The sequence below is a fragment of the Pectobacterium sp. CHL-2024 genome, from assembly GCF_044751765.1.
Lineage (GTDB): Bacteria > Pseudomonadota > Gammaproteobacteria > Enterobacterales > Enterobacteriaceae > Pectobacterium > Pectobacterium brasiliense.
Window position 1 is genome coordinate 173,014 of the sequence record NZ_JBIXKO010000001.1, and the last position, 115,343, is coordinate 288,356.

General features: G+C 53.1%; 97 protein-coding genes and 1 pseudogene (2 of these 98 only partly in view). 49 read left to right on the plus strand and 49 right to left on the minus strand.

Annotated features, from left to right (window positions below):
* The 3 genes from ACIPUG_RS00775 to ACIPUG_RS00785 all read right to left on the minus strand — a co-directional run.
* On the minus strand, nucleotides 1-885 hold the 5' portion of the coding sequence (locus ACIPUG_RS00775) for a 2-hydroxyacid dehydrogenase (protein ID WP_014915622.1). Its footprint begins 108 nt before the window's first position; the window shows 885 of its 993 coding nt (coding positions 1-885); the start codon lies at nucleotides 883-885; the stop codon falls past the left edge of the window.
* Between the two features lie 119 nt (nucleotides 886-1,004).
* Nucleotides 1,005-2,558, minus strand: a complete 1,554-nt coding sequence (locus tag ACIPUG_RS00780) for a PAS domain-containing methyl-accepting chemotaxis protein (RefSeq protein ID WP_014915621.1) — start codon at nucleotides 2,556-2,558, stop codon at nucleotides 1,005-1,007.
* A gap of 366 nt (nucleotides 2,559-2,924) precedes the next feature.
* Entirely contained in the window at nucleotides 2,925-4,478 is a 1,554-nt protein-coding gene (locus tag ACIPUG_RS00785; protein ID WP_039288902.1) for a PAS domain-containing methyl-accepting chemotaxis protein, read from the minus strand.
* Nucleotides 4,479-4,850: 372 nt separating this feature from the next.
* Here ACIPUG_RS00785 and ACIPUG_RS00790 point away from each other — a divergent pair, with 372 nt between their 5' ends.
* Both ACIPUG_RS00790 and ACIPUG_RS00795 read left to right on the plus strand, forming a co-directional pair.
* The gene (locus ACIPUG_RS00790) at nucleotides 4,851-7,442 is read left to right on the plus strand and encodes a YdbH family protein (RefSeq protein WP_400336894.1); all 2,592 of its coding nucleotides are present in this window, start codon (nucleotides 4,851-4,853) and stop codon (nucleotides 7,440-7,442) included.
* 15 nt (nucleotides 7,443-7,457) lie between these two features.
* Nucleotides 7,458-7,691 carry a YnbE family lipoprotein gene (locus ACIPUG_RS00795; protein WP_039288898.1) on the plus strand — a complete coding sequence of 78 codons (234 nt, stop codon included), beginning with the start codon at nucleotides 7,458-7,460 and terminating at the stop codon, nucleotides 7,689-7,691.
* A 43-nt stretch (nucleotides 7,692-7,734) separates the two neighbouring features.
* Here ACIPUG_RS00795 and ACIPUG_RS00800 read toward each other — a convergent pair whose 3' ends face one another.
* Nucleotides 7,735-8,340, minus strand: coding sequence for an FMN-dependent NADH-azoreductase (locus tag ACIPUG_RS00800; RefSeq protein WP_010276841.1), 606 nt, complete (start codon nucleotides 8,338-8,340; stop codon nucleotides 7,735-7,737).
* Nucleotides 8,341-8,646: 306 nt separating this feature from the next.
* Here ACIPUG_RS00800 and hrpA point away from each other — a divergent pair, with 306 nt between their 5' ends.
* Entirely contained in the window at nucleotides 8,647-12,534 is a 3,888-nt protein-coding gene (gene hrpA, locus ACIPUG_RS00805; protein ID WP_400336896.1) for an ATP-dependent RNA helicase HrpA, read from the plus strand.
* 16 nt (nucleotides 12,535-12,550) lie between these two features.
* On the opposite strand, the gene ACIPUG_RS00810 is transcribed toward hrpA, so the two are convergent.
* The 7 genes from ACIPUG_RS00810 to rstA all read right to left on the minus strand — a co-directional run bounded on the left by ACIPUG_RS00810 (nucleotide 12,551) and on the right by rstA (nucleotide 20,143).
* Nucleotides 12,551-13,390 (minus strand): EcsC family protein, encoded by an 840-nt coding sequence (locus ACIPUG_RS00810; RefSeq protein WP_400336898.1) that lies wholly within the window; start codon nucleotides 13,388-13,390, stop codon nucleotides 12,551-12,553.
* A 47-nt stretch (nucleotides 13,391-13,437) separates the two neighbouring features.
* Nucleotides 13,438-15,216 (minus strand): EAL domain-containing protein, encoded by a 1,779-nt coding sequence (locus ACIPUG_RS00815; RefSeq protein WP_039288892.1) that lies wholly within the window; start codon nucleotides 15,214-15,216, stop codon nucleotides 13,438-13,440.
* A 466-nt stretch (nucleotides 15,217-15,682) separates the two neighbouring features.
* Nucleotides 15,683-16,564 (minus strand): serine protease, encoded by an 882-nt coding sequence (locus ACIPUG_RS00820; protein ID WP_039519844.1) that lies wholly within the window; start codon nucleotides 16,562-16,564, stop codon nucleotides 15,683-15,685.
* 234 nt (nucleotides 16,565-16,798) lie between these two features.
* Nucleotides 16,799-17,101, minus strand: a complete 303-nt coding sequence (locus tag ACIPUG_RS00825) for a hypothetical protein (protein WP_039288888.1) — start codon at nucleotides 17,099-17,101, stop codon at nucleotides 16,799-16,801.
* A gap of 405 nt (nucleotides 17,102-17,506) precedes the next feature.
* Nucleotides 17,507-17,917, minus strand: coding sequence for an acid resistance repetitive basic protein Asr (asr, locus tag ACIPUG_RS00830; protein WP_400336901.1), 411 nt, complete (start codon nucleotides 17,915-17,917; stop codon nucleotides 17,507-17,509).
* 178 nt (nucleotides 17,918-18,095) lie between these two features.
* Complete coding sequence (gene rstB, locus ACIPUG_RS00835; protein WP_014915612.1) at nucleotides 18,096-19,409, minus strand: two-component system sensor histidine kinase RstB; 1,314 nt, start codon at nucleotides 19,407-19,409, stop codon at nucleotides 18,096-18,098.
* Entirely contained in the window at nucleotides 19,406-20,143 is a 738-nt protein-coding gene (rstA, locus tag ACIPUG_RS00840) for a two-component system response regulator RstA (RefSeq protein ID WP_010276861.1), read from the minus strand. The genes rstB and rstA overlap by 4 nt, the downstream gene beginning before the upstream one ends.
* Nucleotides 20,144-20,364: 221 nt before the next feature.
* On the opposite strand from rstA, the gene ACIPUG_RS00845 reads away from it, so the two are divergent.
* The 3 genes from ACIPUG_RS00845 to ACIPUG_RS00855 all read left to right on the plus strand — a co-directional run bounded on the left by ACIPUG_RS00845 (nucleotide 20,365) and on the right by ACIPUG_RS00855 (nucleotide 24,264).
* Complete coding sequence (locus ACIPUG_RS00845) at nucleotides 20,365-21,567, plus strand: immunity 26/phosphotriesterase HocA family protein (protein ID WP_400336903.1); 1,203 nt, start codon at nucleotides 20,365-20,367, stop codon at nucleotides 21,565-21,567.
* 327 nt (nucleotides 21,568-21,894) lie between these two features.
* On the plus strand, nucleotides 21,895-23,451 hold the full coding sequence (locus tag ACIPUG_RS00850) for an EAL domain-containing protein (protein ID WP_400336905.1): 1,557 nt from the start codon (nucleotides 21,895-21,897) through the stop codon (nucleotides 23,449-23,451).
* Nucleotides 23,452-23,688: 237 nt separating this feature from the next.
* The gene (locus ACIPUG_RS00855) at nucleotides 23,689-24,264 is read left to right on the plus strand and encodes a YceI family protein (RefSeq protein WP_205557690.1); all 576 of its coding nucleotides are present in this window, start codon (nucleotides 23,689-23,691) and stop codon (nucleotides 24,262-24,264) included.
* A gap of 47 nt (nucleotides 24,265-24,311) precedes the next feature.
* Here ACIPUG_RS00855 and ACIPUG_RS00860 read toward each other — a convergent pair whose 3' ends face one another.
* The 3 genes from ACIPUG_RS00860 to folM all read right to left on the minus strand — a co-directional run bounded on the left by ACIPUG_RS00860 (nucleotide 24,312) and on the right by folM (nucleotide 26,380).
* The gene (locus tag ACIPUG_RS00860; protein WP_400336907.1) at nucleotides 24,312-25,115 is read right to left on the minus strand and encodes an anti-sigma factor family protein; all 804 of its coding nucleotides are present in this window, start codon (nucleotides 25,113-25,115) and stop codon (nucleotides 24,312-24,314) included.
* On the minus strand, nucleotides 25,112-25,588 hold the full coding sequence (locus ACIPUG_RS00865; protein ID WP_230857178.1) for a sigma-70 family RNA polymerase sigma factor: 477 nt from the start codon (nucleotides 25,586-25,588) through the stop codon (nucleotides 25,112-25,114). The genes ACIPUG_RS00860 and ACIPUG_RS00865 overlap by 4 nt, the downstream gene beginning before the upstream one ends.
* 69 nt (nucleotides 25,589-25,657) lie before the next feature.
* Nucleotides 25,658-26,380 (minus strand): dihydromonapterin reductase, encoded by a 723-nt coding sequence (folM, locus tag ACIPUG_RS00870; protein WP_400336909.1) that lies wholly within the window; start codon nucleotides 26,378-26,380, stop codon nucleotides 25,658-25,660.
* A gap of 138 nt (nucleotides 26,381-26,518) precedes the next feature.
* On the opposite strand from folM, the gene ACIPUG_RS00875 reads away from it, so the two are divergent.
* From ACIPUG_RS00875 to rdrB, 3 genes are all read left to right on the plus strand, one after another.
* Entirely contained in the window at nucleotides 26,519-26,947 is a 429-nt protein-coding gene (locus ACIPUG_RS00875; protein WP_400336911.1) for a hypothetical protein, read from the plus strand.
* A 178-nt stretch (nucleotides 26,948-27,125) separates the two neighbouring features.
* Nucleotides 27,126-29,684, plus strand: a complete 2,559-nt coding sequence (gene rdrA / locus ACIPUG_RS00880; protein ID WP_400336913.1) for an antiviral RADAR system adenosine triphosphatase RdrA — start codon at nucleotides 27,126-27,128, stop codon at nucleotides 29,682-29,684.
* Between the two features lie 9 nt (nucleotides 29,685-29,693).
* A complete protein-coding gene (gene rdrB, locus ACIPUG_RS00885) occupies nucleotides 29,694-32,276 on the plus strand; it encodes an antiviral RADAR system adenosine deaminase RdrB (protein WP_320742203.1) in 2,583 nt (860 codons plus the stop codon).
* A gap of 110 nt (nucleotides 32,277-32,386) precedes the next feature.
* Here rdrB and dauA read toward each other — a convergent pair whose 3' ends face one another.
* The 3 genes from dauA to ACIPUG_RS00900 all read right to left on the minus strand — a co-directional run bounded on the left by dauA (nucleotide 32,387) and on the right by ACIPUG_RS00900 (nucleotide 36,476).
* Nucleotides 32,387-34,081, minus strand: coding sequence for a C4-dicarboxylic acid transporter DauA (gene dauA, locus ACIPUG_RS00890; RefSeq protein ID WP_039467616.1), 1,695 nt, complete (start codon nucleotides 34,079-34,081; stop codon nucleotides 32,387-32,389).
* Nucleotides 34,082-34,244: 163 nt separating this feature from the next.
* Nucleotides 34,245-35,345 (minus strand): sodium-potassium/proton antiporter ChaA, encoded by a 1,101-nt coding sequence (gene chaA, locus ACIPUG_RS00895; protein WP_400336916.1) that lies wholly within the window; start codon nucleotides 35,343-35,345, stop codon nucleotides 34,245-34,247.
* A 327-nt stretch (nucleotides 35,346-35,672) separates the two neighbouring features.
* The gene (locus ACIPUG_RS00900; RefSeq protein ID WP_400336918.1) at nucleotides 35,673-36,476 is read right to left on the minus strand and encodes a siderophore-interacting protein; all 804 of its coding nucleotides are present in this window, start codon (nucleotides 36,474-36,476) and stop codon (nucleotides 35,673-35,675) included.
* 434 nt (nucleotides 36,477-36,910) lie between these two features.
* Between ACIPUG_RS00900 and ACIPUG_RS00905 the strand changes: the two genes are divergently transcribed.
* A complete protein-coding gene (locus tag ACIPUG_RS00905) occupies nucleotides 36,911-37,594 on the plus strand; it encodes a gamma-glutamylcyclotransferase (protein WP_039501226.1) in 684 nt (227 codons plus the stop codon).
* Nucleotides 37,595-37,674: 80 nt separating this feature from the next.
* Here the strand turns inward: ACIPUG_RS00905 and ACIPUG_RS00910 are convergent, their stop codons facing one another.
* From ACIPUG_RS00910 to narX, 4 genes are all read right to left on the minus strand, one after another.
* Nucleotides 37,675-38,715 (minus strand): DUF481 domain-containing protein, encoded by a 1,041-nt coding sequence (locus ACIPUG_RS00910; RefSeq protein WP_400336920.1) that lies wholly within the window; start codon nucleotides 38,713-38,715, stop codon nucleotides 37,675-37,677.
* Nucleotides 38,716-39,011: 296 nt separating this feature from the next.
* Entirely contained in the window at nucleotides 39,012-40,289 is a 1,278-nt protein-coding gene (locus tag ACIPUG_RS00915) for an acyltransferase (protein WP_039509592.1), read from the minus strand.
* Between the two features lie 305 nt (nucleotides 40,290-40,594).
* Nucleotides 40,595-41,245 carry a two-component system response regulator NarL gene (narL, locus tag ACIPUG_RS00920; RefSeq protein WP_010276892.1) on the minus strand — a complete coding sequence of 217 codons (651 nt, stop codon included), beginning with the start codon at nucleotides 41,243-41,245 and terminating at the stop codon, nucleotides 40,595-40,597.
* On the minus strand, nucleotides 41,238-43,046 hold the full coding sequence (narX, locus tag ACIPUG_RS00925; protein WP_174435946.1) for a nitrate/nitrite two-component system sensor histidine kinase NarX: 1,809 nt from the start codon (nucleotides 43,044-43,046) through the stop codon (nucleotides 41,238-41,240). The genes narL and narX overlap by 8 nt, the downstream gene beginning before the upstream one ends.
* 336 nt (nucleotides 43,047-43,382) lie before the next feature.
* Between narX and ACIPUG_RS00930 the strand changes: the two genes are divergently transcribed.
* The 5 genes from ACIPUG_RS00930 to narI all read left to right on the plus strand — a co-directional run bounded on the left by ACIPUG_RS00930 (nucleotide 43,383) and on the right by narI (nucleotide 52,211).
* A complete protein-coding gene (locus tag ACIPUG_RS00930; RefSeq protein WP_039315828.1) occupies nucleotides 43,383-44,771 on the plus strand; it encodes a NarK family nitrate/nitrite MFS transporter in 1,389 nt (462 codons plus the stop codon).
* A gap of 712 nt (nucleotides 44,772-45,483) precedes the next feature.
* Nucleotides 45,484-49,245 (plus strand): nitrate reductase subunit alpha, encoded by a 3,762-nt coding sequence (locus ACIPUG_RS00935; protein ID WP_400336922.1) that lies wholly within the window; start codon nucleotides 45,484-45,486, stop codon nucleotides 49,243-49,245.
* On the plus strand, nucleotides 49,245-50,810 hold the full coding sequence (gene narH / locus ACIPUG_RS00940) for a nitrate reductase subunit beta (RefSeq protein ID WP_010276902.1): 1,566 nt from the start codon (nucleotides 49,245-49,247) through the stop codon (nucleotides 50,808-50,810). The genes ACIPUG_RS00935 and narH overlap by 1 nt, the downstream gene beginning before the upstream one ends.
* The gene (gene narJ / locus ACIPUG_RS00945) at nucleotides 50,803-51,522 is read left to right on the plus strand and encodes a nitrate reductase molybdenum cofactor assembly chaperone (protein ID WP_014915595.1); all 720 of its coding nucleotides are present in this window, start codon (nucleotides 50,803-50,805) and stop codon (nucleotides 51,520-51,522) included. The genes narH and narJ overlap by 8 nt, the downstream gene beginning before the upstream one ends.
* The gene (narI, locus tag ACIPUG_RS00950) at nucleotides 51,522-52,211 is read left to right on the plus strand and encodes a respiratory nitrate reductase subunit gamma (RefSeq protein WP_119872247.1); all 690 of its coding nucleotides are present in this window, start codon (nucleotides 51,522-51,524) and stop codon (nucleotides 52,209-52,211) included. The genes narJ and narI overlap by 1 nt, the downstream gene beginning before the upstream one ends.
* Before the next feature lie 99 nt (nucleotides 52,212-52,310).
* On the opposite strand, the gene ACIPUG_RS00955 is transcribed toward narI, so the two are convergent.
* Entirely contained in the window at nucleotides 52,311-53,183 is an 873-nt protein-coding gene (locus ACIPUG_RS00955; protein WP_039519804.1) for an EamA family transporter, read from the minus strand.
* Between the two features lie 62 nt (nucleotides 53,184-53,245).
* Between ACIPUG_RS00955 and ACIPUG_RS00960 the strand changes: the two genes are divergently transcribed.
* Nucleotides 53,246-53,791 carry a MarR family winged helix-turn-helix transcriptional regulator gene (locus ACIPUG_RS00960; RefSeq protein WP_400336925.1) on the plus strand — a complete coding sequence of 182 codons (546 nt, stop codon included), beginning with the start codon at nucleotides 53,246-53,248 and terminating at the stop codon, nucleotides 53,789-53,791.
* Nucleotides 53,792-53,867: 76 nt separating this feature from the next.
* Here ACIPUG_RS00960 and ACIPUG_RS00965 read toward each other — a convergent pair.
* From ACIPUG_RS00965 to ACIPUG_RS00975, 3 genes and pseudogenes are all read right to left on the minus strand, one after another.
* A pseudogene (locus tag ACIPUG_RS00965) lies at nucleotides 53,868-55,003 on the minus strand (DSD1 family PLP-dependent enzyme).
* The gene (locus tag ACIPUG_RS00970) at nucleotides 55,003-55,941 is read right to left on the minus strand and encodes an ornithine cyclodeaminase family protein (RefSeq protein WP_400336927.1); all 939 of its coding nucleotides are present in this window, start codon (nucleotides 55,939-55,941) and stop codon (nucleotides 55,003-55,005) included. The pseudogene ACIPUG_RS00965 and the gene ACIPUG_RS00970 overlap by 1 nt, the downstream one beginning before the upstream one ends.
* Nucleotides 55,942-55,951: 10 nt before the next feature.
* Nucleotides 55,952-56,926 (minus strand): threo-3-hydroxy-L-aspartate ammonia-lyase, encoded by a 975-nt coding sequence (locus ACIPUG_RS00975; protein WP_400336929.1) that lies wholly within the window; start codon nucleotides 56,924-56,926, stop codon nucleotides 55,952-55,954.
* 300 nt (nucleotides 56,927-57,226) lie between these two features.
* Between ACIPUG_RS00975 and ACIPUG_RS00980 the strand changes: the two genes are divergently transcribed.
* Entirely contained in the window at nucleotides 57,227-57,850 is a 624-nt protein-coding gene (locus ACIPUG_RS00980) for a transcriptional regulator (protein WP_400336931.1), read from the plus strand.
* 64 nt (nucleotides 57,851-57,914) lie between these two features.
* Here ACIPUG_RS00980 and ACIPUG_RS00985 read toward each other — a convergent pair whose 3' ends face one another.
* Complete coding sequence (locus ACIPUG_RS00985; RefSeq protein WP_104209284.1) at nucleotides 57,915-59,156, minus strand: hypothetical protein; 1,242 nt, start codon at nucleotides 59,154-59,156, stop codon at nucleotides 57,915-57,917.
* A gap of 326 nt (nucleotides 59,157-59,482) precedes the next feature.
* Here ACIPUG_RS00985 and ACIPUG_RS00990 point away from each other — a divergent pair, with 326 nt between their 5' ends.
* The gene (locus tag ACIPUG_RS00990; protein ID WP_014915585.1) at nucleotides 59,483-59,731 is read left to right on the plus strand and encodes a GlsB/YeaQ/YmgE family stress response membrane protein; all 249 of its coding nucleotides are present in this window, start codon (nucleotides 59,483-59,485) and stop codon (nucleotides 59,729-59,731) included.
* A 47-nt stretch (nucleotides 59,732-59,778) separates the two neighbouring features.
* Here ACIPUG_RS00990 and ACIPUG_RS00995 read toward each other — a convergent pair whose 3' ends face one another.
* The 8 genes from ACIPUG_RS00995 to ACIPUG_RS01030 all read right to left on the minus strand — a co-directional run bounded on the left by ACIPUG_RS00995 (nucleotide 59,779) and on the right by ACIPUG_RS01030 (nucleotide 68,259).
* Complete coding sequence (locus ACIPUG_RS00995) at nucleotides 59,779-60,321, minus strand: AAA family ATPase (protein ID WP_400336933.1); 543 nt, start codon at nucleotides 60,319-60,321, stop codon at nucleotides 59,779-59,781.
* On the minus strand, nucleotides 60,318-60,971 hold the full coding sequence (locus tag ACIPUG_RS01000) for a 2OG-Fe(II) oxygenase (protein ID WP_400336935.1): 654 nt from the start codon (nucleotides 60,969-60,971) through the stop codon (nucleotides 60,318-60,320). Before ACIPUG_RS01000 ends, ACIPUG_RS00995 begins: the two co-directional genes overlap by 4 nt.
* A gap of 74 nt (nucleotides 60,972-61,045) precedes the next feature.
* Nucleotides 61,046-62,290 (minus strand): aspartate aminotransferase family protein, encoded by a 1,245-nt coding sequence (locus ACIPUG_RS01005; protein WP_400336937.1) that lies wholly within the window; start codon nucleotides 62,288-62,290, stop codon nucleotides 61,046-61,048.
* Nucleotides 62,274-63,323, minus strand: coding sequence for a sulfotransferase family protein (locus ACIPUG_RS01010; protein WP_400336939.1), 1,050 nt, complete (start codon nucleotides 63,321-63,323; stop codon nucleotides 62,274-62,276). Before ACIPUG_RS01010 ends, ACIPUG_RS01005 begins: the two co-directional genes overlap by 17 nt.
* Before the next feature lie 14 nt (nucleotides 63,324-63,337).
* Complete coding sequence (locus ACIPUG_RS01015; protein WP_040043293.1) at nucleotides 63,338-64,153, minus strand: TauD/TfdA family dioxygenase; 816 nt, start codon at nucleotides 64,151-64,153, stop codon at nucleotides 63,338-63,340.
* Between the two features lie 162 nt (nucleotides 64,154-64,315).
* The gene (locus ACIPUG_RS01020) at nucleotides 64,316-65,095 is read right to left on the minus strand and encodes an SDR family oxidoreductase (RefSeq protein WP_400336941.1); all 780 of its coding nucleotides are present in this window, start codon (nucleotides 65,093-65,095) and stop codon (nucleotides 64,316-64,318) included.
* Between the two features lie 384 nt (nucleotides 65,096-65,479).
* Nucleotides 65,480-66,574: an ABC transporter ATP-binding protein gene (locus ACIPUG_RS01025; RefSeq protein WP_400336943.1), complete on the minus strand. Its 1,095-nt coding sequence runs from the start codon at nucleotides 66,572-66,574 to the stop codon at nucleotides 65,480-65,482.
* A gap of 191 nt (nucleotides 66,575-66,765) precedes the next feature.
* A complete protein-coding gene (locus ACIPUG_RS01030; RefSeq protein WP_400336945.1) occupies nucleotides 66,766-68,259 on the minus strand; it encodes a PLP-dependent aminotransferase family protein in 1,494 nt (497 codons plus the stop codon).
* A 153-nt stretch (nucleotides 68,260-68,412) separates the two neighbouring features.
* Here ACIPUG_RS01030 and ACIPUG_RS01035 point away from each other — a divergent pair, with 153 nt between their 5' ends.
* From ACIPUG_RS01035 to ACIPUG_RS01070, 8 genes are all read left to right on the plus strand, one after another.
* The gene (locus ACIPUG_RS01035; RefSeq protein WP_075278171.1) at nucleotides 68,413-69,678 is read left to right on the plus strand and encodes a 4-aminobutyrate--2-oxoglutarate transaminase; all 1,266 of its coding nucleotides are present in this window, start codon (nucleotides 68,413-68,415) and stop codon (nucleotides 69,676-69,678) included.
* 10 nt (nucleotides 69,679-69,688) lie between these two features.
* On the plus strand, nucleotides 69,689-71,155 hold the full coding sequence (locus ACIPUG_RS01040; protein ID WP_289364170.1) for an NAD-dependent succinate-semialdehyde dehydrogenase: 1,467 nt from the start codon (nucleotides 69,689-69,691) through the stop codon (nucleotides 71,153-71,155).
* A gap of 342 nt (nucleotides 71,156-71,497) precedes the next feature.
* Nucleotides 71,498-72,577 carry an ABC transporter substrate-binding protein gene (locus tag ACIPUG_RS01045; protein WP_014915575.1) on the plus strand — a complete coding sequence of 360 codons (1,080 nt, stop codon included), beginning with the start codon at nucleotides 71,498-71,500 and terminating at the stop codon, nucleotides 72,575-72,577.
* Nucleotides 72,578-72,619: 42 nt separating this feature from the next.
* Nucleotides 72,620-73,888, plus strand: a complete 1,269-nt coding sequence (locus ACIPUG_RS01050; protein ID WP_400336948.1) for an ABC transporter permease — start codon at nucleotides 72,620-72,622, stop codon at nucleotides 73,886-73,888.
* Nucleotides 73,889-73,915: 27 nt separating this feature from the next.
* Nucleotides 73,916-74,734, plus strand: coding sequence for an ABC transporter permease (locus ACIPUG_RS01055; RefSeq protein ID WP_010276953.1), 819 nt, complete (start codon nucleotides 73,916-73,918; stop codon nucleotides 74,732-74,734).
* Between the two features lie 420 nt (nucleotides 74,735-75,154).
* Complete coding sequence (locus tag ACIPUG_RS01060; RefSeq protein WP_400336950.1) at nucleotides 75,155-75,889, plus strand: SDR family NAD(P)-dependent oxidoreductase; 735 nt, start codon at nucleotides 75,155-75,157, stop codon at nucleotides 75,887-75,889.
* The gene (locus tag ACIPUG_RS01065) at nucleotides 75,882-77,006 is read left to right on the plus strand and encodes a phosphotransferase (protein ID WP_400336952.1); all 1,125 of its coding nucleotides are present in this window, start codon (nucleotides 75,882-75,884) and stop codon (nucleotides 77,004-77,006) included. Before ACIPUG_RS01060 ends, ACIPUG_RS01065 begins: the two co-directional genes overlap by 8 nt.
* Entirely contained in the window at nucleotides 77,003-78,304 is a 1,302-nt protein-coding gene (locus ACIPUG_RS01070) for an aspartate aminotransferase family protein (protein WP_104209290.1), read from the plus strand. Before ACIPUG_RS01065 ends, ACIPUG_RS01070 begins: the two co-directional genes overlap by 4 nt.
* 34 nt (nucleotides 78,305-78,338) lie before the next feature.
* Here ACIPUG_RS01070 and ACIPUG_RS01075 read toward each other — a convergent pair whose 3' ends face one another.
* Nucleotides 78,339-79,826, minus strand: coding sequence for a methyl-accepting chemotaxis protein (locus tag ACIPUG_RS01075; RefSeq protein ID WP_235204976.1), 1,488 nt, complete (start codon nucleotides 79,824-79,826; stop codon nucleotides 78,339-78,341).
* A gap of 467 nt (nucleotides 79,827-80,293) precedes the next feature.
* A complete protein-coding gene (locus tag ACIPUG_RS01080) occupies nucleotides 80,294-81,583 on the minus strand; it encodes a phosphatase PAP2 family protein (protein ID WP_400336955.1) in 1,290 nt (429 codons plus the stop codon).
* A gap of 549 nt (nucleotides 81,584-82,132) precedes the next feature.
* Between ACIPUG_RS01080 and ACIPUG_RS01085 the strand changes: the two genes are divergently transcribed.
* The 6 genes from ACIPUG_RS01085 (at nucleotide 82,133) to ACIPUG_RS01110 (ending at nucleotide 86,858) form a co-directional block, all read left to right on the plus strand.
* Nucleotides 82,133-83,155, plus strand: a complete 1,023-nt coding sequence (locus ACIPUG_RS01085; protein ID WP_339098762.1) for a methionine ABC transporter ATP-binding protein — start codon at nucleotides 82,133-82,135, stop codon at nucleotides 83,153-83,155.
* Nucleotides 83,148-83,807 carry a methionine ABC transporter permease gene (locus ACIPUG_RS01090; protein WP_039558475.1) on the plus strand — a complete coding sequence of 220 codons (660 nt, stop codon included), beginning with the start codon at nucleotides 83,148-83,150 and terminating at the stop codon, nucleotides 83,805-83,807. Before ACIPUG_RS01085 ends, ACIPUG_RS01090 begins: the two co-directional genes overlap by 8 nt.
* Nucleotides 83,808-83,848: 41 nt before the next feature.
* Nucleotides 83,849-84,961, plus strand: coding sequence for an o-succinylbenzoate synthase (gene menC, locus ACIPUG_RS01095; RefSeq protein WP_349912736.1), 1,113 nt, complete (start codon nucleotides 83,849-83,851; stop codon nucleotides 84,959-84,961).
* Between the two features lie 288 nt (nucleotides 84,962-85,249).
* Nucleotides 85,250-86,077, plus strand: coding sequence for a MetQ/NlpA family ABC transporter substrate-binding protein (locus tag ACIPUG_RS01100; protein WP_039288787.1), 828 nt, complete (start codon nucleotides 85,250-85,252; stop codon nucleotides 86,075-86,077).
* A gap of 78 nt (nucleotides 86,078-86,155) precedes the next feature.
* Nucleotides 86,156-86,545 (plus strand): type II toxin-antitoxin system RelE/ParE family toxin, encoded by a 390-nt coding sequence (locus tag ACIPUG_RS01105; RefSeq protein WP_052234718.1) that lies wholly within the window; start codon nucleotides 86,156-86,158, stop codon nucleotides 86,543-86,545.
* Nucleotides 86,538-86,858 carry a DNA-binding transcriptional regulator gene (locus ACIPUG_RS01110; protein ID WP_039358997.1) on the plus strand — a complete coding sequence of 107 codons (321 nt, stop codon included), beginning with the start codon at nucleotides 86,538-86,540 and terminating at the stop codon, nucleotides 86,856-86,858. Before ACIPUG_RS01105 ends, ACIPUG_RS01110 begins: the two co-directional genes overlap by 8 nt.
* 99 nt (nucleotides 86,859-86,957) lie before the next feature.
* Here ACIPUG_RS01110 and ACIPUG_RS01115 read toward each other — a convergent pair whose 3' ends face one another.
* On the minus strand, nucleotides 86,958-88,376 hold the full coding sequence (locus tag ACIPUG_RS01115; RefSeq protein ID WP_400336958.1) for a M20 family metallopeptidase: 1,419 nt from the start codon (nucleotides 88,374-88,376) through the stop codon (nucleotides 86,958-86,960).
* A gap of 142 nt (nucleotides 88,377-88,518) precedes the next feature.
* Here ACIPUG_RS01115 and ACIPUG_RS01120 point away from each other — a divergent pair, with 142 nt between their 5' ends.
* Nucleotides 88,519-89,445 carry a LysR family transcriptional regulator gene (locus ACIPUG_RS01120; protein ID WP_014915562.1) on the plus strand — a complete coding sequence of 309 codons (927 nt, stop codon included), beginning with the start codon at nucleotides 88,519-88,521 and terminating at the stop codon, nucleotides 89,443-89,445.
* A 10-nt stretch (nucleotides 89,446-89,455) separates the two neighbouring features.
* On the opposite strand, the gene sctU is transcribed toward ACIPUG_RS01120, so the two are convergent.
* The 11 genes from sctU to sctW are packed head-to-tail and all read right to left on the minus strand — an operon-like array spanning nucleotide 89,456 to nucleotide 100,007.
* Entirely contained in the window at nucleotides 89,456-90,535 is a 1,080-nt protein-coding gene (sctU, locus tag ACIPUG_RS01125; protein WP_400336960.1) for a type III secretion system export apparatus subunit SctU, read from the minus strand.
* 10 nt (nucleotides 90,536-90,545) lie between these two features.
* On the minus strand, nucleotides 90,546-91,349 hold the full coding sequence (gene sctT, locus ACIPUG_RS01130) for a type III secretion system export apparatus subunit SctT (RefSeq protein ID WP_014915560.1): 804 nt from the start codon (nucleotides 91,347-91,349) through the stop codon (nucleotides 90,546-90,548).
* Nucleotides 91,350-91,355: 6 nt separating this feature from the next.
* The gene (gene sctS / locus ACIPUG_RS01135; RefSeq protein ID WP_010302163.1) at nucleotides 91,356-91,616 is read right to left on the minus strand and encodes a type III secretion system export apparatus subunit SctS; all 261 of its coding nucleotides are present in this window, start codon (nucleotides 91,614-91,616) and stop codon (nucleotides 91,356-91,358) included.
* A 7-nt stretch (nucleotides 91,617-91,623) separates the two neighbouring features.
* Nucleotides 91,624-92,277: a type III secretion system export apparatus subunit SctR gene (gene sctR, locus ACIPUG_RS01140; RefSeq protein WP_010681683.1), complete on the minus strand. Its 654-nt coding sequence runs from the start codon at nucleotides 92,275-92,277 to the stop codon at nucleotides 91,624-91,626.
* Entirely contained in the window at nucleotides 92,274-93,434 is a 1,161-nt protein-coding gene (sctQ, locus tag ACIPUG_RS01145) for a type III secretion system cytoplasmic ring protein SctQ (RefSeq protein ID WP_400336962.1), read from the minus strand. The genes sctR and sctQ overlap by 4 nt, the downstream gene beginning before the upstream one ends.
* Entirely contained in the window at nucleotides 93,431-93,964 is a 534-nt protein-coding gene (locus tag ACIPUG_RS01150; protein ID WP_205563716.1) for a type III secretion system HrpP C-terminal domain-containing protein, read from the minus strand. The genes sctQ and ACIPUG_RS01150 overlap by 4 nt, the downstream gene beginning before the upstream one ends.
* A complete protein-coding gene (locus tag ACIPUG_RS01155; protein WP_040043278.1) occupies nucleotides 93,961-94,398 on the minus strand; it encodes a hypothetical protein in 438 nt (145 codons plus the stop codon). Before ACIPUG_RS01155 ends, ACIPUG_RS01150 begins: the two co-directional genes overlap by 4 nt.
* Complete coding sequence (gene sctN, locus ACIPUG_RS01160) at nucleotides 94,388-95,755, minus strand: type III secretion system ATPase SctN (RefSeq protein WP_400336964.1); 1,368 nt, start codon at nucleotides 95,753-95,755, stop codon at nucleotides 94,388-94,390. Before sctN ends, ACIPUG_RS01155 begins: the two co-directional genes overlap by 11 nt.
* A complete protein-coding gene (locus tag ACIPUG_RS01165; RefSeq protein ID WP_400336966.1) occupies nucleotides 95,755-96,690 on the minus strand; it encodes an FHA domain-containing protein in 936 nt (311 codons plus the stop codon). Before ACIPUG_RS01165 ends, sctN begins: the two co-directional genes overlap by 1 nt.
* Before the next feature lie 9 nt (nucleotides 96,691-96,699).
* A complete protein-coding gene (gene sctV / locus ACIPUG_RS01170; RefSeq protein WP_400336968.1) occupies nucleotides 96,700-98,802 on the minus strand; it encodes a type III secretion system export apparatus subunit SctV in 2,103 nt (700 codons plus the stop codon).
* On the minus strand, nucleotides 98,799-100,007 hold the full coding sequence (sctW, locus tag ACIPUG_RS01175; RefSeq protein WP_400336970.1) for a type III secretion system gatekeeper subunit SctW: 1,209 nt from the start codon (nucleotides 100,005-100,007) through the stop codon (nucleotides 98,799-98,801). The genes sctV and sctW overlap by 4 nt, the downstream gene beginning before the upstream one ends.
* Nucleotides 100,008-100,345: 338 nt before the next feature.
* Here sctW and ACIPUG_RS01180 point away from each other — a divergent pair, with 338 nt between their 5' ends.
* The 4 genes from ACIPUG_RS01180 (at nucleotide 100,346) to ACIPUG_RS01195 (ending at nucleotide 104,729) form a co-directional block, all read left to right on the plus strand.
* Nucleotides 100,346-100,891: an RNA polymerase sigma factor gene (locus ACIPUG_RS01180; RefSeq protein ID WP_014915551.1), complete on the plus strand. Its 546-nt coding sequence runs from the start codon at nucleotides 100,346-100,348 to the stop codon at nucleotides 100,889-100,891.
* Between the two features lie 241 nt (nucleotides 100,892-101,132).
* Nucleotides 101,133-102,602, plus strand: coding sequence for a PAS domain S-box protein (locus tag ACIPUG_RS01185; RefSeq protein ID WP_227526797.1), 1,470 nt, complete (start codon nucleotides 101,133-101,135; stop codon nucleotides 102,600-102,602).
* A 36-nt stretch (nucleotides 102,603-102,638) separates the two neighbouring features.
* Entirely contained in the window at nucleotides 102,639-103,280 is a 642-nt protein-coding gene (locus tag ACIPUG_RS01190) for a response regulator transcription factor (protein WP_014915549.1), read from the plus strand.
* 378 nt (nucleotides 103,281-103,658) lie between these two features.
* On the plus strand, nucleotides 103,659-104,729 hold the full coding sequence (locus tag ACIPUG_RS01195; RefSeq protein ID WP_014915548.1) for a sigma 54-interacting transcriptional regulator: 1,071 nt from the start codon (nucleotides 103,659-103,661) through the stop codon (nucleotides 104,727-104,729).
* Nucleotides 104,730-104,827: 98 nt separating this feature from the next.
* Here ACIPUG_RS01195 and ACIPUG_RS01200 read toward each other — a convergent pair whose 3' ends face one another.
* Nucleotides 104,828-106,423 carry an EAL domain-containing protein gene (locus ACIPUG_RS01200; protein WP_400336973.1) on the minus strand — a complete coding sequence of 532 codons (1,596 nt, stop codon included), beginning with the start codon at nucleotides 106,421-106,423 and terminating at the stop codon, nucleotides 104,828-104,830.
* Between the two features lie 346 nt (nucleotides 106,424-106,769).
* On the opposite strand from ACIPUG_RS01200, the gene ACIPUG_RS01205 reads away from it, so the two are divergent.
* The 12 genes from ACIPUG_RS01205 to tssI form a co-directional block, all read left to right on the plus strand.
* Nucleotides 106,770-106,976 (plus strand): hypothetical protein, encoded by a 207-nt coding sequence (locus tag ACIPUG_RS01205; RefSeq protein ID WP_014915546.1) that lies wholly within the window; start codon nucleotides 106,770-106,772, stop codon nucleotides 106,974-106,976.
* A gap of 68 nt (nucleotides 106,977-107,044) precedes the next feature.
* Nucleotides 107,045-107,416: an EscI/YscI/HrpB family type III secretion system inner rod protein gene (locus ACIPUG_RS01210; RefSeq protein ID WP_039288741.1), complete on the plus strand. Its 372-nt coding sequence runs from the start codon at nucleotides 107,045-107,047 to the stop codon at nucleotides 107,414-107,416.
* Between the two features lie 6 nt (nucleotides 107,417-107,422).
* Complete coding sequence (sctJ, locus tag ACIPUG_RS01215; RefSeq protein ID WP_039288739.1) at nucleotides 107,423-108,190, plus strand: type III secretion system inner membrane ring lipoprotein SctJ; 768 nt, start codon at nucleotides 107,423-107,425, stop codon at nucleotides 108,188-108,190.
* On the plus strand, nucleotides 108,187-108,816 hold the full coding sequence (locus tag ACIPUG_RS01220) for a type III secretion protein (RefSeq protein WP_400336975.1): 630 nt from the start codon (nucleotides 108,187-108,189) through the stop codon (nucleotides 108,814-108,816). The genes sctJ and ACIPUG_RS01220 overlap by 4 nt, the downstream gene beginning before the upstream one ends.
* Nucleotides 108,817-108,853: 37 nt before the next feature.
* Entirely contained in the window at nucleotides 108,854-109,453 is a 600-nt protein-coding gene (gene sctL, locus ACIPUG_RS01225; protein ID WP_039558462.1) for a type III secretion system stator protein SctL, read from the plus strand.
* A 146-nt stretch (nucleotides 109,454-109,599) separates the two neighbouring features.
* Complete coding sequence (locus ACIPUG_RS01230) at nucleotides 109,600-109,824, plus strand: type III secretion protein HrpF (RefSeq protein ID WP_009112566.1); 225 nt, start codon at nucleotides 109,600-109,602, stop codon at nucleotides 109,822-109,824.
* Nucleotides 109,811-110,245 carry a type III secretion system chaperone gene (locus ACIPUG_RS01235; RefSeq protein WP_094370254.1) on the plus strand — a complete coding sequence of 145 codons (435 nt, stop codon included), beginning with the start codon at nucleotides 109,811-109,813 and terminating at the stop codon, nucleotides 110,243-110,245. The genes ACIPUG_RS01230 and ACIPUG_RS01235 overlap by 14 nt, the downstream gene beginning before the upstream one ends.
* On the plus strand, nucleotides 110,238-112,307 hold the full coding sequence (sctC, locus tag ACIPUG_RS01240; protein WP_379057975.1) for a type III secretion system outer membrane ring subunit SctC: 2,070 nt from the start codon (nucleotides 110,238-110,240) through the stop codon (nucleotides 112,305-112,307). The genes ACIPUG_RS01235 and sctC overlap by 8 nt, the downstream gene beginning before the upstream one ends.
* Nucleotides 112,308-112,334: 27 nt before the next feature.
* The gene (hrpT, locus tag ACIPUG_RS01245; protein ID WP_379057977.1) at nucleotides 112,335-112,526 is read left to right on the plus strand and encodes an HrpT family type III secretion system protein; all 192 of its coding nucleotides are present in this window, start codon (nucleotides 112,335-112,337) and stop codon (nucleotides 112,524-112,526) included.
* Nucleotides 112,519-112,866: a hypothetical protein gene (locus tag ACIPUG_RS01250; protein WP_014915538.1), complete on the plus strand. Its 348-nt coding sequence runs from the start codon at nucleotides 112,519-112,521 to the stop codon at nucleotides 112,864-112,866. The genes hrpT and ACIPUG_RS01250 overlap by 8 nt, the downstream gene beginning before the upstream one ends.
* 144 nt (nucleotides 112,867-113,010) lie before the next feature.
* Entirely contained in the window at nucleotides 113,011-114,081 is a 1,071-nt protein-coding gene (locus ACIPUG_RS01255; protein WP_400336978.1) for a type III secretion protein HrpN, read from the plus strand.
* A gap of 495 nt (nucleotides 114,082-114,576) precedes the next feature.
* Nucleotides 114,577-115,343, plus strand: partial view of a type VI secretion system tip protein TssI/VgrG gene (gene tssI / locus ACIPUG_RS01260; protein ID WP_400336980.1) — the 5' portion only. 1,204 nt of this gene lie beyond the right edge of the window; the window shows 767 of its 1,971 coding nt (coding positions 1-767); it begins with the start codon at nucleotides 114,577-114,579; the stop codon falls past the right edge of the window.

Sequence of the window (115,343 nt, forward strand, 5' to 3'; positions counted from 1 at the left end):
ATGCCCGGTAAATAGCACGTTGTGACACGCGGATAAGCGGCGGAAAATATCGTCCTGAATCACATCGTTGGATTTATCGGCAAAGAAAAGGTCGCGCTCGTTTTCATAAACGTCCATACCCAGCGCGCCAATTTTCTGTTGTTTCAACGCGTCGATAGCGGCCTGTGAATCGATCAGTCCACCACGGCTGGTATTGACGATCATAACGCCGTTTTTCATTTGCGCAAAGGCCGCCTGATTCAGCAGATGATGATTCTCCGGCGTCAGCGGGCAGTGCAGGGAGATGACGTCCGCATTGGCATACAGCGTTTTTAGATCGACGTATTCCGCCCCTAATTCCAAGGCCTGCGGGTTTGGATAGGGATCGAAGGCCAGCAGGCGCATGCCAAAGCCTTTCAGGATGCGCATAGTGGCGATGCCGATTTTTCCGGTGCCGATAATGCCCGCCGTCCGGTTGTGCATATTGAAGCCAATCAACCCTTCCAGAGAGAAGTTCGCGTCGCGAGTACGCTGATAGGCACGGTGAATGCGGCGGTTAAGCGTCAGCATCAGGCCGACGGCGTGCTCGGCGACGGCTTCAGGGGAATACGCAGGAACGCGTACCACGCTGATACCTAGCTCCTTAGCGGCTTCCAAATCGACATTGTTAAAGCCCGCACAGCGCAGCGCCAGCGTTTTAATGCCCAACGCTGCCAGTTCTGTCAACACTTCACGTCCACCGTCATCGTTCACAAAGATGCAGACGGCCTGACAGCCTGCGGCGGTTTTTGCGGTGCGCGATGTCAGCATGAAATCAAAAAACTCTAGTTCATAGCCAAACTGCTGATTGACCTGTTCCAGATATTTACGGTCATACTGCTTCGTGCTGTAAATTGCCAGTTTCATTGATAGTTTCTCCGAAAAATCCTTAGGTTAAGCTATCAGAAAATCGGGCGGTGACAAACCGTTACCTGACTGACAGTAACGGTTTGAAATTGAGAGACAAGAATAGCGTAAGAACGATGTTAGCGAGACGTGCTGAAAACTGACACAGCTTCGGACATTGTGGAGATCTGCTGTTCCAGGCTGTTAATGGCAGAACTGGAATGTGTCGCCAAAATGGTGTTCTGACGCGTCAATTCATCAATGTTGTTCACTGCCGAGTTAATCTGTCCCAGGCCTTGCGATTGCTCTTGTGTTGCCAGGCTGATTTGGTTCACGAGCTGCGTCACCTGCTGTACCTGAGTCAATATATTGTGCATCGACTGGCTGGTGTGGTTGACCAATTTATCGCTGGTATGAATGTTCGCGATTGTGGCATCGATAATCGCCGCGATGTCTTTGGCGGCAGCGGCGCTACGCTGTGCCAGAATACGAACTTCGCCTGCGACCACGGCAAAGCTCTTGCCCTGTTCTCCGGCGTGAGCGGCTTCTACTGCCGCATTGAGTGCCAGAATGTTGGTCTGGAATGCCAGATTATCCAGCACGCTGATGATGTCGGTGATCTCTTTACTGGAACGGGTCATGACCGCCATGGTGTCCGTGACCTGATTCACCGCTTTTTCACCCGCATCGACGGCCTGATTGGCATCGTTCGCACAGCGTGTTGCCAACTGCGAAGCCGAGGCATTGCTTTGAATCGTCGCTGTCAGTTCTTCCATTGATGACGCGGTGGATTGCAAACTTTGTGCGGTATCTTCACAGCGCTGGCTTAGCGTGTAATTCCCAGAAGCAATCTCACCACAGGCGTGGCGCAGTTCGGCCAGCTTGCCGTTGACATCATCGACAAACGTGCGGAAATTCATGCCGGATTGATTGACGGCGCGTAATAACATGCCAACTTCGTCCACGCGATTAAGTTGAAACGAGTTATCCGCCTGCCCGGATGCGGAATTAATAGCTTGGCGTAGAATCTTTTCCAGTGGTTTTGCCAGGTGTTGAACTAATAATTCACTGGTTATTACCGCGCCAGCGAGTAACGCCAAAACAAAAACTAATAGCGGTGTCGTGACTGGAAGCGTCGCCAGTAGGAAAAGTAGTGCGAATAGCATGAAAAAGAATATGTAGCTTCTTATCCGCCAACGTACGGGAATAACATTAAATAAGCTAAGAAGTTTTAGCGGCCCTTTATAAATCAGCAGTCCCTGAAAGAGTCGGCGGTTCTTTAATTTATTCTCATTCATTTGATGATAAAGCGCTTCAGTTTGCCGAATTTCTTCCTGTGAAACTCGGGTTCGTACCGACATATATCCTGTTATTTTTCCTTCTTTCATTAGTGGCGTCGTACTGGCTTTTACCCAGTAGTAATCGCCATTCTTGCGGCGGTTCTTGACGACGGCCGTCCAGATTTTACCTGCCTTCAGCGTTGCCCACATGTCGGCAAACGCCTGTGGGGGCATGTCTGGGTGGCGCACGATATTGTGAGGTTGGTGGAGGATTTCCTCAAAGTCGTAACCACTGGCGTCAATAAAATCGTCATTGGCATAAGTGATATGGCTATCGGTGGTGGTAACCGACATCAGCTTGGCTTTTTCATCTAATAAATACTGAATATCACTGACCGGAAAATTCTTACGCATTTATTGATCCTTTTAGTATAAGCAAGCATAAACGTAATGTTTTTAGATCCATTAACTAACGGAAAGCGATTAATGCTATTTAATTAACGGCAATCTTCACGAAATACTTAGCGAGTAGACTTATATATTCTTACTAGTTTCGTCCGTTATTTTTTCTTTAGGAAACCGTTATGTTTTCTTTAGAAAAGTCGTTGTTTAACCTGACTCGCAGTAAGCGCCAGCCGATGACCAAAAGCATTCATTTGTTAAGTATATTATGACTCTGCGAATTTGCACTGTGGCCCGCGCATGTGGAAGAAAGGGGAAAATGATGAGGAAACAGGGCGACGGACGCCGTGATAGGGGCGCCCGTGAAGATGAGATTAGCTAGCGGGAAAGGCTGAAGACAGAGGCTGCCTGCACCATGCTTGATATCTGCTGTTGCAGGTGATCGGTGGCCGAATGCGATTGACTGGCTAACGCGGTATTCTGATGCGTGAGCTCATCGATGCGGTTTACCGCTTCATTAATTTGATCTAGCCCCTGAGATTGTTCCTGCGTTGCGAGGCTGATCTCATTCATCAAATTGGTGACGTGCTGAACCTGCAGCAGAATATTGCTCATGGATTTATGCGTGTGTGAAACCTGCTGTTCACCGGTACGAATACTATTCAGCGTTTCATCAATAATGGTCGAAATATCGCTGGAAGAAGAGGCGCTGCGCTGCGCCAACGAACGCACTTCACTGGCGACCACAGCAAAGCTCTTACCCTGTTCTCCTGCATGGGCAGCTTCAACAGCAGCGTTCACGGCCAGAATATTGGTCTGGAACGCGAGATTATCCATCACGCTGACGATATCCGTAATCCGTTCGCTGGAACGGGTGATCGTCTCCATCGTATCGGAGACCTGGCTGACAGCCTGTTCACCAGAGTTCACCGCCTGATTCACATCCTGCGTATAGAGTGAGGCCTGAAGCGAAGCTTCCGCATTACTTTTTATTGTTGCAGTAAGCTGTTCCACGGAGGCGGCGGTTTGTTGCAGGCTTTCTTCCGTTTCCTCGCAGCACTGTGCCAAGGTATGGTTGCCTTGCGCGATTTCATTACAGGCGTTTTTCAGCTCGCTCAGATTGGTGTTCACATCGTCTACGAAGGTGCGGAAATTCATACCGGACTGGTTTACCGCACGCATTAACATGCCAATTTCATCCACGCGATTAAGCTGCGTCAGGTTGTCCGCCTGCCCGGCGGCGGAACGCATGGCCTGAGCCAGAATCTGCTCGATAGGACGGGCAACATGGTGCACCAGAAGCTCGCCACTGACAAAGCAGCAGGCGATAAGCAGCGGGAAGAGTACGGAAGCCAATGCGGTTCCCGCCAGCAGGGAATAGGCGGCGATGAGCGGAATCAGGCTAAAGAGCAGAAAATAGCTGCGGATGCGCCAGCGTAACGGCATGGTCTTAAAAAGACTCAGGATACGCAATGGCCCGGTATAAATAAGCAGGCCATGATGGAAGGTGCGATATTTCAGTTTACCTTCGTTGGCACTGGCATAGAGTGCCTCAGCCTGATGAATCTCTTCGGGCGAGGCGGCGGTCCGCACGGACATATAACCGGCAATTTCACCGCCTTTTCTCAGCGGCGTGGTGCTGGATTTTACCCAGTAATGGTCGCCATTTTTACACCGATTCTTCACAATCCCCGTCCAGATATTGCCCGCGCGCAGCGTTTTCCACATATCCGCGAAGGCGGCTGGTGGCATATCCGGGTGTCGGATAAGATTATGGGGCTGCCCCATCAGCTCATCAGTGGTATAGCCGCTGACATCAATAAAATCTTTGTTTGCGTAGGTAATATGGCTTTCTGGCGTGGTGACCGACATGAGTCTGGTTTTTTCAGAAAGAGGGAGTTGGCGGTCGGTTACAGGGGTGTTATTACGCATAAAGCAGTCCTTGATATGCTGTGTCCGAATACTGATTTAACATGAGGCATACCCACGACAATAAATCAGCGGATAGCGGTAATGGTTCAGGTCGCTCATTGCTTTTTTTAAGGCGGTCGGGCAGAAGGAGATAATCCTGATATCCACCCGTAAACGCTTTGTTCATGATGAGATAACGTGATTCATTACAAAATATAACCTCAATTAAACATTTTACCACGAAAGGGTAATGAGTACGTATGCACAATAGTAGTAAATGTGAGTTGGATGGTGCTGTTTGTTAACAAAAAGAGCGATTTGTGAATGAATAATCGGCAGAGTCATACAGGACGAATTTTTACCGCTATTGAACAGGATGATTAACTCGCGCTAATGATTAAAAAACGTGCACTTTCAATGGCTTTTCTGTTCGTCATATTGCTGTTTCTTTCCTGGCGAGCATTGCCGCAGTGGCTACCGCGCCTTGCCAACATTTGGCTCCCGACCGAGATGTCTTTGACTGTGAATGGGACGCCTGGCTGGCAGGGCGGTGGGCTACATAGCGCGGGGTTCAGTCTTATGGCCGGGGAGTGCACGCTCGTTGACGTACGGAATATGACGCTGCGTTGGCATAGCTGGCGATGGCATGTCGATATTGATGCCGTGACGTTAAACAGCGACTGCCTACAGCATGTGCCAGCAAGCAGCAGCAGCGAGCCAGCGGCGCAGTTGGCGCAATGGCAGCAGCGATTGCCTGCTGCCGATATTCAGGTGAAGACGTTTACGCTACAGCCCTGGCAGGATTACGCCGGACAGGTGCGACTCAGCAGCGACGGCAAACGGCAACAGACGCTGGATTATCAGGGCGATCAACTGGCGTTTAAGGCAGAACTGAACGAGAAACGTCTGACCCTGCATGAGAGCATGCTCGCCACGCCAGCGGGGTTCGTGCGCCTGCAAGTCAGTGGTGAGATGGAACTGGCCGATACGCTGGATGCTGCACCGGTGCAGGGGCGGCTCACCGGAAAACTGGATTCAGGGCAAACGCCGGATCCGCTTTCGCTCCTGCTGGACTGGCATCATCAAGCGGGTGAGCTGGTACTGAATGCGGCGAATGATGAGACGCCGCTGATATCGCTGCCGTGGCAGTTGACGGATGAGGTCATTCAGGTAACTAACGGCGTCTGGCGCTGGCCTTATGCCGATCAGCCGCTCTCCGGGCAGGTTGCCATAACATTACAGCACTGGCGACAAGGGCTGGATGCTACCACGATTAACGCGCGGTTGAACATGCTGACGCAAGGGCATAATGGCAAGGCGAACGCCGTGTTGGTGCTGGGGCCGGGCAATATTGGCCTGCTCAACAGCGAATTGCGCTTTCAGCTTACCGGACAGGCAAATTTACCCGCACTTTCCCTGACGGCGACGCTACCGGGGATGTTGCAGGGCTCTATTCTCAATCCCGAACTTTCTCTTTTACCCGGGGCGCTGCTGCGTGCCTGGGGAACGCCTGCGCCGCAAATTTATCTTGAAGAAGCACGCTGGCCGCTGGCGGGCGTCCGAATCAGTGCGACGGGCGTGAATGGGCGACTACAGGCGATTGTGAAGGCGCGGGAAGCATACTGGGGGCGTTTCAGCCTGCACCTTGACGGTCAGGCACAGGATTTCTGGCCGGATCAAGGGCAGTGGCAATGGCGTTATTGGGGCAATGGCCAGCTACCGCCGCTGAAAGGTGAGTGGGACGTGGCCGGCCGAGGCCAGTGGCAGGATACCCTGATTGAAGTCACCCAACTGTCGAGCGGTTTGGATCAGTTGGGCTATGGCATTGTGACGGTGCATCAGCCTCGCTTGACGATCACTGAGCCGATCCGGTGGCAACGCGCTCGTTCGGGTGAACATTTTCAAGGGGCGCTGCAACTGGCTTCCGAACGGGCGTACTTCAGCAACGGGGGCTACTTGCCGCCTTCGTTGCTAACGCTGGCGATGCAGGGGCGTAGCCCGGATGATTTCCAGCTACAGGGGCAGCTACAGGCTGAGGATATCGGGCCGGTCAGGCTGCGCGGCCGTTGGGATGGGGAGCGACTGCGCGGGGGCGCGTGGTGGCCGACACAGCCGCTTAAGGTGTTTCAGCCTCTGCTTTCTCCGCTGTTAAAAATGAACATCCGCGCCGGACAATTTTACGCGCAGGCGGCATTCTCCGCTGCACGTAAAGAAGGATTCAGCGCGGGCGGACATTGGGTCGTGAAAAATGGCGGACTGTGGTTACAGGATGGTGAGGTGAGCGGCGTCAACTTTGTCCTGCCTTACCGTCTGAAAGATCAGCGTTGGCAACTGGGCGTCAAGCAGCCCGTCGCGCTGCGAATTGACGTGCTGGATAACCTGTTTCGGATGAGCAATATCCGCGTCGATCTCCAGGGGTTTTACCCGTACAGTGAACGACGACCGCTGGTTATGTCTCAGGCTGATATGGATGTATTAGATGGGCATATTGGCCTGTCCACGCTGCGTTGGCCACAGCGGGAACCCGCGCTGTTCACCGTAAAGAGCGTGGATCTCAGCGAGCTCATGACGGTGCTGAAGCAAAAGCAATTTGCCCTGTCTGGGCGCGTGAGCGGCACGCTTCCGCTGAATTTTAATCACCCGACCACGCTGATTGAAGGCGGACGTATTACCAATGATGGATTCCTGACGCTGCGGCTGGATAATCAACTGGCTGATGAGCTAGCGAGTAAAAATCTGGCAGGCGGGGCGGCGATTGGCTGGCTGCGCTATCTGGAGATTGGGCGTTCCTATGCCACGCTTGACCTGAATAATCAGGGCGAATTGACATTAACGTCGCAGGTGCAGGGGAAAAACCCGCAGCTCAGCGCGAAACGCCAAGTGATTCTTAACTATCGCCATCAGGAGAATATCTTTCAGCTATGGCGCAGCTTGCGTTTTGGCGATAACTTGCGGGATACGCTGGAGCAGCAGGCCAATGAATAAATTCAAGGTAGAACAATGAACAAGTGCGAGACATTGCTGGCGGTATGTTGCACGGTCGCTTTCCTGACGGGGTGCGTGCCGCGTATCGAAGTGGCTGCGCCCAAAGAGCCGATCACCATCAATATGAACGTGAAGATCGAACATGAGATTCACATCAAAGCGGATAAAGAAGCGACGCAACTGCTGGAAAGGTCGGACAATGCGGCTGGCGATGAGATAAAGAAAAGCGCGCCGGAAGGCGCGCAATAGTCAAGCCAAGTAAACCAATGGCAAGGTCGGTAATGATGATTTTTTATGCGGTGACCAACTGAGACAGCTGGGTTTTCGCCGCTTCGGTGGCTTTCTGCGCCACATCTGGGCCGTAGCCGTAACCTTCTGCGAATACGAACTCAAGATCGGTCAGACCAAGGAAGCCCAGGAAGACGCGCAGGTACGGTTCCAGCAGGTCGGTTGGTGTGCCTTTATGAATGCCGCCACGGCTGGTTAATACGATAGCGCGTTTACCTTTCACCAGACCTTCTGGTCCTTGCTCGGTGTAGCGGAACGTCACGCCAGCACGGGCAACCAGGTCGAAATAGTTCTTCAACTGAGTAGGAATGTTGAAGTTATACATCGGTGCGGCGATGACGATAATGTCATGCGCTTGCAATTCCGCGATCAGTTCGTCGGACAGTTTCAGGGCTTCCTGCTGACGTGGGGTCAGTGCAGCATCGGAAGGACGCAGTGCGCCGACTAATTCGCCATCAAGAACGGGAATCGGCTGAGCAGCCAGGTCACGGACGGTGATGCTGTCGTTCGGATGTGCAGACTGCCACTCGGTGGTGAAGTGGTCGGCCAGTTGGTTTGACTGAGAATAACCTGCCAGAATGCTTGATTTCAGAACCAATACTTTGCTCATTGCCAATTCCTTTAGTGATTTAGAAGTGGGCGACAACATAACGCCCCTTGATGCGTCACATCTTATGCGGTGATCTGGAAAGAGAAAAGTGCAAATATTCGAGGTCTTTATTCGATTTTATTGAATAAGACAATGTTTGACTAAGACCAGGCTGTGGCGATTAGAGCCGTTTATGACAATGTGCTACTATCCACGGCTTAAAAATTTCGTGCCTTGCAAGTAGATTAGGCTCCATCGAGCCAGATTCGGCGGCGAGCATCGCCCCGGCAGAGAAAAGAATTAGAGAAATAATTAAGGAAGAGCAACGTGAAATCACCTCTCAGTGCATTATCTACGCAGTTAAGTGAGCTAATGCTTCGCGATCGGCAACGTCTGCGCCGCCGTTTGCAGGGCGCGGCGAAGGTCAGCAGCCCGCAGGCTCAGGCGGCGATCGCTCAGGAAATTGAGGGGGAAATCGTTGCCGCACGCCAGAAAGTCGAGAACCGGCGGGCAAGCTGTCCGGCGATTCACTACCCTGAACAGCTCCCTGTTAGCCAGAAAAAAGACGAAATACTGGAGGCGCTGCGTCATCATCAGGTGATTATCGTCGCGGGTGAGACGGGGTCGGGTAAGACCACGCAGTTGCCGAAAATCTGTCTCGAACTGGGGCGCGGCGTGCACGGCCTGATTGGCCACACGCAGCCGCGTCGTCTGGCTGCCAGAACCGTTGCTGACCGCATTGCTGCCGAGCTGGAAACGCCGCTGGGTGGCAGCGTAGGGTATAAAGTCCGGTTTAACGATCAGGTGAGTGACAATACGCTGGTCAAACTGATGACCGACGGTATTCTGCTGGCGGAAATTCAGCAGGACCGCCTGTTGATGCAGTACGACACGCTAATCATCGATGAAGCGCACGAGCGCAGCCTGAATATCGATTTCATCATGGGCTATTTGCGCCAGCTGTTGCCAAAGCGCCCTGATTTAAAAGTGATTATTACGTCGGCAACCATCGATCCACAGCGCTTCTCCCGCCACTTTAATAACGCACCGATCATTGAAGTGTCCGGCCGGACCTATCCGGTGGACGTGCGCTATCGTCCCGTGGTGGAAGACGCTGATGACAGCGATCGCGATCAGCTACAGGCGATTTTTGATGCGGTCGATGAACTGACGCGCGAAGGGCCGGGGGATATTCTGGTCTTCATGAGCGGCGAACGTGAAATTCGCGATACGGCAGAGGCGCTGACTCGTCTGGACTTGCCGCATACTGAAATCCTCCCGCTGTACGCCCGACTGTCGAATCAGGAACAGAACCGCGTCTTTCAGTCACATCACGGTCGCCGCATCGTACTGGCAACCAACGTGGCGGAAACCTCGCTCACCGTGCCGGGGATTCGCTATGTCATCGATCCGGGCACTGCGCGCATCAGCCGCTACAGTTTCCGCACCAAGGTACAGCGCCTGCCGATTGAGCCTGTCTCTCAGGCGTCGGCGAATCAGCGTAAAGGACGCTGTGGCCGTGTCGCCGCTGGGGTGTGTATTCGTCTCTATTCCGAACAGGATTTCCTGTCACGGCCTGAATTTACCGACCCTGAAATTCTTCGCACCAATCTGGCTTCCGTTATTCTGCAAATGACGTCGCTGGGGCTAGGCGATATCGCCGCGTTCCCGTTTGTTGAAGCGCCGGATAAACGCAACATTCAGGACGGCGTGCGGCTGCTGGAGGAATTAGGCGCGATTAATCTGGCGGAGAACGGGCATTACCGCCTGACGCCGCAGGGGCAACAGCTGGCGCAGTTACCGATCGATCCGCGTTTGGCGCGAATGGTGCTGGAAGCGCGTAAAACCGGCTGTGTGCGTGAAGTGATGATCATCACCGCTGCGCTGTCGATTCAGGATCCGCGCGAAAGGCCGATGGATAAGAAACAGGCATCGGACGAGAAACACCGCCGTTTCGCTGATAAAGACTCCGATTTTCTGGCTTTCGTCAATCTGTGGGATTACCTGCGTGACCAGCAAAAAGCGCTGTCTTCCAGCCAGTTCCGCCGCCAGTGTCGCACCGATTTCCTTAACTACCTGCGCGTGCGTGAATGGCAGGATATCTACACGCAGCTGCGTCAGGTTGTGAAAGAACTGGGGCTGCCGGTCAATAGTGAACCAGCCGATTACCTGAGTATTCACTGCGCGCTGCTCACCGGCCTGTTGTCGCATATCGGGCAGAAAGATATTGAGAAGCAGGAGTTCAGCGGCGCACGTAACGCACGGTTTGCGATTTTCCCAGGCTCCGGGTTATTCAAAAAGCCGCCTAAGTGGACGATGGTGGCTGAGCTGGTGGAAACCAGCCGTCTGTGGGGACGCATTGCCGCACGTATTGAACCCGAGTGGATCGAGCCGCTGGCTCAGCATCTGATTAAACGGAGCTACAGCGATCCTCATTGGGAGAAAGCGCAGGGCACGGTGATGGCGCAGGAGAAGGTGACGCTCTTCGGGCTGCCGATTGTCGCGGCGCGTAAGGTGAACTACAGCCAAATCGATCCGACGCTGGCGCGTGAAATGTTCATCCGCCACGCGCTGGTGGAAGGCGACTGGCAAACGCACCACGCCTTTTTCCGCGCCAACCTCAAATTGCTGGCGGAAGTGGAAGATCTCGAACATAAATCGCGCCGCCGCGACATTCTGGTGGATGACGAGACGCTGTTTGCTTTCTATGACCAGCGGCTGCCGCACGATATAGTGTCGTCGCGCCATTTTGACACATGGTGGAAAGCCGCTAGCCGGGATAATGCCGACCTGCTTAATTTTGAAAAGAGCATGTTGATTAAAGACGGCGCAGAGAAGGTAAGCGCGCTGGATTATCCGAACTTCTGGCATCAGGGCAGCCTGAAATTACGCTTGTCGTATCAGTTTGAACCGGGTGCGGACGCCGATGGCGTTACGGTTCATATTCCGCTGCCTATTCTCAATCAGGTGCGTGAAGAGGGCTTCGAATGGCAGATTCCCGGCGTGCGCCGCGAACTGACGATCGCGCTGATTAAGTCATTGCCTAAGCCGTTACGTCGTAACTTCGTACCCGCGCCGAACTATGCCGAGGCGTTTCTGGCCCGAACCACGCCATTAGAGAAAGGACTCTTGGATGCGCTGGAACGTGAGTTGAGGCTGATGACGGGCGTCACGGTGCCACGCGAGGCGTGGCAGTGGGATCAGGTGCCCGATCATCTGAAAATCACGTTCCGCGTTATTGATGAGAAGAAGCGGACGCAGCGCGAAGGCAAAGACCTGAATGCTTTGAAAGATCAGCTCAAGGATAAAGTGCAGCAAACGCTGTCATCCGTAGTGGATGACGGGCTGGAGCAGCGCGGTCTGCACGTCTGGAGCTTTGGTTCGTTGCCGGACTGCTATGAGCAGAAGCGTGGCGGCTACTCGGTTAAAGCCTATCCGGCGTTGGTGGATGAAAAGGATAGTGTGGCGATTCGCTTGTTCGACACGCCGCACCAGCAACAGCAGGTGATGCGGCAGGGGCTGCGCCGCCTGTTATTGCTGAACATTCCGTCGCCGATTAAATATCTGCATGAAAAACTGCCGAACAAGGCGAAACTCGGTCTTTATTTCAATCCGTACGGCAAAGTATTGGATCTTATCGATGACTGTATCGCCTGCGCGGTGGATAAGCTGATTGAATCATCCGGTGGCCCCGTCTGGCAGGAAGAGGCCTTCCAGCAACTGCATGAAAAAGTGCGTGCGGAGCTGAATGATACGGTGGTTGATATCGCCAGGCAGGTTGAGCAAATCCTGACGGCGGTCTTCACCATTAACAAGCGTCTGAAAGGGCGTGTAGATATGGCGATGGCGCTGGCGTTAAGCGATATCAAGAGCCAGATGAATGGGCTGGTGTTCCGTGGCTTTGTGACCGAAAACGGCTGGCAGCGTCTGCCGGACGTGCTGCGTTATCTGCAAGCGATAGAGCGCCGTCTGGAGAAACTGGCGCAGGATGTTCACCGCGATCGGGCGCAGATGCTGAAAGTGGAGCACGTTCAACAGGCGTGGCAGCAGTGGTGGAATAAGCTGCCTGCGGAGCGACGTGACGACGACGATGTGAAAGCGGTACGCTGGATGCTTGAAGAGCTGCGCGTCAGCTATTTTGCCCAGCAGCTAGGAACGCCGTTCCCGATCTCGGATAAGCGCGTATTGCAGGCGATGGAGCAGGTCGAAGGATAATACTCTCGGTATCACATCAGGTCGGCAAGGGCTGCTTTTTGATCTCAAGGTAAGCCGACCTGATGGCTTCTTCACCATACTGCTGTTCCAGACGTTTTATGATGAAATGGCCTTTCGCCATGTTTTGGTAGTGGTGAATAAACAGCGTATTAATGGCTGCACCGCTGGCGGCACCAATCACCGGAACAATCTGTGCGGCCATTTTTTCCGTCATGGTTACGCCCAGTCTGGTCGCGACCGCATCAATCAATTTTGCCAGCGTTTTCCCTGCCTGCGAGGTGCTCATTCTGGCTGACGCCTTCCCGGCGCTTTTCTTGCCCGCAATGCCGATTAATTCGCGACTGGCATGTCGGGTGATATCGGCCAGAACGGCGCGTGACGTGTAATAGGAAGAATCGGCAGCGTCGTCGCTTTCTTGTGTCCCGCCGAGCGCGAAAACCTCCACACAGGCGGCTTTGACAGAAAAATCAGTGAGGGAGAAACCTTCGCTGCGGGCAATATTTGCCACGGAACGCATCATGATGGTGGTGCTGATAGGCAGTTCGACCAGCAAACCCGCCACGCCAAAAAAACCGCTGACTGCACCGGAAGCGGCAACGACCAGCTTGTGTGTCTTTGGTGATGCCACGCGATCGGGCGCATCGTCTAGCGTATAGAGTGCGGCGTCTACCGCTTTGTAGAGCGCGGAATGAACTACATCCTGTATTTTATTTTTCACCAGGGCGGGTAGCTTCGACAGGCTCCATTCAATCGGTTTTCCAACCAGATTCGCCGCCTGTATGGTAAAAGAGGGGGCTTCCAGCAGCGCGATGGCCTGTCTGATGGCGATCGCATCCTGTTGAGTAAGAAGAGTCATAGGCGTTCTCCGTACCGTTGGTTGAATAGCCCGCCTGACGGGGGATGTTATGCAGACGTTTGTGACGAGCGCGTCGTTAACCAGGTGGTGAACGCATCAGGAGGAATAGGCCGGGAGAAATAGTAGCCCTGTACTTCATCACATCCAAAATGAGCCAGGTATTCGAGCGTTTCCTTATTTTCTACGCCTTCCGCCAGCACAATGTAATTCAGTTTGTGCAGCATGCTGATAATGGATTGCACAATGACGCGGCTTTTACGGTCAGTTTTTATATCTTTAATCAGCGATTTATCCAGCTTTATCACCGTAGAGGGAATATTGCGCAGATAGCTTAAGTTGCTATATCCCGTACCGAAATCATCAAGCGCGATAGTAAATCCGAGCTGTTGCAGCGTTTGGATAGTGGCGAGCGTTTCTGTGCTTTCGATGATTTTCTGCGTCTCGACACACTCGATGTCGATGTCCCGAGGGGTGAGGCCGTGATTCTCGAGAATGGTGATGAGACGTGGAATAAAATCATTCTCGGAAAAATTTCGGGCAGAAACGTTAATCGATACGGGGAAGGTTAGCCCCTCCTGACGCCACTGCTTCACCTGGCATGCCGCTTCTCGGGTGACCCAGTCCGTTAACGGGCGCATCAGCGTGGTGCCTTCCGCGAGCGGAATAAATTGATCGGGATAAATTTCACCTAACTCGGGGTGTCGCCAGCGAATCAGCGCTTCGGCACCAATCACGGTGTTGGTCTTGATATTTAACTTCGGCTGATAAACTAAATAGAGACCCGGCTTATTGTTCTGTAACACATCAGCCAGTTCATTGAGCAAGGTAAAGGCGATTTGCTGCGCCCGATCGGCCTCAGGGTCATAAGCAAACTGGCGGACATTTTTTGTGATGGCGGCACGCAGTGCGCTCATCGATTCACGCAAGATTTGCTGCGGATCTTTGGCCGGAATCTGGAATTCGGTGTAGCCAACAAAAAGCTCCAACTTGAGCGGAATATGGCTGGCGATACTTTCATGAATCCGCTCAGCGCAGGCGTCTAGCTCGGCCAGAACCTGCTCTTTCCTCTCGGCCTTCACCAGCAGAGCGAAACGGCCTACGGCAGCAGAGTACAGATTGTCTGATGAATTTAAGCTAAGACGTAAAAAGACCCCGATATCTTTCAGCAGGCCTTCTACGGTCGGCATACCCAGCGCACATCCCATTTCATAGGCGTAAGAAATGTCGATGGTATCAATCAGAATAAGCAGGTAGGGCTCGTGAATGTCGGTAATGTGGCTAATGTCGTCAATCAGGCGCTGGCGATTAGGTAATAGCGTGACGGCATCAATCAGCCCAATCGCGTTGCGGTATTCCATTAACACCATCGCAATGGTCGCTAAGTCATGCAGGAGCCGCAATTGGAACTTGCTGAAGGTGCGTGGGATATAATCGATGACGCTGAACGTACCGATGGAATAGCCGTCTTTGGTTTTCAGCGGTACACCAGCGTAAAAACGGATAAAAGGTTCGCTGGTGACGTAAGGGCTGTCTTTAAAACGGTCGTCCTGAGTCGCATCAGGGCAGATAAAGGATTGACCCGTTTGTACGGTAAAATGGTCGAATGAACCGATTTTATCCATATCATCCAGAGGAAAATGGGTTCTCGCTTTAACATGCAGAGATTTGGAACCGGTTAGCGTCACGAGAGCCGTTGGGGTTTCAAGGAGTTGGCAAGCCAGTTTCGTGAGTTTGCGAAGAATATCGTCTTGAGATATATCGGTTTTTTGCAATTCGTCGAGAGTCTGCATGCGTTTTTTTTCGTCATGACTCAAATGTTTTAACATGTAGACTCTTCCTTTTCGCAATAATAATCGCGACAACATCAATTTAATTTAACGGCGACACAATAACATAGAGGCTAAAAATTGAGGTAACTTATTATATCGCCTTTATCTTTCCTTTAAGGTTTAGACGATTTTTTGTCTTAAATCATGTTTTCAGTTTTCAGTGTGCTGTATGGATTTGTGATATTTTCCCGTAAGTTACATGTAGAGATAAACGGTCTGGCTGAGAAAATGCTCTGCAAATAAAAGGGAAATCTAATTATAAAAAATGGCCGCTTCCAGAAGATAAAAATAGCATCCTGATAATTGTTATACCTATGTGGGTTGACCATATGGATGATTAACCTATCTCTCTGATAAGAATAGAACAGATATTTTTTTATACCATGAAATTGACAGGAAACGACGGCGTCAGACGGCATCCAGAATAACGATTTCCGCCTGACGGTGTTGGCTCTGCAGGGCGTTAGTGTTGTTTTGGTAAGCTTTCTTTTGGTGAACCTTCTTTTGGCGCACTTGTTTTTGGTGAACTTAGTTTTGCTAACGCTTCTAGCTGCTGACGAATGGCGGTAACGGAAACGGCGCGATTATCGGCTCTATCACGTTCACTGGCATCGGGTGCGGAGCTTTGGATGCCCATGAGCACCCAGCCTGCTGCTGAATTCAGCATCAGCGGGGAGCCGCTATCGCCAGGCAGCGTGTCGCACTGGTGCGCCATAACGGCAGTGTGAACCCAGCCGGTGATCAAACAGTTTTGATGGCGATAAAGCGTTTCCTGATGATCCTCTGGGTAACCCGCCTGCGTGACGCGCTGACCGTTGTCCTTCAAGGCCTGCATCAATTCCTGGCGGCTGCCTTGCCAGAGTGGGAGCGGGCGAATGCCCGGTGGCGTTTGCTTTAGCCGGATCAGGGCATAATCCAGCGGTGCTGCTGAAGGGGGAACGATCCACCCTTCGCCGTCGGCTTTCAGTTTTTTAGCGAGCGTTTTATTCGCCAGCGCTTCAATTTCCGTTGTTTCATATCGCCAGCCATTTTCTGTCGCCAGAAAGCGCAGCGCGACGGGTTTATCTATCTCACCCTTCGGTGGCGTCACCACGCAATGCCCAGCCGTCAGCGCCAGATGCGGGGAAATCAATGTCGCGGTACAGAGGTTGCCGCTGGCGGTTTCCAACTGTCCAATCGCTTGCCACGGCCAGACCGCCGTGTCGGGAACGATATCCCGATCGTCATGGTTGAAAAATAAGATTTGCTGCTGCTTCTGCGCGGCGGTGTCCGCCGGTGAGGATTCTGCCCAACTGATCGGGGCGATAAATGATAATGAACATAACAACCAGGCTGATATGCGCATGCAGTAAATAAACCTTATGAGAAAAGTCATCTTGAAGCGCTAAATATAGCGCGTTGAATTAACTATAGATGTATTTGTTAGTGAGGGGCTGGAAATTAAAATGTTATCGAGTGTAAAAGGCGTCGCATGACATCACTGCGCTTATTTCATCCTACCCCAATGCGCAAAACGCGACGCCACGATCTAAAGTGGCGTCGCATTTTCGTATCAGCAGTAACGTGAATGATGACCGTTTTATTCGTAGCTGACGATCACGATACGCGCATCTGAACTTAACGTTTTCGAACTCACAGAACCGATACCTTGCGGCAAAACAGTGCGCTGTGAGCTGTTTTTTACGTGTAGCGTTTGTACTTCCCCTTGTCGTTCACAGCTGACGCTCACATTATTTGAGCGTGTTATAACATCACAGACCGGTTCGACGATGGCACCCGAAAAGCGGATGATACCGGACGATGAAGAGGAAGAGGCGAAGGTATACGATGTTGCAGCCAGCGTGCTCAGCAATAGGGCAGATATTTGCAGGGTTCTTTTCATTATACGGTTCTCGGTATTGCCCGGAGTGTAATGATATAAACGGCGCTGAGTGATAAAACTTTACGACTCCACCATCTTTATTTGGCTCGCTGTCTACATTTTTGACGTTTACTGTTTTTGACGTTCAATAACCTTATGATTAATAGCGGTGCGATTAATCACTGCGTGATGCAGGCCCTGCGACTAGAGAAAGAAACTCAGGGTAATAAGGCCACAGAGCAGAACGAGGGATAACATAATTTCAAATGAGTAACGCCGCATCATTTTCCCGTCCCCCCATGAAATAAACACCCGGTAAACCGGGTGTTTGATGATTGTTCTACGGCAAGCCCTTAGAGATAGGTTTCAAATAGGGCTAACCGAAAGTGACGCCTTCCCCGTGGGGAAGGCGTGGGTGCTTACCGATTACGCTGCTGGCGTAGTGGTCGCTGGTTTTGCCGTTTTGGCTTTCTTCACGTGTTTCTTGGCAGCCTGTGCTTTCTGAGCTGGAGCAGGTTTAGCTTTCTTCACGTGTTTTTTAGCGGCCTGTGCTTTCTGAGCAGGAGCAGGTTTAGCTTTCTTCACGTGTTTTTTAGCAGCCTGTGCTTTCTGAGCTGGGGCTGGCTTGGCTTTCTTCGCGTGTTTTTTAGCGGCCTGCGCTTTCTGAGCAGGGGCTGGTTGAGCTTTCTTCACCTGTTTTTTATGGTGAGCGGCTTTAGCCGGAGCAGAAGTGGTCGCCGTAGGCTGAGCGGGTGCGCTGGTTACGGTATCCGCGGCAAACGCTACAGAGGACAGACCCAGTGCCGCACCTGCGATCATAACTAATACTTTATTCATCATCATTTCCTCGTTGTCTCATTCACGTTTCGTAGCCCTCAGTTGGGCTGGTAGAGAGAGAATAGGAGAAACAGAGGGCGGCTTCAGTGAGTGATTGGTTTCGGCGTGTAACCTAATGTACAAGCCAGAAAAAGTGGGAAAGGTAGGGGAAAACGGCGGGGTTACCGCCGTCTCGGTGCTAGTGCTGAATGGCGATGGCGGCCTGCGTTGTTGCGGTTTTTACCGGCCAGCAAAAACGGAAACGGGCTCCGCCGAGCGGGCTGTCATCCACGGTAATGCTGCCGTCGTAAGCCCGGGCGATAGCATGAACAATCGCCAGCCCCAGCCCACATCCGCCGCTGCTGTTCTCGATACCCGCTTCCAGACGGACAAACGGTTCAAACACGCTTTCCCGGCTGTCGGGCGGAATACCGGGACCGTCATCTTCGACTTGCAGACACGCGATATGCTCGGCGTCGGATGTCAGGCTGATATGCAATCGGCTGTGGCAGAAGCGCAATCCATTGCCGATCAGGTTATTCAGCACCCGCTCCATCAGGCGTAAATCGAGCGCCCCAATCCGTGCTGAATGGGGCATGTCCAACGAGATGTGTTTGTCAGGATGGATCAGGCGGAAATCATCAACTTTTGCCTGTAGCCACGAAGGAATATCAATATCGGCAAGATGCAGCGTCACCTGTGGGCGGTCGAGTCTGGCATACGTCAGCAACTCGTCAATCAGCGCTTCGAGTTGACCAATATCCCGGTTTAACGCCTGCTGCTCGTCTTCTGTCAGGTTGTCGCTCATCGCCAGTCGATAGCGCAGCCTGACCAGCGGCGTACGCAGTTCGTGCGCAATATTGTCAATCAGCTGCTTTTTGCTGTTGATGAGCTGGTTCAGGTTATCCGCCATGCGGTTGAAGGCGACGCCAAGCCGGTACAGGCTTGAGGTGCTATCGAAGTGAATGCGCTCCTCCAGATGGCCATCCCCGAGGCGCTGCGCGGCATTCTCCAGTTTTAGCATGGCCTGCCAGTGTGGCCGCATCCATAGGAAAACCGGCAGCGCCAGCGACAGCCCGATGAGCATCACCAGCAGTAAATCCAGCAATCGCATTTCATGCAGGAAGAACAAATAAGGAATAGGGCCGACGGCAAGAACATAGTGGCTGCGGGGAATGCGTTGGATAAATGTGTATTCATCATCCAGCGCGATAATTTCTCCCTGATTCAGACGCTGCCGATTCTTGGGGCTCAGTGCATATTTGCTCACCGGTTCGATGTGCAGTTTGAATGACAGGTTTAAATCGAGCTGGCTGATGGTTTTATGCCACTCGCGGGGCGGAATCGCGCGCAGTTCATTACGAATGAGATATAGCGAGCTTTTCATCAGGTCATCCATGGACTGACGTCCGGCGCGTTCGGCCGTGACTTTATAGACCAGCCCGACCAGAAGCGTCATGACGACAAAGCAGGCGAATAGCAATAGAAAAAACTGGACGAACAGCTTTCTCATAGCGTGACGCTCTCCCAGGTATTGGGGGCAAACAGATAGCCTTTGTTGCGCACCGTTTTAATACGGAACGGCTCCAGCGGGTTGTCGTACAGTTTCTTACGCAAGCGAGAAATCGCGACGTCAATGCTGCGATCCATGCCGTCGTAGGTCACGCCGCGCAGATTTTTCAGCAGCGCATCCCGATCCATAATGTGACCAGCATGAGTCGCCAACTGCCAGAGCAGATCGAAATCTGCGGTGGATAATACAATGTGTTCTTGCCCTAATGTCACTTCTCGATTGACCGGATCGATGCAGAGCAGGCCGAAGTGCAGTGATTTGTGCACCTGTAACGCGGCGGGCGCAGCGTTTTCCGTCACGGCCTGTGGTGCCGCAGCGTATTGCCGCAAATGCAGGCGCAGACGGGCGAGCAACACGGCGGGTGGTGTGGTTTTCAGAATGTAATCATCGGCACCCATTTCCAGCGCCAGAATATGATTCATGTCGCTGTCCAGCGAGGTCAGCAGCACAATCGGGCCGCTGTACTGTGGTCGCAACTCTCGACAGATGGTCATGCCGTCTTTGCCGGGCAGCATGATGTCCAACAGCACAAGGTCGGGCTGCTGCTGTTCAATAAAGGCCAATGCCTGATCGCCCCGAGCTTCAACCTGAACATCAATGTCATGCTTGCCGAGGTAAGCGGCGATTAATTTTCCCACCTCGGTATCATCTTCTATAAAAACAATCTTATGCATGGTATCTACGTTATCCCCAACTCACTGTTGATAGCATAGCCTGATGATAGGCGATAAACGAGAAATGAAGCGTAAATGGGTGTTAAGTGTTTGTTTATTTGCCCAAGTTAGATACGCTGCGGGGCGTGCTTTTTTTAGGCGATATCGCACCTGACTCTCGGCGTTTACCGAGAGCAGTCACGACATAATGACCGATTATTCCACTGGGAACCGCGCTGAAGATGAAACCGATTGACCAGATAAACAGCTGGATGCAGGAAGCCTTACGCCCTTATTTCGGGCTGGAACCGCTCTCGCCTGAATGGGATATTTTAACCGTACGTGACGGCTATTTTATCTGCTTCGACGGCGACACAATCCGTAAGCGCATTACCGCCACCGAGTTAAATTATCAGGAAGAAGACGTCATTATTCACACTCGCGGACGTGACGTTATTCTGCCGAGAACCGCGCGCGGTAAAGAAAAGAAGCTGACGTACACCAGCGTTTCCAGCGTGATGGCCGATGGCATTGTGTTTTCTGCGGGCGTCAGAACGCTGAATTCGGGAAGCTACGGTTACATCAGCGCCAGCAATTACCGCAACTCAATCGGACTACCGTTGCCGGAATGTCGTCATTTGACCAGCAAAGCAGAGATTGTCGACTGGCTGCACGCTTATCCTGAACGGTTACCGTCTGATTATGCGCACAAGCTGGAACGGCTGATGAGTATGAAAAATCAGCAGCATAAAACGATTCCGGGCGATATCTTTCGGGTCGAAATAGACTTGCATACCGATGGGTATGTTTTGGTGATTGGTAACCTGCGCCAGATGCAAAAGGACGGGCTGTTTGCGGAACATAGCATCTGGAATGATGTGATGACGATGCCGCTGTTTGTGCGGCCTTATCTTCTTCGCACAACCGAGCGTAATCTCTCGCAGTCGGAGATTGTGGCATCGTCCTTGTCTGAAAAGTGCTGGATTGTTATGGATAACTCGTTTCTGCGCGGTAACTATGAGTATGTGGGATCGAAAACGTTGTCGGAAGAGGACATTCTGTTCCCCGTTGGCTATGGCCCAAGCATCAGCGCACAGAAAAGCGACTATCGTCTGTCGTGGGGGCCTTGTTCGATCAATAAAGCCAGTCAGGATACCGCTTTTAAAGCCGGGCGTAGCTATATGAACAATGGGGCCTATAGTGGCGTATCAGCCGAATGCTTCGCGGATAAAGGCTTCCCTGGCTATGATAAAACGCTGCACAACCCGGAACAGCGTGACGCGTGGGAACAGGCACTGGCCGAGTTTGGTTTTCCACCGGATACGATCTACGATGCGTTTGCCCAGCGTACTGGCGGCCTGACGCGTGCGGCCTACCTGAGGTATGTTGCCAGCAATAAAGCGTACCAGCGTAAGGTGCGGGTGAAGAAAAAAGAGACGAAATAAGACCAGCCATCTCGTTGCACGTGCTTTCAGGCACGTGCATGCTGGTGGACTGCGGTAGGGCAATAATTATCGCTAATAATGTATATGAAATGCATTAATGTGTGACCAGTCGACTATTTCTTTATGTAATCAAATGGTTACTCACATGGTTTTTTAATCGATATTGCTTAATAAAGCGGAGCTGAATTATTAACCGAAGTGAATTATAAAAACGTGCTAATTTTAACTGTATGTTTTTGAAAGAACTGGACACAAAAATTTCATCTGGTTACTATCGCTGGCCTGGATTTAAATGCGCTTTTGAGCATTAATTGACATTGGATCGCGATGCGTTTTTCAGGATTTAAAAAGATAACAACAGCCATTTTCATGATGGTTGTTATCTCATTTTCTTTTTTATTTTCATTAAATGAATTATTGGTTAATCATCAGGAAAGCAAATTAACATTGCGCTCTGAGAAGTTACGCTTTCAGGCTGAAATATTAGCAGAACAGACGCTGTCTGCGCTGGGCGATATTAACGCTATTGATGATAATATTTGCTCGCCAAACTACATTGAAAAATTAAAAATGATAAGGTGGCGTCATCTCAATATTGAAGATGTTGCTTCTTTAAAAGAAAATCGTATTTATTGTAGTGCCTTTTGGGGGGAAGTGAATCCTCCTCTGCATATTACTGTGATAAATGAAACGGAAAATAATAAACCAGCATTGATTGAAGTGAAAAACAATAGCAAAACGCAGTATAACAATATCGGTCTCTATCAAGGTCATGCTGCGGTGTTTGTCTCGCGGGGAACCTATGAAAGCATATTGAATACGGTCACTGATGGATATTTCGTTATGACATCAGCGGATAAATCGCAAAAATATTTTGAATCGAGTTCGAAGGAATATATTGCTTCGGGTAATCCGTTACTGAGTAAACTATTTACCGCTAACACCAGCCTTTGTAGTCCCCAATGGCAGTTTTGCGTGATGGCTCAAAATGAACATAGCGGGCTGCTGTCGTTCACGCCGGGTCTCCTGTCTTTTGTTATGATGGTTGCATTGATGCTGGGTGGGTTCCTGACTTTCTTCTGTTTAAATATTGTCGATAAAAGACAATCGCTGAAATCCCGTTTGAAGAAATCCATCAAGAGAGGGGATGTTTTTCTTGAATATCAACCGATGGTGAGCGCTATCGATGGGAAAATAGCCGGTATTGAGGCGCTAGTCAGATGGCGTGATGGCATACATGGCTATGTTTCTCCCGACGTCTTTATAAAGATTTCAGAAAAAATCGGGTTTTACTCAAAAATATCTGATTTTGTAATACAAAACTCAGTGAGAGAGATGTCGGTTGTTCTCAATAAAAACAGGAAGCTGACGCTGTCTATAAATATAACCGATCATGAGATTAGCGATCTGGCTTTCATGGACCGATTGATTGAGGTGTGTGATTTCTATGGTGTTGAGCCTGCTCAGATAAAGTTGGAAATATCAGAACGCTGCCAGCTATCGCAAAAGGAAATCCAGCTTTTTGCCGAGCGTGTGGCAAAAATGAATATCAAACTGGCGATTGATGATTTTGGCGTGGCGAATTCGAACTTAGCATGGCTTACCGGTTTCAGGTTTGATGAAGTTAAACTGGACGGTTCGTTAATGAAAAATCTGGACAACAAGAATAAAGAAAAGATATTGCATGCAATCTGCTCGCTCATTAAAGATATGGGGAAAGACATTGTTTTTGAAGGCGTTGAAGATGCTGAGCAATTAACGATTGCCAGGGAAATTGACGCAGATTGCTTAATTCAGGGGTGGTTTTTTTATCGCTCACTGTCAGCAAAAAATATTGAAAGCCTGTTAATCACTCAGGGAAAAAATCACGCAGTGTGTCCCTGATGCTTATGCTTGTCTCCCTCACGTTAAGATCATTAACTTAACGGCCGCGCAAGATGAAAGAAAAGAAGACATGGCGTGAAATATCCCGCCATGTCTTTGTGGCTGCGCTTTAACGCAAAGCCTGCCCACCCTCAACGCTCGATGTTTTCTCAGCATTGATAAAAATAATGAAAATTGGCCGAATAAATTCGTTCGTTGGTGCGTTTACACGTTGTCTACTTTTAGGAGAACCCTGTTATGACGCGCATCGTTCCCGTTTTGGCCGCCGGACTGCTCATCAGCCCACTGTTGCACGCTATGCCTCTCAACTACACCATTGCCACGGATAAAACCGCCATTGCGCTTTCATGGCAAGCATTTGGTCACCTTTCACAGGCTTCTCTCGACGGCGTGACGGGAAACATCACACTGGATGCTGAAAAGGAAATAAACGACCGTATTGATGTGAAAATCCCCATCACGACGCTACAGGCTTCCAACGGCCTGCTGACTTACCAGTTAAAAAGCAGCCTGTTTTTTGATGCCGAACACTATCCCGATATCACGTTTACCAGCAGCAGAGTGGTGGCGCTAGGTCATGGCCATTTTCGGGTTTTTGGTTCACTGTCGGTAAAAAATATTCAACGCCCCGTTATTCTGGACGCCACGCTTGAAGAACATGGCGGAAATGTATCTGGAGAAGATGCGTTGTCTCTGCATGCCACCACGGCAATTTCTCGCTCGGCCTTTAATATGGATCGCTTTACCGGGGTGGTGGACGATCGCGTGGCAATCAGTATTGATATCCAGGCGAAAGCGCGACATACCGCATAAACGTTTCCCGCCACTCAGGGGGCAGCGAGTGGCGGGAGCGTCAATGACTAGGCCAGAGACGTTTGCAGCCTGCGCGCGCTTTCAGTCAGTTGCGGTACGGGGTTACGGCCAATTAATACGAACTGATAGCCACGATTGTGCCACCAAACGACATGCATATCATGGCGTTGCTCATTGTTAAGCGCAGAGGTGGTTGCTCCCCGATCGGGAGAAATGCACAACGCCATGGGGCCATACTCGGCGTGCATCCAGGCAATCTGTGCAATGGCGGTGCTGTCGTAGCGCAGCATTCGCACTATTTTTAGCTCCGCGCCTTGAAGCGTCAGCTGCCGTTCATTGAGCGGCAGCCCAATCTCTTGAGTGGCGCGAGACAGCCCGCGCTGTAAGGTGGGTAAGGAACTGTCCGCATCAAGCAGGGTTTCGGTGCTGTACAGTGACATGTACTGCGCTTCAAGATCGCGAATTTTCTCACTGTCGTTGCGAACAATCGAAACAGGACGGGCAAGGTAGCCTAGCCCTGAGCCAATCACCAAAAAACTGAGTGAGGCAGCAATGAGCGCACGGCGACTGACACCGGCATGCGAGGGCGGTTCTACAGACGCTGGGTGCGTTGCTAGCAGTTCCTCAAGCCGGGCCTGCATTTTTGCCTGAGGCGCTTTGTTGAGTAACGGCGCGAAGGCCTCTTCAACATCGAGATGGCTTTTCATCAGCTCGGCGGTGCGCTCGGCAAGTGGCTCATCTCTCTCCAGCTGTGTCGCGAATTGTTGTGCATCGTCGTCATCCATCTCACCATCCAACCAGGCCACGATGGCTTCATCACTGTAGGGGGGCGTAAAACGCATGGGTTTCAAGACCGTTTCTCCTTTGCAGCGGGCAGAGCATCAACTGATTTTGCCAGCGTACTTCGTGCGGTGGCCAGCCGGCTCATAATGGTGCCGATGGGTACCGATAGCGTGTCTGCTGCCTCCTGATAGGTAAATCCTTCGACATAAACTAAAAATACGGTATTGCGCTGCGCTTCTGGCAAGGCGCTAACGCGCTGCATTATTTTCTGGTAATGCCGAGAATCATCATTCCGCTCTCGGGTATCCGGGGCCAATAGGGCTTCGCTTTCGACAAAACCTTGCCCCAGACGCACGCGGCGTGCGCGCAGTTCGGAAATCCATATCGAGTGGAGAATGGAGAACAGCCATTTGTCGATGCGAGTGCCCGGGGTAAATTGCCCGCTTTTTTCAAGTGCGCGAACACAGGTGGACTGGACTAACTCCTCGGCAACTTCATGGCTGCGCGACAGCACCAGTCCATAGCGCCACAGGCGCGTCAAATGAGCAGTAAGCTGCTGGCGAACGTCGCTGGTAGTGATGGGTTTATCCTCACATTGATATTCCGGGAATTAACGCAAAGCCCGTCCACCATCAACGCCTAGCGTTTTCCCGGTGACGTAACGGCTGCTGAGCAGGTAATCCACCAGCCGGACAATTTCTTCTTCACCGGGGGCAATTTTCATTAATGACTTTTCCAGCGCCTGTTGGCGATAGACATCGTCATCCTTTTCATTAAACAGGATTAGACCGGGGGCGATCGCGTTGACTTTCACCTCTGGTGCCAGCTTGCGGGCAAATGACCGCGTCATGTTATCCAGTGCCGCTTTGCTGGCGGCATAGGCAATGTGTTTGTCGCTGCCTTTTTCTACCACGTAATCCGTCAGATGAATGATATCTGCACCCGCGATGCCTTGCCCACGCAGGCAGGGTTCCAGCAGTTGGTTGAGTAAATAGGGCGTATAGACATGGATTTGCAGCATATCGGCCAGCGTTTTTTCTGGCGGTGTGGTGGGGCTTTCCGGCTCCCAGCGGCTGGCATTGTGAATAATGGCGCGCAGATGCGGCGTGAGCGACTGGATTTGCTTCGCAAACGCATAGATGTTTTCCGTGGTGGAAAAATCGGCGGTCAGACAAACGGCGCCATTTTGCTGTAGCGTCTCCAACTCAGGATAAGGTGTGCGATAGCTGATGATGACCGGAATCGACTGGGCCAGAAACGAACGCGCCAGCGCCAGCCCAATACGCCGTGCGCCGCCGGTAATTAACACGGGAGCAGAAGAAAAAGTTGTCACAATTAGGTCTCCTCAACACGCTAGTCAAAAGGGGGCGAAGCGTGACAATATACCTGAATTAACCACCATATTGTTTACGGTTTTATACCCGTCAGGGTAGTGCGCGGCAAACCACTGGCGAAGAGGAGAAAAGGGAATATGGAAAAGTCCCCTGAGTCTACAAGTTCCAGTGAACCACTCTGTCTGGACTACACGGATTATTTAGCGGCATTGTGCAAGAAACGTTGGCGTTTCGTGGATGCAATGTACGGCGTGATGCCGATTTTTGGCATGGTAACCAAGATGGCACCGGCTCGGCAGAGTGCGCCGAAAGAGCGGCTGAAGGGACTGGCGCTACAGGTGCTTTCTACGCAGGTGAGTGATGAAACCAACATCATCAGGCTGATTACGCTGGCACGCCAGCAAGGTCTGACCGCGTTTGATATCCAACTGCCTTATTCGCTGACGAACGAGCAACTGAGCGCTATTAGCCGCGAATGTGACGACGCGCTGGATTTAACGCTGCGGGACGAACGCCTGTCCGTCCGGGCTGGTATGCAAAAAAGGGAAGGTGAAGCGTTATTCTGAAAGTGACCAGTAAATAAATTTTGGCAATCGGAGTATAACGCAGAACGTGTTAACATAATTTATCAATCGTACCCTGTGATTGGTATTTTCATATTTGATTCTTAATAGGCGTTTTTATTCACACACAATAGTTTATTTTTGGTATTTATTTTAACTCTAATAATTTAATGAGGAAATTATGTCTGGTGAAATCATTCTAAATCTTGATTCTCCTGAGTATCAAGATGAATTTCATTCATCTGAAGAAAGTCATGAACAAAATGGTCTTTGGCAACAAGATGCAAATGAAACGCTAGTGCACCTCTTGAATAAAATGGGTGAAGAGGCTAAGCGTTATAAAAATGTTCATGTCGGAAATGAAATTTCCCCAGAAAAGTTTAGTAGCTATCATCATGCTATATTTATTAGTGGGGCAAGAGGGACGGGTAAAACGGTTTTTTTACACAATGCCAATGCTGTCTGGAAGAGGCACGCCAAGAAATCCAAAAAATCACCTAATTTACATTTTATTGATGTAATAGATCCAACATTATTAAATATAAATGATCGCTTTTCAGAAGTGATTATAGCTACTGTATATGCATCCGTTGATAAAGCGTTAAAACGTCCTGACATTAAGCAAGAAAGAAAGGATGATTTTTACCATTCATTGAAAAATCTATCAAGTGCATTAGGTAAATCCTCTGAGTTTGATGAATTTAGAGGGATAGATAGAATACAAAAATATCGTTCAGGGATACATATTGAGCACTATTTTCATCAATTTTTAATTGCGAGTGTGGTGTTGCTTGACTGCGATGCATTGGTATTGCCAATTGATGATGTTGATATGAAGATTGACCATGCCTTTGGTGTACTGGATGATATCCGATGTTTGCTTTCCTGCCCGTTAATATTACCACTTGTCAGCGGTGATGACGGTCTATACCGCCATATTACAACGATGAGATTCGAAGAGTCACTAGCTAAAAACAAAAATGCCAGTAACTTTGTTGAAGGAAAAGCAGTTGCCGAACGTTTATCTGCCGCCTATCTCACAAAAGTATTCCCTAATCATGACAGATTACCGTTGGTTCCAATTCGCCAGCTTTTGTCAAAATTAAAAATCAAATATAAAAACAGTGCGGATGAGCCAACTAAAGACATAACATATAATGAATATGAGAAGGAAATTAAAGCCACTTTTTATGCTTTATGTAACGGACAAGAAAGAAGTACTGATTGGCCACAGCCTGAAAGTGCCAGGGAAATCACACAATTTACTCGACTATTAACACCTACAATGCTGGAGGGATATGATGAGAATAAAGATCGTCTCTGGCGAGGTTTTTCCGTGTGGGCAGAGGAAAAACAAGATGGTGTAGCGTTAACGAATGCGGATTCTTTCTTAATGATTAATTCAATGCAGAGTTCAGATGAATTGGATTTGAAGGAAGTGATAGCATTTAACCCACTGATGCAAAAAGGGCGTTACCGCTGGGCAATGAAAAATTATTATAGTCAACAGATACAATGTATAGGGGATTTAAATGCTAAAAATAAAAATGAAGATATTCTTAATGCTGTTTTTTCTGATGTGAATAATAATATTGTACGTAGCTTGCCTCCGCTTGAATTTATTATGGATCAGATGTATGTCCGCAAGGATATTGCTGAGGGTAATAGTTATAGCGATAAGGCATTAATTGCTATCTATACTCATCATGATTATTATAGCCGGCAACAAAATAGACGATATAATATTTTCTTTAGTCGCGCGTTTGAAGTGCTTTTTTGGTCAATGTTGGCTGTGACAGATAATTTGTTAGTTGTGTGTGATAAAAAAGAACTATTCCAAGTTCAGTTTAAAAAAATGTTACTACGCACCCCTTTTTATTCAATATTTTCTTTAAATCCTACTAAAATAATTGATGAGCAGGGAGATGATAAGAGTGATGAAAAAGAAGAAAGTAGTATTCCGATTGAATATAGTCACGAAATGGATTCAATTATTGAAGATATTTATCAGTGGATTAATGTAAATAAAATACCATCTCTAAAAGGTAGAAATTTAATTCCTTTGATTAGTGTTATTTTCAATAAGACATTTACACAGTTGAAAGTGCTAAGGGAGAATATGGTTAAAGATAAAGATAGTTTTAAAGATGAACATCTTTCTGATCTTGCTAAGCGATTTGAATATATATTTATCAATGCACTGGCATCATTTGTTCGTGAAGGAATAGTAATAAAAACAAACGTGGCTACTGGAGCCAGATCCAGTTCGGTGCGTAGTTATGCTAAATTAACACAAACGGATAGAACGCTTTCAAAGAATATTTCAAGTATATTAACGCCACCTTCCGATTCAGGTGATGAAATTAGCGCTCTTAAAAAAGATGATTATGCTGTTTTACTCAAAGCAATGTGGTGTCATCCCATTTTTAAATTGGTTAAAATGGATGCATATCCAATCGGGAGTAGTCGTGTCGTAAATAACAATGAAAGTCCTGAAGTGGTAAATGAAATTGAGGGGATGAGTTTTGAGGAACTAAAAGACTATTATTATATTCAATCAGGTAATCTGACGATTAAAACATCTGAGGTGGCAGATTGGGCTGAAGAAAATCCTGCTGAGGCTAGACGAGTATACGAAAGAATGAAATCCGATAAATATATACGCTCACAATTAAAAAGTCGTGGACACATAAGTTGGATGTTTAATGGCCTTTCTCATGTTTTAGAAAACGATGATTAAGGATGTTATATGTATAATCAAGATCCTCGATGGCTTATCCCTGCAACCTATCTTACCTCAGATAGGTTATTTAATTATTGGTTAAAACAGCATTTACAAAAAGAACCATGCCTAGACGATCATTTAGATAATGAACGTAGAGCGCTCTCTTTGGCTGCCCAGGACTATCAATTCTATTTTGGTGGGAGCTTACGAAAAGAAGATATAAAAGGTAATGCAGAACTTTGGGAACTACCTTCAGGCACATTAGGTAGTTTAGGCGTGTTAGCAAAACTTGCTGATCATTTCCTTGTTTGGGTTGGCGATTGTTTTGAAGTGCGTCGTGAAAAGCTAGAAGCTTGGATTATGCTTTGTTCTATTATTGATCCGGCTTGGGTAATCGTTATTTCTTATGTGAGATTAATGGATAAGGGGGTGCTATCTGAACACGAACTTATTGCAACCTTGACAGGAAGGCAGTGTGCATTTGCTTTCCCTAGAGAGCGAAATGATGCTGCCTATGCGGATAACCATGTCCACTTTAATGGACATGGGTATTCATCATTGTCGATGCTGAGCTTTATCAATGGAGATTGTAAACTTAAAAAAGATCTAAAATGGCCCCGCCGTGAAGAGTACACGCTTTTTGAAAGTGAATTATTGAATAAGAATAAATTGCCTGATTTTTTTGCAGGGTACGTGGCATGTTTATTGTCTTGTATTTATGGTGAAAGTGATAGAAAAGAGTATAAGCGGTCATCAAAAAGCATAAATTACACATTATTAAATGATGCAATCGTTTCTCCATCGTCGGTTCATATTCGGCTATTGCATGATTTTACTCAAATTTATGAACCATCGACGCTAGAACAGCGGTTATTACATATTTCGATGCAACCTCACATGAAAGGGCATCATCGTTGGATGCTATTCTGTGCCGGGTTGATGTTTGGAAATCATCGTGCTGACTATCTCGGTTGTTTGAATAATTTCATCCGAGTTAGTCATGTATTACGTAATTATATGGTGGTTTCAGCGGTGGGGTTGGGGCAATTCGTTGAGTTTTTTGGTTTTGATGCCCGTAGGCAAGATAAAACACTATTTAATAAGGAGGTGACTCGATTCGATATTGACAACAATACATTTCGTGAGTATCGGGTTTCTCCTGATGTCGTTCTAGGTAATGGAAAAAAAGAAAATATTTATCACCATAAATTAATTGATTTCTATTCTAGTCATGAAAAACAATCTATTCCAGAGCACGCACATCTGGTTGTCCATTTCACCCGAGGGTTACCTGATAAAAAGCATCCTTATGATCGACGAGTGCAAGGGTTTCGTGCGAAATTATTAAAGCAAACTCGGGCGTTTGAAGCATTTAGCGCTTCCGTCACGATTAAAGAAACACCTTATACCCGCGATGAATATAACAGCGAGCCACACAATGTTGATTTACGCCGATTAGTTCGTGGTTATGATGTTGCAGGAAATGAAAATGAACTCCCCATAGAGGTTTTTGCTCCTGTATTACGCGTATTGAGAGCGGCAAAGCATCCCGGCGGTATGTCAATGTCCACTCGGTTGCAGCGACCATTCATCACGGTACATTCAGGAGAAGATTATAGCCATTTGCTCAGCGGTTTAAGAGCTATGGATGAGGCCGTTGAGTTTTGTCAACTTCGCGAGGGGGATCGTCTGGGACATGGTTTAGCGCTGGGTATCGATGTCAATCACTGGGCTCATCGTCAAAGACGTGCTTATCTGACTGCGGGACAACATCTGGATAATATGGTTTGGGCGTATCACCAGGCCGTCCAGCTTTCGCAACATACCGTAGAACATATTCCCGTTATGCATGAATTAAGGGATAAAATTCATCATTGGTCTCAGCTATTATACAAGGATGTATGCACGCCTAATTTATTGTACCGAGCGTGGTTACTGCGTCGTAACTGGCCTGATTATGAAGATATGCAGTCAGATATGACAAATTTTTCTGAATGGGCTCCAGATGGAGAGTGGTTATTATCAGATGATGCTGTAGATGCGCATAAGGCTCGGATATTTTGGCAACGTTATCTGGACAGCGGCATAGAGAAAGAAAAGTATAGCCCTTTTAATCAAGTTATTTCTGTCAATTGTCAACCTGACGTAGGAGAACTATTTTCCACTCATATCAGTGATAAGGAAGATATTTTATCGCAAGGCGAAATTCGTTTGTATGAGGCAATTCAGGATTTCCTGATGGAGAAGTATAGCCGGCTTGGATTAGTTATTGAAGCCTGTCCTACCTCTAATATTTATATTGGTCGGTTTGAAAAATATCACGAACACCCGCTATTTCGCTGGAATCCTCCGCAGCCAGAATGGTTAAAGCCCGGTGAGAAATTTAATCGTTATGGTTTACGTTCAGGCCCTTTGGCAGTCTGTATCAATACCGATGATAGTGCACTGATGCCAACAACCATAGCGAATGAACATCGGTTGATGAGAGAGACAGCCATCCAATGTTACAATATAGGCGCTTGGATGGCCGATTTATGGATCGACTCAATACGCCAGAAAGGGGTTGATATTTTCAGAGCAAATCATTTATCGCAAACACCATTATAACACAGTGGCTTGTGTATCTGACTGAAAAATGGCATTACCTAAAAATAATGCCATATACCCATAAATTTTTACCGAAATATCGTATAGCGCTATTCACACTATGCGGTGCTTTATTTTGTCGTCGCCTCAATCGCCTGGGCGAGTGAGCCGTAGAAGCTGAGCCGCCCTTCAATCGGATGAACCTTCGCCCGCGCCAGCGTTTTTAACGGCTGGAAGGGAATATCGGTGATGATGAGCTGTTTACCTTCAGGCAGCGTTTCACTAAAGCGCAGGAACGCATTGAGTCCGCCAGCATCCAGCACCGGCACCGCATCCCACTGTAAGATGATATTTTGATAGCCTTCGCTGCGTACGGTCAGATCGTTGAAGATGCGTTCTGCCGCGGCGAAGAACAGCGGGCCGTTAACGCGCAGTACCAGATGATCCGGGATTTTGGTGTCCGGCAGTTCGCTCAGTCGGGTCATCTGCGCGATGCGCCGCATGAACAGCAGGGATGCCAGTACGATACCGACGGTAATCGCGATCACCATATCGAACAGCACGGTCAGCGACATACAGAGCAGCATCACGATAATGTCGTCTTTCGGCCCGTGGCGCAGCAAATCCACCACCTTGTGCGCTTCGCTCATGTTCCAGGCGACGATCAGCAGCAACGACGCCATCGCCGCCAGCGGCAGATAAGACAACCACGGCGCAAGGATCAGCAGCGCTAATAGAACCATAAGTGCATGGATCACGGCGGAGATCGGCGAGTTTGCGCCCGCGCGCACGTTGGCGGCGGAGCGGGCAATCGCCGCGGTCGCGGTAATGCCGCCAAAGAAGGGCGCGATGATGTTACCGAAGCCCTGACCCATCAGCTCCGCATTAGAATTGTGTTTTTTGCCCGTCATTCCGTCCAGCACGACCGCGCACAGCAGCGACTCAATTGCCCCCAGCATCGCCATAGAGAACGCCGCAGGCAGCAGAGCGGAAATACTTTGCCAATCCAGCGTCATTGTCTTCCCATCGGGCGACGGAATATCCCACGGTAAAACGAGCTGTGGCAAGATAGGCGGAATCCCTTGCCCCTGCGAACCGTCCGCCAGCATATAGCTGAATCGGGAACCGATGGTGGCCACGTTTTCACCGAGCAGTGACATGATCCCCATCACCGCGACACCCGCCAGCAGCGCAGGCAAATGACCGGGCAGACGAATACCGAGTCTGGGCCAGACGATGAGAACCAAAAGCGTCGTTGCGCCAATCAGCGTATCCGCAAGATGCAAGGTCGGCAGCGATTGCGCCAGCGCCGCCACTTTTTCGACGTAATGCTCGGGGACTACCGCCATCTGCAAGCCGAAGAAATCCTTGATTTGCATGGTACCGATGGTGATAGCGATCCCGGAGGTGAACCCCAGCGTCACGGAAAGCGGAATATATTCAATCAGACGGCCGAAGCGGCAGAGCCCCATCAGCAGCAGAAATACGCCGGACAGCAAGGTGGCAACCAGCAGACCGGATAACCCGAACTGTTGCGACACCGGATACAAAATGACGACGAAGGCGGCCGTCGGGCCTGAGACGCTGTAGCGTGAGCCGCCGCTGACGGCGATGACAATCCCGGCAATGGCTGACGTATACAGCCCGTATTGCGGAGGAACGCCGCTGGCAATAGCCAGTGCCATCGCCAGCGGTATGGCGATGATGCCGACGGTCACGCCAGCGATAATGTCGTGGGTAAAACGTTGCAGCGTATATTTTTCGCGCCAGCACGCGTCAATCAGCGCGCTGAACGGCCTGACACCGTTAATTCCGTGCGTTTTCATCTAAGCAGAAACCAAAGTAAGGAAGTAAATCAATATGGCGGGCCTGCCGGTCCGTCGACGACAGCCTTACGATACGCCGGACGTGCTCAGAAGATCCAGATATACATCAAGAGAAGTAGGTTTTGGCGAGGCCGACGCAGCGAAAACTGCGTCGGCAGGGGAATTACAGCGTGATGGTGATCAGATAGGCGGCAAAGAGCGCCAGATGCGCGCTGCCGCTCAACACGTTGGTTCTACCCGTGGAGAACGTAATGTGGCACAGCACCAGTACCGACAGCATCACGACAATGTGCGGCATATCCAGACCGAAGTTCAGCGTGCGGCCTGTCAGCATGGCGATAATCGTGACGGTAGGAACCGTCAGTGAAATGGTTGCCAGCACGGAACCGAAAAACAGGTTCATGGCGCGTTGTACCTGATTTTTCAAGACCGCGCGGATCGCTCCCAGCCCTTCAGGAGAGAGGATTAACAGTGCGACCAGGAAGCCCGTAAACTGCGTCGGTGCGTTCATTTCGGTCAGCAGCGTTTCCAGCGGCATGGAGTTTGTTTTTGTTACCGCGATAACGGCAATCAGGTGAACCAGCAGCCAGGCAGTGTGCCACAGGGAACTGTGCGCGGACGGTTTACCATGGTGTGGATCGTCACCGTCCCCTTCGTCTTCGTGCTCATACACAAACAGGCTTTGGTGCGTACGCGTTTGAATCAACAGGAAAACGCCGTACATCGCCGCAGAAATAGCGGCAATAATCAGCGATTGCGCTACGCTAAAATTACCACCGGGTAAGGCGCTGGGGAAAACCAGCACAATCACAGCCAATGGGAAGATCGCCATCAGGTACTGCTTGATGCCGCTGAGGTTGACGTACTGTGTGGCGAATTTACGGCCACCGAGTAAGAGGGCGAAGCCGACCAGACCACCGGTGACAATCACGATAATGGAATAGAGGGTGTCACGCATCAGGTCCGGACCCGCGTCACCGGTTGCCATCAGCGCCGAAATCAGGCTGACTTCCAGAATGACGACGGACAGGCTGAGGATCAATGAACCGTAGGGTTCACCCAGACGGTGTGCGAGCACATCGGCGTGACGTACTACGCTAAAGGCGCTGAACAGTATCCCGGCTAGCGCGATGGCGTTGATGCCGAGAATGGCGACAAAATTTTGCGAAGTGCCCCACATGTAGAGCACGGCCAGCGCAATAACAGGGAAAATGAGCGAGTATTCATGATGGCGAGTTTTGATCACCTCAGCATGAGACTTCATTGCGGGAGTTCTCCTTATCCAGAGGAATGATACGGCAAAATATCCCCGTCATATTTCAAACCAGCATACTGGCCGCTCGAACTATTTAGGGCATAAAGCGATTTATTGTGCTCGTAAGCCCTTTATTAAGGACGTAGAACAACGATAAACAGCAAAAGGTTACTAAAAAGTAGTTATAACGTAATAAAACGAACAATATGATAACAGATTGTCGTGTCAGTGCGGGAAGTTTTACGGATTTTTACGCTTTGCGCTTAAATTTAAGTGAAAAGGGAGAATCTGCGTGTCTTCTCCCTATCATGATAATATCAAATGTATTTTTTGTGGTTATTCGTCAGAATTATCCATAATATCGTGACGTTTATGATGATAATCCTCTTCATTTAGTCCTTCTCGCCAATAAGGCACGGCATACATCTGATTTCGCTCACACCCGCGTTCGCGACGCACGTGGCGACGAAGCTGAACCACGATGCGATCCTCACCCGCTAACCAGTAAAACGCATTTTCAGCCGACGGAAGTGCCTGAAACTGCTGCAATAATGCATCGGTCACGTCCGTTCCGCCGATAATCCAGTGCAGCTGAAGCTGTGCTGGTTTCGCGATATCAAGTTTATCAGCCTCGCTGTCGACACGGATGACCGCATGCCCGATTGCGTCATCAGGCAGATTCTCCAGCAGCGCCATGAGCGCGGGGAACGATGACGGGTCAGCGGCCAGATAATAAGCGGCCGCTGGCGGCAGCATCGGGAGCGGGCCTCCGGGTTGTGAAATACCGACCCAATCACCGGGCTTAGCCTGACGGGCAAAGGTGACGGCAGGCCCAGCGTGCTCATGTAGCGCGAAAACCATATCCAGCTCCGCATCCTCCGGGCGCACCGCACGGACGCTATAGGTGCGGACGATGGGGCGGGCTTCGCCCTCTGGCCAGATCGGGCCGCGTTCGCCAATCGCGGGCAGAGCCGGTTTTTGCTGCCCAGCCTGAGGCAAAAAGAGCTTGATGTGTGCACCGTATCGCTCGGTCGGATAATCGCGTAGCGCGTCATGATGGAAAGTAATGCAGCGTAAATGAGGGGAAATATCGTGGATGTGTTTAACCTGAACTAAAACAGGCTGACGCGGCGTTGCCATTTAGTGTCTCCGTGGATAGTCGATTCCAAATTAAGGATGATAATAACACGAGATGATAATTATTATCATTTGATGTCTGCCCGTTATTATTCTTGTCGCCGCCGATACGTTTTATTGGAGCCGAGAGCTTTCACGCCAAGCGTACGACAGGCTCCTGACGTCACAAAAATGAGGTTTGTATCAGGAATGCGTCAAGTCTGGCGGCGCGTTGCCGATTAAGTTGATACAAAAGCGGAATTTTGCGTGAGTGAAACATTATCACGAACTTTTTCTGTTTTTGTGACTAGTATCAAACTTGATTGCAAAGCCATAAATGAATAACCTCAAGATCCATAGTGTTGTAAAATTAAGCAGATGAAGCAGTTAGATTTTTACACGCAGGGCGAGAGCCGATCTGACGAGCAGCAAAAGAGTAAGGTTGGGGGTAGTAAGTTGTGTTAACACGCGATTTTTTGCAGAAAGCAGATTGTAGAACGTCTTTTGGTTGTATTGAAGAAACCTTACTGCTCACCCCGCAACAGCGGGCTGACTCGTTGGACAGGACGCTGGCGCTCCGGCCAAATAGCTGTCCTGTCTGGGTGTTTGGCTATGGTTCGCTCATGTGGAATCCGGTTTTTGACGCCGAAGAAACCTGTCTGGCCACGTTGGCAGGGTGGCAGCGTGCCTTTTGCCTGCGCCTCACCATTGGTCGCGGCACGGTAACGCAGCCGGGGCGGATGCTGGCGCTGAAACCCGGTGGGCAAACGACGGGATTGGCTTTCCGACTGCCGGAAATCTCATTGCGTGAAGATCTGGAGCTGCTGTGGAAGCGTGAAATGCTGACGGGCTGCTATCGTCCGCTCTGGTGTGAATTGCATCGCAAGAACGGCGCACCGCTGACGGCGCTGGTGTTTGTCTCCGAGCCGGAGCATCCCCTCAACGAAAATGATACCTGCATTCAGAGCGTTGCCCCGCTGATTGCGCGCGCGAGCGGTCCGCTCGGCACCAATGCGCAATATCTGTTTGCACTTGAGCAAGAGCTGAAGAATCACGGAACGGAAGACGAAAGCGTGAGCGAATTGGCACAGCGGGTGCGTATCCTGCAACAGTCGTGCTCTGCGGCAGCAGGGAACGGCTAATAACGAGACAACGGTGGGCGGAAGTATTGAGGTGAACGACGCGATCGCCGTTCACCTTGAGACACTGTGAAGCTACTGACTTACCAGCCGACGCCAACACCCATGGTGTACAGCGTGTCGTCAACATTCCCCTGATTACTTTCGATACGGGTACGTGACACTTTCATGCTCATAGAAGACCAGTCGGTCAGCTTGAAGCGCAGACCTGCATCCGCTTTCAGATAGATTGGCGCAGTGCCATCAAACGAACGACCCAATTCACCGTTGGTGAAGGCTTCAACCGATTTGCTGAACAGGTAGCGGTTGTACGCCCACTTAATTGCACCGGAGTAGAAGTCATCATCGCCCTGATCGCGGTAGACGAAGGTTTGGGAGTTGACCAGCGACGTCAGTGAGAACGCGCCTAAATCGTTATCCCAGAACTGATAACCGGGACCGAGACCGAAAGAGCGGTTGATTTTAATGCTTTCAACCCAGTCGCGTTTGTACTGATAACGACCCTGCCAGAACCAGTTCTCATCCACGAACTTATCCAGTGCATATTCGCCAGCCGCATTTTTAGTGCTCTCGACTTTATCCTCTTTTGCCAAATGGTAGCTGGCATCAAGGTTGTGTCGCCACGTATCGTGACGCGCTTTGGTGTTCAGCGTCACATCGTAGTTGTCGGTTTCTGTCGAACTTTTCTTGTGCGACATGCCGGCGTCAATGTTGCCTTTCCAGGCGAAATCGGTCACCAGCGGCTTCTGCGCGACGATGGACGTGATTTCAGAAAGTGGCAACGTTTGTGGGCCAGCCGCTTCGTTAGCCAGCGATGGGCTTGCGACGACGGCGCGGTTTTCGCCCGCTTTAACAGCCGGGTACAGAACGCCTTTCTCGTAGCGTTCGCCTTGAATCACCAGACCATGGTCGGATTCAAAGGTTTTCACCTTATCCCAGGCGACAGAAATAGAGCCGGCATAATCGGTGTTGATAAAGAGTTTACCGCCGTCAAGCAGTGTGATTTTCCCTGTAAGCTGGTCGCCATTGGTCAGCCAAATGGTGTCAGCGCGACTCTGTGTAATGCCAGCAGAGAGGGCGATGACCAGGCTGAGGGAAGAGAGTGCGTGTTTGGATAGTGTCATTATTGCCAAGTAAACAGTGGTGACAGGTATTGAGATGTCCGTCAAAGACGTACAGCCGATGATAACGAACCGGTTTAGTCCGGAACGGCAAACATTAACAGGAATCGTAGTGATGCTCTACCCGAAAACGAAAATTGATTAGAATGTAAATAGTTATAAAAGTGGCTATTGATGATTAACAGCTATAACGCGACAACGGTCACATTTTTGGCAGGTGGAAAGGGGAGGAATCGTGCGGGGATGATGCTCTCTGACCCTGCTTGTTTCAGGCCAGAGAGCGTGAGCGATAGAGGACGTTATGCGGTGCGCTGCGTGCGGGAAGTGCTGTTGTTGCTCAGGAAACGTGCGGTCAGGAATGTCCTTACGCGGAACACGATCCGTTCCTGGAAGAGAACACAGAGCGTCACAGTGCTGAGCAGGAAAATGATATAGCCCGTCATGGACAGCTGTACCTGACCCGCCGCGGAAATGCACTGGTCCCAATCGCTGAAGCAGGCCATCGGGTTACCGCGCACCAGCTGTTCCAGCGTACGGAACAGATTAAAGAGCGGAACGTGTAGCGCAAAGATAGACAGCGAAGCTGCTCCCAGTCGGGGCGACCAGTGCCGCAGCCAGTCACTGTTAGGTTCACGCGCCAGCGCGCTGAGACAAACCAGACCGACCTGAGCCGGCAGAAGCAAGCCGTTGTGCAGCAAGAAGTACCAATAGGCTTCGCCTTTTGTGAACAGCCAGGTAGCGACAAGGAAATTCACACCGATAAAGAGGGCGAGTGCGTAGCGCTGGCCTTTGGTCAACGGTAAGCGATCTTTCTGGCGATAATGGCGGAACAGCGCATAGCCCAATATCCCGGCCAGGAATTCTGGCAGACGGAAGATCGGCCCACGCTGCAACAGCCCGGTATACGGCATACCGAACTGCTGTTGCCAGATCACCCAAATCGGCGGCAGCAGATACAGCAGACAGACGATCCCCATCCACAGCCACGGATGGCGGCTGTTCAACAGACGCGGAGCCAACAGCGGAAACGCCAGATAGAAAAAGAACAAGGTGGAAAGCGACCATAACGGGGCATTGAAGGTCAGGAAGTAAGGATTCCATGCCTGCAACATCAGTACCTGCAATAACCCGTTGAACGCCAGCTGTGCATTCGTCATGTAATGGCGCAGCGTTTCGGGGTCGGCTGCGGGATCGTTGGTGTCATAAATAACGAAACGCGCGCTGGCGACTTGTCCTTCCGGCGGCACGGCCAGCCACTGCATCAGCGTGACAACGGCAATCGAAGACAGCAGGGCAATGATATGAATGGGATAAAGATTAAAGAAGCGTTTGGCCCAGAACTGGCGAACCGGTTCACGCAGACGTCCGTCCTTAATGTAGACATGGGCTAGCAAGAAGCCAGACAGGACAAAGAACGTGCTGGTCGCGAAGAATCCCATGCTGGTGAGCTCGCTCAGGAAGGGAATGCGCTCTCGCTGGGGATAAACGTGTACCGTGTGATAAATCATCACGTAGCAGCCGAGCAAAAACCGTAACCATTCCAGGCCGATAAACCGCTCCTTACTGACCTTTTTCATGTTGTTCCTCAACGTTAAACTCGGTGTAAAAGCCGAAAAATGCGATTACTAACTAGTTTAGACGAGAGCAACGTCACATTAATTAGGATAATGGCTATAAATGCCGGTGCCGTTTAGCAAGCGTTTAGATTGGGCGGGGTGTTGATGGTATTTCCAACAATTATTTTCATCAACCCTGTTTTCATCAACTTTGTTTTCATTAGCTACGGCGGCATCCTCGCTCACGCGAGGATAATCTCGGACGGAAGGGCGCCAGAGCGCCTTATCCGTACCGCTGACAATAGCGGTATCTTGTGATGATGGGATTAAATCACTTTCTCTTGTAATACCCAGACAGCCGCTTCAACCCGCGATTTTAGCTTCATTTTTTTCAACAGGTGTTTGACGTGAACCTTAACGGTACTTTCGGTAATCGTGAGCTTGCGGGCAATCACTTTATTGGATAATCCCTGAGCCAGCAGTTTCAGAATATCGCGTTCGCGTGGCGTGAGCTGCTGAATGTCCCGGTCGCTGCTGTGGCGGCTTTCGCGCAGGCTGGCGGCCAGAATCGGGGTCAGCGTTTCACTCAGAACCATTTTTCCTGACGCCGCCTGATGCAGCGCAGCCAGTAAATCTTCCGGCTCCATATCTTTCAGCAGGTAACCGTCAGCACCATTTTTCAGGGCATTGACAACATCGTCTTCATGGTTGGATACGCTAAAGACGACAATGCGACCAGACAGCGATTTTTCCCGCAGACGATTCAAGGTTTCCAGACCATTCATGCCGGGCATGTTCAAATCGAGCAGAATCAAATCCGGGTCCAGCTGTTCCGCTAGCTCGACACCCTGTTCGCCGTGACTGGCTTCACCTGCCACCTGCAATTCTGGGTCCATGCTGATGAGTTGCTTAACGCCATTCCGCAACATGGGATGGTCATCAATCAGCAGTAGGGTGGCGGCATCTTCGTTAATCATGAGTTTCTCCTGTTAATGGCAGCCGGTGACGATATTCGGAGAGGAAGTTGACATTGACTTCAGTGCCCCCCGATGGCCGGCGTCGAACAATGCATTCGCCGTGCAAACCCCGTGCACGGTCGCGCATGATAATCAGTCCATAGTGGTTGGCGCGGCTGGCATCATCCGGAATACCGATGCCATTGTCGGCTACGCTGAGTTCGATGTAGCCCTGACGTAGTTGCAGGGTGATGTCGACCTGTGTGGCCTGCGCGTGTTTATAAATATTGCTCAGCGCTTCACGCACAATTTGCAGGACGTGAATACCTTGGTGAGCGGAAACCGACTGCGGCGGCAGGCGGTAATGCAGTTCGATGGGATAGCCCAGTCGCTTGCTGAATTCATCGACCGACGCCCGCAGCGCAGCGAGTAAGCCGGATTCCGACAGCTTCAGCCGGAACGTCGTCAGCAACTCACGCAGTTGGCGATAGGCGGTGTTCAGCTCTTCCCGCATTTCCGTCAGCAACTGCTGCGATGCGGGTGGCAAATCGTTGCCCTGCATTTGCAGACAGCTCACCTGAATTTTCAGGCAGGAGAGGGACTGGGCGATAGAGTCGTGCAGTTCGCGGGCAATGGTGGCGCGTTCTTCCATAAGCATCAACTGCTGTTGATGGTTAGATTGACGCTCCAGTGCCAGCGTGCTAGTCAACTGTTCCAGTAAGGTATTCAGTAACTGATTCTGATCGCGGCTCAGTACGGTGTTGCCCGGCAGCGTGGCTAACACGACGCCATATTGTCCGTGCTTGTCATGCAGATCCCAGCAGTGAGGCTCGCCCGGTAGTTCTTCCCGTTTTGCTTGCATCCCGCAGCTCTGACAGCTGTTATCCGGGCAGTGGTCCGGCTGTGACTGGCTGCAATCGCTAAACTGGTGAAACTGTTCCTGATTGTTATCTTCATACAGCCGCAGTTGAATATTGCGCAGCGGAGTCAGCGACGGCAATTCGTTCAGGATCGGCATCAGCCGGCTACACAGCGGTGCGCCGGTATGCAGGCGTCGACTGGCGCGATAGAGGAAAGAAAGCAGATCGTTTTTCTGTTGCAGGTCGGCCGTTTTCTCGGCAACGCGCAGTTCCAGACTGTGGTACATGGCGGAAAGTTCATCCGACATGCTGTTCAGTACCTGTCCCAGCGTACTCATTTCGTCATGGCCGTTGATGGCGACGCGCTGGGTGAAATCACCTTGCCCGATAGCTTGTCCCATCGCAACCAGACGTCGCCATGGCCTCAACAGGCGGCGACGCAGGTAAAAGAACGTCGTGACCAGCAGAATAAACATGATGCCGATGAAGATGCGCTGCACCAGCGTGACCATCCTCAACCGCTGTTCGGTTTTATGATCGATGGCGGAAACCAAATCGTCGAGCTGTTTCACGAAGCGGGCGACATCCGCCGAGGCATCAGCAGAATTTGTTGCCTGCCGCAGATGCGGTTGCAGGTTTTCCAGCCAGAAAACGCGCAGCGCAGTGAATTGTTCACTAAGCCCTTCCCGACGCACTGCCTGCTGTAGGTCGCTGCTGATTTCGTCTTCTTCCAGTTCTTGCAGGTAGATTTCATTTTCGGCAGAGAGCGGCACCATCGAGAGCAGACGGTAACTCTGCATACGCAGCGAGCCTGCTTTATTGATGGCGTGCGCGTTCCCTTGGATGCTTTGAGACATCCAACTGGAAACCGACATACCTGCAATACCCAGCAAACCGAGTAGCAGCATCAATAAGGCAACCTGATTGACGAGCGACAGCGGCAGCAGGAAACGTTTCAACATAATAAAGCGACCTCTGCTGGAGGAGTAGAAAACCAGTACCGAGAAGGATAACCCTTTAGGCATTTTTCCCGATCCTACATGATAACCCTATACCTACTAGTGAGTACCACCGAATATCCGCGCCTTGAAAGGGGATATGACAGTGAGAAAAAATAGCGATATAACAGCTTGAATTATCGTTGCTTATTTTTCTATTTTTATTACTCATTAAGGAGTGTGGTTATTTTTACACGGTTTTTTTACCTGACAGCGCGTTGATTTGCATCAACTTTACCTGCGGTGTAATCCCTAATGTTGCGCCTTAATTCTACCGCGTTTTTATTTATCGAGGTTTTTATGACGCAGCCTTCATCACCCGAAAAAGTATCGCAAAGCACGCTGATAAGGGAATGGAATCCTGAAGATACAAAATTCTGGCAATCTGGCGGCCAACGGATAGCACAGCGTAACCTTTGGATCTCTGTACCGTGCCTGCTGTTGTCGTTTTGTGTCTGGATGATTTTCAGCACCGTGGCCGTTAACCTAAACAAGGTCGGATTTAGTTTTACCACAGACCAGTTATTTTTGCTGACCGCGCTGCCTTCCGTCTCCGGCGCGCTATTACGCGTTCCATACTCCTTCGTTATCCCAATGGTTGGCGGTCGCCGTTGGACGACATTAAGTACCATCATTCTGGTGATCCCGTGTATTTGGCTCGGGTTTGCCGTACAAAATCCGCAAACGCCGTACAGCATTTTCGTCACGATTTCTCTGATGTGTGGCTTCGCGGGTGCTAACTTCGCGTCCAGCATGGCGAACATCAGTTTCTTCTTTCCCAAATCACGTCAGGGTAGTGCGTTAGGCATTAACGGCGGATTGGGCAACCTCGGCGTGAGCGTGATGCAGTTGCTGGTGCCGGTGGTGATTTTCCTGCCGATTCTGGGCTTCTCTGGCAATGGCGTTGTTCAGCCTGACGGGCACCAGATTTGGCTGCACCATGCGGCATGGATGTGGGTACCGTTTTTGGTGATTGCTGCAACCGCTGCCTGGTTTGGTATGAACGATCTTCCTGCGCCTAATGCGTCAATACGCAAGCAATTGCCGGTTCTGAAGCAAATGCATCTGTGGGTGCTCAGCTTTCTGTACTTGTCCACGTTTGGCTCATTTATCGGCTTTTCAGCGGGATTCGGCATGCTGTCCAGAACACAGTTCCCAGACATCGTGATTCTGTACTACGCGTTCTTTGGACCACTGCTGGGGGCGTTGGCGCGTCCGGTGGGCGGAATGCTGTCTGACCGTTTTGGCGGTGTGAAAGTTACGTTGATTAACTTCATCTTGATGGTGATTCTCTCGGTATTACTGTTCCTGTCCCTGCCGAGTGCGAACTCTGCGGGTTCATTCGGGATGTTCTTTGGCATCTTCATGATGCTGTTCCTGACGGCCGGTCTGGGTAGTGGGTCAACCTTCCAGATGATCGCCGTGATTTTCCGTAAATTAACGGCAGATCGCGTGAAAACTCAAGGTGGAAGCGATGCGGATGCACAGCGTACAGCAGCCACGGATACCGCAGCAGCGCTGGGCTTTATCTCAGCCATTGGCGCTATCGGCGGCTTCTTCATTCCTCAAGCCTTCGGGATGTCGCTTGAGTTAACCGGTTCACCCACCGGTGCGATGAAGGTGTTTGTGGTGTGCTACGTCGTGTGTGTATTGGTGACCTGGTTGTTCTACGCCAGAAAGAAAAATTAGTTGCCTAAAATTCCAGAATATTCTCTGTTTCTGTTTTTCCGGCGTAAAAATTATGCAGCGGTGGGCATGAGCACCGAGTGAGCGGCATGGACGCCGCGAAAGTCAGTGCCGCGTTTGGAACGCGTCACTGGCGGCTCGAATAGTGCTCATGAACACCGATGGGACCGCCGCAGCGGCATAATTTAGCCGGAAGCCTGGGGTCTCGGGGCGAGCGGCGCTTGAGCCGCCCCGAGTCGGGCGCGTGCTACGAAGTAGCATGAAAATGACAGTGTTGTCGCGCACGAAACATTCGCAATATCTGCATAAAACATAAAATGTGACTACGACGCCTCCTCCTTTTCGGAGAGGCGTTTTTTTCGCGCTGCATCCAGCTACCCCCTTTACTGAATTTGTACGATTTTTCGTCGCTTTCCGACTACTACCTCTAAATAGTCGTGTGTATGAATTCAGTATAAGCACAAAACGAATGGTTTTATTTTTATCTTTTAAAATCAATTAATTATATGTTTTCTCTGTAATAATTCTTTGGTGGTAGTTAGCGATATACTCCGTTTTTCACAGGGTGACACTCTTGATCGTTATCAAGTTTGACAACGCGGTTGCTGGATACCCTAGCGCCAACTTGAGCGATGTGTCGTAAGCAAAAACAGATGTCTGCTACGAGCATTTCATAACGACAGGGGCCAGCAGGCTTCGCAGCAGGAGAGTCCGGATGAGCAAATTCCTTGACCGGTTACGTTACTTCAAACAACTGGCCGAACCGTTTTCCGATGGGCATGGCCAGACCCTCAATACCAATCGTGACTGGGAAGACGGCTATCGCAGTCGCTGGCAGCATGACAAAATCGTGCGTTCTACCCACGGGGTAAACTGTACCGGTTCATGTAGCTGGAAGATTTATGTGAAAAACGGTCTGGTGACGTGGGAAACGCAGCAGACTGACTACCCGCGCACCCGCCCGGACCTGCCTAACCATGAACCTCGCGGCTGCCCGCGCGGTGCCAGCTACTCCTGGTATCTCTACAGCGCCAACCGCCTGAAATACCCGATGATGCGTAAGCGCCTGCTGAAACTGTGGCGTGAAGCGAAACTGACGCACAGCGATCCGGTTGATGCCTGGGCGTCTATCGTCAATGACCCCGAAAAAACCAAATACTACAAACAAATTCGTGGCCGTGGTGGCTTCGTTCGTTCTGACTGGAATGAAGTCAACGAACTGATCGCTGCCTCTAACGTTTACACCACCAAGACCTTCGGCCCAGACCGCGTGATCGGTTTCTCACCGATTCCTGCGATGTCGATGGTGTCCTACGCAGCGGGTGCCCGTTATCTTTCTCTGCTCGGCGGCGTGTGCCTGAGCTTCTACGACTGGTACTGTGACTTGCCACCGGCGTCACCCATGACCTGGGGTGAGCAGACTGACGTACCGGAGTCTGCCGACTGGTATAACTCCTCTTACATCATTGCCTGGGGCTCTAACGTTCCGCAAACCCGTACGCCGGATGCCCACTTCTTTACGGAAGTTCGCTACAAAGGCACCAAAACCGTTGCGGTCACGCCGGATTACGCTGAAATCGCCAAGCTGTGCGACCACTGGCTGAACCCGAAACAAGGTACCGACAGCGCGATGGCGTTGGCAATGGGCCACGTGATTCTGAAAGAGTTCCACCTCGACAAACCGAGCCAGTATTTCAGCGAGTACGTTCGTCAATACACGGACTTACCGATGCTAGTGCTGCTGGAGCCGCGTGAAGACGGTTACTACGCGGCGGGTCGTATGCTGCGTGCTTCCGATCTGGTGGATAACCTTGGCCAGGACAACAACCCGCAGTGGAAAACCATCGCGATTGACGATGAAAGCGGCAATCTGACGGCTCCGCAAGGGTCGATCGGCTACCGTTGGGGCGATCAGGGCAAATGGAATCTGGAACAGCGCGACGGCGTGAGCGGCGAAGAAGTGAAGCTGCGCTTGAGCCTGCTGGGCTCGCATGACGATGTGGTTGATGTCGGCTTCCCGTATTTTGGCGGCGCGGTCAGCGAACATTTCAACAACGTTGCGCTAGAAGAAATCCTGCTGCACAAACTGCCGGTTAAGCGCCTGACGCTGGCTGACGGTAGCGAAGCGCTGGTTGCCTGCGTGTATGACCTGACGATGGCGAACTACGGTCTGGATCGCGGTCTGGGCGACGACAACTGCGCACGTGATTATGACGATGTGAAAGCGTACAGCCCAGCCTGGGCCGAGAAGATTACTGGCGTTTCTCGTCAGAACATCATCCGTATTGCGCGTGAATTCGCGGATAACGCCGATAAAACGCACGGTCGTTCGATGGTCATCGTCGGTGCCGGTATCAACCACTGGTACCACATGGACATGAACTACCGCGGCATCATCAACATGCTGATTTTCTGCGGCTGTGTTGGTCAGAGCGGTGGCGGTTGGGCGCACTACGTCGGACAAGAAAAACTGCGTCCGCAAACCGGTTGGACGCCGCTGGCGTTTGGTCTGGACTGGCAGCGTCCGCCTCGTCACATGAACAGTACGTCGTTCTTCTATAACCATTCCAGCCAGTGGCGTTATGAAACCGTCGCGCCGCAGGAACTGCTGTCACCACTGGCAGATAAATCCCGCTTTACCGGCAGCATGATTGACTTCAACGTGCGCGCCGAGCGTATGGGCTGGCTGCCGTCTGCACCGCAGCTGAACGTTAACCCGCTGGATATCGCGGAGAAAGCGCGTGCCGCCGGTGTCACGCCGCAGGACTATACCGTTGCCGCGTTGAAATCAGGCGAAATCAAATTTGCCGCTGAACAGCCGGATAGTGAGCAAAACTACCCGCGCAACCTGTTCATCTGGCGTTCTAACCTGCTGGGTTCCTCCGGTAAAGGCCACGAATACATGCTGAAGTACCTGCTGGGTACGGAGCACGGCATTCAAGGGCAAGATCTGGGTACTGCGGGCAGCGTGAAGCCGGAAGAAGTGGAATGGCGTGACCAGGGCGTTGAAGGCAAACTGGATCTGGTGGTGACGCTTGATTTCCGTATGTCCAGCACCTGCTTGTACTCCGACATCGTCCTGCCAACGGCAACCTGGTACGAAAAAGACGACATGAATACCTCGGATATGCATCCGTTTATTCACCCGCTGTCTGCGGCTGTCGATCCGGCGTGGGATTCCAAAAGCGACTGGGAAATCTACAAAGGCATCGCGAAAGCCTTCTCTCGCGTCTGTCAGGGACACCTTGGTCAGGAAACCGATCTGGTTACTTTGCCTATTCAACACGATTCCCCAGCGGAAATGGCGCAGCCGTTCGGCGTGGATGACTGGAAAAAAGGCGAATGCGATCTGATTCCGGGCAAAACTGCACCGCACCTGATGATGGTGGAGCGCGATTATCCGAACCTGTACGAACGTTTCACCTCGCTCGGTCCGTTGATGGACAAGCTGGGCAACGGCGGTAAAGGCATCGGCTGGAACACGCAGACCGAAGTCGATTTCCTGAAAAAACTGAACTACACCAAGGCTGACGGTGCGGCGGCGGGTCGTCCGAAGATTGAAACGGCGATCGATGCGGCAGAAGTGATTCTGTCTCTGGCTCCGGAAACCAACGGTCAGGTAGCGGTGAAGGCGTGGGAAGCGTTGAGCAGATTCACCGGTCGTGACCACACGCATCTGGCACTGAATAAAGAAGACGAAAAAATTCGCTTCCGCGATATTCAGGCGCAGCCGCGCAAGATTATCTCCAGCCCGACCTGGTCTGGTTTGGAAGATGAACACGTTTCCTATAACGCCTGTTATACCAACGTTCATGAGCTGATTCCGTGGCGTACGCTGTCCGGTCGCCAACAGCTGTATCAAGACCATGAGTGGATGCGTGCCTTCGGTGAAAGCCTGCTGGTATACCGTCCGCCGGTCGACACCCGTGCGGCTGAGCCGGTGATGAATAAGAAACCTAACGGCAACCCGGAAAAACCGCTGAACTTCCTGACGCCGCACCAGAAATGGGGTATTCACTCCACGTACAGCGACAACCTGTTGATGCTGACGCTGGGTCGCGGTGGCCCGATTATCTGGCTGAGCGAAGACGATGCCCGCGATTTGGGTATTGCGGATAACGACTGGGTAGAAGCGTTTAACGCCAACGGTGCGCTGACGGCGCGTGCAGTTGTCAGCCAGCGTGTGCCGGCTGGAATGACCATGATGTACCACGCGCAGGAACGCATTATTAACCTGCCGGGGTCGGAAATTACCCAGCAGCGCGGCGGTATTCACAACTCGGTAACCCGTATCACGCCGAAACCGACCCATATGATCGGCGGCTATGCCCAACTGGCTTATGGCTTTAACTACTACGGCACCGTTGGGTCAAACCGCGATGAGTTCGTCGTAGTTCGTAAAATGAAACGCATCGACTGGCTGGATGATGAAGGTCAGGACTATGTACAAAAAGCGGTACAGCAGGAGAAAGCCTGATGAAAATTCGTTCACAAGTGGGCATGGTGCTGAATCTGGACAAATGCATCGGCTGTCACACCTGCTCCGTTAGCTGTAAAAACGTCTGGACCAGCCGTGAAGGGATGGAATACGCCTGGTTCAACAACGTCGAAACCAAACCGGGCGTGGGCTATCCCCATGCCTGGGAAGATCAGGAAAAATGGAAGGGCGGCTGGATCCGTAAAATCAGCGGTAAGCTCGAACCGCGTATGGGTAACCGTATCAGCGTGTTGTCCAAAATCTTCGCTAACCCGGATGTGCCGGAAATCGACGATTACTATGAGCCGTTCGACTACGACTATCAGAACCTGCGTAAAGCGCCGGAAGGCAAGCATCAGCCTGTCGCGCGTCCGCGCTCGCTGATTACCGGTCAGCGGATGAAGAAAATCGAGAACGGCCCGAACTGGGAAGACGATCTGGGTGGTGAATTCAGCGTGCGCTCCAAAGATAAGAACTTTGAGCATATGCAGAAAGAGATGTACGGCCAGTTCGAAAACACGTTCATGATGTATCTGCCGCGCCTGTGCGAACACTGCCTGAACCCGGCGTGTGTGGCGACCTGTCCGAGCGGCGCGATCTACAAACGTGGCGAAGACGGTATCGTCCTGATCGATCAGGACAAATGCCGCGGCTGGCGTATGTGCCTGACCGGTTGCCCGTACAAGAAAATCTACTTCAACTGGAAGAGCGGCAAATCAGAAAAATGTATTTTCTGCTACCCGCGTATCGAAAGTGGTCAACCGACGCTCTGCTCAGAAACCTGTGTTGGACGTATCCGCTATCTGGGCGTGCTGCTCTATGATGCCGACCGCATCGAGCAAGCGGCGTCTGTGGAAAATGAGAAAGATCTGTACCAGAGCCAACTGGATGTGTTCCTTGACCCGCACGACCCGAAAGTCATTGAACAAGCGCTGAAAGACGGCATTCCAAACAGCGTCATTGAAGCGGCACAGCAGTCGCCGGTGTACAAAATGGCGATGGACTGGAAGCTGGCGCTGCCGCTGCACCCAGAATACCGCACGCTGCCGATGGTCTGGTACGTGCCGCCGTTGTCACCGATTCAGTCTGCCGCGGATGCAGGTCAATTGGCGCACACTGGCGTACTGCCGGACGTCGAAAGTCTGCGTATTCCAGTGCAATATCTGGCGAACCTGCTGACAGCAGGGGATACCGAGCCCGTATTGCTGGCGCTGAAACGTATGCTGGCGATGCGTCACTACAAACGTGCAGAAACCGTAGAAGGCAAAATCGATACCAGCGCGCTGGAGCAGGTTGGGCTGACCGAAGCGCAGGCGCAGGAAATGTACCGCTATCTGGCGATTGCGAACTACGAAGATCGTTTCGTGATTCCATCAAGCCATCGTGAACTGGCGCGTGAAGCTTTCCCGGAAAGCAAAGGCTGCGGTTTCAGCTTTGGCGATGGTTGCCACGGCAGCGATACCAAATTCAACCTGTTCAACAGCAAGCGTATTGATGCCATTGATGTCAGCAACAAAACGCGCGACATGAACAGCAAAATCATGCGGGAGACGAACCATGATTAGCTTGCGGATTATTGCCCGCCTGCTGGACTATCCCGATAGCGAGCTGTGGGAAAACCGGGCTGAGTTGATCGAAGCGGTAGAGCAGGCTGATGCTTTACCGCTGCGTGAGAGTCATCAGCTCATGCAGTTCATCAATACGTTGTGCGCGCAGGATTTGTTGGATAAACAGGCAGAATATAGCGGCCTGTTTGACCGCGGTCGGGCGACCTCGTTGCTGCTGTTCGAACACGTTCACGGTGAGTCTCGTGACCGTGGTCAGGCGATGGTCGATCTCATGCAGCAATATCAGGATGCCGGTTTGGCACTAGATTGCCGTGAACTGCCGGACTACCTGCCGCTGTATCTTGAGTACCTTTCTCGCCTGGAACCCGCGCAAGGTCGCGCGGGTTTACTCGACATCGCGCCGATTCTGGCGTTGATTGGTGCGCGTTTGCAGCAGCGCGACAGCAGCTATGCCGTGCTGTTCGATCTGCTGTTGGCGTTGTCCGGCAGTGATCTGAAAAGTGACGATGTCACACATCAGGTCGCTGACGAAGCACGCGACGACACGCCGCAGGCGCTGGATGCCGTGTGGGAAGAGGAACAGGTTAAATTCCTCGGCGAAGAAGGCTGCGCATCGGCCCAACAAACGCAACACCAACGCCGCTTCGCTGGCGCGGTGGTGCCGCAATATCTGAATCTTGACGCTACATCGGCGGGGGGGCAACGTTAATGAGTGCTTTCACGAACTATTTCAATGTGTTCTTTTTTGACATCTATCCTTACCTGGCGATGGCTATTTTCCTGATTGGCAGCTGGCTGCGCTATGACTACGGTCAGTACAGCTGGCGTGCCGGTTCGAGCCAAATGTTGGATAAGAAAGGGATGCGTCTGGCGTCTAACCTGTTCCATCTGGGGATTCTGGGCGTATTTGCCGGGCACTTCCTCGGTATGTTGACGCCGCACTGGATGTACGAAGCCTTCCTGCCAATGGATGTAAAACAGAAAATGGCGATGTTCGGCGGTGGTGCGGCAGGCCTGCTGACGTTTGTCGGTGGCGTGCTGTTGTTAAAGCGTCGTCTGACCAACCCGCGTATTCGTGCCACATCCAGCGTTGGCGACATTCTCATTCTGTCTCTGCTGGTGATTCAGGCTGGTTTAGGGCTGCTGACCATTCCGTTCTCTGCACAGCATATGGACGGCAGTGAAATGCTGAAGCTGGTCGGTTGGGCGCAAAGCGTGGCGTTCTTCCAGGGCGGGGCGTCTGAGCATTTGGCGGGTGTCGCGCTGATCTTCAAGCTGCACATCGTGCTGGGGCTGACGCTGTTTGTGCTGTTCCCGTTCTGCCGTCTGGTTCACATCTGGAGCGCTCCGGTCGAGTACCTGACGCGTCGCTACCAGTTAGTACGTAACCGTCGCTAAGTATGATAAACACGGCGGCGTTATCATAACGCCGCCGTTTTAACGTCTTCCTTTTCATCTTTCCCCGCCAACAACGATCGTCATCGGCAGCTCAGTCGATTATTTACCTCGCGCCGTCGTCCATTGCACGGCGAAGACGCTGGCTAATACGATGGCCAAACCCAGAAATGCCGTCCCGGTCATCGACTGTGAAAGCAACGCCCAGCCTAGCACCACGGCGGTCAGTGGGCTCAGCAGCCCCAATGAGGCAACGGCAACCGTTGGCAGGCGCGATACGCCACGAAACCAGAGACCATAAGCGAGCACGGCACCCGCAAGACAGAGATAGGAATAGGCGGCCCACTGTGGCAGGGTTAAAGCAGGCAGCGGCGCATCAGCGATCCATGCAACGGGTGCCAGCATCAATCCGCCGAGGAAGAGCTGCCAGCCGGTAAGCGGCAGTACGGGCAAATCAAGTTGCCAGCGACGTGTTAACCAGACCCCGGTCGCCATACATACCGCCCCCAGCAGCGCGGCGGCAATGCCCACGGGCTCAAATGTTGTCTGCGGCGACAGCAGCAAAATAGCCATGCCCGCCACACCGACGATCGCCGACCACAGCGTCGCCAGTCTGGGCGCACGATGATCCACTGCCCAGACCAACACCATCACCAGCAGCGGTTGGATCGCGCCAAGGACTGCTGCCAGTCCGCCAGGCAAGCGATAAGCCGCGACGAACAGCAGCGCTTGAAAGACGCCGATATTCAGGGCGCTGAGCACGAGCACGCGCCACCAGTCTCGTCGTGCAGGAAAACGGCGCGTGAATAAGAGCAGCAGCAGACCCGCAGGCAATACGCGGATAAGCGCCGCCGTAAAAGGGCGATCCGGAGGCAGGATTTCTGATGTCACGATGTAGGTCGAGCCCCAAATCGCGGGAGCCAGCGCCGTGAGTAGGACGTCACGCCAATAGTGTGGTGAGGATGTAGTGTTCATGACTTTACCTTCAATTCAAGATATCATGATAGTGTTGATTAATTACCTTGAAGTCAAGATAAATGAAAAATCAAACCAGCGAACGCGAATACGACGCGGTAGATGCCATCCTTGAACAATGGCGGCGCGAACGGCCCGATCTGGATGCCAGCCCCATGGGACCGATTGGACGCCTCAGACGATGTGCCGCGTTCATCGAACTGCGCCTGGAAGCCTGTTTCTCTCGATTCGAACTGAGCAGTTGGGAGTTTGATATGCTGGCTACGCTGCGGCGTGCAGGTGCGCCACATTGCCTTAGCCCGACGGAACTGTTCTCCGCGCTGATGGTGACGTCAGGCACCATGACTCATCGACTCAAACGCCTTGAAACCCGAGGATTTATCGAACGTGTGCAGAACGCACAGGATGCGCGCAGTACGCTTGTGCAACTCACCGGTACAGGGCTTGAACTGATTAATCGTGCCGTTGAGGCACACATTGAGAACGAGCGTCAGGTGCTCTCTGTACTGCCTGCCGATGTGCTGGCTTCTCTTGATGCTAACCTTGCAGCGCTACTGCGAGGGCTGGAGAGTCACGCCGGGGGCGCTGCGCCTAAAGAGAAGTGTTAAGTCACTGAGCAAAACCTAACATCACCGCCCGACGCGTTCAGATCGGGCGGCGTGGCCGACTACGGTCAGCCGAGCATTACCATCCGGTAATGCGCTGCCAGATTTCCTGCTCGTGCGTGTCAACACCTGATAGTGCTGATGCATCGCGGCCGTCGCGCAGGCGTGGTTAGGCAATATCCGCAACCGCGTGCCGACGGGGAAATGATCGACCGAAAGTCCACTGTCAGCGGGTAACGCAATGATGCCGTGTTCCTGATTGGTGATCGTCACGCAGAGGTCGTGGTAAGGGCTGCCATACAGATCGCAAACCAGCCCGTAACCGTAATCTTTTGCCTGAGAGGCCGTACCGCGATCGCGGGAAAGTGCCATCCAGCCCGCATCGATAAACACCCAGCCTTTTTCACGATTATGTCCAATCACAGTGCTGACGACCGACAGCGCGATATCATCCAGCGAACAGACCCCGACATTTTTCATCACCAGATCGAACGTGGTGAAAACGCCCGCTCTGACTTCGGTAATACCTGTTAAATCCTCGGCAAAGTGCGCCGTCGGCGTGGCACCGACGCTGAGCACGGGACAGGCAATTCCCAGCGCGCGCACTCGCTGTCCGGCGATATTGATGGCTTTGCACTCGGCGCGTGCAGCCGCCCTGATCGCCTCGTCTGTGCGGCAGGCGTACGATTCTCCCGCGTGTGCCAGCAGGCCGGTGAGCGTCGCGACGTTGCCGTCGATCTGCTGTGCCAGCTCAAGTAATGCGTCGCTTTCCGGTGGGATGCCGCCGCGATGCCCGTCACAGTCGATCTCAATAAAGACCGAAAACGTCACGCCATTGGCGCGGGCATAATCCGTCACCGCGCGCGCCTGTTCTGGACTATCCAGCAGAATATGAATATTCACGCCTTTGCGGATTAAGCTGGCGATACGCGGCAGCTTGTGCGGGGCGATCCCTACGGCGTAAAGCAGATTGGTATAACCTGCGGCGGCAAAGGCTTCCGCTTCTGCCAACGTCGAAACCGTCGCGGGTGACGCAGCGTCTTTGAGCAGATAGCGACCGGCTTCAATCGAGCGTAGCGTTTTGAGATGCGGCCGGACCTGGCTGCCTAATTTTTCCGTACGCTGATAAAGCCTGTCGATGTTGCGTTGAAAGCGGAACTCATCAATCAGCAAAAAGGGCGTTTCCAGCGCGTTAAGCCATTCAATATTGTTCATTATGCACCTTCATTTTGTTTAGCCTGCAGCCAGGCGGCAAGAATGCGTTGGCCGATATATAAGTCCTGAATGGACAAACCGGAGCTGTCAAACACGGTGATATCGTCCGGCGTTTGTCGTCCTGCTGCGCTTGCGCTAATCACGTCGCCGATGGCGGTCAGCGTCACATGGGCTGGCGCATGTTGGAAGTCACCAATCATTCGGGATTGGGAAGGCAGATCGCAAAACAGGCGGCCTGCAGTAAACAGCTCTGGCGGCAGTTCCTGCTTGCCGACGGCATCCGATCCCATGCTGACAACGTGCGTTCCGGCGTTAACCCACTCTGCGTTAAACAGCGGCGTGCGTGATGGCGTTGCGGTCACGATGATATCCGCCGCGCGACACGCGCTTTCGGCATCGCTGACGTGCGCATCCAGTCCGGCTGCCTTGAATTCTTGCGCCATCTCTGCGGATTTGCTGCTATCGCGCCCGACAATCAGCAGGGTACGGATTGGCCGTATTCTTGCCAGCGCGGCGCACTCATAGCGGGCCTGATGACCGGTTCCGAACACGGCGAGAACCGAGGCATCGGGTCTTGCCAGTAAATCGGCGGCAACGGCGTTGGCGGCGGCGGTACGAAAGGCGTTCACCTTTCCGGCTTCAATCGCGACCGCTATTTTCCCGATTTGCTGTTCGAACAGCAAAATCAGGGAATTATGGCGGGGCAGCCCGTTAGCGGGGTTTCCCGGCCAGAACGAACCGACTTTTAGTCCTGCGAGTTCATGGGTTGCTGAGGCCTTGATGCTGAAGGTGTTGACCGGATCGGAGCCTTGCCCGTGCACCACGGGGAAACTGCGTGCTTCCGGTTCGCTGGCGGCGAGCAGGGCTTCACGAACGGCATCATAAGCTAGCTCATGGCTGATAAGCGCCGCTGACTCTGCTTCAGAAATAAAGATCATCGTTTTTTCCTTAGGCATTGCCGGTCAGAAATGCGCCGTAGCGGCTGATATCGACGTTCCCGCCGCTGATAATAATGCCGACGCGTTTACCGCGTAGCGATTCCCTGAGGTTACGCGCCGCTGCGAAGCTGAGGCACCCCGTTGGCTCCACGACGATTTTCATGCGCTCGGCATAAAACCGCATCGTGTCAATCAGATCGTCATCCGTCACGGTCAGAATATCGTCGACGTTCTGACGAATCAGAGGGAAGGTATAGTTGCCCAAATGCTGGGTCTGTGCGCCATCGGCGATGGTGTTGGGCGTATCGATATGCACGATATTGCCGCTGCGAAAAGATTGCTGCCCGTCGTTGCCTGCAAGAGGTTCGACGCCATAAATTTTGCAATGTGGAGACAGCTTACGGGCGGAAAGTGCTGAGCCCGCCAACAATCCGCCGCCGCCCAGACAGACGAACAGGACGTCCAACTCACCGGTTTCTTCCAGCAACTCTTTCGTTGCGGTGCCTTGCCCGGCAATAACGTGCGGGTGGTCGTAAGGGGGAATGAGCGTCAGACCATGTTTTTTTGCCAGATCGTTACCGATCTGCTCACGATCTTCAGTATATCGGTTGTATTCCACCACGTTTCCGCCATAGCCACGTGTTGCGGCGACCTTTGCCGCTGGGGCATCGTGCGGCATGACAATCGTTGCGGGAATGCCGAGTAATTTGGCGGCCAGCGCAATTGCCTGCGCATGGTTACCAGAAGAGAAGGTGACGACGCCAGCGGATTTCTGCTCGTCTGAGAATTGGAACAGCGCATTCATCGCGCCGCGAAACTTAAATGCGCCCATGCGCTGGAGGTTTTCACACTTGAAGAAAACCTCTGCGCCGAATGTGCCATTGACCGTGCGCGATGTCATCACCGGCGTTTTATTGGCATAGCCATCAATACGTTCCGCTGCGGCTACCACATCGTCGTAAGTAGGGAGGCGTAAGTCGCTCATAGTTGGATAATCCGATGTTAGTGATTATGAATACCGGAGTCGTTGGTTCCGATACTGTCGAATACCTGATAAACAAAATATATAAAATTAGATAAATTGTCTAATGTGATTTATCTTTAGGTTTTCGACCACCGTGAGGTGCATCGCGTGCCGCTGAAAAAATCGGAACGAGTACGTGTCACGGAATCAGGAGCGACCGCTGACGACATCGTGTGTGGTACTAAATCAGGTGTACTTACAGTACACTCAGCGCCAGAAAACGCGCTTGCGCAAGCATGGGTAGAGGAATGGGAGAGGAATATGTCTGCATCTGGAGAAGGTCTGCTGCTAACGCAGTTAGAGGCTATAGCGAAAGGGCTGAGCGAAACGTTCGCGCCATTCTGTGAAGTGGTCGTGCACGATCTGAAGAACCCAGAGCACGCGATACTTTCCATTCACAATAACCTCTCCGGCAGGGAGGTGGGTGCGCCCGCGACGGAACTGGGCCTTGCCCGTATCGCCTCGCCCGAATTTCCTAACATTCTGGCGAACTACGCTAACCAGTTTGCAGACGGACGTCCGGTAAAAAGCACCTCGGTCGGCATCAAAAATGTGGAAGGTGAATACGTCGCGGCGCTGTGCCTGAACGTCGACATGACGCTCTTTCGCGGCATGCAAAATGCGCTGGCGCAGTTCACCCAGCTCGCGTCGGACTCCGTAACGGAGCATTTAGAACCAAACGGCGCGGCCGCCATCAGACAACACATCGATCACTTCGCTGCCCGTCTTGCCACCACGCCACGAGCGCTAAAAGCGCAGGACAGAAAAATCCTGCTTCAGGAACTGAAAGACAGCGGCCTGCTGGAAGTCAAAAAATCGATGGAAACCATCGCACAGTACCTAGGCGTATCGCGGGCTTCGGTGTATTTGTATGCGAAGGAGTAATAACTACTTCTTGAAATTGACGCTAGGTTAAATCAAAGATCCGAAATTTTTTGATCTTCCGTCGCTATTTTTTGCCATCTATAGCATGATTAGTAACTGTTTGATGCTCAAATAGTTCCCGTATACTGGCCTCTAATTTGTAGAAGTCTGTCAGTGGATAAAGTTCGACTAGGTCATCATCAAATTTTTTAATCTTACGATTTGTTGTAGCGGCGCGGTCTAGATGACGTGTCGTTCTGGCTTGTTCGGGGTTTTTTGAGAACGGATCAGGATATTCTAGCGTTTTCAATACTTGCCACGAAATTGGGGCTGTGAACTCAAATAGGTTTGCTAAGTTTGGACAGTATTTAAACTTAATGGTTTGCTCGTATTTGACTTGCGGTGGCAGTACGACATTGACTGATCTGGCACTTGATCTCGAATTAGGCATTTTGGTTGAAAAATATGCGACACCTTTGATGGATGAATTTGTTTTTCGACTTATCCACTGCATTAAAATATTTGGTATAATATACTCTTGAATAAATGATGAATCTGGATTCTGTCGGATGTAATTACATGCCATTATCAAAGGCCAAAAAATAAGATAGCTTGCTTTTTCTCTGTTTACATCAAATATTTTATCTGGATCATCAATTTCCTTTGTAGGTAATATCATAAATTCAGATGCTAAATTGAGTATTTTAGACCCATCATTTTTTGGACGGAATGATGATATATAAAGTTTATCAAAATCAGGCTTGCCCATCTCTAACCAACAAACGTAGAGAGAAGTTCCTAAATATAGGCATGGTAGACCCGCCACTGAGTAACGCTGTGCATTTACCAGGTGCCTCTTAGAAAATGGAATATGAAATATGTCATCTCTTTCTGTTATTGTTTGTGTGGTTTTTCGAACACGGAACAATGGTTTTTTTTCATCACTAAAATTATTTAGGGGGACGCATATTTTATGTAGATTCCACTTTATTGACTGATCTGAAAATACCTCATCAAAAATATCGTAGGCACTTTTAATGTCACCGGATAAGTAATTACTAAGTGTGCCATGTATGCAGTTTTGTATTCTAATGGTCTTCTTGATGAGTTTTTCAAAATTGACGCTCGTACCCGTTTTCTTTATGTTTTTAATTGATTCATTTATGCATTCATTGAATTTATTACATCGTTCATCAAAGTCCATAATGAGATCCTCTTTAGAGATTATAGGAGGGTTTAAAATAGGACTCTCTATTACTTCCTTGAGTAGTTTATTTAATGTTTTTTCAATTTCTTTTTCATTTTTGTATTTTTCATTATCTTCCATTTCTTAATTCCTTTAGATTGAATCTAATGGTTTTTTGACTGTGTGATGTTCAGGTTTTTTATGAAAAGTGTTTATTTGTCATGATTTTTTAATATCCCAAAATGATGTTAAATAACTTGTTTGACGTTTCAATTTCAAACTTTTTTGGATAACACTTACCGTTAGTGGATGTTTATTTCAAACCATCTTAGACGATTACGAGGTGCCTAACAAACCCATATCGATTCACCCACTTCCTCAATCCTCACCTATACTTGCTTAACTGCCCGATTTGCCAACGAGCGGCAACGTCGGGTGTGGTGAAAACGAAAACGCGAGGAGTAGGTATGGGTATTTTGTCCTGGATTATTTTTGGCTTGATTGCGGGGATTTTGGCTAAGTGGATTATGCCCGGTAAAGACGGCGGCGGTTTTATCCTGACGGTGTTGCTCGGGATTGTCGGTGCGGTTGTGGGCGGCTATATCAGCGTTTTCTTTGGGTTCGGCCGGGTCGATGGCTTTAACTTCGGCAGCTTTGTGGTGGCGGTTGTCGGCGCGCTTGTCGTGCTGTGGGTATACCGCAAGATTCGAGATTAGTGTGATATCCGTTGCCCCTGTGCAGGGGCAACGGGCTTTTTATTGCATCAATATGAAGAAAACCAGTCGATTAGCTGTTCTGCTGCTTCGTAAGGTGCCAGCACAGAGGTGTGCAGTGAACGATGATGGGCTGCATCGATCGTGTCAGCGTAGTCATAATTCCTCAGAATTGCTTTGAGCTTATCCTGCGTATTTACCTTACCGAACTGGTGTCGATCCGCGTTTTCCACCCGATTTAACAGGTGCATTTCGTCGCTACGGAGTTGGACGAAAAATGGCGTAACGCCATGTTCCGCGCACCGTGTCTTTATCGCCTCAATGTACCCGTCGTCTTTGCTTCCCTCATAGCAGAAGGTCGTGATCAGATCGCGCCCATCCTCTGCGAAAAGCAGCGAAATGGCATAGAGCCTTAACTCACAGGCGAAGCGCCTGAGCGTGCTAAATGCACTGTCAGGCGGGAGCACCGCCATCGCTAAGTCATACGTCAGATGGTTATGAAATAGCGTTGCCCCCATTTTCTCCGCCAGCAGGCGACCGATCGTGAGTTTTCCCACCGCCGGTGGCCCGTAGAGGAAAATAAGCTTCTTCACTGCGCTGTACTCGTCGTGCCGGGTTCGTAATAGGTGATATTCAGCGCATTACGGGTCTTGACGGAAACGCCAGTTAGCGGCACAACCGCATGCCAGGTTTCATAAAACCCGTTGCGGATGATGACGCTGGCGTTGCCCATGATCGGGAGGACGGAATGGCAAACGTCAGCATGATTCTCAGGGTTGAGAATCTGAAAGGCACCGCCCCAGCTTTCTTCCCATTCGCCGTTGAAATAGATAATCAGGCGGAAACCGCGTGTCAGCGACGCATCGACATGGGGAAGGTAGTGCGTGTCCCGGCCGCCGCGAAAGGCCACCGCTTCCATTTTGAATTCGGAAAGGTCCGTGCCGCAGAAGGCAGACAGGGCGCCAGTAAAAGCGTCAGAAACCAGCTCGCTGCACATTCCCTGCCAGGCGTCGGACAGCGTCGTGGTGTCGCTGACTTTACCGGTGGCTAAAGGAATGAGGGTGCGGCGATAGAAGTAACCGCCGTTACGTTCACGATAGTTAAACCCGTCGGTCGGGAACTCATGAGCAAGCGTTGAGGCGATGCTGCTGTTACGCCATATCTGGGTTAATTCTCCCCACTGGAAAGGGGTTTCATGTCGCTTGCCGTGGATGATGCGTTCAAGATCAAAATAGTCGGACATCTTTTCACTCCCTGTTGTTAATGACATTTGATGGGGGTTAATCACACCTGACAGATAGTGGCGGTTAACGCCCATCAGAGGCTTCCCAGTGCCGTGGTCATGCGTTGAATCAGTTCCTCTGTTTCGTTGGCTGAAATCGTGAAGGCCGGGGCCAGTTTTAAGTATGGGCCTGCTGCACCAACGATGACTCCATGCTGCCGTATCGCCGCCTGCGCGCGTCCACACTGTTCGAGGGACGAAAACGTCATCGATAGCATCAGCCCTTTGCCTTGGACGCTGATCAGCCCTTCGGTTGGCGGAAGATGTTGTTTGGTGAGCTGGAGGATCGTCCTGCCTTTTGCAGTGACCGCATCGTAGAGGTGATGTGCATCCAGATAATCCATGACAAACAGCGCGGCGCGACAGCCCAGCAGGTTGCCGGATTGCGTGTGGCCGTGGCGGAAAAACGGTGGCGTTTGCCCTGTGAAGCTGTCGGTAATGGCCTCAGTGGCAAGCACGGCGGTGATGGGAACGCCACCCCCCAGACACTTGCTGAAAATGACAATGTCAGGTTGTGCGCCTTGTGAGACTGATTCACAGAACGTCCCTGCGCGGCCAACGCCGCAGTAGACCTCGTCGCAAATCAGTGGAATATCGAACTTCTTTGTCAGCAGCGAGAGCTGTTGCAGGAAGCCCTCAGGCAGCAGTCGGGTGCCTTCCATTGCCATAATCGGTTCAATAATAACGGCGGCGATAGTCGATTCCTGTTCTGCCAGCAGCGTTTCCCAGGCACTGATATCGCTGAGGTGCTCAGGCGGGGGCATCGTGATCGTATTGCTGTCGAGCAGGGACGGCAAAATGCCCTCGTTGATAAAAGGGCGTCTTGTTGCCATCATCGCGCCGAGCGTACAGCCGTGGTACGCACCGTTAATTGCCACGATTTTCGTTCGCGCCGGACGGGAGCGGTTGACCTGATATTGCCAGGCCATTTTTAGTGCGCTTTCAACGCCTTCGCTGCCGCTCCCGACGATGAATGTTTTGCTCAGGCCCGTACCGATGAGCTTCGCGGCAAGTTTCTCGGCCAGTTCGCCGGGGAGTTGGGTGTTTGAATAGATATTGCAGGCATGAATCAGCGTGGATAATTGCTGTTGCAGGGCGGCAATGAATTCAGGGTGAGAGTGCCCCAGACAGTGATTATAGCAGCCGGACATGCCGTCAAAGTAGCGTTGGCCGCGTTCATCATACAGATAAACCCCTTCGCCACGGTGAATCAGCGGGCGTTCGTCTTGCTCCGCGAGAGCGGTGTAAGGCGGCCAGTATGAGTTAGAGGTAGGATTCATATTGTGTCCCTGTCAGCGTGGTCCTGAGGTCGTCAACGTTACTCACGATCGAATCAATCGTTCGGGTCTCTTTTTTCCCTGTGCCGGCGCAGAGCCGGAAATCGGAAATCCCCAGAAAAGACAGCACCGTGCTGGCAACGATATCGGGCGCTGACATGACCTCTTCGTAGTCAAGGGTGAGGATGTCATGGTGCTGAAAAGCCTGATAAAACGCAGCCTGATTTTCCAGATTGCTATCGATGAATGTCGTTAATTCATCGGCAGACACCGCTATTTTTTCGTGCGAAATCGGGCGGCTATCCTGCTTGCCGACGTACCAGATGCGATCGCGCAGGCTTTTCTTCAACGACACAAATTGCTGTAGCCGGCTTCTTCTCTCTAACAGGATCAGTTTCAGGTCAGGGATCGCTTGCAAGGCGGGCCAGATGGGGGCATCACCCCAGGTAGTATCAAGATCCCGAAACAGCACGAAACCAACCGCCTCGACGTATTCAAAATAGGGTTTGAACAAGTGGCGATGCAGGATCGTCTCCATCGTGGTGTCTTTAACGGAATAGGGCAGCAAATGTTGACCAAAGCGGTTGAAGGCTTCACCGTGCATTTCAATATTCGGGTGGGAGCCTAACAGCGTGCGGAGCAGGTGAGTGCCCGCTCTGGGTGTGGAGACGATGGCAAACTTCTGATAGCGGGTTTGTGCAGCCAAAATGTCCGCATCCACGCTGCCGCCGACCCATTTGTATTTTTCAGCCAGAGCGATTTTTTCGCAGAACAGCGCAAAATACGGCGGTGCATCGTGCTGGAGGCCTTGTAGTTGCTCCTGAACTTCGTCTCCGCGTATGCCCTGAGCGCTCCAGTTGACGCCGTTGATCCGATATTCATGAACGAAGGCCAGCATTGTCGCCAGCGTTTCCTCGCTTATCGGTGTCCCAGTTAATTCATCTCGCATTCGGGCGTGAAGGTGCGCTTGCGGGCACGTCAGCCAGCCATCCCAACGTGCCGCTATCGCGGATTCCGTCATTGAACGATCGGTCATGATCTCTCCTTAGATTATGCGATCAGGCTTGGTGCGCGGGTGAACATGCCTCGCAGCAGCGTTCTTGGACTGGCGGGATCATCCGTATAGGCATGGCGTCCGTGAGAGATTTTATCGTTACGCATGATCAAGGCCTGACCACGATAAAGAGGGAAGGTCAGGTGATAGCGACTGCCTTCCGCGGCCAGTTGTGACATATATTCGACGGCCTCGACAACGCGCGGATTGATACTGCGTGAATAGTCCCAGTCGGCGGTCACATCCAGCGTAAACCCGCCGATAAACCCGCCGTCACGATCGGGACGAAAAACCGGACCAATATGGGCGTACTGTTTTCCGGACTGTGTCCCGGTTGAGCGGCGTCTGAAAATCTGGTCTTCAAGCAGAATATTCGCTAAATCAGGGTGTTCGGCCTGAAGTCGCTGAAAGGCAGACACGCTATCGAACAGAACGGTTCCGCCGCCCTGGGTCGCATGCTGCTTGCAAAGCAGAATCGACGTTTTTATGCTCCCAATCGGGATATACGAACCATCGGTATGAAGAGAAAGGTGTGAGGTACTATTGAAAACCTTATGGGTGCCGTGTGAGAGCCCGCCAATCTGATTCACTCCGGATGTGGATACCCCCTCTTTGTGCTCCTGACGGTTAAAGGCGGACTGATAAATATCACCCAGCGAATAAAGCATCGACATTTTTTGGAAGTCAGAATCCTCGTATTTCCATTCGCTGGTAACGATGGCAAACCGATATTTTTCGATATGCGCAATGACCGCCGCCTTATCTTCACTATCAATGACTTGTGGTGACCATCCATCAAAGCAACTTTTCATCGCTATTACTCCTGTAATTAGCTCAACTGAAAACGTACATGAATTTATATCCGTCATACTTCAAGTTGCATGCCTGTTGGCTAGATTACGCGCCTCCTCCATGAGCCTCGTTAATTTGGAATGATTAAAGATAGGATTGATAGCTAACAATGTAGGAGCGATTTATATAGCGCTCATGCCTCCGTCAATGGAAAGTATTTGACCTGTAATATATTTACTGGCATCGGAGGCAAATAGGATCGCTGCGCCTTTTAAGTCTTCATCGTCCCCAATACGTTGCAGCGGGGATTTTTGCGCCAGTGCATCAACGCCAAGTCGATTCAACAAATTCTGTGTCATGGCGGAAGGAAAGAAACCGGGGGCGAGCGCATTGACGGTGATATTAAACTCCCCCCATTCGCCCGCCAATGCCCGGGTAAAGTTCACTACGGCACCCTTGCTGGTACTGTAAGCGATGCCTTCCAGCCAGCCGGGCAAATTGCCCTGCAAGCCAGCAAGCGATGCTACGTTGATAATTTTTCCATAGCGGCGGGGAATCATGCTGCATTTGCCGATTTTCTGCGTTAATAAAAACAGGCTGCGGATATTCAGGTTCATGACGCGATCCCAGTCAGCAATTGCATGGTCTTCCGCTGGGGAACCGAATGCCGTACCGGCATTATTGACGAGAATATCTATCTGACCCGTCTTGGCGATGGCTTCCTCTGCGAGGCGCTCAATATCGCGATCCTGCGCATTGTCGGCGGCAACCCAGTCGGCGCGAATACCCAATGAGGAGAGGTGTGACTGCGCGGTCTGCAATTCATCGGCGTGGCGCGCCGAGAGGATTATGTGGGCCCCTTGTGCTCCGAGTGCTTCAGCAATTTGTAGCCCTAATCCACGCGATCCTCCGGTGATGAGCGCGGTTTTTCCAGACAGGTCAAAGAAGTGCGGCGTATCCATACCGATTCCCTTAATTGAGATTTCTATCCATTAGAATGTGCCCTAAATAATTCGTGTTGCAGAATAAAACGTTATTATTGAATAACGTATCTGAAACTTGAAATAGGAAGGGGTAGCACTTGAAACAGTATTGAGTTTAAATAGATATCAGGAAAAAATTCCAGCGATATTCTGTCATTAATAAACAGGATATTTTTGAGTTGTGAGTGGTCACGCATTAATTACCTAAATAAAAATTATGCACTATAGCGCTAATGATTTTCCCCTTTTCTTTATCTGTTCCCGTCGCGTTAATAGTTTATTTGTTGCCCCTGTTTCGGGGGCAACATTCTATTTTATGTCACTCGTTTTTCTGCGTCTTTTGACACGGTTAACGCGCCACGTTTAATGCGTGATGATGCTATCCAGCGCGCGCAGGTGTTCCGGTTGCCAGGACAGGTTGACTTCGGTGCCGGCTTTCCAGTGTGGCTGAATCTCGCTGGCGGGGAGTTTCACCATAAACTGCGACTGGCCTGCGACTTCCGTCATCATCCTGACGTGATCGCCCAGATAGATGAACTGCTGAATTCGGGCTTTGACGTGCTGCATGCCGTCATCGACGTGAACCGCGTTGACGTGAATACGTTCCGGACGGATGCAGAGCGTGATTTTTCGACCCGGTGAGCTGGGGCGGACTTTCAGCGCGCGTAGCGAAGTGCCGTCGTCCAGCGTTGCCCGATAGAATGCGCCTTCGGCCTCGGCACGCGTGGCGAGCAGCGTATTATTTTCGCCGATAAACTGCGCCACAAAAGCGTTCTCGGGTTTTTCGTAGATGTCGCTGGGGCTGTCCATCTGCTGAATCACGCCATCGTTAAACACGGCGACGCGGTTGGACATGGTCATCGCTTCGCTTTGGTCATGGGTGACATACACCACGGTTAATTCCAGCGACTGATGCAGCTCCTTGATTTCTAGCTGCATATGCTCGCGCAGTTGCTTGTCCAGTGCGCCCAGCGGTTCATCCATCAGCACCAGTTTTGGTTCGAAAACCAGCGCGCGAGCCAGCGCCACACGCTGCTGCTGGCCGCCGGACATCTGTGCAGGGTAGCGATCGGCCAGACTGGTGAGTTTTACGCGATCCAGTACCCGATCCACTTTCTCTTTGATATCGGCACGGTTCAGGCGGCGGATGGAGAGCGGAAATGCCAGATTCTCCGCCACGGTCATGTGTGGGAACAGCGCGTAGTTCTGAAACACCATACCGATGTCGCGCTGGTGCGGCGGGAGATGGTGCAGCGGGGCGTCGCGCAGCATAATTTCCCCCTGCGTCGGGGTTTCAAACCCGGCGAGCATCATCAAACTGGTGGTTTTTCCCGAGCCGGATGGCCCAAGCAGGGTCAGAAATTCACCTTCACGGATATCCAGATTGAGGTTTTTGACGATCAGGCGGTCGCCGTCATAGGTCTTCTGAACATTCCTGAAGCTGACGTAATTTCTCATTTTTCACTCTCCGGCAGTCACTGTTATTCATAAGAATGCATAAACCATGCCGAATGCGTAGTGAGCAGAAAATACCTTGTTGCAATGCGTCATAACGCCGTCGTTCATCATAACGGATGCGCCGTAATAGGGCGCGCCGATGGAGGGTGGCACCGTAACGGTGCGAAGGGACGCATAAAAAACGGGAGCTGTCAGGCGTCAGAATGAGGGGGATTCAGCGCCTGAATACAGGCCACAATCACGGAAAATGCCTGCGTCATGTGGCTCTCTTCCACGCTGGCGTAGCCCAGTAATAAACCGCGCTGCTGTGTCGGTTGCAGATAGTAGCTGGAAAGTGGTTTGACCATCACGCCGCGGCGCAAAATCGCGGCGCTCAATACAACATCGTCGATGTGGGAAGGCAGGCTGAGCAGCATATGCAGCCCGGCGTTGCTGTTGTCCCCGACGTAATCTGCGCCCAGATGTTGTTCGATCAGTGACGTCAATAGCGCGCGGCGTTTGGCATACAGCAGGCGCATGCGGCGGATATGCGCAGCGTAGTGGCCTTCGCGGATAAACTGCGCGAGCGTCGCCTGCGTGAGCCAGTGCCCGCCGCGATAGAGTTCGGAATGTGCCGTCTTCAGCGACTGCGCCAGCAACGGCGGCAGCACCATGTAGCTGACGCGCAGGCCGGGGTAGAGCGTTTTACTGAATGTGCCAATGTAGATCACCGGCGATTGCGTCTGTAATCCTTGCAACGCAGGGATCGGGCTGCCGGAAAAACGAAACTCGCTGTCGTAATCATCCTCAACGACCCAGCAGCCGTGCTCCTGCGCCAGTGCCAGTAGACGTTGACGTCGCGCCAGACTCATCACCGCACCCAGCGGATACTGATGTGACGGTGTCACGCATATCAGGCGTGGGGTAGCGTCGGGCGAGAGCGTTTCCGGCGGTACCAGCCCCTGTTCATCCACATCGACGGGGGCAACGCGCAGGCCGTTAATCGTCAGGACATTACGAATGCCCCAATAGCAGGGATCTTCAATCCAGGCCAGATCGCCGGGGTTGCACAGCATTTTAGCCAGCAGATCCATCGCCTGATGGGTGCCTTCGGTAATCAGAATTTGCTCCGGCGTACACTCCACCGAACGGGCGACGCGCAGGTAATCTACCAGCGCCAATTGCAGTTCGGGGCAGCCGCCAACCGGCGAATAGGAAAGCTGCTCAGGGCGAACGCGCCGCGTCAGGCGCGTCTGAATCCGTCGCCATAAATCGTGGGGAAAACTGGCGATATCCGGGATGCCCGGCATAAATGCACCCCATTGTCGGGCGGAGGCACCGGCATACCCCAGCAGATGCATACCGCGCCGCGACAGCTCATGCTTAGGTTCGCGTATCTCTCCGGCATTGTCGCTGCTCACCGGCTGCATGTTGCCATCGGGGAGCTGTTCCGTGACGAAAGTCCCGCTTCCTTTACGCGCTTCAATATAGCCTTCCGCCAGTAGCTGTTCGTAAGCCGTCAGCACGGTATTGCGCGACAGCGACAGCTGCTGCGCCAGATCGCGCGACGATGGCAGACGCTCGCCAGCGGCAATCGCGCCATCAAGAATCGCCAGACGAATGCTGTCGTACAAACGCTTGTTCAGCGCGCCGTCTTGCTGGTTGGCTAAACGCTGAAGCAATAAGTCGGTCAGAAGTGAGCGCAAAAGTGGATCCTTCAAATATTCAAAACTGGCACTGGATTATAGAACCATCTCGCGTCTAAATGACATCATCATCTTGCAACTACACTAATCGTTACCGTTCGACTCATCATCGTTCAACGACTAACCGATGTGTTTGGGATACCGGAGCAGACCATGAAGAATAGCGAACTGAATCAACGCCGTCTGGCCGCCACACCGCGTGGTGTGGGCGTCATGTGTGATTTCTATGCCGAGCGTGCGGAAAACAGCACGCTGTGGGATGTGGAAGGTCGAGAATTTATCGATTTCGCCGCTGGGATTGCGGTACTGAACACTGGCCACCGCCACCCGAAGATTGTCGCGGCGGTGCGCGAGCAGTTGGATCGCTTTACCCATACGGCCTACCAGATTGTACCTTACAGCAGCTATGTCACGTTGGCCGAGCGCATCAACGCGCTGGCACCGATTGAAGGCGCGGCAAAGACCACGTTCTTTACCACCGGCGCCGAAGCGGTAGAAAACGCGGTGAAAATTGCCCGCGCGTACACCAAACGCCCCGGCGTGATCGCCTTCAACGCGGCGTTTCACGGCCGTACGCTGTTGACCATGACGCTGACGGGCAAAGTGGCACCATACTCCACAGGATTCGGGCCGTTCCCCGGCTCCATTTTTCACGCGCTTTATCCGAATGAGAAACAAGGCATCACCGTTGAGTTGGCGTTGGAAAGCGTCGAACGCCTGATGCATACCGACATCGCCGCCGATCAGGTCGCCGCGATTATTCTGGAGCCAGTACAGGGCGAAGGCGGTTTCCACGTCGCGCCGCCAGCCTTTATCAGCGGGCTGCGTAAACTGTGCGACGAGCATGGCATTCTGCTGATTGCCGATGAAGTGCAGACCGGCTTTGCCCGTACCGGTAAGCTGTTTGCGATGGAATATTACGCGGAGAAAGCGGACCTGATCACCATGGCGAAAAGCCTGGGCGGTGGCTTCCCGATCTCCGGCGTCGTCGGTCGCGCTGACGTCATGGATGCCCCTTCGCCGGGCGGGTTGGGCGGCACCTATGCGGGTAACCCGCTGTCGGTTGCTTCGGCGCTGGCGGTATTGGATGTGATTGAAGAAGAGAAATTGTGCCAACGAGCACAGCGTCTGGGTGCTGCGCTGGTGGAAACGCTGGAGAAGATCAAAGCGCAGTGTCCGGCACTGGTGGCGATTCGTGCACAGGGATCGATGGTAGCGGCCGAATTTAACGATCCGCAGACTGGTAAACCCTCGGCAGAGATTACCCGTCAATTTCAGAAAAGCGCGTTGGAAGCGGGTCTGCTGCTCCTGACCTGCGGCGTGCATGGCAACGTGATTCGTTTCCTGTATCCGTTAACGGTGCCTGACGATCAGTTCAGCAAGGCGATGAGTATCCTGACGCGCGTATTAACACGATAGAAGAGAAGCTATGCAACTGGAACAGTTACTGAAACAACAAGCCTTATTCCGTCAACACTGCCTGATTGACGGCGAGTGGCAAGACAGCCAAAACGGTGAGCGTCTGGACGTCACCAACCCGGCGACGGGCGAGGTACTGGGTAGCGTACCGCTAGTGACGGTGTCACAAACTCAGCAGGCGATTACCGCCGCTGAACAGGCGCTGGTTGAGTGGCGTAAGAAGACGGGAAAAGAACGTGCCGCGCTATTGCAGGCATGGGCACGCCTGATTATGGACAATCAGGAGGATCTGGCTGCGCTGTTGACGGCGGAACAGGGAAAACCGCTGGCGGAAGCGCGGGGCGAAATCGCCTACGCGACCAGCTTTATCGACTGGTTTGCGGAAGAAGCCAAGCGCATTGAAGGCAGCGTGCTGCAATCCCCACAGGGGCAACAGCGCCTGCTGGTCATCAAGCAGCCGATTGGTGTGTGTGCGGCGATTACGCCGTGGAATTTCCCTGCGGCGATGATCACGCGTAAGGTCGGGCCTGCGCTGGCGGCCGGTTGCACGATGATCGTTAAACCTGCCGAGCAGACACCGTTTACCGCACTGGCGTTAGCGGAACTGGCGCAGCAGGCGGGGATTCCGCACGGCGTGTTGCAGGTCATCGTTGGCGATGCGCAGTCGGTCGGTAAAGTGCTGTGCGATAGCCCGGTGGTGCGCAAGCTGAGCTTCACGGGTTCGACGGAAGTAGGCCGCATTCTGATGGCGCAGAGTGCGCCGACGGTGAAAAAGCTGTCGCTGGAGCTGGGCGGTAACGCGCCGTTTATCGTATTCGATGATGCCGATGTGGATCAGGCGGTGAGAGGCATTCTGGCCTCCAAGTTCCGCAACAGCGGGCAGACCTGCGTCTGCGCTAACCGAATCTACGTGCAAGAGGGTATTTATCCAGCGCTTGTCGAACGGCTGGTTGAGGAAGTGCGCAAGTTGAAGGTCGGCGACGGTACGCAGCCGGGCGTGACGCAGGGGCCGCTGATTGATGCCGATGCGGTCAGCAAGGTTGAGCAGCACATTGCGGATGCGCTATCGCACGGGGCAACGCTGCTGCTGGGTGGGAAACGCCACGAACGGGGCGGCACGTTCTTCACGCCAACCATCGTCGGCGGGGTGACACGCGAGATGCGCTTTGCCCGCGAAGAGACATTCGGGCCCGTGGCACCGCTGTTCCGCTTCAGCGATGAAGCAGAGGCGATTGCGATGGCGAACGATACCGAGTTTGGGCTGGCAGCCTATGTCTACACGCGTGACGCCGTGCGTCAGTGGACGGTACCGGAAGCATTGGACTACGGCATGGTCGGCATTAATACCGGACTGATTTCGAATGAAGTCGCGCCGTTTGGCGGGGTGAAGCAGTCGGGGTTGGGCCGTGAAGGGTCACGTTTCGGGATCGAAGACTATCTGGAAATGAAATACCTCTGCGTCGATCTTTCCCGGTAGATCGTCGGTAAGAAACGCGTGTCGATAGCCCGTATCGGCACGCGAACACCAGACGCGCAATGTGTCTGGGTGGTGCAAAACAATACTGGTTTGCACCACAACATGGCAAAAAGGGTGAAATGGCATCAGGTGGAGAGTGGGGTTGTGTCTCCCTGATGCTTCTCCTCACCGTTCCCGCCGCCGCAATAGTAAAACATCAATAAAATTTTTGAATTGGCACAATTTATGCTCATATTTTTTTGCGTGATTATCATGATACATGATGCATCAAAAATTCAGCGCACAAAAATTGTGGTTCGTATTTGACCTTATTACGTTGGCTAACACTCCAGGAGCGAAAAGATGTCCAAACTCAACAACACATCCAAAGCGAAAGGCCTCTTCAACCGTCCGGTACTGAAGAAAATAGCGGCCACGGCTTTTCTGGTGACGATGGCCTGTCAGGCGCAGGCGGAGTCCGTCACGGTGATCTCATTCGGCGGGTTAAACAAGGATGCGCAGGATAAGGCATTTTACAAACCGTTCGCCGCAGCGGGCAAAGGCACGGTGGAAGCCGGTGAGTACAACGGTGAAATGGCGCGTATCCGGGCGATGGTGGAAACCGGACAGGTAGGCTGGGACGTCGTGGAAGTTGAAGGTCCAGAACTGATGCGCGGCTGTAACGAAGGGCTGTTTGAACCGCTGGACTGGTCAAAACTGGGCGATCAGTCTCAGTTTGTTAAAGGCGCAGTCAGCGAGTGCGGTGCGGGGATCTTCCTGTGGTCTACCGTACTGACCTATAACGCGCAGAAGCTGAAACAGGCACCGAAAAGCTGGGCTGATTTCTGGAATGTGAAGGATTATCCCGGCAAGCGTGCGCTGCGTAAAAGCGCCAAATTTACGCTGGAAATCGCGCTGCTGGCCGATGGCGTGAAGCGTGAGGATCTCTACACGGTGTTGGCGACGCCAGAAGGTGTCGAGCGCGCCTTCAAGAAACTGAATCAGATCAAATCGAATATCCAGTGGTGGGAATCCGGCGCACAGCCTCTGCAATGGCTGGTGTCGGGCGATGTGGTGATGACCTCCGCGTATAACGGCCGCGTCTCAGCGGCGCAGAAAGAAGGGCATGACTTCAAGATTGTCTGGGCCGACAGTATTTACGATCTGGATAGCTGGGCGATCGTCAAAGGCTCCAAACACAAGGCATTGGCGGAGCAGTTTATTGCGTTTGCCAACCAGCCGGAAAACCAGAAGGTATTCGCCGAAAACATTCCGTACGGCCCGACGCACGTCAAAACCACTAGCCTGCTGGCACCCGCCGTCGCGGCTAATCTGCCGACCGCACCGGATAATCTGGCACAGGCGTTGCAAGTCGATACGGAGTTTTGGATCGATCACGGCGAAGAGCTGGAGCAACGTTTTAATGCCTGGGCCGCGCAATAAAGCCGCAGTGAGTGACCGTACGTGATGATGGAGAAAGAGCCTATGTCCCAGAGCGATGTCGTCGCCGCTGTAGCGTCTGGCGGAAACGAAGAAAATTCAACCTTGAAGCAGCAACTGTGGCTGGCGCAGAAAGCCTATAAGAAACGCTCTCTGCTGCTGATTGCGCCGCTGTTTCTGTTTATCGTGGTGAGTTTTCTCTTCCCGATCACCTCGATTTTGGGGAAAAGCGTCTCCAACCCGGAATTGCGTGACAATATGCCACAGACCATTGCCGCGATGCGGCTTTGGTCGGGCAACGATGTACCGGATGAAGCCGTCTTTCGGGCGCTGGTTGGCGATCTGCGTGATGCCCGCAGCAGCGGTAAGCTAAGCACGATCACCAAACGGTTAGGGTATGAAGGATCGGAATACCGTACGCTGATTACCCGCACACTGCGTAAGCTGCCCGCCGAGGGCAGCAGCGACATATGCGCTCAACTGATACGTGAGCAGCCAATGTGGGGTGAATTGGCGACCTGGCAAACGTTCGACCGGGCGGCGCGGCCTTTCACCAGCTATTACCTGCTGGCGGTGTTTGACCACAAAATCGATGCCACCACGCAGCAGATTGTCCCGCAGCCTGCCGATCAGGCGCTGTACGTCGACGTGCTGCTGCGTACGCTGCTCATGGCGGGCGTGGTGACGCTGCTGTGCGTGGGGCTGGGATATCCGCTGGCCTATTGGCTGGCAAAACAGCCGTCTAACCGCGCCAATCTGCTGCTGATTCTGGTGCTGTTGCCGTTCTGGACATCGCTGATCGTGCGCACCGCGAGTTGGATTGTGCTGTTGCAGTCGGGCGGCTTGATCAACCGCTCGCTGATTCACATCGGCATTATCGATGAACCGCTGGTGCTGGTGTTTAACCGCATCGGTGTCTACATCTCAATGACCCACATCCTGCTGCCGTTCTTCATTTTGCCGCTGTATGCGGTGATGAAAGGTATTTCCCCGAACTATGTACGCGCGGCGATTTCGCTGGGGGCGCATCCGTTTATCGCCTTCTGGCGGGTTTACGTGCCGCAAACGTACGCGGGCGTGACGGCAGGGGCGCTGCTGGTCTTTATGATGGCGATTGGCTACTACATTACGCCAGCGCTGCTGGGCGGGCCGAGTGACCAAATGCTGAGCTATTTTGTCGCGTTCTTCACCAATAGCACGATGAACTGGGGAATGGCGGCCGCGCTGGGGACGCAGTTGCTGATCATCGTGACGCTGCTGTACGTCGTGTACATCCGTGTCACGCGCACCAATGCAGAAGCCGCGGCGCACTAAGCACACCTTATATTGGGGAGATAATAAATGAGACAGCAGGGTGAAGTGATGATCCGTCTGTGGAACACGTTCTTTAATTTTTACGGGGCGGCGATGCTGTTGTTTTTAATCGTGCCCGTGCTGGTGATTGTTCCGCTCTCATTTAATGCCGGTTCGTTTCTGAGCTATCCACTGACGGGATTTTCCCTGCGCTGGTATCGCGAGTTTTTCAACTCCAGCGAATGGCTGGGGGCGCTGGGCAACAGCCTGCTGATTGCGCCGCTTGCCACACTGCTGGCCACGGTGCTCGGCGTGCTGGCATCGGTCGGGCTGGTACGCGGTGAGTTTCGCGGGAAGTCGCTCGTGATGGCCGTGCTGATTTCGCCGATGATTGCGCCAGTGGTGATTGTCGCGGTAGGGATGTTTTTCTTCTTCGCCAAGCTGTCGCTGCTGAACAGCTATCTGGGATTGGTGTTGGCACATGCGATGCTGGGTGTGCCGTTCGTGGTGATTACGGTCACCGCAGTATTGAAGAACTACGATCACAACCTGACGCGTGCTGCCGCTAGCCTGGGTGCTTCGCCGTTACTGGCTTTTCGCAAGGTAACGTTCCCGCTGATTGCGCCCGGCGTGTTCTCCGGTGCGCTCTTTGCTTTCGCGACCTCGTTTGATGAGGTGATCGTCACGCTGTTCCTCGCCAGCCCGCGCCAGCGCACGCTGCCGCTACAGATGTTTGCCGGTATCCGCGAAAATCTCGACCCGACGATAGCCGCCGCCGCCACCATGATGGTCGGTGCTGCGCTCGTCCTGCTCATCGTGATGGAGATTTTACGCCGCCGCTCGGAGCGTTTACGGAGTGGGGGTTAAGGTGGATAACCGCACCACGCTAGGATGTGCCTCGTAATCCTTGTTTAGTATTGGTGGTTTGTTTCGTGCGCGTTGATAGCTTATTTCTCCCTTTGCATAGGAGAGCGCACGACCAAGGGCGGCTCAGTTGCCGTCGCCCTTGGAACCCTGGCTTTTTGGCGGTACATGATGCCGCTACGCGGTGCCTTCAGAGATAACGTTTTCCTGACGGACCGCCAGTGACGCGTTCCCGACGCGGCACTGGCTTTCGCAGCATCCATGCTGCTCATCCTGAAAAACGTTTTCTCTTCAGCATCATTCTACGCCAAGGAGAAAAATCGCTTTTTTGCTGAAAATTCCTTCAGCTTTTTTTAAAACCCAATTTTTGATGCATCAAACACCATTTTGATGCGTCGTGTACAAAGGCTCAGGAGATTCGGTATGACAGTGCAAAAAACACTCTTGCTGACCGGCGCTAGCCGGGGTATCGGGCATGCCACCGTTAAGCATTTTCATGCGGCGGGGTGGCGAATCTTTACCGCGTCGCGCCAAAACTGGGCGGAAGAGTGCCCGTGGGCGGAAAAATTGCTTAATCACATTCATCTCGATCTGGAAGATATCGACAGCCTGCAACAGACGCTGCCGCTGATTAAAGAAAAGCTGAGCGGGCGATTAGATGCGCTGGTCGATAACGCGGGAATTTCACCAAAGGGTGTCGACGGGCAGCGTCTGGGCGTGCGCGACACGGATTATGCGACCTGGCTGCGGGTCTTCAACGTCAATCTGTTTTCCTGCGCGCTGCTGGCAAACGGCTTGTTCGACGAGCTAAAAGCGTCACAGGGCTGCGTGATTAATGTGACCTCGATTGCCGGATCGCGCGTTCATCCCTTTGCCGGCGTAGCTTACGCCACGTCAAAAGCGGCGCTGTCCGCGCTGACGCGGGAAATGGCCTTTGATTTTGGTCCACACGGCGTTCGCGTCAATGCAATTGCGCCGGGGGAAATTGAAACGTCGATTCTGTCACCGGGGACGGACGACATTATTGAGCGGCAGGTGCCGATGCAGCGTTTAGGTAAACCCGAAGAGGTAGCAAGCCTGATCTATTTTCTCTGCACTTCCGGGGCTTCTTATGTTAACGGCGCGGAAATCCACGTTAACGGAGGGCAGCATGTCTGACGGACGACGCACTGTACTTTTTCCCACGTTTCCCCCTGAAGCGTCCAATCAGCCGATTTTTGCCGACGTTGCATCGCATGGCGATGAGCTGATGACGCAGGCGGTCCCGCAGGTTTCCTGTCAGCAGGCATTGGCTATCGCGCAGCAAGAATATGGCTTGTCTGGGCAGATGGCGCTGCTTCAGGGCGAGCGTGATATGAATTTCTGCCTGACGGTCACGCCAGATGAACGCTACATGCTGAAAGTCATCAACGCGGCGGAGCCTCCCGACGTCAGCGATTTTCAGACCGCGTTGCTACTGCATCTTGCTCAGCAGGCACCCGAATTGCCCGTACCGCGCATCAGGCCGACAACAGCGGGTCTGCCAGAAACGTGCGTTGAAATTGATGGCGTACCGCTGCGCGTGCGGCTGGTGAGCTATCTCGCAGGAATGCCGCACTATCTGGCTTCTCCTTCAACGGCACTGATGCCGCAACTGGGGGGCACGCTGGCGCAGTTAGACAACGCGCTTCACGGCTTTACGCATCCGGCAGCGAACCGTTCTCTACTGTGGGATATCAGCCGCGCAGAGCAGGTGCGTCCTTATCTCGATTTCGTTCCTGAGCGACAGCAGTATCAGCATCTTCAGCGAACTTTTGATCGTTATGACAGCCACGTCGCGCCTGAATTGACGATGCTACGCCGCCAGGTCATTCATAACGATCTGAACCCGCATAACGTGCTGGTAGACGGTTCATCGCCGACGCGGGTCACCGGCATTATCGATTTTGGCGATGCCGTCTTTGCCCCGCTAATCTGCGAAGTGGCGACGGCGCTGGCGTACCAGATTGGCGATGGCGCGGACCTGCTGGAACAGGTTGTGCCGTTTGTTGCTGCCTATCATCAGCACAGACCGCTGACATCGGCGGAGATCGCACTGTTACCGGATTTGATTGCGACCCGCATGGCGCTGACCCTGACGATTGCGCAGTGGCGGGCATCACGCTATCCCGACAATCGGGCGTATCTGCTTCGCAATGTGCCGCGCTGCTGGCACAGTTTGCAGCGCATCGCGACCTATTCCCATCCCCAGTTTGTGACTCGCCTACAGCAGGTTTGCCCGGAGAACGCGCGATGAATCAGAGAGAAATCACGCCTGAAATGACCACGACAGAGGCGTTGCTGGCGCGCCGTCAGCGAGTATTGGGCAGCGGCTACCGCCTGTTTTATGAAGAACCCCTGCACGTTGTTCGCGGTGAGGGCGTGTGGCTGGTCGATCATCAGGGGAAACGCTATCTGGATGTGTATAACAATGTGGCCTCGGTTGGGCATTGCCATCCGGCAGTGGTTGAGGCGATGGCGCGACAGAGCGCACAGCTCAATACCCACACGCGATACCTGCACCCTGCAATTGTTGATTTCGCGGAAGATCTGCTGAGTGAGTTTCCTGCCGAGTTGAACAACGTGATGCTGACCTGTACCGGCAGTGAAGCCAACGATCTGGCATTACGCATTGCCCGACATGCGACGGGGGGAACGGGCGTGTTGGTAACGCGCTGGGCGTATCACGGCGTGACCAGCGCGCTGGCAGAACTGTCGCCGTCGCTGGGGGATGGTGTGGCGCGTGGCAGTCACGTGAAACTGATCGAGCCGCCGGATACCTATCGCCAGCCCGGTGCATTTCTTCGCAGTATTCGTGAGGCGCTGGCGCAGATGCAGCAGGAAGGCATTCGTCCTGCCGCGCTGCTGATCGATACGATTTTTTCCAGTGATGGCGTGTTTTGCGCACCTGAAGGTGAGATGGCGCAGGCGGCCGCGCTGATTCGTCAGGCGGGCGGGCTGTTTATCGCAGATGAAGTGCAGCCGGGCTTTGGGCGCACCGGGGAATCAATGTGGGGCTTTGCGCGTCACGGTGTTGTCCCCGATCTGGTGAGTTTAGGGAAACCGATGGGCAATGGACATCCGATTGCTGGATTGGTTGGGCGTTCCGCGCTGTTCGATGCATTCGGGCGAGATGTTCGCTATTTCAATACGTTCGGCGGCAATCCGGTGTCCTGTCAGGCGGCGCACGCGGTGCTGCGAGTGATTCGGGAAGAACAGTTACAGCAGAATGCCCAGCGGGTTGGTGATTATCTGCGGCACGGCTTACAGCAGTTAGCGCAGGATTTCCCGCTGATTGGCGATATTCGGGCTTACGGTCTGTTTATCGGTGTAGATCTGGTTAGCGATCGCGAAAGCAAAGCGCCGACAACTGAATCCGCATTACAGGTCGTGAATGCTATGCGTCAGCGCGGCGTGCTGATCAGCGCGACGGGGCCAGCGGCGAACGTGCTGAAAGTTCGCCCGCCGCTGGTGTTTCAGGAAGAGCACGCCGATGTGTTTTTAACCACGTTGAGCGACGTGTTAAAGGTCATCGACACCCGCACATGGGAATAATCAATCGTGCGGGTGACGTGAAAAGGCAAGGTGATTAGATACGGAACGCCGCAACGGCATGGCTGAGTTCACCCGCACGTTCGGACAGTGAACCAGCGGCCGCGGCGGCTTCGTTTACCAGCGCGGCGTTTTGCTGCGTGACCGTTTCCATCTGTGAAATCGCGGTATTAATCTGCCCAATGCCCAGACTTTGTTCATTGCTGGCGGTAGAAATTTCGGTCACGATCGAGGCCACGCGTTTAATGTCTTCCACCACGCTTTGAATCATGCTGCCCGCGTCGATGACGGCATGGTGTCCATGATTTGCCTGTTCCACGGACGTCCCGATCAGTTCTTTGATCTCTTTCGCCGCGTTGGCGCTGCGCTGTGCCAGCGTTCGCACTTCGCCCGCGACGACCGCAAAGCCTCGGCCCTGTTCGCCCGCTCGGGCGGCTTCCACGGCGGCGTTCAGCGCGAGGATGTTGGTCTGGAAGGCGATGCCGTCGATCACGCCGATAATATTGGTGATTTTCTCTGCGGATGACACCATCTGTTGCATGGCATTGGTCACATCGCCCATCATCTTGCCGCCGTCAACCGCGCGTTGTGAGGCGGTGGTTGCCAACTGGCTGGCGTGAGCGGCATGGGTGGCATTCTGTTTGACCGAGGAGGTCATCTGTTCCATTGATGCCGCGGTTTCTTCCAGTGAACTGGCCTGCTGCTCGGTTCGAGAGGAGAGATCGATATTGCCGCTGTTAATCTGGCTGGATGCGGTCGCAATAATGTCGGCGTTGCTGTGTACGCGCTCAACGATATCCGTCAGGTTCAGCACCATTTCCCGCAGTGCGGTTTGTAGCTGTCCCATTTCATCGTTCGACGTAATCGCGATGCGGTGCGTCAGATCGCCATCTGCCACTTTTCTGGCTAAATCCACGGCATTTTTTATCGGTACGGCAATCGATAGAATCAATCGCCAACCGGATAAGGCAACGATAGCTATCCCGATCAGAAGGGTAATCACTACGAAAAATAATATATTACTGAAACTACTTTGTGATTCAGAATAGAGTTCCTGGCCCACATCAGATTGTAATTTAATCAACTGATCGGCAGTCTTTTGCAGCGGTGCGTATTCGCTTTTTAAGGTGTGATTAATAATATATTCTAATGCGTCTTTATCATTCTTCTTAATTGCATTAATGGCGGGAGTAACGACTTTATCGTTGTACTGCTTGTATAACATTGCAAACTGTTCTTCTAATAATTTCTCGTCGCCCGTTAAATACGTCTTGCTGTATAAATCCCATTGCGCATCATAAATTTTTTGTGCTTCTGCAATGTGCTCCAGTCCGGTCTTAACATCGCCTGGTTGTGAGAGATCAACGCTGGCGACTTCAAACATCACGGTGTTCACCTGTCGGGTGATGTTGTCCAGATAACCCAGTGCTATCAGCCGATCCTGATACAGGGTTTTCATCGATTGGTTGGTGTTGTTCATGCCAAACAGCCCGATAAGAGAGACAACCAAAAGCAATAATGCCATTAACAACATAACCGAAATTAATTTAAGTTTAATGCTCATAAGTACCTCTAAATTACTCCCAGATAAGGAGCGGTATTCCTATATCGACGGAAGAAAGAGAATGTTTATGTTGAGACTAACTAAAATTAAAAAATGGCATCAGGGGACTTGTGACAGCATCGATTTACATTGATTTACAAACCAATTGGCATTCTATGCTGTCTGGGAAATAGTCATTAAAATATTATCCTGACCGGAAAGTTACCGTTACAGCTAACTGACGGAGATAATCGTTAAGGTAACGCCATAATTGCCGATTTCTAAAAAACCAGAAGCGTGAATTTTTAAAAATAATGAAACAAAACCACGGTGAGGATAATCATTCGGATAATAAATTTCCGTTATTAATTTTCCGTTATTAAATACTATCCCCCCGCGTGACGTTCTTCTTCCCCACGCAGGAAAATACGGGGGGAAGAGGAGAGCCGTTACCGATGCTGAGCTAACTGCACGGCGTCATGCAGATTGAGGCGCTGCCAGAAATTCTGCGGGCCTTTATCGCCCGGTGCGCCGGAGAGCGGGTACCCGTCAGCCAGCGCGGTTTTCACCATCAGGTTTCTGCGTTCGGTAACGGAGAGATGCGGAAGCACGGGGTCAAGCAGGACTTCCGCACCTTCTGGAACGCTAACCGGGAGCGCTTTACCGGGTTGCGCCGGCAGGCCGTAGGTCATCGTGTAACGATAAAATGTCTTCATTTCCGGTGCGGCGTAAGGATCGTCCTGTGGATCACTCTTGGCACAGGCGCTCAACGTTGTACCACAGGCTTTCTCTAACGCGCTGCGTAGTTCCGTCTTCGCCTGTTCAAACAGCCGACGGTACTGTGGGTCGTTGAGGTAGTGCGCCACGTTGCGTTCAGCAAGCATCCGCGACCCGATCACATCTAATGGATAATGTACGCCCAGCACGATGCGTGAATAGCCGTAGCGCGCGCCGCGATCGATCAGTGGGACGAAACGCTCAGGGATCATTTCCGCTAATAGCAGCGCGTCGGTGTAGCCGGTGTTGGTATGCCCGCTCGGAAATGCGCCACCGGAAGCGGTGTAGGGTTTCTTATCACCAATCACGGCGGTATCCGGCACCAGATGAATAGTGTTATTCGGCTGTAGGAAAGGGCGAGGGTAGTCGAAATGTTGCTTAGCCGCGGAGGTACTGACGGCGGATAACTTGAGTAAGACGGCAGCCTTGCGTATTTCACCGTGGTTATACGCGTTAATAAAGACCTTGCCCAACCGCGGACCCAATGCATCCGCCAGATAGTAGAGATACCCCTGACCTTCGGCATCGATCAGCGCCTGTTCGCGCTGCCCGGTGGTCGCTTCGCGATTAATGCGCGTCACGATAGCCATGTTTTGCTGTAACACATCGGTGGAAAGGTGTGAGAAAGATTCCAGTAGCGCAATGCCGGCTTGCTGGTTGGCTTTCACGGCGAAGTCATAACCGCTGTTATTGAGCCAGTCGATGTCCGCCATTTGTGGCGTTTCTCTCGCTTGCTCCAACTGAGCCCGGGTAAGCTGCGGTGCATTGCCCTGGATCGCTTTGCGCAGCGCGGACTGAATGGCTTGTTCCAGTTCAATAACCTGAGGGCGGTTACTGGCTTGCGTAGTGGTATCGACAATGGCGCCGATCGTCGCGCTGTCCGGCTCAGACGCCGTTGCAAACTCAGAAAGCGGTAATAAGAAAAGACTGACAACAGGCAGCAGCATAGAGCGATAACGCATGGTGGCATCCTTAATTGGGAGGATAAACGTTTGTCGGTGCGGGATCAGGCTAGGCGCTGATTGTGATGGTAATGTTTCAGGATATATTTTGAGATGCTTATCAACGCATTATCATGATTTGTTATGTTTGGTGATGCCGTGAACCTCACAAGGGTGACTGAGGACGGTAGTTACCTATATAGAAGAAAAAGACATAAAAGAGTTTCTAAAAAACAGAAAGGTGATTTGCTTTTTTTATCATTGACGCAAAGCTCATTTCTCTCTACTTTAAACAGACGATTATTTTTTAATATTTCATTGATTTATAAGTAATTAATCTAATTATAACAAAAATGACAGACATAAATAGCCCGGTTATTCCTCAACGCAAAAAGGCGATGGCGAGCCTACCCCTGTTAAAAATGGCAAGTGAAACAGTCCTGTGGGATAGGTTCAACGTCAACTAATGCGAAATGATTTTACCCACGAATAATGATTTCCCTACATCAAACAGGCATACGTTTGCGTATGCCAATAAAATAGTCAGTAACAGCAGGAGTGAGTCAGGTAATGATTCGGTTAGAAAACGTGAGCGTTGATTTTCCCGCCGGTAAAGCAGCACAGTCCAGGGCGGTAAACAACGTCAACCTGACCATTCAACAGGGTGAAGTGTTTGGGATTGTCGGCACCAGCGGTGCAGGAAAAAGTACGCTGCTGCGGACGATCAATTTATTGCAGCGCCCAACCGAAGGGCGCGTGTTTTTGGGCGATACGCTGATTAGCGATGCGTCTGGCCGCGAGCTGCGTCAGCATCGGCAGCGTATCGGAATGATATTCCAGCATTTTAATCTGATGCATACCCGCAATGTGTATGACAACGTGGCGTTCAGCCTGCGTGCTGCGGGGAAGAGTAAAGAAGAGATTGCCTCACGCGTGCCGGAAATTCTGGCGCTGGTCGGGTTGCAGGACAAAGGGGCTGCCTATCCGGCGCAGCTGAGCGGCGGGCAGAAGCAGCGTGTGGGCATTGCCCGCGCCATCGCTAACCATCCCGAAGTGCTGTTGTGTGATGAACCTACCTCGGCGCTGGATTTGGAAACGTCGGCGTCTATTCTGGCGCTATTGAAAAGCATCAATGTCCGGTTAGGTATCACGATCGTGCTTATTTCCCATGAGATGAGCGTGATTAAAAGTATTTGTCAGCGCATGGCGGTGATGACGGGCGGAAATATTGTGGAAGAGGGCGACGTCTTTACGATCTTCTCCTCGCCGCAGCACGCCTATACCAAACAGCTGGTTAGCCATACCAGCCCGGTCGAATTACCTGAACGCTTTAAGCAGAATAATAAAGGCGTCTTGCTGAAAATACTCTTCGCCGATGATTCGGTAGAACAACCGATATTATCCGACGTGGCACAGCAGTTTCAGGTATCGGTCAATATTCTGCACGGCAATATTGAATACATTAACGATCGCGCACTGGGGCATATTATCGCTCAGATTTCATACCGTGACGATCCTGCGGCAGATAATTTAGCTGCTGCTATTGCTTATATTCGACAGAATACCTTTGGGGTGGAGGTCATCAATGACTGAGTTATTCGGTGAATTAATCTTCGCCTTCGGTGAAACCTTCACGATGGTGTGTATTTCAACGCTCTGTGCGGTGATATTCGGGCTGCCGTTAGGTATCGCGATTTATGTGACCGATCGTCATTTATTCTGGCAGAACCGTTTTATCTATCTGGTGTCGACCATTCTGGTGAATATCATCCGCTCGATCCCGTTTGTGATCCTGTTGGTGCTGCTGTTGCCATTAACACAGCTGCTGCTGGGTAACACGATTGGGCCGGTTGCGGCGGCGGTGCCGATGTCAGTCGCGGCGATTGCCTTTTATGCGCGTCTGGTGGATTCCGCACTGCGTGAAGTCGATCCGGGTATTGTGGAAGCGGCGGAAGCCTTTGGTGCTAGCCCGACGCGTATCATCGCCACCGTGCTGTTACCGGAAGCGCTGGCTGGATTATTACGCGGCCTGACGATCACGCTGGTCAGCCTGATTGGTTATTCGGCAATGGCCGGGATTGTTGGCGGCGGTGGTGTCGGCGATCTGGCGATCCGCTTCGGCTATTACCGTTATGAAACCGAAGTGATGGTGGTGACCGTGATTGCGCTGGTGGTGTTGGTGCAGGTCGTGCAAACGCTGGGCGATATATTATCGCGTCGGGCGAATAAGCGCGAACGCCGCTAAACCACGACAGAATAGGGTATTCAGGGCAGCAGAGAGATGTCATGAAAATAGACAAAATTGTATTAAGAAAAATGAAAATGGCGCTGAAAACGCCATTTACGACCAGCTTTGCGACGCAGACGGAGAAACATTTTTCCATCGCGGAAGTGCATGCTGGCGGACAGATTGGTTACGGTGATTGCTCGGCAATTTCGCTGCCGTTTTATAACGAAGAAACCAACGTCACCGCTTGGCATATTATGCGTGACTTCCTGATCCCGATGATTAAGCAGGCTGGGGATATTGAACATCCTTCGCAGGTGCGCGATATTTTCGCCCCGGTAAAGCGTAATAACTGCGCCAAAGCGGCCATCGAAGGCGGTATTTGGGATGCCTACGCGAAGATAAAAGGCGTACCGCTGCATCAATTACTGGGTGGCGTACGGGATAAAGTCGAAGCGGGCGTGAGTATTGGTATTCAGGAAACGCCCGATAAATTAGTCAGCGTGGTCGATAATTTCCTGAAGGAAGGCTACAAGCGCATCAAAATAAAGATCAAGCCGGGAAAAGATTACGACTATATTCTGGCGCTGCGTCAGGCATTTGGTGATATCACACTGATGGTGGATGCCAATTCTGCCTACACACTGGACGATATCGATTTCTTTAAGCGCATTGATCCATTCAATTTGCTGATGATTGAACAGCCGCTGGCGCACGACGATATTATCGACCACCGCAAACTGCAGGCGGCGGTAAATACGCCTATCTGTCTGGATGAAAGCATTGCGTCGGTAGAGGATGCACGTAAGGCGATCGAGTTGGGCAGCGCCAAAATTATCAATATTAAAGTCGCGCGCGTGGGCGGCATTACTGAAACCAAGCTGATTCATGACTACTGTCAGGCCCACAATATTCCGGTGTGGTGCGGCGGTATGCTGGATACGGCGGTCGGTAAAGCACACAACATCGCGGTATCTACGCTGCCAAACTTTATCTATGCGCACGATATTCCGCCATCTTCCCGCTATTGGCATGAAGACTTCATGCTGCCGTTTGTCGAATTAGACAAAGACAGCTGCGTCGCAGTGCCAAATAAACCGGGAATCGGCTTCGAGATTAACCCTGAACTGTACGACAAATATTGCTACGGGCAGGAAACCTTTTTGTTTTAACTGATTCTTGAGTAAGCCTTTTTTAGTAAGGCATGTGAGCAGTAAAACGTTATCCAACACCAGGGAATAACGTTATAAAAATAGAGAAAAATAATGAGCGATGTTGCATCGCGCGTAAGGGGATAGATTTAGGGAGAAACACGGTGATGAGGTTCCCGCAGGGATGCCTCACACCGTGGTCGCTCCCGGTATCTCGATCTTAACCGTGGTTACAGACGCCCAACATAACGAGAATGCCGTTAGCAAAACGGCGAAGACTGACTAAATCGGACAGACAGGAACGCGACGATGCGATTGAAAAAACTCATTCCACTCATGCTGGCATTGGGCATCTCTCAGGCTTACGCAGCAGATTCAGGCAAAGAAATCACCATCGGCGTCTCGCCGGGGCCGTATGGCGATATGGTCACGAAAGCGATCAAGCCGGAAATGGTGAAAAAAGGCTACGAGGTAAAAGTGCGCGAATTCAGCGACTACATCCAGCCGAATCTGGCGCTGTCGAACAAGAGTATCGACGCCAACCTGTTCCAAAACCGCCGCTATCTCGATCGTTTCAGCGCGGATAAAGGGTTGAAACTGGCGGAAGTGATCACCGTGCCGACGGCCAGCATGGGCTTTTACTCCAACAAAGTACGCTCGCTGGATGAGCTGAAAGCGGGCGATATCGTCACGCTGCCAAACGATCCGTCCAATCTGGCACGTTCGCTGGATTTCCTGCAAAAATACGGGCTGATCAAGATCAATCCAGAGATTACGCCGACCAAAGCCTCGCTGCGTGATATCACGGAAAACCCGAAAGGGCTGGTCTTTAAACCGCTGGAAGCCGCACAGCTGCCGCGTGCTTTGGGCGGCGTAACGGGCTCGCTGATTAACGCCAATTTCGCGATTTCTGCTGGCCTGAACCTGTCTGACGCGATTCAACTGGATGTGCTGCCGGAAGACCTGAAAAACATGATCGTTGTGCGTGCGGAAGATGCCGACAAACCGTTCGCTCAGGATCTGAAAGCCGCCGTTCAATCCCCGGAATTCGCAGCGTTCTTTGAGGACAAAAACTCCATGTTCCACGCGTTCCAGAAGCCGGAGTGGATGAAGAAGAAAGGTACGCAATCCGAATAAACGACTCCCGAACCGGTTGACGCTATTGCCCGATATTACTATGGTAGTTATTACCATAGTAATATCGGGCATTCTTTTATGGGACAAAAAAGGATTTTTGTTGAGCGTCACTACAATAAATCTCGTAGAAAATCAGGCATAACCGATCAACAGTTACGTGATATTGCGGCAGACATTATTGATCATCCCGATAAAGGAGGTCTCGGTGGTGGTGTTTATAAAAAGCGCGTTGCTACCAGTCTGGGTAAACGTGGCGGTGCCCGGACAATAGTGGCTTATCATCGAGAAGGTAAGGTGTTTTTCTTTGAAGGATGGGAGAAAAACACGGTATCAACGCGTGGGAAAGAAATTCCCGATGATGTATTGGCGGCTTTTAAAATTGCGTCAACGGTGTTTAAAAATAAATCTGATGCCGATCTCGAAACAGACCTTAAAAACAAAGAGCTTGTTGAGGTGATAAATGGTTGATAAGCGATTATTAAATATACAGAGCATGATTCAGCGTCAACATGCCGCAGGTACGGCCAGTGACGTCGATCTTGACGCTATCAATCGCCTGGTAGCGGAAAGTCAAAAAACGGAATCACGCGCCAGTATGGACGCGAGCAGAGTGCGGGCCATCCGTGAGCGTGAAAAAATTAGTCAAAGCCAACTGGCTGGCATCATTAATATGTCGGCCAACAGCGTTCAGAAATGGGAACGTGGAGTAAGCGCACCAACGGGTGCGGCGTTACGAATACTGGAGGTCATCGAGAGAAAAGGCTTAAGTGCTATTCTTTGATGATGCGGTTAAGAAAGATAACTGGTTGTTTCATTGCGCTTAGTGGCCGTCTAGTACGGCCACTAAGCGTTTATAAGCATTGTGTTCAGGTTATAAACATCACTTCTGATGCACGTACACTCTGTGTTCTTCTAATAGCGTATGGCCTTGCTCCCCCAGTTCCCAGAACAGGCCGGTCATGATTGCTAACCCTTCGCGGGCGACGGATTTCAGCAGGTGCTCGTTGACCGCGTGCTGGCCGCATGCCGGATAGGAGTGGGGGATCCACAGCGTCGGCAGGCCGAGGATATCGGCGAAAACGTCATTAGGTAGCGAACCGCCCAGATTCGGTAGCAGCGCAGGCTGTTTGCCGCTGATGTGCTGCATCAGTGCCAGCGTCCAGTTCACCAGCGGATCTTCGGGGTTAAAGCGCGTCGCCGGAGACGTGTTAAGTACCTCAACGTCCACCTGCGTAAAGCCGTGCTGGTCGAGGTGTTGACGCACATGTTGCGCCAGATGCTGCCAGTCGGTGCCGACCACAAAGCGCAGCTGGCAAATCGCCGTGGCATCGGCGGGAATCGCGTTCACCGGTTTGTTCGGGTTACCGGTAATAAACGACAGTACTTCCAACGTGTTCCAGCCAAATAGCCGTTCGGCTGGTGTGAGACCGTCTTCGCCCCAGTTTTCATCAATCGCCGGATCGCCTTCACTGCCGGCGGGGTCAATCGTGCTGAGGATTTCGCGCAGCGCCGGCGTTAGCTGAGGTGGCAGCAGGGCGTCGATCTTCATCCGTCCTTGTCCATCAACCAGACTCGCTACGGCGTTCGCCAACTGAGTGCCCGGATTGCTCAGCAGTCCGCCCCAGTTGCCAGAGTGGTATGCCTGATCGCGTGCTTTGATGCGCAAACGGAAATTGATGCAGCCGCGAGAACCGAGGAACAGCGTCGGGCGCGCTGCGCTGAGGCGCGGCCCGTCGGAGGCGATAAAGATATCGGCCGCCAGCGCCTGCTTGTGCTGTTGGCACAGCTCGGCCAGCCCCGGTGAGCCAATTTCTTCACCCATCTCGAACAGCAGTTTGCAGTTGAAGCCTAAACGCTGCCCACGAGCCTGAAACACCTGCTCCAGCGCCATCAGATTGATGCTGTGCTGACCTTTGTTATCGGCGCTGCCGCGTCCATACCAGTGGTCGCCTTCTTCCACCAATTCCCACGGTTTGAGCCCATCGCGCCAGTTTTCTTCATCACCAAAAACCACGTCGCCGTGGCCGTAAGACAGCACGGTCGGCAGGCTGGGATCTTCAATGCGTTCGGCCAGCAGAAAAGGGGGATGACGTTCATCTGGCGAGGCAATCAGCCTTACGCTGAATCCCATCGCCTGCAAGGCGGGCTGGATCTCGTCGGTCAGATAGCGGTTCAGCGCGGGATGATTACCGGCTTTCTGGCTCTCACTGGCGTGGGCAATACGCCGGGCCAGCGTCTGTTTAAATTCTCCGCGATCGAAACGTTCACAGGCGATACGAATAAGGTCTGCGCTGGTCATGCCTTTCCTTGCTGGATAATGTGCCGAAGTTACCGATATTTAAAGAAAAAACGAGCTTTGCAACAATAATAAAAATTGCAATTAAGCTTTGCTTTTAATATAAACCTGCGAATCCCCCGCGATGTCTGAAAGGAACGCCGCCATGCACAGCTCCGAGATTCGTTATTTTCTGGTGGTTGCCACCACCGGTTCGCTCAGCGCCGCCAGTCAGCACCTGTTTGTTGCCGTTTCTGCGATCAGTCGCCAAATCCAGCGGCTGGAAGAACGCATCGGCGTGCCGCTGTTCGAGCGCCATGCGCGCGGTATGGTGTTAAACGATGCGGGACGCATTCTGGAAAATCACGTGCGTAAGAGCATGATGGACATGGATGCCGCCGTGGCGGAGATTCAGGGGCTGAAAGCCAGCCGGCGGGCGCTGCTGCGGATCGGCTGCACTGAGGGGATGGCATTTGATCTGCTGCCGACGCTATTTGCACGCTTTCGCCAGCATGACCCGGATACCACCTTTGCGCTGAAAGTGGACTCGGCGATGCAGGTGTCCCAGATGATCCGCAATGGTGAAGTGGATATCGCGCTCCAGTTTGCGCTGGCACCTGAACAGGGCGTGAATGTGGAACTGGCGCTGCCTGCGCCGCTGATGCTGCTGATGTCTGACGATCATCCGTTGGCGCAGCAGTCTATTCAGCTGGCGGATCTGCATCCTTTCCCGCTGGCCTTGCCGGAATCCTCGACCACGCTGCGGCAGCTGTTTGACCTCTCATGCCGCATGAACGGCACCTTTCTGGAACCGACGCTGTGCTGCAACAACTTCACCACGCTTTATTACTATGCGATGAGCACGCCGGGGGCGGTCACCGCCTGTAGTTTCTACTCCGTGATGTACAAGTGCTTACAGCAGCCGATGCGGCTTAAACCGCTGAATATTAAGCAGCTTGACCAGCGCTCGCTTCAAATCCAAACGCTGGCAGGCAAAGCGCACGCGCCGCAGCAACAGGCTTTCCTTGATTTCATGATGGCGGAGCTGCGTCAGGGAGAGGCGTATTATCTGAGTCAGATCGCGGAAAGCTAACTATCCGCCGTTACTCCATCTCAATAATGTCGCGTTTTTGCTCGTCTTCGAGCTGGCGCAGGATGCGATACACCTGCGCCACGGCCTGAAGCGTTTCGCGCGGAATGTAGTGGCCTTCCGGCGTGGTGCGATACAGCGTGCGGGTCAGCCAGATAAAGCGAATCACCGGAATATCTGCTTTTTGCGCCTGCGCAATAAGTTCCTGCGCCGCGCGGTCTTCCCCCTTGAATAAAATGCGCGGCAGCGGCGTTTTACCGGGGCGATAGTAAAGCCCCACCGCATAGTGCGTCGGGTTAACCAGCAGCATATCGGCGTCTTCAACCTTGGCGTTGGGGCGCGGCGCGGCAGGTTCATTCATCAGTTCATGCGCCAGCGATTTACGATGGCCTTTCATATGCGGATCGCCTTCGGAATCCTTGTGCTCGTTGCGTAAATCCTCGTGGCTCATCCGTTGCTGCTTGAGAAAGAAATACTTTTGCAGACCGAAATCCAGTGCGGACAGCACCAGCAGTGCCGTCAACGTGGTGCGGGCAACGCGCATCAGCAGCGCTTTAACCCCTTGCCAGAAGCCGTGTAGATCGCCATAGGCCAATTCGACCAGCGCTTCCAGCTCCGGCACCACCACTTTATAAAAGACGGTACCGATCACCACGGCTTTCAGGATATTGGTCAGCATTTCTACCAGCTTGCGCATCGAAAACATCTGCTTGAACTGGTTGATCGGATTCAGGCGGTTGAGATCGAGGTTCAGCGCTTCGGGTGCAAACAGCGGACCATACTGGAGCCAGCCGCCGACCACGCGCAGCAGCACGGCAATGGCGGCGGCTAACAGGCAGAGCGTGCCCGCCAGCACGGCGGCATCGTGGAACACTTCTTTCGCCACCTGCGCAAACGGGGCATCCAGCCTTTGCAGCGGTAGTTGCACCAGCGTTTGCAATTTCCCCATCGTGCCGTCCGCCAGCGCCAGTACGCACTCCAGCAGGCCGACGCAGATCAGCAGTTTGGGCACATCCTGACTTTGCCCGACTTCCCCTTTACGGCGCGCGTCTTCGAGCTTTTTCTCTGTGGGTTCTTCCGTTTTCTCGCTCATCGCTTCTGCCTTATTCGCTGTTCGATGCCGCAAAAAGCAGCGGGAGCAGGTGCTTGAGATCCGGTAGCCCCTGAAGTTTATGGTCACCTAAATATTGCAGCACGGGCAGATAGATGATGAAAAATGCCATTCCCACCAGACACTTGGCTGGAATGGACAGAACGAACACCTGAAGCTGCGGGCTATACAGGCTGAGTAGCGCAATGCTGAATTCCAACAGCAGCAGCAGCGCGACCAGCGGCCCCGCGTACACCACCAGATGGGTGAAGGTGTCGGCCAGCAGGCTGAGATACACCTCAAAGCCTTGTTCGCCCGGCGCGGGCAGCCACGACAGCACCGGCCAGATTTGGTAGCTGTCCCAAATTAGCTGTGTCAGCCCTTTCAGGCCGATACCGATAATCAATAGCAGAATCAGCGTCTGTTTCAGCAGATGGCCGAGCGGCGTGGCGTCCGAACCCAGCGCGGGGTTGAGTTGGCCGCCCATGAGCGCACCGCGCTGGTTATCAAATAGGGCGCCGACGGATTCAAACAGCCAGAACGGCATCGCCAAAATCAACGCGATGAGTAACCCGACAATAACCTCTTTCAGCAACAGGCCGGGCAGCATCGGCCAGGACAGTGGCGTCAACAGAAGCTGCTGCTGCACGATGGGAGCGGGCAGCAGCGTCAGGGAAATCACCACAGCGTTGCGCGTCATGCCTTTCAGCACGTTGAGTGAAAAAACCGGCACCAGAATGAAACAGGGATACAGCCGGGCGATGCCGAGCGTAATGGCGATGATAAAGTCGTAAACGTGCTGAATGGTGGCGATCATGCGGATTTATACTCCGGTGTGCGCAATCATGTTGAATGCGGTGATAGCCAACTGCATCAGCTCTACGCCAATCCAGCGTCCGCAGAGCGCCAGCGCCAGCCCGACGGAAATCAGTTTGACGGCAAAAGGTAGCGTCTGATCCTGCAACTGCATCACCGCCTGTAGCAGCGAAATCAGCACGCCGACAATCACTGCAACCAGCAGCGGCGGGGCAGAGAGCAGCACGACCATCACCATGGCCTGACGGAAAAGCGTAATTATTTCCATCACGGCCTCACAGGTAGCTGTAGAACAGGCCATCCAGCAGCCGCGTCCAGCCGTTGACCAGCACGAACAGCAGCAGCTTTAACGGCAGCGAGAGCGTCATCGGCGCGACCATCTGCATTCCCAGCGCCAGCAGCACGTTGGAGACGATGAGGTCGATGACGATAAACGGGATATAGATCAGGAAGCCGATTTTGAATCCGGCCTGTAGCTCCGACAGCACAAAAGCCGGAATCACCAGCAGCAGATTTTGCGTGTTCACCTTTTCGGATAGCGATGCAGGCCACATTTGCAGGCTGTTCTCATGCAGGTGGGTGAGGATATCGGGGTCAACGTTGCGCGACATAAAGGTTTGCAGCGGTTCCAGCCCATAGGTCACGCTGGCCTGAAGCGACGTGATGTCGGTCATATCCAGCGGCTTTTCCTGCACGCGTTTGCTGATGTCCTGAAACACCGGTGCCATCACAAACAGCGTTGCCGCAAGCGCGATGCCGTACAGCGCCATATTAGGCGGCACTTGTTGTACCCCGATGGCGTTGCGGGTGATCAGCAGCACAATCGCAATCTTCAGAAAGCAGGTGCAGACAATCATCATCAGCGGAATCAGGGAGAGTGCGCCCAGAAAGAGCGCAAACATCAAGGGATCGAACGCGCCGGACGTCATGGTGCCAGCTCCGGTTCGGCGGCGTGTTCTTCATCCGCTATCGGCAGTATTGGCGTCGGCGAGGAAAAACGCTGGGTAATCTGTAGCCCCAGTCGGCCTTCCACATCGACCAGATCGCCGCTCGCCAGTGCGATATCGCCGTAATACAGCCAGGCTTGCCCCGGCACTATATCGCGCAGCGTCAGCACGCTCCCGCTGGCAAGGTGCTGCAATTCAGCCAGCGTCATCGTCAGGCTGCCGCAGCGAAGGTGTAAGGTGACCGGCAGCGGTGGTAAATTTTCGGTGACATTGTCACTTATCGGTGTAGGTTCAAGGACTGAGGTCTCTGAGTGGGGATCGGCGAGCATCGTGTCGGTAGCGGACGGGGGCATTGAGACAGTCTCCATGTCGGTAACGGTAAAGGTGTAGGGGGCGGCTTCCGTGAGCTGTAGCGTGCCGCGCAGGCGCAGCGTGCCGACTGACAGCGTTCCCTCGCCAGAGGGGGTAAACCACGGACGATTGGGCAGAATAAGATCGCCCGTGCGCAAACGGCACAACGCGGACAGCGGCAGCACGGCATCAGCCAGCGTGAGCGGAATAGCGATAGCCATTCCCGCGGGTAGCGTGCGACGCTGGCGGTGCCAGTCAGCACGGGAAAACAGCGCCAGCCAGACGTCGTCAGCGGCCTGCATCCGGCTGCGCACGCTCATGCCGTTCCAGCTCACGCTGAGCCAGACAGCATTGTGATTCTGCTCTCTTGAATCCTGTTCTTTCTGAGAACGGTCCAGCGGGTAAATTTCCCCGACCAGTGCCTGCAGCACGGGATTGAGCGACTGGTTGTAGAGCGTCCAGTACCACGCCTGTGCCGCGTCATCGTCTTCAGAGAGCGGTAGCAGCGGGCAGTCCGACAGCAGGCTGAGCACGGGAAACGGATCGGTCAGTGAGATATCACCGATGTCGCTACGCCAACTGCTGGCCTGCGCGGTGGACGATTCCTCTGCCAACTCGCATTCGTTCGCCAGTTGAAGGTGCAGGCGGCCAGCCAGTCCGTCGCGGATAAACGGCAGCGCGAGCCCAGTGGTCAGCGTCGATCGGATACGGGCGTGCTGCGCGCGCAGGATCGGCAGCGTCAGTGGCCTGACGTGCGGTGAATGGACGTCGGGTGAATTCGGGCTCATCGCTCATACTCTCTGGCGTCAAAACGCAGGTTTATCGGGCAGTCCAACGCACTGGAGAGCGAATGACGGCAGGCTTCACGCCGATCTTTTAACTGGTGGTAACTTTCCCGGCTGAAACGCAGGGAAATATCCCAGCCGCGCGGTACCAGCGCGGCTAACCGTGCATCGATATCGCCCAACTGCGGCAGTTGAAGGCTGAAGGCAAACGGCGGGGCGCAGATGTTGTCCATCGCTTCAATCAGCTCACATTGCAGCGGCTGCCACTGTGACGGTGTCACATATTGTGGGCTGTCCGGTGTCTCACTCTGCAACGGCAGCGGGGCATTGACGGAGCCGCCCGGTGCTAAGGCGACAGACGCGTCCTGATAGAACGCGTCTTCAAAGCCGTCCGAAAACGTGAAGGCTTCCCAGAAATCCCTATGTTGTGGATCGGGTTGCGAATGGTCTGTGCGCGAGGACTTGCCGTGCAGCACGGCCTGCGCGTTCTGCGTCGCCTTGGATTCGGATGACGCAATCTGTCGGTTATTCATACGTGCTCCTGAGGTAACGTAAGCAGATATTCCAGTTTCTCCACCGCCTTCTGACATTGGCGGGTGGCATCTCGGGCGTGATCAACCTGACGCTGTTGATCGCGGTGCTGCTGCTGTGTGGCCTGTACCTGCTGCGTTTCTGTCGCGATTTCGCCGAGTAAACGCTGTTCGGCAGCAAGGTTTTTTTTCAGGTTTTCCAGCGTTTGGCATTGCCCCTGAGTGTCCCGGGCAAACTGGTCGCGCTGCGTCTGACTGGCCTGTCGCAGCGCCTCGACCTGCTGCTGATGATGCCGCTGCTGTTCCGCAATGCGGATCAACTGTTGTTCTTCCTGCCGCTGTTGGCGCTCGCTGCGGCTTAAGCGCTGACGGCGTATCGGCATCAGCAGGTTCAACACGGTCTGTAATTCGGCATCGCGTTCGGTGTTATGGGGCATAGCGGCTGACTCCGGCGAGCTGTTGTTGAATCACGCCATACGGCATCGGTTCACGCATTGACTGACGCAGAAACTGGGTGATTTCTGCCTGGGCGTTGACCGCAGAATCGGTCAGCACGTCATGGCCGGGCTGGTATTCGCCCAGGCGAATCAGCATCTCGACCTGCTTGTACGCTGCCATCAGACGCCGTACACCGCCCGCGTTGCGGGTGTGATCGGTGTCCACGACGTTGCTCATGGTGCGGCTCAGGCTGGCCAGCACGTCGATAGCCGGATAGTGCCCCTGTTCCGCCAGCCGTCGGGCGAGCACGATGTGCCCGTCAATCAGCGAACGCACTTCGTCGGCAACCGGATCGTTCATGGAATCCTGTTCGATCAGCACGGAATAGAGCGCGGTGATGGCGCCGTCTTCCGTTTGCCCGGCGCGTTCGACCAGACGCGGCAGCAGCGTATAGACTGACGGCGGCAACCCGCCGCGCCCCTGCGGTTCTCCGAGCGCCAGACCGATTTCGCGCTGGGCGCGGGCGAAACGCGTCAGGGAATCAATAATCAGCAGCACCTGACGGCCTTCGGCACGGTAAGCCTCGGCGATAGCGGTGGCGGTGAACGCCGCACGGGCGCGTTCCATGCTGCTGCGGTCGGAGGTGGAACACACCAGCACGGTGCGGCTGCGCAGTTCATCGTCCAGTTCGTGATCGAGAAACTCGCGCAGCTCGCGCCCACGTTCACCAATCAGCCCGAAAACGATGGCGTCGCATGGCGTATTACGTGCCAGTTCGGCCAGCAGCGTGGTTTTACCGCAGCCCGCACCAGCAAAAATGCCGACGCGCTGCCCCTGACCGATGGTCAGCAGGCCATCGACGGCGCGTAATCCCGTGGGGAGCGGCTGGCTGATGCGAGGCCGGGAGGTCGGTGGTGGGGCATCGCCCAGCACGGGCTGTGTGCGACCGGAAGCATGACCGGGTTCGACAAACGCGCTCTCGCCGCCGTCCTCCAGCGCCCGGCCAAACCCGTCCAGTACGCTGCCTAGCAAACGTTCAGACACCTGAATGCAGTGCGGCTGATACAGCGGCGTTACGGCGGCTCCCTGTGCGATACCATCCAGCGCCCCGAGTGCGGAGAGGAAAGTGTTGTCTGGGCTAAATCCCACGACTTCGGCCATCATCTGGCTGTCATCCTGACGGGCCACCCAGCACAGATCGCCAATGCGTGCCTGCGGCAGGCTGCACTCCAGCAGGATGCCGCTGACGGCCATGACGCGGCCTTTTTTCTCCACGGGCGCATAGGCTGCCAGATGCTGGCGCTGCTGCGTGACCCACTGATCGAGCAGCGGAAAAGAAGAAAGTTGTGTCTGCATTACCAGTTCACCGTTATCTGTTGTCTGCCGCTGAATTCAATCTGGTGCTCGTCAATTCTCACCAGACGCAGGTTGTCGATCTCATCGCCGATGAAAAAGCGCTGACCGTCCGCCGTGACGACGTTGGCACGCGACCCGCTGGTTACCTGAACGATCTGAAACGGCAGTTGCTCCGTTTTCAGCTGTGTGCGGTTATCCACGGACAGCGCGGTTCTATAACGTTGGTGGAGTTGGGCGAGCATCCGTTCCAGCTTTTTTTGATCGTCCGGCGTTAATTGTCCGGTGAGTGTGACGCGATCCTGATACGCCGCCACTTTCACGGCCGTGCTCAGTTCCCGCTCCTGCAACATGATGCGCAGCGTGCTTTCTAGCTGTGGCAGCGTGCTGAGCGGTTTGCGGGTATCCTGCGGCGGTGGGGCGGCAGGCATCGCGACGCTCTCCTGTAGCTGCCAACTGCCCACCATCACCAGCAGCAACGCGCCAAGCAGCAGGTAACTGGCTTTGGCCCACAGCGGCAGACGCGGTGCGGGGGCAGGCGCAGGAATCGGCGTAGCGGTATGGTGCGGCGGTTCCTCGACAGGCATCTCCCCAGGAAGAACATGCTCTTCCGCAGTCGGAGGTGTTTCGTTGTCGTCAGGCCAGGGCGTATCGGCTGCGACGATGCAGAGCCAAATCTGCCCCAGCGCAAACGGCGTACCGGGCGGTAGGGCGTCAATCTGCTCGACGGTATGGCCTTCCGCGTTGCACAACGCGCCATCCTGTGCGCTGAGCGCCCAGCCGCCAGCGGTCTTCTCCAACTGGCCGTGATAAGGCGCAATGCCGGGATCGTAGAGCACGAGATCGGCATCATCGGCTGCACCGATACGCCAGGCGTTTCCACAGAGCGGCAGCGCTGCACCGCGATGTAAACCAGTCAGCACGCGTAATTCAAACATGGTGTGTTCCTATGCGCTAAAGGGGTCGGGGGAGTCGTAAAGATCGAGACGTCCAATGACGTTGATCGACAGGGTGGATTCCAGCTCGGTGAAAGACAGCACCGGAACGTGGTGAAATTCGTCCTGCAACAGCGTGCGCAGCGGGCTGCGTAAATCCTGTGCCACCAGCACCAGACTGCGCTGCGACGAAAGCGGCGGAAACGCCTGTCGCAGCTGAGCGAGCAGCGTGGAGGCGTAGTCCTGCGTCAGGGCGAAGAAGGTTTCGTTCTGCGTCTGGCGCAGTGCATCGCGCAGCAGCTCTTCGCTTTCTGGCGTCAGTAGCCAGACGGCAAGGTTGTTTTCGTCGCTGTACTGGTGGCAGATTTGCGATTTAAGCGCCAGACGCACGTAGTCGGTCAGCGCCAGCGTGTCCCGTTCGTGCTGACCGACTTCAATCAGCGCTTCGGCGATGGGGCGCACCGATCGCAGCGGCACGCGTTCGGAAGCCAGCCGTTGCAGCACGCTGGCGAAACGCGAAAGCGGCATGATGCGCTGAAGCTCCTGCGCCAATTCCGGCTGCTCGCTCTCCAGCCAGGCCAGAATGGATTTGGTTTCCTGCAAGCCAATGAATTGTGAGCCGGTGCGGTGGATGGCCTGTTCCATGCGCGCCAGAATCAGCTCATCCGCGCTCCAGCGCGGCACGTCGTCCGGCTGTTGCGCGACCTGTGCGAGCGGTAACCAGAGCCAGTGGCTTTCATCCCGCAGCGTTGGACCGGGCGTGGCGAGGTCAGCATCCGTCGGTTCGATGGCACCGCTGGCAACGGCCAGCCGGTCGGTGACAAACGTGGCTTTCACGTAGGGGATTTCGTAGACGCAAAACTGAAATTCATCTTCCGCTAGCCGATCGCTGAATTCGATATCAAAGGATGGCAGCGTAAAGCCGAAGCGGTAGACCAGTTTGTTACGCAGGCGGCGAATATTCTGCACCAGCGCCGTTGCCGTTGGCTGCTCTTGCCAGACCGGATGAAACAGCAGCAAATAGGCGCGTGTGGGGTTGAAGCGCCGCAGATCCTGATAGCCGTTCTGTTCAGCGGGTATGTTGTCCGCTTCCGACTGGCTGGCATCTAACTGCCCCTGTTGCTTGATGCGCCAGAGCTGGAACAGACCGCTGCCGAGCGACGCCAGACTGATGGTGACAAACACCAGCGTCGGCATCCCCGGCAGCAGCGCAAAACCAAACATGCCGATGGAGGAGATAATCCACGCTTTGGGCTGGCTGGTAAGCTGTTCGGCAATTTCGCGGCCAATATTGGCATCCACTTTTTGCCCGTCTGCCGAGACGCGGGTGATGATCATCCCGGCGGTCAGCGAGATCAGCAGAGCCGGAATCTGGGCGATCAGCCCGTCGCCGATGGTCAATACCGAGTAGACGTGCATCGCATCGGACGCGGCCATGTTGTGCTGCAACACGCCGATGGCGAAACCGCCGATCATGTTGATGAACACGATCACCAGCGATGCAATGGCGTCGCCCTTAACGAACTTCATCGCGCCGTCCATCGCCCCGAACAGCTGACTTTCTTTCGCCAGATTTTCCCGCCGCTGCCGTGCCTGATGGGCTTCGATTAACCCAGCACGCAGATCGCTGTCGATGGACATCTGTTTACCGGGCATCGCATCGAGCGTAAAGCGTGCCGCTACCTCAGCCACGCGTTCGGAGCCTTTGGTGATCACCAGAAAGTTCACCACCGTCAGAATCAGGAAAATAACCAGACCGACCGCCAGATTCCCGCCCACCACGTAGTTACCGAAGGCCTCAACGATATGGCCACCGTCCTGCTGGAGCAGAATCTGGCGCGTGGTGGAAATGGAGATCGCCAGTCGAAACATGGTGGTCAGCAGCAGCACCGCCGGAAACGTCGAAAAGGCCAGCGGTTTGGGTAAGTACATTGCCAGCACGATCAGCAGGGAAGAGACACAGATATTGAGTGCGATCAGCACATCGATTAGCCCGGTGGGCAGCGGAATGATCATCATGAAGACGATAGACATCACGATGACCGCGCCAACGACTTCCGAGCGCTGCATCGCGCTCAGCGCAATGCGGTTCAGCCAGATAATCAGCAGATTCATGGCTGCTCCTTATCCGAATCGCGCGCACTCTGTTTTTGCCGCGATGCCGTATCACGCTGCGTCAGGTCATCATGCTGAGTGCCTTTGGCCTGCTGTTTCTCATATTGGGCGATATCGCCAATCATCCCACGTATCAGCTGGAGCGCCGTTTGGCGGTTTTTACTGTCACGCCACAGCGGATGCGGCAAGTCGCTGACGAGCGGTAGCAGGGCGCTGAAAAACATCGCTTGATGCTGCACCTGCGTACCGGCGACTTCCCGTCCGAGATTATGCAGGTCGCGGGCATAGGCACCGTTGGCGCTCAAACCAATCAGGCGGCGGGTTAGCTCCACGGCACCGAGCGTAAAGGCGGGCACTTTGTTTGCTAACCGAGTAAGCAGCGTCTGGCTGGATGACAGCGTATGGCTCAGGTGGCGAGAATCATTGAGGTTGCTCAGCATCTTGCTGAGAACGGCTTTCGAAATCGACGGCGTCAGCGAGGCAATATCCGCCGCCAGCGCCCGCTGCAACGTGCGCAGCCCAATGGAAAACGTCGCGGCGTCAAAGCGTTCCAGCAGGGAATCCAATAGCGCACTGGCCGACTGCTGATGCACGATTTTCTGGTAGTACAGATCGCGCATCGCCTGTTTTTGTTCCGGCTGGGTGCTGAACAGCGCAATGGCCGTTGCCGTATTCAGACCGGCCCGGACTTCCGGCCCTTTCTCCTGATGCAGCTGCTGTAACGCACTTTCCGCCGCCGCGGTCAGCTCAGGCTGTCGGGGAGATTGCTGCTGGATGTGGCGCAGCAGGATATCGCCGCGCGCCGGATCGTTGCCTGCGGCTTCCAGCACCGCCTCAAGAGACGGCGAGCCTTGCTGCATCAGCAGGTCGCGCATCCGGCTTAACTGCTGATCGAGCGTACTTTGCGACGGGTTTTCCAGCATCCTGAACAGTTCGGTCAGTTTCTCAATCCGTTCGACATTGGCGGTGGCGCGCGCGTCCGGCTGCTGGGCGATGTGGCGTCGGTTCAGCGATTTGCTTCTTCGTTCGGCCTGCTCGCCAAACGCCATCGCCACTTCCTCCATCGAGGTGGATAGCGGCGAACCGGGAGGGGCGTGGTGAGAACTCGTCTGCTGCACCGCAGCCTGCGGCGTGGGATCGTCATCCATCACGACAGGGCGCGGCAGGGCGCTACTGGAGGGAAGAACCGTCGGCATTTTGATCATGATGTCATCCTGAATAAATCGGCTACGTGTCGTGGTGTGAACGTGCAGCGGTATGAATGTATTGCTATGTGGATGCAGAAAAGGATGGGTTCCCCGACGTGAAGTCATCGGAGCAGGCCGAATTTGATGGCGGATTGGATTAAATGCCGTTACTTATTGCAATTACGGATTGCAATAACTTGCAATTTCGTGCTGTGGGCGCTGGCAAAAAATGGCACCATAATAGGTAAAATGAAAAATAACTGATTAAAAATCAGTGTGATAAAAATCTTTTCGGGCTGGCACAAGGCTTGCTCTTCCGTTTTTGCCAATGGGGCACAACAACGGAGAGTCAGCAAATGGAAATGTCTACCCTGAAACACATCGAACAGACCCCTTCGCTTTACCCGGCGTTATCTGTCGATTGGGAACAGGTGTTTCGTCAACACGGAAAGAAATTGCATAACTTTATCCGCAAGCGCGTCAGCAACCATGACGACGTGGAGGATTTACAGCAAATGACCTATCTGGAAGTGCTCAAACATCAGGATAAATTTGCGGGAGCATCGCGGCCGGAGACGTGGGTATTCGGTATTGCCCTCAACCTGGTTCGCAATTATTTCAAGCAGGCACGCCAGCGCGCTCAGGAAATGGGCGATGAGATGCTGGAACATATCGCGATAGAACTCGATCCCGGTGCTATCACCGAAAGTCAGCGGTCCTTGAAGCGCGCGATGGATGCCATCGTCTCACTGCCTGAAGATACCCGTCAGATGCTGATGCAATTGCTGGATACCGATGCCAGCTATCAGGATCTCGCATTGCAGTTGGAGATCCCGATCGGTACGGTGCGGTCGCGGCTGTCTCGTGCCCGAGGTGTGATTCGTCAGGCTGTTGAATCCTGACGGCATTTCACGGGACGAAAGGACGCGCCTGCACCCGCCGTTTTTCACTGACTGAGGTGGTGACCGCTTTATTTAATGATGGCGGTTGCCGTTCAGTTCGTGGTCGCACGCCGTGATATCAGGTCGCATTGATGCCGTTGCAGGGTTCCCTGTCCATCTTCTGGAATGTTGAGACGCCGTATTGCGCTACCTGCACGGCGGGTGGCTGCACAACAGTCTTAATTCAAATAAGGAGATGGCAATGATGTTCACCCAACCTTTTCGTTCCGATGAGAAAACCAAAGCCCCCGAGCTTGAACTGGTGGATTTTGCATTTGGCCGCATCAAGGATGCGATTTATATCGTCAACGAAGATCAGCGTTTTTGTTACGTCAATGAAGCGGCCAGCCAGACGCTGGGCTACAGCATTACGGAATTCATGCATTTGAGCGTTGCCGATATCGATCCCGAATGGGTCGCTGAGCATAGCTCGCCCGACTGGTTTCATGAATACGCATTGGGCGTCGGCACCACGTTTGAAACCAAGCACCTCACCCGCCATGGCATGACGATTCCGGTCGAGGTCAATCTCACGCATTTCCAACACAGAGGACGTAGCTACAACATGTGTGTCGTCAGAGATATCAGGGAACGTAAACATATCGAGCAGTTGGCTTACGCGCGAGAACAGGAATTTCGCGCGCTGGTTGAGAACACGCCGGATTTGATTATCCGCTTCGATGCCAACCTGAACTGCCTGTACGCCAACCCCGCCAGTCTGAAACATCTGGATTTCACTATAGAGCAACTTCGGGGCCGTATGATTACGGAACTGATGCCCGGCGTGGGCTGTGCGATCCGCATAGAACAGCTGGTGCGGCTGGTTGTCGATACCCGCAGCAGTGCAGAGGGTGAAGTCATGGAAGAGCTGGGGAGAGGCGAGCAGCGTCATCATCATATTCACCATATTCGCTGCGTGCCTGAGTTCGATCAGCATGGCGCGCTGGTGTCTATTCTGACCGTCGGACGGGATATTACGGCGATTCGCTATGCGGAGAAGAAACTGGCCGATTCGCACATGCAACTGCGTTTATTGGCGCGCCAGCGTGAGATTTCGCGCGAAGAAGAGCGTAAGCATATTGCTCAGGAAATCCACGATGAGCTGGGGCAGCACCTGACCACGATCCGCATGAGCCTGTCGCTCATGCGCATGTGTTTTGCCAAGGAAAACCCAGACATGCAGGCGCATTTGCAAAAGCTGATGCAGCTGACTGACCAAACGATCCAGGTGGTGCGTAACGTGTCGACCCGGCTCCGGCCGAATGTATTGAATATGGGGCTGACGCCCGCGCTGGAATGGCTGTGTGACGAATTTAACCGGCACTACAGCGCAACCTGTCTGCTGCGAACGTCGGGGGAACCGCTGGTGCTCAATGACGAGAGCACCACGGCGGCCTTCCGCGTCGTGCAGGAGTCGTTGACTAACGTGGCGCGCTACGCCGCTGCCACGCAGGTCATCATTACGCTGGATAACCAGCAGGACTGCGTGGTGCTGTGCACCAAGGACAACGGTAAAGGTTTTGATTCCCGCGCTAAAAATAAAAACGCTTTCGGACTCATGAGCATGAAAGAACGCGGACGGATGCTGGGAGGCGAAGTGGTTATTGACAGCGCGCCCGGCAAAGGCACGTTGGTGCAGCTAACGTTTCCTAAAAATGGCCATACCCGCTAACCGCGGGATAAGAATAACAAAAGGAAGAAATGAGCGATGGGCAAACCAATACGTTTAATGATCGCCGACGATCACGTCATCATGCGTGAAGGTCTCAAGCAGATCTTTGCGCTGGATGACTCGCTGAGCGTCGTCGCCGAAGCGGGAAATGGCGCACAGGTGCTGGCGCAGTTGCGCAGCGTGACCCCTGATTTGCTGCTGCTGGATATGTCGATGCCTGGCATCAGCGGTGAAGCGCTGATTTCACGCGTAGTGGCGCAATATCCGCGTCTGCCTATTCTGGTGCTCAGTATGTACAGCGAAGCGCAAATTGCGCAGCATGCGCTGAAGAGTGGCGCCAGAGGTTACATCACCAAAGATAAAGACCCGGAAGCGCTGCTGTCGGCGATCCGACGCGTGGCGCAGGGCGCTCGCTATATCGATCATACGATTGCCGAGCAGCTGGTGTTTTCCAATTACACGGAGGGTGACCGAGCCGCGCACGATGTGCTGACGGCCAGAGAGCACCAAATTATGATTATGTTTGCGCAGGGGATGGGCATCAACGCCATCGCCAATGAGCTGGCCATCAGCAACAAAACGGTCAGCACCCATAAAGCGCGTCTGATGGAGAAAATGCAGTTCAGTACCAATGTGGAAATTGTGAAGTATGTCGTGAGTAAGAAGCTCATTCCCTAGTTGCGGAATAGTAGCGGAAATCCGCTGTGCGAGAAATAACAGATAAAAGGGATTCAACAGTCGGTGAATCCCTTTGCTGAGCTTTACGCTTTCCTGACGATATCTTTTCGTTTTCCTGCTAATTGTTCAGGAAGGTAACAGACTGTTTTTACTTGTTTTGGCCGTTTTTTGTAGGCATTTCCCTACAAATTCCTCTGGAATTCCTACCTGATGTTCAGCGATGCCTGATGGTTTCATTATTCAATGGCGGTAATGCTTATTATCGTTCTACCGGAGAGGTATGGGTCGACGTTATGCGGAGAAACGCGGCAGATGCACGGTAGGGCACCACGTTATGGAAGGCAGTCAGTTAGCCCGTTTGGGCTTCAGGAGTAGTTAATGAATCATTATTATCGTCAGGACAGACAGCACGATTCGTTATTAGCGCATTCGTTATCGGAACATTCGTCATTAGAAAAGCCATCATTAGAAAAAGCTCGCTCGTCAGTAGACTATTTCCCGCCATCGTCGGGACATTCCACACACACAGCTGATGATATTCATTCATCGCTCGCCCCCATCATCAATGTTATTGCGCCTCTCAATGTCGACATCGTGCTGGAAGGTGAAACCGGTACGGGGAAAGACACGCTGGCGAACCGCATTCATCAACTTTCTCGATGCAGCGGCCCGCTGGTGGCGGTGAACTGCGCCGCCGTGCCGGAAAATTTGGCCGAAAGTGAACTGTTTGGCGTGGTTTCGGGTGCCTATACTGGCGCGAACCGCTCCCGCGCTGGCTATCTGGAAAGTGCAGATAAAGGCATTCTGTTTCTTGATGAGATCGACAGTATGCCCATGACATTGCAGGCCAAGATGCTGCGCGTGCTGGAAAGCCGCGGCGTAAAGCGGCTGGGAAGCACCCAGTTCACGCCCGTGGATATGCGTGTGATTGTGGCGACGCAAACGCCGCTGCTGCAACTGGTGGAAAAAGGGCTGTTTCGCCGCGATCTTTATTTCCGTCTGGATACCGTAAAGATTCAACTGCCGACGCTGCGTTCCCGCAGCGATCTCATTCTGCCGCTGTTTCAGCGTTTTAGTCAGGAAGCCGCTGTGCGCCTGAAAATGACGCTGCCACCGATGACGGCGGAAATTCACGAACAGCTGTTGACTCACAGCTGGCCGGGTAATATCCGCGAGCTGAAAGCCGCAGCGGATCGCTGGGCGCTGGGACTGTCGCCTTTGGCTGAAATTCAGCCGCTGCTGCATCCACGTCCTTTGCAGTTGAAAGACCGCTTGAAGCGGATTGAAAAATTTCTGATTCAGGATGCGCTGCGCCGCCACGACCACTGCATTGACGATGTGATTGTGGAGCTGGGGATCCCCAAGCGGACGCTTTATCACCGCCTGAAAGTGCTGAACGTGACGGCGCGAGAGATGTGCGCAGGGGGCGGGGAAGCTTGTCAGGCATGAGGGTAGACTCTCCGCCGTTTACCGATCGGGATACGGTATCCAATGACGGCAGGCCGACTGTTGCCAGTAGGCCTGCTTTCAGGTTATGCCGATTCTATTTACATCGTTTCTGTCGGCATTTTTTCTATCGGCGGGCATGGATAGCGATGGATATCCGGTAGATCGTGCAATGCCACGGCCTTACTGAAATACCATCCTTGCATAATCGCCGACGGGCACTGTTGCAGGATGTAGGCGGCTTGCTCGCGTGTTTCTACCCCTTCGATGATCACCGGGACGTCGAGCTTTTTGATAAGGGTAAATAACAGATCGGCCATGGCGGCATTAACCGTGTCTGTGCCGATAGCGTCGACAAAAATCTTGTCGATCTTGATCATATCGAACGGTAAATGGCTCAGATAATCGAGGTTGGAATAGCCCGTGCCGAAATCATCAAGCGCGATCTTATAGCCCGAGTGCCGTAGGGTCTCAAGGCCATCAGCCAGCGTCTTGTGGGACGTGCTCGACCGCTCGGTGAGTTCCAGCATGACGCGTGTTTTATCGATCGCCAATTCATCACACATTTGCTGCAGGAAGTGATGATAATCCGGCGAAATAATGTCGGAGACGGACAGATTAATACTCAGAAGAAAGGGCGTGTCCTGCGTGAGGTACGGCTGCATGTCACGCAGCGCCTGGCGTGTAATGATGCGGGTTAGCTCGTCTGAGTAGCCCATTTTTTCAGCCGCGCTGATAAAAAATTCTGGCGAAACGTTGTCGCCACGCTCGTTTTTCCAACGTGCCAGCGCCTCTACACCAATAATGGTACGCTGTGGCAGGCTGATCAGCGGCTGGTAATAGACCTGAAACCGCTGGTGTTTAATCGCGCGTTTTAGCTGTGATGGTAAAGCATGGTGCCGATCGTCATAGAGCTGGTAGGACAGGGCAAAACTGGTCCCGAGGAGCGCCCCGACAGAAAACAGCGCAGCGATGATATACCACGGGCGATACAGGATGCCGGCAGAATCCAACTGAGCCAGCACGCAGACATTCAGGGTCGTCGCGCAGAAAAACGTCTGGCGTTTTCCCATGGTCAGCCACCCGTTACTCTCATGCCGTTTCTCCTTGAACATCGGGAGGTCGATGTCGCCAAAGGTCTGATAGATATGCCCCAGATTACGCGTGAGCAGCATCGCGCTGTATTCGGCGGGGGGCTGAGTGAAATGACGAAATGCGGCGGCGGCGGTGACAGTGACGACATCGTTGAGGCTCGCCATATCGGCGGTAATACGCGGATCCACCACATCTTTCATCGCGGTCCACAGTTGCACGCCCTCATCGGTCGTCAGGTTTGGCGGCAGCAGATAAATCGGTGGGTTGAGGATGCCCCAGCCCGCAGAACAGATGAGATAGTTGTTTTTGATTCGCCCAATATCACGCAGATAGACGGAGTAAAAAGAGAGCAGGCGTAATTCTTTCAGATCGGCGCTGGAGCAAGGCGTGTTATTGAGCGTCAGCACGCGGTCTATGGTTTCCCGGCTTTCACGGGCGACGGCGGTGCCTTGTTCGAGCACGTCCTGGCTATAGTGCTGCAACTGCGTTTGTTCCAGCCTGGCTAAAATTCCCTGACCAATAAACAGCGCCAGCAATGCGCTGGCAAACGAAATCAAAATAAGTCTGAACCACAATCCGGTATTGGTAGTTAAGGTGAGCATAGCGACCATTTGGCAGCGTGACGAGAATAGTACGGCATGGGTTCAAATATCGCATCCTTGCCAGTTGGACAGCATAAAAACGTCCCTGCAAATCAGAAACAACGTATGGCCTTTCGGTCAGGTAATAACGCTTTTTATTATTCTAAAAGAAAATCTATGATAACTAACGGCCGGAAACACAGAGAAAACTAGGCTAGTTCTTCCCCTCGCATAGTCATTACTGAAAGAATTTCCTTTTCGTTGGAACTCACTGACCCGCTCTCCCACTTAATGAATGAACAAGATGACTGTATGTACAGCATGACAGTTCACTACCGTAAACATTCATTATATTTGGAGATATATCATGAGCTTTGGACTTTCCCAGATTGCATCTCAGGCGGCTTCTCAGACTCTGGACACCGCGATGGCTGGCTCTCTGACACGTGCAGCAGGCGCTCAGGCACAGAAAATGGCGATAGATACGGAAAACTCCATTCTGGATGGTCAGATGGATTCCGCGTCTAAATCACTGAACTCCGGGCAGAAAGCGGCGAAAGCTATCCAGTTCTGATCGTGATGAAACGAGCCGGAGCCTTGCTCCGGCTTTATTTTTACCCCGTCCGCGATGGAATCCACACCATGAAAATCAACCACGCTACTACGCTGCCCCAGCCGGGGGATGCCCCGCTGGCGGACAACGGCACGTCTTTTTCCTCTTCTGCGACCAATCAGGATGTGTCCTGGTTTAGCGCAGCGATGTCGTCGGCACCGATGACGGCAGAAAGCGGCAACAGTCAGTGGCTGGGTGCACTGGCGGAAAAATCTCAGGGACTGAACGGCGTTTTTAAATCCGCTGAACGCGATGTGAGCCAGTCGATGCGCTCCAATAATCCGAAAGATGTACTGGATGCGACCCGAACGCTGTCGTCGTTCTATCTGGAAAGTTTGCTGAGCGCCAAACTGGTGGCGAAAAGTGTGCAAAGTCTGGAAAAACTCACCAACTTACAGTAGCGGCCTATGAAAATCGATAAGCGAGTGTTTCTTCTGCTGATCGGGCTATTGACTGGCTGCGGCGAGCCGATTGAGCTGAATCGCGGGCTGTCGGAGAACGATGCCAACGAAGCGATTTCGATGCTCGGCCGCTATCAGATCGGCGCGGAGAAACGGGTGGACAAAACCGGCGTCACGCTGGTGATCGATGCAAAAAACATGGAACGTGCCGTCAATATTCTGAATGCGGCGGGTTTACCGAAGCAATCGCGTACCAATCTGGGTGAAGTGTTTCAGAAAAGCGGTGTGATCTCGACGCCGCTGGAAGAGCGCGCCCGCTATATCTACGCCCTGTCGCAGGAAGTGGAGGCGACGCTGGCGCAGATCGACGGCGTGCTGGTGGCGCGGGTGCATGTGGTGCTGCCCGAACGTATTGCTCCCGGTGAGCCAGTTCAGCCAGCCTCGGCGGCGGTGTTTATCAAATACCGTGCCGAGCTGGAGCCCGATGGGATGGAGCAGCGCATCCGTCGTATGGTCGCCAGCAGCATCCCCGGCCTGTCTGGCAAGGATGATAAAGAACTGGCGATCGTCTTTGTTCCGGCGGAACCGTATCAGGACACGATCCCCGTGGTCACGCTGGGGCCGTTTACGCTTACGCCGGATGAGATGCGCCGCTGGCAGTGGGGCGCAGGGCTATTTGGCCTAATGCTGGCTGGGCTATTAGGCTGGCGCATTGGCACCCCTTACCTGCGACAATGGCAGCAGAAAAAAGCGGGGGAGTCGTCGTCACCATGATCACACAAGCGCAACGCCAGCGGCATGAGTCGGGCGATCTCATCCCGCTTGTCTGGCTGACCTGGTGGGCAGAGGATTGCCTGTTACAAGCCGATCCCAGTTGGTGGGACGGGAAGGTGAGGCTGCCTGATTCACCGCTGCGTCGCGATTGGCTGCATGTGAATGCCGTGCAGCTTCATCGCCATTTTTCTCTGCCGTCGGTTTTGCCGCCAGATCCGCTGGCCTCACTGATGCAAATGGGGGCGCTGGATACGGCACAGCGAGAAACGGTATTGCGCCTGATGGCGCGGGTGTGTCAGCCCGTACGCCATCCGGATCGCTCGGACGCGGAGGACATATGGTGCGAGCGGCTGGCAAAGGCGCTGCGGCCGGGCTTATGGCTGCCGTCAGCGGTCACCTTTTCTGCCTCATCATCGGCGCCACCTGCTGCGAGACATCAGGATGCGGTGACGCTGCTGCGCATTCGCTATGGTGAAACGTGCTGGCCGCGTTTGCGGCTGCTTTTTCCACGCGATTGGTCCTGTGGTGGGGATAACTCTTGCCATGCCCCGTCGATGTTATTGCCTGCCGCCCGGCTGAATGCGCTGTGCGATGCCCTGATCTGGAAGGCATCGACCCCCACATAACCCTCCTCATTTCTATTCATTTTGCTAAGGACGAAGCATGCTGACGACGAAGACGTTTGCGACATTACCCGGCGGCAGTCGGGATGAAACGGTGATTATTCCGGCGGAGCGCGTCGCGGCGCATCGGCGCAGCCGGACACTCTGGGAAGAAGCCAATGCGCAGGCCGATAACATTGTGGCACAGGCGCATGAACGTGCCCGAATGCTCGGTGAGCAGGCGGTCGAACAGGCAGAAGCGGAATTCTGGCAGCAGGCAAACGCGCTCTTACAGGGTGTTCGACAAGACCGAATGGATCTGGAAAAGATCATGATTACGCAAGCCGGACAGCTGCTGCGCGATGCGCTGGCGCATTTGCTGGATAAAACGCCTGCGCCGTCGCGCCATCATGCTTTACTGCGGCAACTGCTGAAGCAACAGCAGGGAGAAAGTCGGGGAACACTGTATTGCCATCCCGCCCAGCTTGCCGATGTACAGCACTGGTTGGATGCACATGCGCATCTTGAGTGGCGTCTGGCCAGCGATGACGCGCTGGATAGCGATGCCATGAAGCTGATTACGGCGCATGGCGTGATGTCGCTGAGCTGGCGGCAGGCGACGGCACAGCTGATTCCTCCTGAATATCCCGCTGCGATGTGAAATCACTGCCCGCGAAAGGGAACTGCACGCCGGGGTTAACCACTCACTATTGAGTCAATGACGAGAACGCTCAGGTTTACGACCAACGTTCTCGTTAACGACCCAAACCGTGTTGTGAGGAAAATACCCTATGAGGAGAGCGTGCTATGTCCCTTAACCCCATTCAGCGTCGCCTTGACGCACACCTGGTCGATTCGCAGCAACAACTGGATGATATTGCGCTGAACGTTGCCGAAGGCGGAGCCAGCCAGGCCGACAGTTATGCCTTTTTTGAAGCCAGCATGGACTATTCCAATGCCAGTTGGGCGGTCGGACAGCTGCTGAGCGTGAAGCACGGTCTGGCAAAGGCCATCATCAATGACTTCAACTGAGTTGGCCGCGATGCTGGAGCGTTGGCTAAATGGCGGAACGCCGACGCTGAAGCTGGACATTGATGGCGGGGCGGTGGCGCTTGTGCGGCAGTCGTCGGGCGTGGCGTGCAGCGCGGCCATTCCGCTGTGTACGTTGCCCGATGAGCCGATGCTGGCGCGCGCCTTACAGCTGGCCGATGCCGCCCGCACCCAGTTTCAGGATGACACAGCCATCCTGTCGCTCTCCCCGCAGGATGAACAGCTCTGGCTATGGATGCGGCCCGATGCCGATGACGTCATGCAGCTGTGCCGCAGCCTGGAAACCTTACTTAACCAACGGGACGTCTGGCTGAGCCTGCTCACGCCGCGGGCGAAAACGCCCGTTTCCGCTCCACTGAATCTGAACACGCTGGCTTTTTTGCAAGGAGAACGACATGCGTAAGGGACTGATACGTCATCGATCGTATAGCATTTTTCTGGCGGTCTATCGCTGGTTTTGCTGGGCGGTAGTGCTGATGGGGATTATCCCGGTGAATGGGATGATTTCGCTGGCGCATGCTGCCACGCCAGCTGACTGGAACAAGGGCGCGTATGCCTATTCTGCCGAGCAAACACCGCTGTCTGCGATTCTGACGGATTTTGCCAACAGCCACGGCGTGGATTTGGTGCTGGGCAATATTGCGGACAATGAGGTTACGGCGAAAATCCGCGCGGATAACCCCACGCTATTCCTCGACAGGCTGGCGCTGGAGCATCGCTTTCAGTGGTTCGTGTATAACAATGCGCTGTATGTCAGCCCGCAGGATGAACAGGCGTCGGTGCGGCTGGAGATTTCCCCGGATGCCGCGCCCGATATCAAACAGGCGCTCAGCGGTATCGGGCTGCTTGATGCGCGCTTCGGCTGGGGGGAACTGCCGGAAGAGGGCGTGGTGCTGGTCACCGGCCCGCAGGCGTATATCGATCTGATTCGTAATTTCAGCCAGCAGCGGGAAAAACAGGACGAACGGCGCAAGGTGATGATTTTTCCGTTGCGCTATGCCTCGGTATCCGACCGGACGCTGCAATATCGCGATCAAAAAGTCACCATTCCCGGCGTCGCGACCATTCTCAATGAGTTGATGGATGGTCAGCGTGCGGCACCGGCAGGTGCATCCGGCCCGATGCCCGTGCAGCCGGATAACGGCATGGAAGCGATGCGGGAGAGTACGCGTTCGCTGATGACCCGGCTGGCAACCCGCAACAACCCAGGTCGCAACGGTGAGGCGTCAGGCCGTGTGACGCTAAGTGGCAAGATTTCCGCCGATGTGCGTAATAACGCGCTGTTGATTCGGGACGATGAAAAACGCCGTGCGGAGTATCAGCAGCTCGTCGACCATATCGACGTACCGCAAAATCTGGTCAACATTGATGCCATTATTCTGGATGTGGACCGAACCGCACTGTCGCGGCTGGAAGCGAACTGGCAGGCGCAGCTCGGCAATGTGAGCGCAGGCAGCACCATGATGATGGGGCGGAGCACCCTGTTTGTCAGCGATTTCAAACGCTTCTTCGCCGATATTCAGGCGCTGGAGGGGGAAGGAACGGCGTCCATCGTCGCCAATCCTTCCGTGCTGACGCTGGAAAATCAGCCCGCGATTGTTGATTTCAGCCGGACGGCGTTCATCACGGCGACGGGCGAACGCGTCGCGGACATTCAACCTGTAACGGCGGGCACCAGCCTGCAGGTGACGCCGCGCGTGATCGGCGAAGGGGCGCAGCGCAGCATCCAACTGGTTATCGATATCGAAGACGGTCAGGTGGAGACAGGCCGTGAAGGTGAAGCATCGGGCGTGAAACGCGGCACGGTTAGCACGCAGGCGCTGATTGGTGAGAACCGTGCGCTGGTGCTGGGCGGTTTTCACGTTGAAGAGAGCGGTGACCGCGATCGCCGCATTCCGATCCTCGGGGATATCCCGCTGCTGGGGCAACTGTTTACCTCGACGCGCCATGAAGTCTCGCGCCGTGAGCGCCTGTTTATCCTGACGCCGCATCTGGTCGGCGATCAAACCGATCCCACGCGCTATGTGTCCTCCGCCAATCGTCAGCAGTTGAACGGCGCCATGAACCGCGTCGCGCAGCGCAACGGTAAAACGGATCTCTATAGCCTGATTGAAGGCGCGTTTCGCGATCTCGCCAGCCGCCAACTGCCCGCTGGGTTTCAGGCAGACGGTAAAGGTACGCGATTGGGAGAGGTATGCCGCTCGCAGTCGGGCCTGATCTACGACAGTTCGCGCTATCAGTGGTATAGCAATGGTCAGGTGCGCCTGAGCGTTGGCGTCGTGCGTAACGGCGGCACACAGCCGCAGCGTTTTGATGAAGCCGCCTGTGCCAGTAGCCGTACGTTAGCGGTGGCGGTGTGGCCGAAAACGACGCTGGCTCCGGGGGAGTCCAGCGAGGTATTCCTTGCGTTGCAGCCCGCGCTAACGCCTCAGCCCGCCCGACGTAACCTGCTGACATCTCAGTAGCGATTCCAATTAAAACAGGAAATGGTCATGAATCATAAAGCACTGTTCGTCGCGCTGATCGCACTCTTGCTGAGCGCCTGCAATACCCCCCGACAGCTCGCCAACTGCGCCTCGGTGACTTGTCGTCCGCAGCCGGAAACGCGGCAGCTCATCATCTGGTGGCAGCCCGATCTGCGCAGCAGCCCGGCGGATTACAGCAGAGTTAGCGTGGATGAATGAACCCGTGGCGGTATTCGATAATCAGCATGATTTCCTCACTGCGCTGAAAACCGCGACGACGGCCTGTTGGCCGGTACAGTCGGGCGTCACGCTGTGGTTTACGGCGGTGTCGGCGGATAAGTCCATGCTCACCTTAACGCTGGCTCCCGCCCGACATTACCCCGGTATGTTGCGGCAAATTTTACAACGCCGCTTTCTGGAGGCCGATGCGCTGTTTGCCTGCGGCCTGAGCCTGGATGAACAGCAACATTTGCGGTTACGTCGCGCGTTATCCACATTGGCTGAGTCGGTTGCGGCAATCGACGAACTGTGGCGTTTGGCCGGTCTGCCGCCGCGCTGAATACTGAAAAAGTCATGCGTTTTCGTGCATAAGACGGGAACTGAGCACGCAAGGAAATCACTTAATGGGGGAGTGTCACAATCACGCGGGTTGACCGCACATCATTGGCGCTTTCATAACCCATTTACTCATTGAGGAAACATTATGCTTAATTCTCTTGGTGGCGGAACCTCTCTGCAAATCACGATCAAGGCGGGCGGTAACGGCGGTTTATTTCAATCTCAGTCTTCACAAAATGGCGGATCGCCATCGCAGTCAGCGTTTGGTGGCCAGCGTAGCAACATCGCAGAAAAACTGTCCGATATCATGACAACCATGATGTTCATGGGCAGCATGATGGGCGGCGGCATGGGCGGTGGGCTCGGTGGTTTAGGCAGCAGCCTGGGCGGGCTCGGCGGCGGTTTGCTGGGTGGTGGCCTGGGGGGCGGTCTCGGTAGTAGCCTTGGCAGCGGGCTGGGCAGTGCGCTCGGCGGTGGATTAGGCGGGGCGCTGGGTGCCGGTATGAATGCCATGAATCCATCGGCCATGATGGGTAGCTTGCTGTTTAGCGCGCTGGAAGATTTGCTGGGCGGCGGCATGTCGCAGCAGCAGGGGGGACTTTTCGGCAACAAACAGCCGTCGTCGCCGGAAATTTCTGCCTATACCCAAGGCGTTAATGACGCGCTATCCGCTATTCTGAGCAACGGCCTGAGCCAGACGAAAGGGCAAACGCCACCGCTGCAACTGGGCAATAACGGTCTGCAAGGCCTGAGCGGTGCGGGTGCGTTCAATCAACTGGGTAGCACGCTGGGGATGAACGTTGGGCAAAAAGCCGGTTTGCAGGAACTGAACAACATCAGCACGCACAACGACAGCCCGACGCGTTACTTCGTCGATAAAGAAGACCGGGCGATGGCGAAAGAAATTGGTCAGTTTATGGATCAATATCCTGAAGTCTTCGGTAAGCCGGAATACCAGAAAGATAACTGGCAGACGGCGAAGCAGGATGACAAATCCTGGGCGAAAGCGCTGAGCAAGCCGGATGATGACGGCATGACCAAAGGCAGCATGGATAAATTCATGAAGGCGGTCGGCATGATCAAGAGCGCGGTGGCGGGTGACACCGGCAATACTAACCTGCACGCTCGTGGCAATGGCGGTTCGTCTCTGGGCATTGATGCGGCGATGATTGGTGACCGCATCGTCAATATGGGGCTGCAAAAGCTCTCCAGCTAAAGCGAAAAAACGACAGGGAGCAGGGCGGAAGCACTGCTCTCTTGTTATGAGTTTTAATGTGATTATTTCAATTCAAATCAATTGGTTTACTCGATTTTAGTCCTTTTTTTGCGCTATTAGCACTATGAACATCTTGTTATCCTTTACGCGTATTTTCTTAAAAGGAATAGCGTCAAGGATGCCACATGGAACACTTTCATCACTCTTCACACTGCTTCAACCCTGCGACCTTCTTGTTTTCCACGACGTGAACACACCGACTCTCTGCTCGGCTTAAATGTTTTGCGCTTTTCACCCACGCAGCGTTTTTAGCCACTATGGCGTCTTTATAACGTCTTGTTTTATCAATGTGATGCTCTATCAACGTGAACTGTGGTGTGAGCAGACTCAGACCACAGTTTAAGCATTTTGCTTTTCATCAGGGGAGCGGCGGAACGCATCGGTGTATGCGGTAGCCGTGGCGGCAGAGCAAGAATAAAAATAAGGAGAAAGCCGATGGCAAACAGTACAGGATTACAGTTCACCGTAAAGGTCGGTGCCCTGGAAGCAGGCACTTTCGCGGTGGTGGATTTCAGGCTGGATGAAGGTCTGAACCGGCCTTTCAGCCTGTCGCTGAGTCTGGCGAGCACGTTACCAGATGTCGATTTCGGCGCGGTGCTGGACCAGCCGTGCGAGCTGATGATTTGGTATGAAGGCGAACTGAAACGTCGGGTCAGCGGGATTATCAGTGGCTTCACGCAGGGTGACACCGGATTCCGGCGCACGCGCTATCAGATAGAAGTCCGTCCTGCGCTGTGGCGACTGGGATTACGCACCAACGCCCGCATCTTTCAGGCGCAGAAGCCGGAGGCGATTATCGGGGCGCTACTGGAGGAAGCGGGCATCACCGACTACGCCTTTGCGCTGCGTAACGAGCATGCGGTGCGCGAATATTGCGTGCAGTATCGGGAAAGCGATTTAGCCTTTATCACCCGGCTGGCCGCCGAGGAGGGCCTGTATTTCTTCCACGAATACGAAGAGGGTAAACACCGGGTGGTGTTTGCTGACGATGCGGGTGCACTGACCAAAGGCCCCGAGCTGTTCTTCAATCTGGCGACGCAGGGGCTGAGTGAGGGCGAATATGTCCGGCGCTTCCACTACGCGGAGCGGGTGAGTACGGCCGAAGTCGAGCTGAAAGACTACAGCTTCAAGACCCCGGCTTACGGGCTGTCGCACAAGAAAATGAGCTGCGAGCTGGCGCACCAGCGCGAAAGCTATCAGCA

What these genes read in the sequence shown, in the direction of transcription:
- ACIPUG_RS00780 (WP_014915621.1), bottom strand. Translation starts at nt 2,558, where the DNA reads ATGCGTAAGAATTTTCCGGTCAGTGATATTCAGTATTTATTAGATGAA.
- ACIPUG_RS00785 (WP_039288902.1), bottom strand. Translation starts at nt 4,478, where the DNA reads ATGCGTAATAACACCCCTGTAACCGACCGCCAACTCCCTCTTTCTGAA.
- ACIPUG_RS00790 (WP_400336894.1), top strand. Translation starts at nt 4,851, where the DNA reads ATGATTAAAAAACGTGCACTTTCAATGGCTTTTCTGTTCGTCATATTG.
- ACIPUG_RS00795 (WP_039288898.1), top strand. Translation starts at nt 7,458, where the DNA reads ATGAACAAGTGCGAGACATTGCTGGCGGTATGTTGCACGGTCGCTTTC.
- ACIPUG_RS00800 (WP_010276841.1), bottom strand. Translation starts at nt 8,340, where the DNA reads ATGAGCAAAGTATTGGTTCTGAAATCAAGCATTCTGGCAGGTTATTCT.
- ACIPUG_RS00810 (WP_400336898.1), bottom strand. Translation starts at nt 13,390, where the DNA reads ATGACTCTTCTTACTCAACAGGATGCGATCGCCATCAGACAGGCCATC.
- ACIPUG_RS00815 (WP_039288892.1), bottom strand. Translation starts at nt 15,216, where the DNA reads ATGTTAAAACATTTGAGTCATGACGAAAAAAAACGCATGCAGACTCTC.
- ACIPUG_RS00820 (WP_039519844.1), bottom strand. Translation starts at nt 16,564, where the DNA reads ATGCGCATATCAGCCTGGTTGTTATGTTCATTATCATTTATCGCCCCG.
- ACIPUG_RS00825 (WP_039288888.1), bottom strand. Translation starts at nt 17,101, where the DNA reads ATGAAAAGAACCCTGCAAATATCTGCCCTATTGCTGAGCACGCTGGCT.
- asr (WP_400336901.1), bottom strand. Translation starts at nt 17,917, where the DNA reads ATGAATAAAGTATTAGTTATGATCGCAGGTGCGGCACTGGGTCTGTCC.
- rstB (WP_014915612.1), bottom strand. Translation starts at nt 19,409, where the DNA reads ATGAGAAAGCTGTTCGTCCAGTTTTTTCTATTGCTATTCGCCTGCTTT.
- rstA (WP_010276861.1), bottom strand. Translation starts at nt 20,143, where the DNA reads ATGCATAAGATTGTTTTTATAGAAGATGATACCGAGGTGGGAAAATTA.
- ACIPUG_RS00845 (WP_400336903.1), top strand. Translation starts at nt 20,365, where the DNA reads ATGAAACCGATTGACCAGATAAACAGCTGGATGCAGGAAGCCTTACGC.
- ACIPUG_RS00850 (WP_400336905.1), top strand. Translation starts at nt 21,895, where the DNA reads ATGCGTTTTTCAGGATTTAAAAAGATAACAACAGCCATTTTCATGATG.
- ACIPUG_RS00855 (WP_205557690.1), top strand. Translation starts at nt 23,689, where the DNA reads ATGACGCGCATCGTTCCCGTTTTGGCCGCCGGACTGCTCATCAGCCCA.
- ACIPUG_RS00875 (WP_400336911.1), top strand. Translation starts at nt 26,519, where the DNA reads ATGGAAAAGTCCCCTGAGTCTACAAGTTCCAGTGAACCACTCTGTCTG.
- rdrA (WP_400336913.1), top strand. Translation starts at nt 27,126, where the DNA reads ATGTCTGGTGAAATCATTCTAAATCTTGATTCTCCTGAGTATCAAGAT.
- rdrB (WP_320742203.1), top strand. Translation starts at nt 29,694, where the DNA reads ATGTATAATCAAGATCCTCGATGGCTTATCCCTGCAACCTATCTTACC.
- dauA (WP_039467616.1), bottom strand. Translation starts at nt 34,081, where the DNA reads ATGAAAACGCACGGAATTAACGGTGTCAGGCCGTTCAGCGCGCTGATT.
- chaA (WP_400336916.1), bottom strand. Translation starts at nt 35,345, where the DNA reads ATGAAGTCTCATGCTGAGGTGATCAAAACTCGCCATCATGAATACTCG.
- ACIPUG_RS00900 (WP_400336918.1), bottom strand. Translation starts at nt 36,476, where the DNA reads ATGGCAACGCCGCGTCAGCCTGTTTTAGTTCAGGTTAAACACATCCAC.
- ACIPUG_RS00910 (WP_400336920.1), bottom strand. Translation starts at nt 38,715, where the DNA reads ATGACACTATCCAAACACGCACTCTCTTCCCTCAGCCTGGTCATCGCC.
- ACIPUG_RS00915 (WP_039509592.1), bottom strand. Translation starts at nt 40,289, where the DNA reads ATGAAAAAGGTCAGTAAGGAGCGGTTTATCGGCCTGGAATGGTTACGG.
- narL (WP_010276892.1), bottom strand. Translation starts at nt 41,245, where the DNA reads ATGATTAACGAAGATGCCGCCACCCTACTGCTGATTGATGACCATCCC.
- narX (WP_174435946.1), bottom strand. Translation starts at nt 43,046, where the DNA reads ATGTTGAAACGTTTCCTGCTGCCGCTGTCGCTCGTCAATCAGGTTGCC.
- ACIPUG_RS00930 (WP_039315828.1), top strand. Translation starts at nt 43,383, where the DNA reads ATGACGCAGCCTTCATCACCCGAAAAAGTATCGCAAAGCACGCTGATA.
- ACIPUG_RS00935 (WP_400336922.1), top strand. Translation starts at nt 45,484, where the DNA reads ATGAGCAAATTCCTTGACCGGTTACGTTACTTCAAACAACTGGCCGAA.
- narH (WP_010276902.1), top strand. Translation starts at nt 49,245, where the DNA reads ATGAAAATTCGTTCACAAGTGGGCATGGTGCTGAATCTGGACAAATGC.
- narJ (WP_014915595.1), top strand. Translation starts at nt 50,803, where the DNA reads ATGATTAGCTTGCGGATTATTGCCCGCCTGCTGGACTATCCCGATAGC.
- narI (WP_119872247.1), top strand. Translation starts at nt 51,522, where the DNA reads ATGAGTGCTTTCACGAACTATTTCAATGTGTTCTTTTTTGACATCTAT.
- ACIPUG_RS00955 (WP_039519804.1), bottom strand. Translation starts at nt 53,183, where the DNA reads ATGAACACTACATCCTCACCACACTATTGGCGTGACGTCCTACTCACG.
- ACIPUG_RS00960 (WP_400336925.1), top strand. Translation starts at nt 53,246, where the DNA reads ATGAAAAATCAAACCAGCGAACGCGAATACGACGCGGTAGATGCCATC.
- ACIPUG_RS00970 (WP_400336927.1), bottom strand. Translation starts at nt 55,941, where the DNA reads ATGATCTTTATTTCTGAAGCAGAGTCAGCGGCGCTTATCAGCCATGAG.
- ACIPUG_RS00975 (WP_400336929.1), bottom strand. Translation starts at nt 56,926, where the DNA reads ATGAGCGACTTACGCCTCCCTACTTACGACGATGTGGTAGCCGCAGCG.
- ACIPUG_RS00980 (WP_400336931.1), top strand. Translation starts at nt 57,227, where the DNA reads ATGTCTGCATCTGGAGAAGGTCTGCTGCTAACGCAGTTAGAGGCTATA.
- ACIPUG_RS00985 (WP_104209284.1), bottom strand. Translation starts at nt 59,156, where the DNA reads ATGGAAGATAATGAAAAATACAAAAATGAAAAAGAAATTGAAAAAACA.
- ACIPUG_RS00990 (WP_014915585.1), top strand. Translation starts at nt 59,483, where the DNA reads ATGGGTATTTTGTCCTGGATTATTTTTGGCTTGATTGCGGGGATTTTG.
- ACIPUG_RS01000 (WP_400336935.1), bottom strand. Translation starts at nt 60,971, where the DNA reads ATGTCCGACTATTTTGATCTTGAACGCATCATCCACGGCAAGCGACAT.
- ACIPUG_RS01005 (WP_400336937.1), bottom strand. Translation starts at nt 62,290, where the DNA reads ATGAATCCTACCTCTAACTCATACTGGCCGCCTTACACCGCTCTCGCG.
- ACIPUG_RS01010 (WP_400336939.1), bottom strand. Translation starts at nt 63,323, where the DNA reads ATGACCGATCGTTCAATGACGGAATCCGCGATAGCGGCACGTTGGGAT.
- ACIPUG_RS01015 (WP_040043293.1), bottom strand. Translation starts at nt 64,153, where the DNA reads ATGAAAAGTTGCTTTGATGGATGGTCACCACAAGTCATTGATAGTGAA.
- ACIPUG_RS01020 (WP_400336941.1), bottom strand. Translation starts at nt 65,095, where the DNA reads ATGGATACGCCGCACTTCTTTGACCTGTCTGGAAAAACCGCGCTCATC.
- ACIPUG_RS01025 (WP_400336943.1), bottom strand. Translation starts at nt 66,574, where the DNA reads ATGAGAAATTACGTCAGCTTCAGGAATGTTCAGAAGACCTATGACGGC.
- ACIPUG_RS01035 (WP_075278171.1), top strand. Translation starts at nt 68,413, where the DNA reads ATGAAGAATAGCGAACTGAATCAACGCCGTCTGGCCGCCACACCGCGT.
- ACIPUG_RS01040 (WP_289364170.1), top strand. Translation starts at nt 69,689, where the DNA reads ATGCAACTGGAACAGTTACTGAAACAACAAGCCTTATTCCGTCAACAC.
- ACIPUG_RS01045 (WP_014915575.1), top strand. Translation starts at nt 71,498, where the DNA reads ATGTCCAAACTCAACAACACATCCAAAGCGAAAGGCCTCTTCAACCGT.
- ACIPUG_RS01050 (WP_400336948.1), top strand. Translation starts at nt 72,620, where the DNA reads ATGTCCCAGAGCGATGTCGTCGCCGCTGTAGCGTCTGGCGGAAACGAA.
- ACIPUG_RS01055 (WP_010276953.1), top strand. Translation starts at nt 73,916, where the DNA reads ATGAGACAGCAGGGTGAAGTGATGATCCGTCTGTGGAACACGTTCTTT.
- ACIPUG_RS01060 (WP_400336950.1), top strand. Translation starts at nt 75,155, where the DNA reads ATGACAGTGCAAAAAACACTCTTGCTGACCGGCGCTAGCCGGGGTATC.
- ACIPUG_RS01065 (WP_400336952.1), top strand. Translation starts at nt 75,882, where the DNA reads ATGTCTGACGGACGACGCACTGTACTTTTTCCCACGTTTCCCCCTGAA.
- ACIPUG_RS01070 (WP_104209290.1), top strand. Translation starts at nt 77,003, where the DNA reads ATGAATCAGAGAGAAATCACGCCTGAAATGACCACGACAGAGGCGTTG.
- ACIPUG_RS01075 (WP_235204976.1), bottom strand. Translation starts at nt 79,826, where the DNA reads ATGGCATTATTGCTTTTGGTTGTCTCTCTTATCGGGCTGTTTGGCATG.
- ACIPUG_RS01080 (WP_400336955.1), bottom strand. Translation starts at nt 81,583, where the DNA reads ATGCGTTATCGCTCTATGCTGCTGCCTGTTGTCAGTCTTTTCTTATTA.
- ACIPUG_RS01085 (WP_339098762.1), top strand. Translation starts at nt 82,133, where the DNA reads ATGATTCGGTTAGAAAACGTGAGCGTTGATTTTCCCGCCGGTAAAGCA.
- ACIPUG_RS01090 (WP_039558475.1), top strand. Translation starts at nt 83,148, where the DNA reads ATGACTGAGTTATTCGGTGAATTAATCTTCGCCTTCGGTGAAACCTTC.
- menC (WP_349912736.1), top strand. Translation starts at nt 83,849, where the DNA reads ATGAAAATAGACAAAATTGTATTAAGAAAAATGAAAATGGCGCTGAAA.
- ACIPUG_RS01100 (WP_039288787.1), top strand. Translation starts at nt 85,250, where the DNA reads ATGCGATTGAAAAAACTCATTCCACTCATGCTGGCATTGGGCATCTCT.
- ACIPUG_RS01105 (WP_052234718.1), top strand. Translation starts at nt 86,156, where the DNA reads ATGGGACAAAAAAGGATTTTTGTTGAGCGTCACTACAATAAATCTCGT.
- ACIPUG_RS01110 (WP_039358997.1), top strand. Translation starts at nt 86,538, where the DNA reads ATGGTTGATAAGCGATTATTAAATATACAGAGCATGATTCAGCGTCAA.
- ACIPUG_RS01115 (WP_400336958.1), bottom strand. Translation starts at nt 88,376, where the DNA reads ATGACCAGCGCAGACCTTATTCGTATCGCCTGTGAACGTTTCGATCGC.
- ACIPUG_RS01120 (WP_014915562.1), top strand. Translation starts at nt 88,519, where the DNA reads ATGCACAGCTCCGAGATTCGTTATTTTCTGGTGGTTGCCACCACCGGT.
- sctU (WP_400336960.1), bottom strand. Translation starts at nt 90,535, where the DNA reads ATGAGCGAGAAAACGGAAGAACCCACAGAGAAAAAGCTCGAAGACGCG.
- sctT (WP_014915560.1), bottom strand. Translation starts at nt 91,349, where the DNA reads ATGATCGCCACCATTCAGCACGTTTACGACTTTATCATCGCCATTACG.
- sctS (WP_010302163.1), bottom strand. Translation starts at nt 91,616, where the DNA reads ATGGAAATAATTACGCTTTTCCGTCAGGCCATGGTGATGGTCGTGCTG.
- sctR (WP_010681683.1), bottom strand. Translation starts at nt 92,277, where the DNA reads ATGACGTCCGGCGCGTTCGATCCCTTGATGTTTGCGCTCTTTCTGGGC.
- sctQ (WP_400336962.1), bottom strand. Translation starts at nt 93,434, where the DNA reads ATGAGCCCGAATTCACCCGACGTCCATTCACCGCACGTCAGGCCACTG.
- ACIPUG_RS01150 (WP_205563716.1), bottom strand. Translation starts at nt 93,964, where the DNA reads ATGAATAACCGACAGATTGCGTCATCCGAATCCAAGGCGACGCAGAAC.
- ACIPUG_RS01155 (WP_040043278.1), bottom strand. Translation starts at nt 94,398, where the DNA reads ATGCCCCATAACACCGAACGCGATGCCGAATTACAGACCGTGTTGAAC.
- sctN (WP_400336964.1), bottom strand. Translation starts at nt 95,755, where the DNA reads ATGCAGACACAACTTTCTTCTTTTCCGCTGCTCGATCAGTGGGTCACG.
- ACIPUG_RS01165 (WP_400336966.1), bottom strand. Translation starts at nt 96,690, where the DNA reads ATGTTTGAATTACGCGTGCTGACTGGTTTACATCGCGGTGCAGCGCTG.
- sctV (WP_400336968.1), bottom strand. Translation starts at nt 98,802, where the DNA reads ATGAATCTGCTGATTATCTGGCTGAACCGCATTGCGCTGAGCGCGATG.
- sctW (WP_400336970.1), bottom strand. Translation starts at nt 100,007, where the DNA reads ATGATCAAAATGCCGACGGTTCTTCCCTCCAGTAGCGCCCTGCCGCGC.
- ACIPUG_RS01180 (WP_014915551.1), top strand. Translation starts at nt 100,346, where the DNA reads ATGGAAATGTCTACCCTGAAACACATCGAACAGACCCCTTCGCTTTAC.
- ACIPUG_RS01185 (WP_227526797.1), top strand. Translation starts at nt 101,133, where the DNA reads ATGATGTTCACCCAACCTTTTCGTTCCGATGAGAAAACCAAAGCCCCC.
- ACIPUG_RS01190 (WP_014915549.1), top strand. Translation starts at nt 102,639, where the DNA reads ATGGGCAAACCAATACGTTTAATGATCGCCGACGATCACGTCATCATG.
- ACIPUG_RS01195 (WP_014915548.1), top strand. Translation starts at nt 103,659, where the DNA reads ATGAATCATTATTATCGTCAGGACAGACAGCACGATTCGTTATTAGCG.
- ACIPUG_RS01200 (WP_400336973.1), bottom strand. Translation starts at nt 106,423, where the DNA reads ATGCTCACCTTAACTACCAATACCGGATTGTGGTTCAGACTTATTTTG.
- ACIPUG_RS01205 (WP_014915546.1), top strand. Translation starts at nt 106,770, where the DNA reads ATGAGCTTTGGACTTTCCCAGATTGCATCTCAGGCGGCTTCTCAGACT.
- ACIPUG_RS01210 (WP_039288741.1), top strand. Translation starts at nt 107,045, where the DNA reads ATGAAAATCAACCACGCTACTACGCTGCCCCAGCCGGGGGATGCCCCG.
- sctJ (WP_039288739.1), top strand. Translation starts at nt 107,423, where the DNA reads ATGAAAATCGATAAGCGAGTGTTTCTTCTGCTGATCGGGCTATTGACT.
- ACIPUG_RS01220 (WP_400336975.1), top strand. Translation starts at nt 108,187, where the DNA reads ATGATCACACAAGCGCAACGCCAGCGGCATGAGTCGGGCGATCTCATC.
- sctL (WP_039558462.1), top strand. Translation starts at nt 108,854, where the DNA reads ATGCTGACGACGAAGACGTTTGCGACATTACCCGGCGGCAGTCGGGAT.
- ACIPUG_RS01230 (WP_009112566.1), top strand. Translation starts at nt 109,600, where the DNA reads ATGTCCCTTAACCCCATTCAGCGTCGCCTTGACGCACACCTGGTCGAT.
- ACIPUG_RS01235 (WP_094370254.1), top strand. Translation starts at nt 109,811, where the DNA reads ATGACTTCAACTGAGTTGGCCGCGATGCTGGAGCGTTGGCTAAATGGC.
- sctC (WP_379057975.1), top strand. Translation starts at nt 110,238, where the DNA reads ATGCGTAAGGGACTGATACGTCATCGATCGTATAGCATTTTTCTGGCG.
- hrpT (WP_379057977.1), top strand. Translation starts at nt 112,335, where the DNA reads ATGAATCATAAAGCACTGTTCGTCGCGCTGATCGCACTCTTGCTGAGC.
- ACIPUG_RS01250 (WP_014915538.1), top strand. Translation starts at nt 112,519, where the DNA reads ATGAATGAACCCGTGGCGGTATTCGATAATCAGCATGATTTCCTCACT.
- ACIPUG_RS01255 (WP_400336978.1), top strand. Translation starts at nt 113,011, where the DNA reads ATGCTTAATTCTCTTGGTGGCGGAACCTCTCTGCAAATCACGATCAAG.